Source organism: Mesorhizobium sp. M0491 (assembly GCF_040321265.1).
Lineage (GTDB): Bacteria > Pseudomonadota > Alphaproteobacteria > Rhizobiales > Rhizobiaceae > Mesorhizobium.
Map to the genome: position 1 here is coordinate 1 of NZ_JAMYRE010000017.1, position 113,079 is coordinate 113,079.

At 63.2% G+C, this 113,079-nt stretch carries 104 protein-coding genes and 1 riboswitch (1 of these 105 only partly in view); of the genes, 60 read left to right on the forward strand and 44 right to left on the reverse strand.

The features are described 5' to 3' along the window. Nucleotides 1-63 precede the first annotated feature (63 nt). The 11 genes from NKI69_RS21850 to NKI69_RS21900 all read right to left on the reverse strand — a co-directional run bounded on the left by NKI69_RS21850 (nt 64) and on the right by NKI69_RS21900 (nt 13,878). Complete coding sequence (locus NKI69_RS21850) at nt 64-1,473, reverse strand: hypothetical protein (protein WP_245273295.1); 1,410 nt, start codon at nt 1,471-1,473, stop codon at nt 64-66. A 131-nt stretch (nt 1,474-1,604) separates the two neighbouring features. Continuing rightward, nucleotides 1,605-3,002, reverse strand: coding sequence for an NAD(P)(+) transhydrogenase (Re/Si-specific) subunit beta (locus NKI69_RS21855; RefSeq protein WP_352611587.1), 1,398 nt, complete (start codon nt 3,000-3,002; stop codon nt 1,605-1,607). 6 nt (nt 3,003-3,008) lie between these two features. Next, nucleotides 3,009-3,434 carry a proton-translocating transhydrogenase family protein gene (locus NKI69_RS21860; RefSeq protein WP_006339983.1) on the reverse strand — a complete coding sequence of 142 codons (426 nt, stop codon included), beginning with the start codon at nt 3,432-3,434 and terminating at the stop codon, nt 3,009-3,011. After that, nucleotides 3,434-4,702 carry a Re/Si-specific NAD(P)(+) transhydrogenase subunit alpha gene (locus NKI69_RS21865; protein WP_352722528.1) on the reverse strand — a complete coding sequence of 423 codons (1,269 nt, stop codon included), beginning with the start codon at nt 4,700-4,702 and terminating at the stop codon, nt 3,434-3,436. Before NKI69_RS21865 ends, NKI69_RS21860 begins: the two co-directional genes overlap by 1 nt. An 85-nt stretch (nt 4,703-4,787) precedes the next feature. Then, nucleotides 4,788-5,012, reverse strand: coding sequence for an aa3-type cytochrome c oxidase subunit IV (locus tag NKI69_RS21870; RefSeq protein ID WP_013528204.1), 225 nt, complete (start codon nt 5,010-5,012; stop codon nt 4,788-4,790). A 204-nt stretch (nt 5,013-5,216) separates the two neighbouring features. Beyond that, the gene (locus NKI69_RS21875; protein WP_013528205.1) at nt 5,217-5,366 is read right to left on the reverse strand and encodes a DUF3096 domain-containing protein; all 150 of its coding nucleotides are present in this window, start codon (nt 5,364-5,366) and stop codon (nt 5,217-5,219) included. A 120-nt stretch (nt 5,367-5,486) separates the two neighbouring features. Further along, nucleotides 5,487-6,266 (reverse strand): N-acyl amino acid synthase FeeM domain-containing protein, encoded by a 780-nt coding sequence (locus NKI69_RS21880; RefSeq protein WP_013528206.1) that lies wholly within the window; start codon nt 6,264-6,266, stop codon nt 5,487-5,489. Between the two features lie 301 nt (nt 6,267-6,567). Then, on the reverse strand, nt 6,568-8,880 hold the full coding sequence (locus NKI69_RS21885; protein ID WP_352629866.1) for a putative bifunctional diguanylate cyclase/phosphodiesterase: 2,313 nt from the start codon (nt 8,878-8,880) through the stop codon (nt 6,568-6,570). Nucleotides 8,881-9,024: 144 nt separating this feature from the next. Then, entirely contained in the window at nt 9,025-12,519 is a 3,495-nt protein-coding gene (locus tag NKI69_RS21890) for an indolepyruvate ferredoxin oxidoreductase family protein (RefSeq protein ID WP_352629869.1), read from the reverse strand. 218 nt (nt 12,520-12,737) lie between these two features. Next, complete coding sequence (locus NKI69_RS21895; protein WP_206638000.1) at nt 12,738-13,274, reverse strand: hypothetical protein; 537 nt, start codon at nt 13,272-13,274, stop codon at nt 12,738-12,740. Continuing rightward, nucleotides 13,267-13,878 (reverse strand): CGNR zinc finger domain-containing protein, encoded by a 612-nt coding sequence (locus NKI69_RS21900; RefSeq protein WP_128302790.1) that lies wholly within the window; start codon nt 13,876-13,878, stop codon nt 13,267-13,269. The genes NKI69_RS21895 and NKI69_RS21900 overlap by 8 nt, the downstream gene beginning before the upstream one ends. A 147-nt stretch (nt 13,879-14,025) precedes the next feature. Here NKI69_RS21900 and NKI69_RS21905 point away from each other — a divergent pair, with 147 nt between their 5' ends. From NKI69_RS21905 to NKI69_RS21920, 4 genes are all read left to right on the forward strand, one after another. Continuing rightward, on the forward strand, nt 14,026-14,931 hold the full coding sequence (locus tag NKI69_RS21905) for a branched-chain amino acid ABC transporter permease (RefSeq protein WP_352722529.1): 906 nt from the start codon (nt 14,026-14,028) through the stop codon (nt 14,929-14,931). A 190-nt stretch (nt 14,932-15,121) separates the two neighbouring features. Then, entirely contained in the window at nt 15,122-15,706 is a 585-nt protein-coding gene (locus NKI69_RS21910; protein ID WP_127412900.1) for a TRAP transporter small permease subunit, read from the forward strand. Continuing rightward, complete coding sequence (locus NKI69_RS21915) at nt 15,706-17,487, forward strand: TRAP transporter large permease (RefSeq protein ID WP_352722550.1); 1,782 nt, start codon at nt 15,706-15,708, stop codon at nt 17,485-17,487. Before NKI69_RS21910 ends, NKI69_RS21915 begins: the two co-directional genes overlap by 1 nt. Nucleotides 17,488-17,505: 18 nt before the next feature. Further along, nucleotides 17,506-18,534, forward strand: coding sequence for a zinc-dependent alcohol dehydrogenase family protein (locus NKI69_RS21920; protein ID WP_352551316.1), 1,029 nt, complete (start codon nt 17,506-17,508; stop codon nt 18,532-18,534). Between the two features lie 83 nt (nt 18,535-18,617). On the opposite strand, the gene NKI69_RS21925 is transcribed toward NKI69_RS21920, so the two are convergent. Continuing rightward, nucleotides 18,618-19,727, reverse strand: a complete 1,110-nt coding sequence (locus NKI69_RS21925) for a TRAP transporter substrate-binding protein (protein ID WP_127408373.1) — start codon at nt 19,725-19,727, stop codon at nt 18,618-18,620. A 263-nt stretch (nt 19,728-19,990) separates the two neighbouring features. On the opposite strand from NKI69_RS21925, the gene NKI69_RS21930 reads away from it, so the two are divergent. Next, nucleotides 19,991-20,764, forward strand: coding sequence for a gamma-glutamyl-gamma-aminobutyrate hydrolase family protein (locus NKI69_RS21930; protein ID WP_023813605.1), 774 nt, complete (start codon nt 19,991-19,993; stop codon nt 20,762-20,764). On the opposite strand, the gene NKI69_RS21935 is transcribed toward NKI69_RS21930, so the two are convergent. The 5 genes from NKI69_RS21935 to NKI69_RS21955 all read right to left on the reverse strand — a co-directional run bounded on the left by NKI69_RS21935 (nt 20,765) and on the right by NKI69_RS21955 (nt 24,811). Further along, nucleotides 20,765-21,169 carry a hypothetical protein gene (locus tag NKI69_RS21935; RefSeq protein ID WP_032909483.1) on the reverse strand — a complete coding sequence of 135 codons (405 nt, stop codon included), beginning with the start codon at nt 21,167-21,169 and terminating at the stop codon, nt 20,765-20,767. It abuts the gene before it with no gap. A 77-nt stretch (nt 21,170-21,246) separates the two neighbouring features. Next, the gene (locus NKI69_RS21940; RefSeq protein WP_023813607.1) at nt 21,247-22,230 is read right to left on the reverse strand and encodes a 2-hydroxyacid dehydrogenase; all 984 of its coding nucleotides are present in this window, start codon (nt 22,228-22,230) and stop codon (nt 21,247-21,249) included. Continuing rightward, a complete protein-coding gene (locus NKI69_RS21945; protein ID WP_128302785.1) occupies nt 22,227-23,249 on the reverse strand; it encodes a LacI family DNA-binding transcriptional regulator in 1,023 nt (340 codons plus the stop codon). The genes NKI69_RS21940 and NKI69_RS21945 overlap by 4 nt, the downstream gene beginning before the upstream one ends. A gap of 77 nt (nt 23,250-23,326) precedes the next feature. After that, on the reverse strand, nt 23,327-24,211 hold the full coding sequence (locus tag NKI69_RS21950; protein WP_032909476.1) for a DMT family transporter: 885 nt from the start codon (nt 24,209-24,211) through the stop codon (nt 23,327-23,329). A gap of 192 nt (nt 24,212-24,403) precedes the next feature. After that, the gene (locus NKI69_RS21955) at nt 24,404-24,811 is read right to left on the reverse strand and encodes a DUF2000 family protein (protein WP_023813609.1); all 408 of its coding nucleotides are present in this window, start codon (nt 24,809-24,811) and stop codon (nt 24,404-24,406) included. A 48-nt stretch (nt 24,812-24,859) separates the two neighbouring features. Here NKI69_RS21955 and NKI69_RS21960 point away from each other — a divergent pair, with 48 nt between their 5' ends. After that, complete coding sequence (locus NKI69_RS21960) at nt 24,860-25,729, forward strand: AraC family transcriptional regulator (protein WP_023813610.1); 870 nt, start codon at nt 24,860-24,862, stop codon at nt 25,727-25,729. A 24-nt stretch (nt 25,730-25,753) separates the two neighbouring features. On the opposite strand, the gene NKI69_RS21965 is transcribed toward NKI69_RS21960, so the two are convergent. Both NKI69_RS21965 and NKI69_RS21970 read right to left on the reverse strand, forming a co-directional pair. Then, nucleotides 25,754-26,224, reverse strand: a complete 471-nt coding sequence (locus NKI69_RS21965; protein ID WP_013528223.1) for a MarR family winged helix-turn-helix transcriptional regulator — start codon at nt 26,222-26,224, stop codon at nt 25,754-25,756. Nucleotides 26,225-26,439: 215 nt separating this feature from the next. Then, the gene (locus NKI69_RS21970) at nt 26,440-27,171 is read right to left on the reverse strand and encodes an intradiol ring-cleavage dioxygenase (protein WP_023813611.1); all 732 of its coding nucleotides are present in this window, start codon (nt 27,169-27,171) and stop codon (nt 26,440-26,442) included. Nucleotides 27,172-27,371: 200 nt separating this feature from the next. On the opposite strand from NKI69_RS21970, the gene NKI69_RS21975 reads away from it, so the two are divergent. From NKI69_RS21975 to NKI69_RS21990, 4 genes are all read left to right on the forward strand, one after another. Then, entirely contained in the window at nt 27,372-28,424 is a 1,053-nt protein-coding gene (locus NKI69_RS21975) for a CobW family GTP-binding protein (RefSeq protein ID WP_023813612.1), read from the forward strand. Nucleotides 28,425-28,512: 88 nt separating this feature from the next. Continuing rightward, complete coding sequence (locus NKI69_RS21980; protein ID WP_023813613.1) at nt 28,513-28,791, forward strand: type II toxin-antitoxin system TacA family antitoxin; 279 nt, start codon at nt 28,513-28,515, stop codon at nt 28,789-28,791. Then, entirely contained in the window at nt 28,788-29,315 is a 528-nt protein-coding gene (locus NKI69_RS21985; RefSeq protein ID WP_352442658.1) for a GNAT family N-acetyltransferase, read from the forward strand. The genes NKI69_RS21980 and NKI69_RS21985 overlap by 4 nt, the downstream gene beginning before the upstream one ends. Before the next feature lie 107 nt (nt 29,316-29,422). Then, the gene (locus tag NKI69_RS21990) at nt 29,423-30,397 is read left to right on the forward strand and encodes a WD40 repeat domain-containing protein (protein WP_023813614.1); all 975 of its coding nucleotides are present in this window, start codon (nt 29,423-29,425) and stop codon (nt 30,395-30,397) included. Between the two features lie 6 nt (nt 30,398-30,403). On the opposite strand, the gene NKI69_RS21995 is transcribed toward NKI69_RS21990, so the two are convergent. Then, on the reverse strand, nt 30,404-30,856 hold the full coding sequence (locus NKI69_RS21995; RefSeq protein ID WP_023813615.1) for a hypothetical protein: 453 nt from the start codon (nt 30,854-30,856) through the stop codon (nt 30,404-30,406). Nucleotides 30,857-31,012: 156 nt separating this feature from the next. Here NKI69_RS21995 and NKI69_RS22000 point away from each other — a divergent pair, with 156 nt between their 5' ends. The 4 genes from NKI69_RS22000 (at nt 31,013) to NKI69_RS22015 (ending at nt 36,598) form a co-directional block, all read left to right on the forward strand. Then, a complete protein-coding gene (locus tag NKI69_RS22000; RefSeq protein ID WP_023813616.1) occupies nt 31,013-32,392 on the forward strand; it encodes an aspartate aminotransferase family protein in 1,380 nt (459 codons plus the stop codon). Between the two features lie 32 nt (nt 32,393-32,424). Continuing rightward, nucleotides 32,425-33,810 (forward strand): glutamine synthetase family protein, encoded by a 1,386-nt coding sequence (locus NKI69_RS22005; RefSeq protein ID WP_031213699.1) that lies wholly within the window; start codon nt 32,425-32,427, stop codon nt 33,808-33,810. Between the two features lie 86 nt (nt 33,811-33,896). Further along, on the forward strand, nt 33,897-35,132 hold the full coding sequence (locus NKI69_RS22010) for a putative DNA modification/repair radical SAM protein (protein WP_352722530.1): 1,236 nt from the start codon (nt 33,897-33,899) through the stop codon (nt 35,130-35,132). A gap of 2 nt (nt 35,133-35,134) precedes the next feature. Further along, nucleotides 35,135-36,598, forward strand: coding sequence for a UdgX family uracil-DNA binding protein (locus tag NKI69_RS22015; protein WP_352722531.1), 1,464 nt, complete (start codon nt 35,135-35,137; stop codon nt 36,596-36,598). A 63-nt stretch (nt 36,599-36,661) separates the two neighbouring features. Here the strand turns inward: NKI69_RS22015 and NKI69_RS22020 are convergent, their stop codons facing one another. The 4 genes from NKI69_RS22020 to NKI69_RS22035 all read right to left on the reverse strand — a co-directional run bounded on the left by NKI69_RS22020 (nt 36,662) and on the right by NKI69_RS22035 (nt 41,183). Next, nucleotides 36,662-37,927 carry a glycerate kinase type-2 family protein gene (locus NKI69_RS22020; RefSeq protein WP_023813620.1) on the reverse strand — a complete coding sequence of 422 codons (1,266 nt, stop codon included), beginning with the start codon at nt 37,925-37,927 and terminating at the stop codon, nt 36,662-36,664. Continuing rightward, nucleotides 37,924-38,427 (reverse strand): heme-degrading domain-containing protein, encoded by a 504-nt coding sequence (locus NKI69_RS22025; RefSeq protein ID WP_352722532.1) that lies wholly within the window; start codon nt 38,425-38,427, stop codon nt 37,924-37,926. The genes NKI69_RS22020 and NKI69_RS22025 overlap by 4 nt, the downstream gene beginning before the upstream one ends. Before the next feature lie 220 nt (nt 38,428-38,647). Next, nucleotides 38,648-39,964 (reverse strand): guanine deaminase, encoded by a 1,317-nt coding sequence (gene guaD, locus NKI69_RS22030; protein WP_023813622.1) that lies wholly within the window; start codon nt 39,962-39,964, stop codon nt 38,648-38,650. Nucleotide 39,965: 1 nt separating this feature from the next. Next, complete coding sequence (locus NKI69_RS22035) at nt 39,966-41,183, reverse strand: urate hydroxylase PuuD (RefSeq protein ID WP_352722533.1); 1,218 nt, start codon at nt 41,181-41,183, stop codon at nt 39,966-39,968. 162 nt (nt 41,184-41,345) lie between these two features. Here NKI69_RS22035 and NKI69_RS22040 point away from each other — a divergent pair, with 162 nt between their 5' ends. From NKI69_RS22040 to NKI69_RS22050, 3 genes are all read left to right on the forward strand, one after another. After that, a complete protein-coding gene (locus NKI69_RS22040; protein ID WP_023813624.1) occupies nt 41,346-42,266 on the forward strand; it encodes a LysR family transcriptional regulator in 921 nt (306 codons plus the stop codon). A 103-nt stretch (nt 42,267-42,369) separates the two neighbouring features. Further along, a complete protein-coding gene (locus tag NKI69_RS22045) occupies nt 42,370-43,386 on the forward strand; it encodes an LLM class flavin-dependent oxidoreductase (protein ID WP_031213700.1) in 1,017 nt (338 codons plus the stop codon). Next, complete coding sequence (locus tag NKI69_RS22050) at nt 43,383-44,636, forward strand: LLM class flavin-dependent oxidoreductase (RefSeq protein WP_352722534.1); 1,254 nt, start codon at nt 43,383-43,385, stop codon at nt 44,634-44,636. The genes NKI69_RS22045 and NKI69_RS22050 overlap by 4 nt, the downstream gene beginning before the upstream one ends. Nucleotides 44,637-44,655: 19 nt before the next feature. Here the strand turns inward: NKI69_RS22050 and xdhC are convergent, their stop codons facing one another. The 4 genes from xdhC to uraH form a co-directional block, all read right to left on the reverse strand. Next, on the reverse strand, nt 44,656-45,594 hold the full coding sequence (gene xdhC / locus NKI69_RS22055) for a xanthine dehydrogenase accessory protein XdhC (RefSeq protein ID WP_023813627.1): 939 nt from the start codon (nt 45,592-45,594) through the stop codon (nt 44,656-44,658). Nucleotides 45,595-45,655: 61 nt separating this feature from the next. Beyond that, nucleotides 45,656-48,007, reverse strand: coding sequence for a xanthine dehydrogenase molybdopterin binding subunit (xdhB, locus tag NKI69_RS22060; RefSeq protein WP_023813628.1), 2,352 nt, complete (start codon nt 48,005-48,007; stop codon nt 45,656-45,658). Further along, the gene (gene xdhA, locus NKI69_RS22065) at nt 48,007-49,488 is read right to left on the reverse strand and encodes a xanthine dehydrogenase small subunit (protein WP_023813629.1); all 1,482 of its coding nucleotides are present in this window, start codon (nt 49,486-49,488) and stop codon (nt 48,007-48,009) included. The genes xdhB and xdhA overlap by 1 nt, the downstream gene beginning before the upstream one ends. Nucleotides 49,489-49,491: 3 nt before the next feature. Beyond that, nucleotides 49,492-49,866, reverse strand: coding sequence for a hydroxyisourate hydrolase (gene uraH, locus NKI69_RS22070; RefSeq protein ID WP_023813630.1), 375 nt, complete (start codon nt 49,864-49,866; stop codon nt 49,492-49,494). A 203-nt stretch (nt 49,867-50,069) separates the two neighbouring features. Here uraH and puuE point away from each other — a divergent pair, with 203 nt between their 5' ends. The 16 genes from puuE (at nt 50,070) to NKI69_RS22150 (ending at nt 67,206) form a co-directional block, all read left to right on the forward strand. Continuing rightward, nucleotides 50,070-51,488, forward strand: coding sequence for an allantoinase PuuE (puuE, locus tag NKI69_RS22075; RefSeq protein ID WP_023813631.1), 1,419 nt, complete (start codon nt 50,070-50,072; stop codon nt 51,486-51,488). 10 nt (nt 51,489-51,498) lie between these two features. After that, entirely contained in the window at nt 51,499-52,362 is an 864-nt protein-coding gene (locus NKI69_RS22080; RefSeq protein ID WP_128302771.1) for a bifunctional allantoicase/(S)-ureidoglycine aminohydrolase, read from the forward strand. Beyond that, nucleotides 52,359-52,850, forward strand: a complete 492-nt coding sequence (locus NKI69_RS22085; RefSeq protein WP_128302770.1) for an ureidoglycolate lyase — start codon at nt 52,359-52,361, stop codon at nt 52,848-52,850. The genes NKI69_RS22080 and NKI69_RS22085 overlap by 4 nt, the downstream gene beginning before the upstream one ends. A 67-nt stretch (nt 52,851-52,917) precedes the next feature. Next, a complete protein-coding gene (locus NKI69_RS22090) occupies nt 52,918-53,511 on the forward strand; it encodes a nucleoside deaminase (RefSeq protein ID WP_128302769.1) in 594 nt (197 codons plus the stop codon). Nucleotides 53,512-53,571: 60 nt separating this feature from the next. Beyond that, the gene (locus tag NKI69_RS22095; protein WP_128302768.1) at nt 53,572-53,877 is read left to right on the forward strand and encodes a type II toxin-antitoxin system MqsR family toxin; all 306 of its coding nucleotides are present in this window, start codon (nt 53,572-53,574) and stop codon (nt 53,875-53,877) included. Continuing rightward, nucleotides 53,874-54,293 carry a type II toxin-antitoxin system MqsA family antitoxin gene (locus NKI69_RS22100; protein WP_050592750.1) on the forward strand — a complete coding sequence of 140 codons (420 nt, stop codon included), beginning with the start codon at nt 53,874-53,876 and terminating at the stop codon, nt 54,291-54,293. The genes NKI69_RS22095 and NKI69_RS22100 overlap by 4 nt, the downstream gene beginning before the upstream one ends. Before the next feature lie 79 nt (nt 54,294-54,372). Beyond that, nucleotides 54,373-56,358 carry a CocE/NonD family hydrolase gene (locus NKI69_RS22105; RefSeq protein WP_128302767.1) on the forward strand — a complete coding sequence of 662 codons (1,986 nt, stop codon included), beginning with the start codon at nt 54,373-54,375 and terminating at the stop codon, nt 56,356-56,358. Nucleotides 56,359-56,512: 154 nt separating this feature from the next. Continuing rightward, nucleotides 56,513-58,099, forward strand: coding sequence for an ABC transporter substrate-binding protein (locus tag NKI69_RS22110; protein ID WP_023813638.1), 1,587 nt, complete (start codon nt 56,513-56,515; stop codon nt 58,097-58,099). 16 nt (nt 58,100-58,115) lie between these two features. Continuing rightward, nucleotides 58,116-59,075 (forward strand): ABC transporter permease, encoded by a 960-nt coding sequence (locus NKI69_RS22115; protein WP_023813639.1) that lies wholly within the window; start codon nt 58,116-58,118, stop codon nt 59,073-59,075. Between the two features lie 9 nt (nt 59,076-59,084). After that, nucleotides 59,085-59,909: an ABC transporter permease gene (locus NKI69_RS22120; protein WP_023813640.1), complete on the forward strand. Its 825-nt coding sequence runs from the start codon at nt 59,085-59,087 to the stop codon at nt 59,907-59,909. Further along, nucleotides 59,909-61,564 carry an ABC transporter ATP-binding protein gene (locus NKI69_RS22125; RefSeq protein WP_127289702.1) on the forward strand — a complete coding sequence of 552 codons (1,656 nt, stop codon included), beginning with the start codon at nt 59,909-59,911 and terminating at the stop codon, nt 61,562-61,564. The genes NKI69_RS22120 and NKI69_RS22125 overlap by 1 nt, the downstream gene beginning before the upstream one ends. Before the next feature lie 183 nt (nt 61,565-61,747). After that, nucleotides 61,748-63,337: an ABC transporter substrate-binding protein gene (locus tag NKI69_RS22130; protein WP_352722535.1), complete on the forward strand. Its 1,590-nt coding sequence runs from the start codon at nt 61,748-61,750 to the stop codon at nt 63,335-63,337. A gap of 98 nt (nt 63,338-63,435) precedes the next feature. After that, nucleotides 63,436-64,275 carry an alkaline phosphatase family protein gene (locus tag NKI69_RS22135; RefSeq protein ID WP_023813643.1) on the forward strand — a complete coding sequence of 280 codons (840 nt, stop codon included), beginning with the start codon at nt 63,436-63,438 and terminating at the stop codon, nt 64,273-64,275. 270 nt (nt 64,276-64,545) lie between these two features. Continuing rightward, nucleotides 64,546-65,112, forward strand: a complete 567-nt coding sequence (locus tag NKI69_RS22140; RefSeq protein ID WP_127320821.1) for a sigma-70 family RNA polymerase sigma factor — start codon at nt 64,546-64,548, stop codon at nt 65,110-65,112. Beyond that, nucleotides 65,109-65,777 (forward strand): hypothetical protein, encoded by a 669-nt coding sequence (locus NKI69_RS22145; protein ID WP_023813645.1) that lies wholly within the window; start codon nt 65,109-65,111, stop codon nt 65,775-65,777. Before NKI69_RS22140 ends, NKI69_RS22145 begins: the two co-directional genes overlap by 4 nt. Beyond that, nucleotides 65,767-67,206: a S8 family serine peptidase gene (locus tag NKI69_RS22150; protein ID WP_023813646.1), complete on the forward strand. Its 1,440-nt coding sequence runs from the start codon at nt 65,767-65,769 to the stop codon at nt 67,204-67,206. The genes NKI69_RS22145 and NKI69_RS22150 overlap by 11 nt, the downstream gene beginning before the upstream one ends. Nucleotides 67,207-67,238: 32 nt before the next feature. Here the strand turns inward: NKI69_RS22150 and NKI69_RS22155 are convergent, their stop codons facing one another. Then, nucleotides 67,239-68,261, reverse strand: a complete 1,023-nt coding sequence (locus NKI69_RS22155) for a substrate-binding domain-containing protein (RefSeq protein ID WP_023813647.1) — start codon at nt 68,259-68,261, stop codon at nt 67,239-67,241. A 361-nt stretch (nt 68,262-68,622) separates the two neighbouring features. Between NKI69_RS22155 and NKI69_RS22160 the strand changes: the two genes are divergently transcribed. The 5 genes from NKI69_RS22160 to NKI69_RS22180 all read left to right on the forward strand — a co-directional run bounded on the left by NKI69_RS22160 (nt 68,623) and on the right by NKI69_RS22180 (nt 75,182). Then, the gene (locus NKI69_RS22160) at nt 68,623-69,978 is read left to right on the forward strand and encodes an ABC transporter substrate-binding protein (RefSeq protein ID WP_127267791.1); all 1,356 of its coding nucleotides are present in this window, start codon (nt 68,623-68,625) and stop codon (nt 69,976-69,978) included. A 227-nt stretch (nt 69,979-70,205) separates the two neighbouring features. Then, nucleotides 70,206-71,219 (forward strand): carbohydrate ABC transporter permease, encoded by a 1,014-nt coding sequence (locus NKI69_RS22165; RefSeq protein WP_023813648.1) that lies wholly within the window; start codon nt 70,206-70,208, stop codon nt 71,217-71,219. A gap of 1 nt (nt 71,220) precedes the next feature. Continuing rightward, nucleotides 71,221-72,375, forward strand: a complete 1,155-nt coding sequence (locus tag NKI69_RS22170) for a carbohydrate ABC transporter permease (protein WP_352629896.1) — start codon at nt 71,221-71,223, stop codon at nt 72,373-72,375. A gap of 4 nt (nt 72,376-72,379) precedes the next feature. After that, a complete protein-coding gene (gene bglA, locus NKI69_RS22175) occupies nt 72,380-74,044 on the forward strand; it encodes a beta-galactosidase BglA (RefSeq protein ID WP_352611613.1) in 1,665 nt (554 codons plus the stop codon). Nucleotides 74,045-74,069: 25 nt separating this feature from the next. After that, nucleotides 74,070-75,182: an ABC transporter ATP-binding protein gene (locus NKI69_RS22180; protein ID WP_352722536.1), complete on the forward strand. Its 1,113-nt coding sequence runs from the start codon at nt 74,070-74,072 to the stop codon at nt 75,180-75,182. A gap of 77 nt (nt 75,183-75,259) precedes the next feature. Here NKI69_RS22180 and NKI69_RS22185 read toward each other — a convergent pair whose 3' ends face one another. The 3 genes from NKI69_RS22185 to NKI69_RS22195 all read right to left on the reverse strand — a co-directional run bounded on the left by NKI69_RS22185 (nt 75,260) and on the right by NKI69_RS22195 (nt 76,035). After that, on the reverse strand, nt 75,260-75,496 hold the full coding sequence (locus NKI69_RS22185) for a DUF680 domain-containing protein (protein ID WP_023813652.1): 237 nt from the start codon (nt 75,494-75,496) through the stop codon (nt 75,260-75,262). A gap of 69 nt (nt 75,497-75,565) precedes the next feature. Next, nucleotides 75,566-75,766 (reverse strand): DUF680 domain-containing protein, encoded by a 201-nt coding sequence (locus tag NKI69_RS22190; protein WP_023813653.1) that lies wholly within the window; start codon nt 75,764-75,766, stop codon nt 75,566-75,568. 71 nt (nt 75,767-75,837) lie between these two features. Next, nucleotides 75,838-76,035, reverse strand: coding sequence for a DUF680 domain-containing protein (locus tag NKI69_RS22195; protein ID WP_013528268.1), 198 nt, complete (start codon nt 76,033-76,035; stop codon nt 75,838-75,840). A gap of 507 nt (nt 76,036-76,542) precedes the next feature. Beyond that, nucleotides 76,543-76,744: riboswitch (cobalamin riboswitch) on the forward strand. A 115-nt stretch (nt 76,745-76,859) separates the two neighbouring features. Between NKI69_RS22195 and NKI69_RS22200 the strand changes: the two genes are divergently transcribed. The 8 genes from NKI69_RS22200 to NKI69_RS22235 all read left to right on the forward strand — a co-directional run bounded on the left by NKI69_RS22200 (nt 76,860) and on the right by NKI69_RS22235 (nt 84,598). Then, complete coding sequence (locus NKI69_RS22200; protein WP_352722537.1) at nt 76,860-78,107, forward strand: aromatic ring-hydroxylating oxygenase subunit alpha; 1,248 nt, start codon at nt 76,860-76,862, stop codon at nt 78,105-78,107. Between the two features lie 25 nt (nt 78,108-78,132). Beyond that, on the forward strand, nt 78,133-79,233 hold the full coding sequence (locus NKI69_RS22205; RefSeq protein WP_023813655.1) for an FAD-binding oxidoreductase: 1,101 nt from the start codon (nt 78,133-78,135) through the stop codon (nt 79,231-79,233). A 129-nt stretch (nt 79,234-79,362) separates the two neighbouring features. Further along, nucleotides 79,363-79,794: a PqqD family protein gene (locus NKI69_RS22210; protein ID WP_023813656.1), complete on the forward strand. Its 432-nt coding sequence runs from the start codon at nt 79,363-79,365 to the stop codon at nt 79,792-79,794. 48 nt (nt 79,795-79,842) lie between these two features. Next, a complete protein-coding gene (locus NKI69_RS22215; RefSeq protein WP_023813657.1) occupies nt 79,843-80,892 on the forward strand; it encodes a hypothetical protein in 1,050 nt (349 codons plus the stop codon). A 14-nt stretch (nt 80,893-80,906) separates the two neighbouring features. Beyond that, nucleotides 80,907-81,641 (forward strand): glycosyltransferase family 2 protein, encoded by a 735-nt coding sequence (locus NKI69_RS22220; RefSeq protein ID WP_081734970.1) that lies wholly within the window; start codon nt 80,907-80,909, stop codon nt 81,639-81,641. A gap of 55 nt (nt 81,642-81,696) precedes the next feature. Beyond that, nucleotides 81,697-82,449, forward strand: coding sequence for a glycosyltransferase family 2 protein (locus NKI69_RS22225; RefSeq protein WP_023813659.1), 753 nt, complete (start codon nt 81,697-81,699; stop codon nt 82,447-82,449). After that, nucleotides 82,449-83,126 carry a glycosyltransferase family 2 protein gene (locus tag NKI69_RS22230; RefSeq protein ID WP_023813660.1) on the forward strand — a complete coding sequence of 226 codons (678 nt, stop codon included), beginning with the start codon at nt 82,449-82,451 and terminating at the stop codon, nt 83,124-83,126. Before NKI69_RS22225 ends, NKI69_RS22230 begins: the two co-directional genes overlap by 1 nt. Next, nucleotides 83,123-84,598, forward strand: a complete 1,476-nt coding sequence (locus NKI69_RS22235; RefSeq protein ID WP_023813661.1) for a nucleotidyltransferase family protein — start codon at nt 83,123-83,125, stop codon at nt 84,596-84,598. The genes NKI69_RS22230 and NKI69_RS22235 overlap by 4 nt, the downstream gene beginning before the upstream one ends. A gap of 40 nt (nt 84,599-84,638) precedes the next feature. Here the strand turns inward: NKI69_RS22235 and NKI69_RS22240 are convergent, their stop codons facing one another. The 6 genes from NKI69_RS22240 to NKI69_RS22265 all read right to left on the reverse strand — a co-directional run bounded on the left by NKI69_RS22240 (nt 84,639) and on the right by NKI69_RS22265 (nt 90,710). After that, nucleotides 84,639-85,385 carry an FAD-binding oxidoreductase gene (locus NKI69_RS22240; protein WP_023813662.1) on the reverse strand — a complete coding sequence of 249 codons (747 nt, stop codon included), beginning with the start codon at nt 85,383-85,385 and terminating at the stop codon, nt 84,639-84,641. Then, complete coding sequence (locus tag NKI69_RS22245; protein ID WP_023813663.1) at nt 85,382-85,993, reverse strand: sulfite oxidase-like oxidoreductase; 612 nt, start codon at nt 85,991-85,993, stop codon at nt 85,382-85,384. Before NKI69_RS22245 ends, NKI69_RS22240 begins: the two co-directional genes overlap by 4 nt. Before the next feature lie 149 nt (nt 85,994-86,142). Further along, nucleotides 86,143-87,663 (reverse strand): DegQ family serine endoprotease, encoded by a 1,521-nt coding sequence (locus tag NKI69_RS22250; RefSeq protein WP_352722538.1) that lies wholly within the window; start codon nt 87,661-87,663, stop codon nt 86,143-86,145. Between the two features lie 249 nt (nt 87,664-87,912). Then, nucleotides 87,913-88,632: an MBL fold metallo-hydrolase gene (locus NKI69_RS22255; RefSeq protein WP_031213707.1), complete on the reverse strand. Its 720-nt coding sequence runs from the start codon at nt 88,630-88,632 to the stop codon at nt 87,913-87,915. Between the two features lie 44 nt (nt 88,633-88,676). Then, nucleotides 88,677-89,843, reverse strand: coding sequence for a diphosphate--fructose-6-phosphate 1-phosphotransferase (locus NKI69_RS22260; protein ID WP_023813666.1), 1,167 nt, complete (start codon nt 89,841-89,843; stop codon nt 88,677-88,679). A gap of 99 nt (nt 89,844-89,942) precedes the next feature. Next, nucleotides 89,943-90,710: a L,D-transpeptidase gene (locus NKI69_RS22265; protein WP_023813667.1), complete on the reverse strand. Its 768-nt coding sequence runs from the start codon at nt 90,708-90,710 to the stop codon at nt 89,943-89,945. Between the two features lie 238 nt (nt 90,711-90,948). Between NKI69_RS22265 and NKI69_RS22270 the strand changes: the two genes are divergently transcribed. Further along, entirely contained in the window at nt 90,949-91,071 is a 123-nt protein-coding gene (locus NKI69_RS22270) for a hypothetical protein (protein WP_023813668.1), read from the forward strand. A 96-nt stretch (nt 91,072-91,167) separates the two neighbouring features. Next, on the forward strand, nt 91,168-91,791 hold the full coding sequence (locus NKI69_RS22275; RefSeq protein WP_023813669.1) for a LysE family translocator: 624 nt from the start codon (nt 91,168-91,170) through the stop codon (nt 91,789-91,791). 52 nt (nt 91,792-91,843) lie between these two features. On the opposite strand, the gene NKI69_RS22280 is transcribed toward NKI69_RS22275, so the two are convergent. Beyond that, nucleotides 91,844-94,633, reverse strand: coding sequence for an autotransporter family protein (locus NKI69_RS22280; RefSeq protein ID WP_352722539.1), 2,790 nt, complete (start codon nt 94,631-94,633; stop codon nt 91,844-91,846). Nucleotides 94,634-94,859: 226 nt separating this feature from the next. Between NKI69_RS22280 and NKI69_RS22285 the strand changes: the two genes are divergently transcribed. Together NKI69_RS22285 and xylB are read left to right on the forward strand one after the other, a co-directional pair. Next, nucleotides 94,860-96,182, forward strand: a complete 1,323-nt coding sequence (locus tag NKI69_RS22285; protein WP_352722540.1) for a tetratricopeptide repeat protein — start codon at nt 94,860-94,862, stop codon at nt 96,180-96,182. An 82-nt stretch (nt 96,183-96,264) separates the two neighbouring features. Beyond that, nucleotides 96,265-97,719 (forward strand): xylulokinase, encoded by a 1,455-nt coding sequence (gene xylB / locus NKI69_RS22290; protein WP_352722541.1) that lies wholly within the window; start codon nt 96,265-96,267, stop codon nt 97,717-97,719. Between the two features lie 197 nt (nt 97,720-97,916). Here xylB and NKI69_RS22295 read toward each other — a convergent pair whose 3' ends face one another. After that, complete coding sequence (locus NKI69_RS22295) at nt 97,917-98,279, reverse strand: nuclear transport factor 2 family protein (protein ID WP_023810584.1); 363 nt, start codon at nt 98,277-98,279, stop codon at nt 97,917-97,919. A 112-nt stretch (nt 98,280-98,391) separates the two neighbouring features. Here NKI69_RS22295 and xylA point away from each other — a divergent pair, with 112 nt between their 5' ends. From xylA to NKI69_RS22310, 3 genes are all read left to right on the forward strand, one after another. Beyond that, nucleotides 98,392-99,717, forward strand: coding sequence for a xylose isomerase (gene xylA / locus NKI69_RS22300; RefSeq protein ID WP_023810585.1), 1,326 nt, complete (start codon nt 98,392-98,394; stop codon nt 99,715-99,717). Between the two features lie 252 nt (nt 99,718-99,969). After that, on the forward strand, nt 99,970-100,446 hold the full coding sequence (locus tag NKI69_RS22305) for a GNAT family N-acetyltransferase (protein ID WP_023810586.1): 477 nt from the start codon (nt 99,970-99,972) through the stop codon (nt 100,444-100,446). A 177-nt stretch (nt 100,447-100,623) separates the two neighbouring features. After that, nucleotides 100,624-100,827 carry a hypothetical protein gene (locus NKI69_RS22310; protein WP_023810587.1) on the forward strand — a complete coding sequence of 68 codons (204 nt, stop codon included), beginning with the start codon at nt 100,624-100,626 and terminating at the stop codon, nt 100,825-100,827. A 14-nt stretch (nt 100,828-100,841) separates the two neighbouring features. Here NKI69_RS22310 and NKI69_RS22315 read toward each other — a convergent pair whose 3' ends face one another. Next, the gene (locus tag NKI69_RS22315) at nt 100,842-101,822 is read right to left on the reverse strand and encodes a GlxA family transcriptional regulator (RefSeq protein WP_023810588.1); all 981 of its coding nucleotides are present in this window, start codon (nt 101,820-101,822) and stop codon (nt 100,842-100,844) included. A gap of 77 nt (nt 101,823-101,899) precedes the next feature. Between NKI69_RS22315 and bcoG the strand changes: the two genes are divergently transcribed. From bcoG to NKI69_RS22350, 7 genes are all read left to right on the forward strand, one after another. After that, a complete protein-coding gene (gene bcoG, locus NKI69_RS22320) occupies nt 101,900-102,817 on the forward strand; it encodes a 3-dehydrocarnitine:acetyl-CoA trimethylamine transferase BcoG (RefSeq protein WP_023810589.1) in 918 nt (305 codons plus the stop codon). A gap of 22 nt (nt 102,818-102,839) precedes the next feature. Then, nucleotides 102,840-103,469, forward strand: coding sequence for an HD domain-containing protein (locus tag NKI69_RS22325; RefSeq protein WP_023810590.1), 630 nt, complete (start codon nt 102,840-102,842; stop codon nt 103,467-103,469). Beyond that, entirely contained in the window at nt 103,466-104,569 is a 1,104-nt protein-coding gene (locus NKI69_RS22330; protein WP_023810591.1) for a carnitine 3-dehydrogenase, read from the forward strand. The genes NKI69_RS22325 and NKI69_RS22330 overlap by 4 nt, the downstream gene beginning before the upstream one ends. 4 nt (nt 104,570-104,573) lie before the next feature. Further along, complete coding sequence (locus NKI69_RS22335; protein WP_023810592.1) at nt 104,574-105,737, forward strand: acyl-CoA dehydrogenase family protein; 1,164 nt, start codon at nt 104,574-104,576, stop codon at nt 105,735-105,737. Nucleotides 105,738-105,740: 3 nt separating this feature from the next. Beyond that, on the forward strand, nt 105,741-107,819 hold the full coding sequence (locus NKI69_RS22340; RefSeq protein WP_023810593.1) for an acetate--CoA ligase family protein: 2,079 nt from the start codon (nt 105,741-105,743) through the stop codon (nt 107,817-107,819). After that, nucleotides 107,812-108,594: a carnitinyl-CoA dehydratase gene (locus NKI69_RS22345; RefSeq protein ID WP_023810594.1), complete on the forward strand. Its 783-nt coding sequence runs from the start codon at nt 107,812-107,814 to the stop codon at nt 108,592-108,594. Before NKI69_RS22340 ends, NKI69_RS22345 begins: the two co-directional genes overlap by 8 nt. Before the next feature lie 208 nt (nt 108,595-108,802). Continuing rightward, the gene (locus tag NKI69_RS22350; RefSeq protein WP_023810595.1) at nt 108,803-109,741 is read left to right on the forward strand and encodes an alpha/beta hydrolase; all 939 of its coding nucleotides are present in this window, start codon (nt 108,803-108,805) and stop codon (nt 109,739-109,741) included. A 28-nt stretch (nt 109,742-109,769) separates the two neighbouring features. On the opposite strand, the gene NKI69_RS22355 is transcribed toward NKI69_RS22350, so the two are convergent. The 3 genes from NKI69_RS22355 to NKI69_RS22365 form a co-directional block, all read right to left on the reverse strand. Next, nucleotides 109,770-111,428, reverse strand: a complete 1,659-nt coding sequence (locus tag NKI69_RS22355) for an FAD-binding dehydrogenase (RefSeq protein ID WP_352722542.1) — start codon at nt 111,426-111,428, stop codon at nt 109,770-109,772. A gap of 40 nt (nt 111,429-111,468) precedes the next feature. Beyond that, the gene (locus tag NKI69_RS22360) at nt 111,469-112,455 is read right to left on the reverse strand and encodes a Gfo/Idh/MocA family protein (RefSeq protein WP_023810597.1); all 987 of its coding nucleotides are present in this window, start codon (nt 112,453-112,455) and stop codon (nt 111,469-111,471) included. Nucleotides 112,456-112,524: 69 nt separating this feature from the next. Beyond that, on the reverse strand, nt 112,525-113,079 hold the 3' portion of the coding sequence (locus NKI69_RS22365) for a YceI family protein (protein WP_023810598.1). The gene runs 21 nt beyond the window's last position; only the last 555 of its 576 coding nucleotides appear in the window; the start codon falls outside the window, past its right edge — the gene reads right to left on this strand; the stop codon is at nt 112,525-112,527.

Below are 113,079 nucleotides of genomic sequence, written 5' to 3' on the forward strand. Positions count from 1 at the left end.
GGCCTCCAATCCAGCCAGCATCTTGAATCACAAACATCCGGCTTTGGGAATCCTACGATTCTCTCAAAATAGGAATCGCTCTAGATGCGAGCGCGGCCGATCGCCGACCTCGACACCGGTCGCCGTCAACGACCAGTACAGCGTGTGGGTGAAGACACGGCCGAGGCAACCGCGTAGCTCGACCTGGATGTTCTCCACGCCCGGGCCGAAATTCTCCGCCATCGGCCCGGAGATCGGATCCCCCGTCAGCCAACCGTTGCCGCGGTCGAAGATATTGGTCCAGCGCGTCGCAGCAAACACCGCGCCATGATGCACCGCGCGCTGCGGCTTGCCCGAAGAACGGTTGCGCCCTTCCTGATAAAGCAATGTGCCACCGGCCGCCGCTCCCTCGGCGACCGGCGGACATGCCGAGAACAGACGCTCGGCGATGCCGCGTCTGAATTCGGCGAGATTGTGCGTCACCAGAAATTCGCTGTGGGTCAGCGGGCTGCCAAGCGTGACGAAATCGCTGATCTTCCAAGGCCCATGGTTGTCGTCCTTGGTGCGCAGTTGGCGATAGAGTTCCCACTGATGGCGCCTGAAGCCGGCAAGATCGTCCAGGCTGCCGGGCCATGCCGAGCCGGCGACGAGCGTCGCCTTGTCGATGGCGTGGATCGCCTTCAGTTTCGCCTTGTCGCGGATGGCCTCCAGTTTTCGGGGCCTGAAATCGGCCCACAAGATCTGCAGCAGGTCATAGGCGATCATCGACCCGAGGCTGTGCGAGACCAGCACGATGCGATCGTAGGTATCGTCCATCATCAGACACTTCAGCAGCTTCAGACCACGGCTGCGGATCAGAGCCCGCTTCTCGACGGTTGCAGCTTCAGCGCGCACATAGGCCGCGACATCGCCGAAATAGGGAAGGCCAAAACGATCCACTGACCAGATGACGAACGAGGCCAGGATGGTGACGAGCGCGCCGACGGTCCACGAAATTTGCTGCTGCCAAACCGACGTCGCAAGCGCGAGAGCCGCGACCAGAACGATGATGACGGCCAGAAGCGTGACCAGATAGAGCTTTCGGGCGTCGGGTGGTATGTCGGCGGGCTTGCGCCACAGCAGGTTTGTCACCCAGGCGGCAAGTCGGCCCCGCGTCGTGCCCTGCGTGATGTCGGCCCAGTAGAGCTCGTAGAAATCGGTGCGGCGGCCATCGACATCGTAAGGCGTGGTGATCCGGCGAAGTTCGTATGAATTGGTCCGGCTGTCGGGTGTGATCCAGCTCTGGTTGATCTTCGCGCCGGCGGGGTCGGCCGGATCGGCGACATGGGCATAAAACGGCGCGCGACTGGGGTCATGGCTCCAGACGGCGCTGACAAAGCCGCGCAGCGTATCCATCGGCCGCTGTTCGCCCATGCCATGCACGATCACCACCGCCTGGCCAGGCTTGCGCGGCGGTTTTCCGACGGGCGGCGGTGCGATGATGGGGTCGGGCACCAACGTCTCCGTTGACGACAATCCCGCCAGCGAGACGGGAATTCTTCATCGTAGCCTGGAAATCGCCATCAAGCCAAGAAAAAGCCCGACGCGAGCCGGGCGTTCCTTGGCGTGTCTCAAGTGATCGCCGATCAGTGGTCCATCGCCTTGACGATCTCTTCGGTCATTTTCTTGGCATCGCCGAGCAACATCATGGTGCCGTCCTTGTAGAACAGCGTGTTGTCGATGCCGGCATAGCCGGAGCCGAGCGAGCGCTTGACGAACAGGCAGGTGCGGGCCTTGTCGACATCGAGGATCGGCATGCCGTAGATGGGTGAGGACTTGTCGTCGCGCGCGGACGGGTTGGTGACGTCGTTGGCGCCGATGACATAGGCAACGTCGGCCTGCGCGAACTCGGAGTTGATGTCCTCGAGCTCGAACACTTCGTCGTAGGGCACATTGGCTTCGGCGAGCAGCACGTTCATGTGGCCGGGCATGCGGCCGGCGACCGGGTGAATGGCGTACTTCACGTCGACGCCATTGGCCTTGAGCTTGTCGGCCATTTCGCGCAGCGCGTGCTGCGCCTGGGCAACCGCCATGCCGTAGCCCGGCACGATGATGACTTTCTGGGCGTTCATCATCAGATAGGCGGCGTCGTCGGCCGAGCCCTGCTTGACCGTGCGTTCGATGCCGTCGTCGGCCTGAGCTGCCGTCTCGCCGCCGAAGCCGCCGAGAATGACGGAGATGAAGCTTCGGTTCATGCCCTTGCACATGATGTAGGACAGGATCGCGCCGGATGAGCCGACCAGCGCGCCGGTGATGATCAGCGCCAGATTGCCGAGCGTGAAGCCGAGGGCGGCAGCTGCCCAGCCCGAATAGGAGTTGAGCATCGAGACGACGACCGGCATGTCGGCGCCGCCGATCGGAATGATCAGCAGGATACCGAGCACCAGCGAGGCGGCAACGATCAGCCAGAAGACCAGCTTCGATTCCGTGGTGACCAGCAGCACGATCAGCACGACGAGCGCGATGGCAAGTGCCGCGTTGATGAAGTGGCGTCCGCCGATCATGATCGGCTTGCCCGACATGCGGCCATCGAGCTTGAGGAAGGCGATGACCGAGCCGGTGAAGGTGATAGCGCCGATGGCGACGCCAAGGCTCATCTCGATCAGCGCCTGGGCGTGGATGTCACCATCCGTGCCGATGCCAAAACTTTCCGGCGCATAGATGGCGGCGGCCGCCACCATGACGGCGGCGAGGCCGACCAGCGAGTGGAAGGCGGCGACCAGTTGCGGCATCGAGGTCATGGCGATGCGCCGCGCGGTGACGGCGCCGACGCCGCCGCCAATGGCAAGGCCGAGCACGATGAGGCCGAAGCGGCCCGCTGACGGGGTTGCCAGCGCCAGCGTGGTGGCGATGGCGATGCCCATGCCGATCATGCCATAGAGATTGCCCTGGCGACTGGTGGTCGGATGCGACAGGCCGCGCAGCGCCATGATGAACAGAACGCCGGAGACCAGATAGAGGAAGGACGCGAAGTTGGCGTTCATGGCGCTCTACTTGTCCTTCTTCTTGTACATGGCCAGCATGCGCTGGGTGACGAGGAAGCCGCCGAAGATGTTGACCGAGACCAGCATCAGCGCGACGAAGCCGAAGCCCGCGGCAATGCCGGAGGCGGCGATGCCGACGGCAAGCAGCGCGCCGACTACGATGACCGAGGAGATGGCGTTGGTGACGGCCATCAGCGGCGTGTGCAGTGCGGGGGTCACCGACCAGACGACGTAGTAGCCGACGAAGATCGCCAGGACGAAGATGGCGAAGCGGAAGACGAAGGGATCGATGGCGCCCCCGGAGAGCGCATGCGCAGCATCACCCGCAGCGTCGGCACCACCAGGCGCGGTCGCCATGTTTTGCACCGCCAGCCGGACGGCGGCGGAAGCCTGGTCGAGCTGGTCCAGGGCTTTCTGCAGGGTCTGGTCCATCACGCGATCCCTTTCGGCTTCGACGAGGGCGACTTGGAGGCGGCCGCCTTCTTGGGCGCGGCTTTCTTGGGCGAAGCGTCGGCGACCATGGTCTTGGCCGGGATTGCGGCCGGCTCGACATGGGGCTGCTGGTCGGCCTTTATGAAAGCCGGATGCACGATCTTGCCGCCATCGGTCAGCATCGTCGCCTTGACCAGATCGTCGTCGCGATTGATGGCAAGCGTCTTGGTCGTCTTGTCGACCAGCGTCTCAACGAAGGCAAACAGGTTCCGGGCGTAGAGCAGCGATGCCGACGCCGCGATGCGGCCGGGCATATTGAGATGGCCGACGATTTTCACCCCATTGGCCGTTGTCACCACCTGGCCCGGTACAGCGCCCTCGACATTGCCGCCGCGCTCGACCGCCAGATCGACGAGCACCGAGCCCGGCTTCATCGAGGCGACCATCGCCGCCGACACCAGCTTTGGCGCCGGCCGGCCGGGAATAAGCGCCGTGGTGATGACGATATCCTGCTTGGCGATGTGCTCTGATGTGAGTGCCGCCTGCTTGGCCTGATATTCCTTCGACATTTCCTTGGCGTAGCCGCCGGCCGTTTCCGCAGCCTTGAATTCCTCGTCCTCGACCGCGAGGAACTTGGCGCCGAGCGAGGCGACCTGTTCCTTGGCGGCGGGGCGAACGTCGGTGGCGGTGACGACCGCACCCAGACGCCGCGCGGTGGCGATCGCCTGCAGGCCGGCAACGCCGACGCCCATGATGAAGACCTTCGCCGCCGGCACCGTGCCGGCAGCCGTCATCATCATCGGCAGCGCGCGATCATATTCCGAAGCCCCGTCGATCACCGCCTGATAGCCGGCCAAATTGGCCTGCGAGGACAAGACGTCCATCGACTGCGCGCGGGTGATGCGCGGCATGAATTCCATCGAGAAAGCGGTGACGCCGGCCTTGGCAAAGGCTGCCACGGCGGCATCGTTGCCATAGGGATCCATGATGGCAATGACCGCTGTACCGGGTTTGTAGCTCTTCAGTTCGGCATCGCCGGGCCGACGCACCTTCAGCACGACATCGGCCTTGGCGACATCGGAAGCCTTGCCTATGGCGGCGCCGGCGCTCGCATAGTCGGCATCGACGATGCGCGAATTCAGACCGGCACCGGCCTCGACGACGACGTCGAAGCCCAACGCCGCCAGCCGTTTCACCGTATCGGGCGAGGCCGCGACGCGCGGCTCGTTGGCATCGAGTTCACGAGGGATGAAAACCGTCTGTCCCACCGCATGATCCTTTCGGCCGGAAGCTATTTCCCGCAAGACGCCGGCCGGCCTCGCGGCGGCGCCATGGACAAGGTGTCGGAAAAATCTATCGGAGGATAAAGGCGCCGACAGCCAGAATCAGCACGAACAGAATGGTCGCCGAGAAGAAGCCGCCCGCGAAGAAGCCGAAGGCCATCGCCAGAAGCAGGGCTCCGCAAAACAGCGAGCCGTACTTGGCCAGCGCGAGGAAGCCCGCATAGGTGCGGTCATGCTCGGCATAGTCCATCTTCGCGCCCAGTTCGACAGGACCGGTCGGCGAGTGATCAGCCATAGGAATACCCCTTCGAAGACATCTTTCAGGCACATAGCGAAAAGCCGGGCCGAGAGCAATGGCGCTATTGCCGCACAACAACCGACAACTGCCTCAAAGAAAGGTTGAAGCCGGCTGCCGACGCGCGACGGAGTCCAATCGCTGGATCCGGTGCTTGATGCGGAAAGATGCTCCGAAAGCGGACGCCTGCGTGCAGCCGGCGCCTCAGCCGGCTAGATGCGGAAATAGCCCGAGCAACCCGACGACGATCAGATAAAGCGCGACGATGTAGTTCAACAGCCTTGGCATGACCAGGATCAGCACGCCGGCGATCAGCGAGATGAGCGGGGTGAGCGCAAGTGTGGAAATGGTCATGACGGGTTCCCTCAAAAACTTCAGAATCGACCCGGAGCGCTGCTCGTGGCCGCACCCAGAACGCCGAAGTCGCCAAAAGGCTCCCTGTCGGCCCTGCAAAATCGTGTGAATCCTGCCGTATCAGGCGGCTTCGTGATAGTACTTTGCCGTGGGCAGGATGGTCAGCGGCGCGAGTTCTCCGACATGCGGCGTATCGAACAGCATGCGCTGTTCCATTGGCGTCGAGCGGAAGAACGGGAACCGTGAGAAGGACCGCTCGCGGATGGCGTTGACGTCGGCGCGGTAGAGCACGACCTTGTTGAAAACGCCCGGATAGGCGCGCGACTCGCTGATCTTCTCCGAGTAGTAGATACGCTTGTAGAAGCCGGCGTGATCCTCACGAATGGTCGACAGGCAGTAGGGCGCGTTGAAATGGAAGCACGCCATGCCGGCCAGCCGCAGGGTCAGGTAAGGAATCTGCGGGTAGACGCGCGACCATTCGGGATCGGACGCAAAACGGCTGGGGCAGATGAAGCTCAGCCCGTCACGAAGCATCGGCATGACGATGTCGCCAAAGGCCTTGGTGGAAGGCGACATCGGCGTTGCCAAGGTGACGTGATGGATACGCAGCGTGCTGACGAGTTCCTGGTCGATATAGACCCCGAAGCGGTAGACATTCGGTGCCTCGTCGAGCTCATCGTGAATGGTATGGTTTTCGTTGTCGGGAACCATATCGTTCGAGCGATATGACTTGTAGCGCAGGCGGTAGATGTCCTCGAGATCTTCGCCCTTGTCGCAGCGGCGGTACTCTGTCCGCTCAAGCATCGCCGAGACGTTGCGGGCGAAGCTGGACATGGTGTCGGCGGCGTCCTTGCCGTCCTCGCCCGTCACGGGACGAAGCGAACTCAACTGCACAATCATCAACTCAATCCCCGTACGTTGCCGCCGCGATCCGACACTACGACAGGGTCCTGGGATGTAAAAGATGAAAATGGGAAGCAGCCCGTTTACCAGTCGTTAAGGTTAACGATTGCTAAAATAAGACTAAAATAGTGCTTTTCTTGATTTTCTGCGTCGCGACGGGGAAAGAGCATATCTCGGACATGACGGGAAGCGGCGGAAATTTTGGCATGGCCCGCGACGTGCAGGGAAACCTCGAGCCTCTTGAAGGAAACAGGGATGGGCTCTCGGTGCCTGGGCACCATGCGCCATACGCCGCAAATCAGCGACGTACCGCCTTTTTGGCGGTCCTGATATCCTTGGCGAAGGGCCATACGGTGTTCGACATCGTCTCGATGCCGGAAGCGCTGAGCGCCGAACCGAACAGGAACCCCTGGACAAGATCAGGCTTGACCTGCAGCGCCAGGATCTTGAGCTGCTCGAAGGTCTCGACCCCTTCGACGGTCACCGAAAGCCCCAGCGGCCGCGACAGGTTGACGATGCCCTTGAGCAGCTCGAGCGAACGGGGATTCTGGGTAACGTCCATCAGGAACGAGCGGTCGATCTTGATCTTGTCGAGCGGCAGCTTGTGCAGGTAGCTCAGGCTCGAATAGCCGGTGCCGAAATCGTCGAGCGCGATGCGCACGCCAAGTTGCTTCAGCTCCTCGATATACTGGCGCGTCAGCGACTTGTCGTCGAGCAGCGCCGTTTCGGTGACCTCGATCTCGAGCCGGGAGGCGGCGAGGCCGGTGCCGGCCAACGCATCGCGAACCTTCTGGATGACATCGCGGCTGCGGAAATCCTTGGCGGAGAGATTGACCGAGACGCTGGTCTGGTCGGGCCATTTGGCGCATTCGGCGCAGGCTGCCTGCAGCACGAAGGTGCTGATCTCGGAAATGATGCCCATTTCCTCGGCCAGTGGAATGAAGATGCTGGGCGAGATCGGCCCGAGATCGGGATGATCCCACCGGCACAGCGCCTCGCAGCTGGCGATGCGCATGGTGCTCATCGCCACGATCGGCTGATAGACCACCCGCAGGCTCTTGCTTTCCACGGCTGTGCGCAGATCCGCCTTCATCAGCTGACGGTTACGGAAAGCGGCATCCATCGAGGCTTCGAACAGCCGCCAGCTGTTCTTGCCGAGCTCCTTGGCCTTGTAGAGCGCCAGGTCCGCCTTGACGATCATGGCGTCGACATCGGTATCCTTGACCCGCGACAGTACCGCGCCGCCGCTGGCCTGGATGCGCAGCCCGTGACCGGCAACGTCGACTTCCCCTTGCAGGCCGGCGAAAATCTCGTCGAGCTGGCTGGTCAGATGGCTCTCATCCTCGACGCGGTCGAAGAAGATCATGAACTCGTCGCCACCGAAACGGCTGACCGTGATATCTTGCCTGGCAATGGCGGCAAGCCGCTCGGCAACGGCATAGATCAAGCCGTCGCCGATAGGATGGCCAAGCGTGTCGTTGACGCTCTTGAAATCGTCGAGGTCGAGCACCGCCAGGCCGCAGAGACGATCGCGATCGCCGGACGCCATGGCCTCGCCGACCAGTTCATGGAAATAGGCGCGGTTGGGCAGGCCGGTGAGGTTGTCGTAACGTGCCATGAAGCGTATCTTGTCTTCCGCCTCGACACGGGCGGTGACGTCCTCGAAGGTGATCACGCCCAGTTCCTGGCTGCCTTCGCGAGCCGAGAACTCATAATGCTGGCCGTTGGCGAGGGAAACCAGCACCTTGCGGTCGCGGCCCTCGCGCAGGGCACGCGTCAGCTGCGCCTCGATGTAGCGGCAATCCTTGGGCGCCAGCATGCCGCCGGCGACACCGCGCATCAATAGACCATGGATCGACCGGCCGAGCAGCGCATCCGGCGACTTGAGCGACATCAAATGCGCGGCCTCGGCATTGGCCACCGCGACGCGGCCGTCCGGCCCGAGCATGACAAGGCCGTGCGACATGGTGTTGAGCGCCCGATTGAAGCGCTGGGCGATGCGGTTGGCCTTCTTTTCTTCCGAGACGGCCGCAAAAAGCACATCGCGTACGGTGTTGGCGAATTTCCGGATGGCGAACAGGAACGGCGCCGACAGGAGCCCGAGGAGGACATGGTAGATGTCGCCGCGCAGCAGGAAGCCCAGCGAGATCGGCCAGGTCAAGGCAATGGTCAGGATGGTGACCATGCGCGGCGAGCCGTAGTTGCGGCCGGCGATGGAGGTCGCCGTCGCAAGCGTCAGGCAAACGGAGGCGATTTCGGCGAAACCGTCGCGCGCGAAATAGATGCCGAGCAGGCAGAAGGCGCCAAGCGTCAAGCCATGCAGGGAGCCATAGAGAATGTAGTCATTCTCACGCTTGTGCGCTTCTTCCCAGGTCGTCGGCGAAGGCATGCTGTTGTATTTTCGAAAGTTTCTCATGCGGAACACACCGACGAGAACCATCGAGATGGCGACCAGCAAATACCGCGGATCGCCGTTCTTCCACCAGACAAGGCCGATCAGGAAAGTCTGCGCGAGAATGCCGATCGAAAGCGTCAGCCCGTCGCGAAACAAGGTTTCCACGAACGGAATGTAGACGTCGACCGGAATCTCGTTCTTTTTTCTCAGATTCAACGCCTGAATCCCAACCCTGGGGAGCCAAGCAGTGCCACATCCGCCTTAAGAAAGATTTAGAGAGACCCCCGCGCTCCTGCCGTCAAGCCGAGTGACGTAACGGAAAGCAAGGAAACTGTCGTTCAGGTAAACAAGGCGTATCGATCATTCGGCGGCCTGAAGTTCGGGCCGCGCCGGCGTACTCGACAGGCGTTCGAGCAGCCTTTGGCGTTCGCTCGAAGCCTTGTCGGCGCTGGCTCGACGGACGTGGCCGTAGCCGCGAATGAGGGCAGGCACCGAAGCCAATGCAGCCGCCGCATCGACCCTGGCCGGGGCCAGCGATCCGGCGATGAGCTCCAGATCCGCCTCGTACCGCGCCAGCAGCTGCCGCTCCATGCGCCGTTCGGCGGTGTAGCCGAACAGGTCGAAGGCGGTGCCGCGCAGGCCCTTCATCGCCGCCAGAACCCGAAAGCCCTTCATCATCCACGGACCGAAGCTTGATTTCCTCGGGCTGCCGTCATTGCCACGACGGCCCATGATCGGCGGAGCGAGGTGGAATTCGAGCTTTTCATAGCTCTGGAACTGTTTTCCAAGTTCGGCGACGAAAGAGCCGTCCGTGTAAAGACGCGCCACCTCGTATTCGTCCTTGATCGCCATCAGCTTGAACAGGTTCCTGGCGGCTGCCTGCGCCACCGCAGTCGAACCCGGCACGGCCTTCGCTTCGGCGGCGCGCAAAACGGCCAGCTTTTCGGCATAACGCTTGCCGTAGGCCGTATTCTGATAGGCGGTTAGGAAGGCGACGCGGCGGGCAATGATGTCGTCCAGCGTCTCGGCGATATCCGTGGCCTGGTCGGCCTTTCCAGCCACGGCCGGACCCGGCTGGGCAACGAGCCGGCGCACGAAATCCGGCTGATAGGCAGCACGACGTCCCCAGCGGAAAGCGGCGATGTTCATCGCCACGGCTTCGCCGTTGAGCTCGATCGCCTTTTCGACGGCCTCGGCCGACAATGGCAGGCCGCCGTGCTGGAAGGCAAAGCCGAGCATGAACATGTTGGCGCCGAGCGAATTGCCGAAAAGTGCCGTGGCGGTGCGGGTGGCGTCGAAGAAATGCGCCTTGTCGTCGCCCGCTGCCGCGCGGATCGCCTTTTTCAGCCGCTCTGTCGGCAACGAAAAATCGGCCGAGCGGGCGAATTCGCCGGGCATGATCTCGGCGGTGTTGGCGACGAAGATGGTGTGGCCCTCGCGCACAGCGGTCAGCACCTTCTTGGCGCCCGACACGACGAGATCGCAGCCAAGCACCAGATCGGCCTTGCCGGCCGAAACGCGGATGGCATGGATGTCGTCCGGGGTGCGGGCGATGCGGACATGCGTGAACACCGAGCCACCCTTCTGGGCGAGGCCGGCCATGTCGATCATGCCGCAGCCCTTGTCCTCGAGATGCGCCGCCATGCCAAGCACCGCACCGACGGTGACGACGCCGGTGCCGCCGACGCCATCGATGATCGCCGCCCAGCCCTGCTCGCCAAGCGGGAATTGCGCCGGCACGGGCACGCCTTCCAGCGGATCGGCCTTGCCGGCAAGGCCCTCGGCCTTGCGGATCTTGGCGCCGTGCACGGTGACGAAGGACGGGCAGAAGCCGTTGACGCAGGAGAAATCCTTGTTGCAGCTCGACTGGTCGATCTTGCGCTTGCGGCCAAATTCGGTCTCGACCGGCTGGATCGAGACGCAGTTCGACTGCACGCCGCAATCGCCGCAGCCTTCGCAGACCAGTTCGTTGATGAAGACCCGCTTGTCGGGATCGGGGAAGGTGCCGCGCTTGCGGCGACGGCGCTTTTCGGCGGCGCAGGTCTGGTCGTAGAGCAGCACCGAAACGCCCTTGACCTCGCGCAGCTCGCGCTGGACGAGATCGAGGTCGTCGCGGTGATGGATGGTGGCGCCGGCCGGGAATTCGGCCTTGCCGGCATATTTGCCGGGCTCATCGGTGGCGATGGCGATGCGGTCGACGCCTTCGGCGCGCACCTGCCTGGCGATCATGTCGACGGTCAGGCCGCCTTCGTGCGGCTGGCCGCCGGTCATGGCGACGGCGTCGTTGTAGAGGATCTTGTAGGTGATGTTGGCGTCGCTCGACAGCGCGAAGCGGATCGCCAGCGTACCGGAATGGTTGTAGGTGCCGTCGCCAAGATTCTGGAAGATGTGCTCGCGCTTGGAGAACGGCGCCTGGCCGACCCATTGCGCGCCCTCGCCGCCCATGGCCGTGAAGCCGACGGTGTTGCGGTCCATCCACAGCGCCATGAAGTGACAACCGATGCCGGCCGCGGCGATAGAGCCGTCCGGCACCTTGGTGGACGAATTGTGCGGGCAACCGGAGCAAAAGAACGGCGTGCGCGAGCCGATGTCGGTGGCCTCGGTGAGCATTGCCTGGAACTGGCGCAGTTTTGCCACCCGCGCCGAAATCTCTTCGGACGGGCCGATGGTCCTGACGATCCTCTCGCCAAGCGCGATGGCGATCTCGTTGGGATCGAGCGCGCCCTTGGCCGGAAACAGCCAGTCGCCGCGCTCGTCCTTCTTGCCGATAATGACTGGTTGGGTGGCAGTGCCATAAAGGCTTTCGCGCAACTGCACCTCGATCAGCGAGCGCTTCTCCTCGACGACGACAATGGTGTCGAGGCCTTGGGCGAAATCGGCGATGTGATGCAGGTCGAGCGGCCAGGGGCAGCCTACCTTGAACAGCCGCACCCCGATGCGGTTGGCGGCCGCCTCGTCGATGCCGATGTCGTCCAGCGCCTGGCGGACATCGAGGTAGCTCTTGCCGAGCGTGATGATGCCGATCTTCGGGTTGCGGCCGCCCGAATAGACGATGCGGTTCAGCCCGTTGGCAAGGATGAAGGCGGAGGCCGCGGCGCGCTTGTGCTCATGCAGCCGCTCCTCCTGGCCGAGCATGTCGATCTCGTGGCGGATGTTGAGACCGCCAGGCGGCATGTCGAAGTCCGGCACGACGATGTTCAGCCGCTCGAGCGAGGCATCGACCGAGGCGGTCGATTCGATGTTGTCCTTGACGCATTTGATCGCCGCCCAGGTACCGGCAAAGCGCGACATGGCAAAGCCGTAGAGCCCGTAATCGATGATCTCCTGGACACCGGCGGGATTGAGGATCGGCACCATCGTGTCGACGAACAGGAATTCGGTGGCGTGCGCATTGGTCGAGGATTCGGCCATATGGTCGTCGCCCATCAGAGCGAGCACACCGCCATGCTTCGACGAGCCGGCGAGGTTGGCATGGCGGAACACGTCGCCTGAGCGGTCAACGCCCGGCCCCTTGCCGTACCAGACCGAAAAGACGCCGTCATGAGTGCCCTCGCCCAGCAGTTCCGTCTGCTGCGCGCCCCAGCAAGCGGTGGCGGCCAGCTCCTCATTGAGACCCGGCTGGAAGACGATGTCAGCCTGGGCGAGCTGTTTCTTCGCCTTCCACAGCTGCATGTCGAGGCCGCCTAGCGGCGAACCGCGATAGCCGGAGACGAAGCCGGCCGTGTTCAAGCCGGCGCGACGGTCGCGCTCGCGCTGCATCAGCAGCATGCGAATGACCGCCTGCGCGCCAGACAGGAAGATGCGCTCCTTTGCGAGATCGAACTTGTCGTCGAGCGCGACGTCGTGCAGCGTCATCAGGCATTTCCTCTGCGGAGGCCACGCGGGGCAGGCAGCCAACGTCGGGGTCGGATGACGCATCCTTTCTCCCCTTGCAAGGCAGGTCAAACAAAATCGCAGATGCCAGGCAACGCGCAACGAACAGTCCGCGGCCATCCTGAATAGGGTATGAAACGATCCGCGGACATTGCCCGGCGCACGGAAATTTCAGCTGCGGCCCGGATGGCCGCGACGCGTCAGCCGCCCTTCGAGCAATCCGGCTTCGGTTCGCCCGGCAGCTTGCCGTCGGGATGGCCGACGAGATCGGGGTTGGCGGTGTAGAGCTGATCGATGACCAGCGGCCGGTCGGGCAGGATCGACTGGTCTTCCGTCGACATCAGCGTGGTATCGATCTTCTGCAGGACCGCGCCGTCGGCGCCCTTGATGCTGATGGCAATCGCATAGGGCTTGTTCTTGACGACGCAGGTCAGTGCCGGGCTCTCCAGCGTCACCTTGTCGAGCTTCGGCCAGACCTTCTGCTCGACCACCAGAGGCACGCCGCCGGCGGGATCCTGGAAGCTGGCGACCGCGACCTGGCCCTCTCCCATCGGCTTCAGCGGCCGCAGGGTCACGACATAGGTCGCCCTTGCGAGGCGGTAGTTGAAGACGAATATCTTGCCGGAAATCTCGAACAGCTTGCCTTCGTCATTGCCGGTATCGCGGCAGGCGCCGAGCGCAACGGCCGCGATGAGTGCCGCCCCGACAAGGATCGAATGGGAAAGGCCGCTACGCATTCTTGACCTCATTTTCCGCCATGCGACGGCGACGATAGTGACGGCTTGCCTTCTGCCTGTTGCCGCACACCGCCATGTCGCACCAAAGGCGGCTGGAATTGCGGCTTCTGTCGACGAACAGCCAGGTGCAGTTGGGACAGATCCTGAGCCTCGCGACGGTGTCGTCGCGCAGAAGGGACAGCGCCGAAACCGCCAGTGCCGCCTCGAAGGCGATCGGAGTCAGGGGATCACCGAAGGGCCTCCCCGGCGCACCGATCTCGGTCCGGCTGCCGGCAAGGCCATCGCCGCAGGCTCTCAGGAATCCGGGCAGATCAGTGGTGGCAACCGCGCCCTTCGACGCCGCATCACGAAACAGCCGGTCCGTCGCCTCGCGGATCGACAGCACGACGGGCGCGATCGCCACCGCCGAGGATACCGCCAGCGGCCTTTCGCCAAGTTCGGCGGCGCGAAAGCGGCTCGCCGCATCGGCGAAGCGGGCAATCTCGGCCGGGTCGTCGAAGCGATCGAACGTCCGCTCCGGATCGCCGCGCAGCACGACGGTGTTCGCCGTGTCGAGCGCAAGCAAGCCGCCGGTGAAGCGGTGCGGGGTCCAGGATACCGTCATGCCTAGAATCTAACCGATAAATCGCGTTTGACAAGTTAGATTCAACGATGCAACCTCACTCCGGGATGCGGCGGTCTCCGCAGCCTTTTGAGCATGTCGTTGGCCAAGACCGCTTCGCACTTTTGGCGGCATGCTTCGAGGTTTTGCATGCTCTATTTCTTCCAGCAGGTGTTGAACGGGCTGCACTCGGGCGCGCTCTATGCGCTGCTCGCCTTTGGCTATGTGCTGACCAACGGCATCCTGCACCGCACCAATCTCGCCTATGGCGCGTTGTTCGCCTTTTGCGGCCAGACGATGATCCTGACCGCGGCCTTCGGCTATCAGGTTTTGTGGCTGACGCTGCTGGCGTCGGTGGCGCTCGGCGTCGTCGCTGCGTTCCTCTATGCCGCGCTGATCAGCCACGTGCTGTCGCGCAGTGTCTTCGAACCTTTGGCCAACCGCACGCCCAATGCAATCGTGGTGACGACACTCGGCATCCTGCTGCTGCTGTCCGAAGCGAGCCGCATCGCCGCCGACACGCATGATCTGTGGCTCCCGCCGATGCTGGCGCAGCCCATCGTTTTCGCGCAGGGCGCGACCTTCAAGGCGACGCTGACGCTCATCCAGCTCATCGACTGCGCCGTGGTGGTGGCGGCAATCGCGCTGGCCAGCCGGGCTTTTGCCCGGTCGAGCTTCGGACGGCGCTGGCGCGCCGTCTCCGACGACCCCAAGGCAGCCGCGATGTGCGGCGTCGACGTGCGCGCGGTGTTTCGGCACGCGGTGCTGTTCGGCGGCTTCTGCGCCGCGCTGGCCGGTGTCATGGCCGGGCTCTATTACGGCAATGTCAGCTTCGGCTCGGGCCTCGTCTACGGGTTGAAGATCCTGTTCGTGACGGCGGTCGGCGGCTATCTCTCGCCACCGCGCGCAGCACTCGGCGCGGCCGCCTTCGGTATGGCCGAATCGCTGTGGGCCGGCTATTTCCCGGTCGAGTGGCGCGACGCGTGGATGTATCTGTTCCTGGTCACGACGCTGATCCTGATCGGCGCCGGCCGCGACACCGGCAAAATCGCCTGAAAAGGTCAGACTTTGGTTGCATGACGCGAGGGCAGATCGCCGGTATCGGGCACTGTCTGCCATGCGATGATATTTGCTGCCTCTATGCTTGTTGACCCGTCAGTCCACGCGCGGCATACCGTTGGACCACGCGGCGTGACGGACAAAAAAGGGGGGAGCCGGCACGCCTCCGGTACAAGGGAGGAAATGCATGGCAGGGCTTCTTGCTCTATCCAGGACTATTGATCGCGCCAACGAATTCATCGGCAAATGGATATCGTGGCTGATCCTGCTGGCGATCCTGGTGAGCGCCGCCAACGCCATTATCCGCAAGGTGTTCGACATATCCTCGAACGCCTGGCTCGAGCTGCAATGGTACCTGTTCGGCGCCGCCTTCATGTTAGCCGCCGCCTATACGCTGAAGCAGAACGAACATATCCGCATCGACATCGTCTACGGCCTGTTTTCACGCCGCGTACAGCACTGGATCGACCTGCTCGGGCATCTCTTCTTCCTGATGCCGTTCGTGACGCTGATGGTGATCTATTTCGTGCCCTATGTGTCGCTGTCGTTTCGCAGCGGCGAGATGTCCAACAATTCCGGCGGGCTGATCATCTGGCCGGCCAAGGCCATCCTGCTCATCGGTTTTTTCCTGCTCGCGCTGCAGGGCATCTCCGAAATCATCAAGAAGATCGCCATCATGCGCGGAGACATGGACGACCCCAATCCCTTCATATCGGTGCATGAGCAGGCCGAACTCGAAGCCAAGGCGCTGGCCGACGAGGTGCGCTCGTGATGGAGTTCATCGCGCAGAACATGGCGCCGATCATGTTCGCCTCGCTGATCATCTTCCTGCTGATCGGCTACCCCGTCGCCTTTTCGCTGGCCGCCAACGGCTTGATGTTCTTCTTCATCGGCGTGCTGCTATCCCCCTATTCCGGAGGATCGATCAACCTCGCCTGGCCGCTCCTGCACGCATTGCCGGATAATTTCTACGGCAGCCGGGTGATGTCGAACGACACGCTGCTGGCCATCCCGTTCTTTACCTTCATGGGCATCGTGCTCGAGCGGTCGGGTATGGCCGAAGACCTGCTCGACACGATCGGCCAGCTGTTCGGGCCCATCCGTGGCGGCCTCGCCTATGCGGTGATCTTCGTCGGCGCGCTTCTGGCGGCGACCACCGGCGTGGTGGCGGCTTCCGTCATCGCCATGGGCTTGATCTCGCTGCCGATCATGCTGCGCTATGGCTATGACCGCCGGCTCGCATCCGGTGTCATCGCCGCCTCCGGCACGCTTGCCCAGATCATCCCGCCGTCGCTGGTGCTGATCGTGCTTGCCGACCAGCTCGGCCGCTCGGTCGGCGATATGTACGCGGGCGCGCTGATCCCAGGCCTCGTGCTCACCGGCCTCTATATGTCCTACATCCTGATCATGTCGATCATCCGGCCGAACTCGATGCCGGCGCTGCCGCTCGAGGCTCGTACACTCGGCCATGGCGTGATGTCGCTGCTGGTGGCTTTGCTGGTCACATCAGCGGTTTCCTACGCGGCGTATCGTTATCTGGCGCCGGCGCATGGCGACAATGCCGACATTCTCGGCGCGACTGCCGGAGTGCTGTTCATCTACATCGTGGCCATTGCCGACAAACGTCTTAACTTCAACATGATGTCCAGGCTCGCGCAGCAGGTGATCATCGTGCTGATCCCGCCACTGGCGCTGATCTTCCTGGTGCTGGGCACAATCTTCCTGGGCATCGCCACGCCGACCGAAGGCGGCGCCATGGGCTCCGTCGGCGCCTTGTTCATGGCGGCGGCAAAGGGGCGCTTGTCGCTTGACGTCGTCAAGCAGGCGCTGGCCTCGACGACAAGGCTGTCGTCCTTCGTGCTGTTCATCCTGATCGGCGCACGGGTGTTCTCACTGACCTTCTACGGCGTCAACGGCCACATCTGGGTCGAGCACCTTTTGACGTCGCTGCCGGGCGGCGAGGTCGGCTTCCTGATCGGCGTCAACATGCTCGTCTTCTTCCTCGCCTTCTTCCTCGACTTCTTCGAATTGGCGTTCATCATCGTACCGCTGCTGGCGCCCGCCGCCGACAAGCTCGGCATCGACCTGATCTGGTTCGGCGTGCTCCTGGGCGTCAACATGCAGACCAGCTTCATGCACCCACCCTTCGGCTTCGCGCTGTTCTACCTGCGTTCGGTGGCCGCGCGCGTGCCTTATCTCGATCGTCTCACCGGCAAACAAATCGCGCCGGTGACCACCGGACAGATCTATTGGGGCGCGGTGCCCTTTGTCTGCATCCAGGTGATCATGATCGGGTTGACCATCGCCTTCCCGCAAATGGTGATGCACTACAAGGGAACGACCGTCGATCCGGGCACCATCGACTACAAGGTACCGGAGGTGCCCGGCCTGTCGCCGCTCGGCACGCCGCCGACGGATGGAGCGGCGCCCGCTGGTGGCGGCACGGCGCCGGCAGCTCCTGACCTTTCGCAACCCCCCACTTTCGGCGATCCGACACCGGCAAAGCCGGCAGCGCCACAGCCTGACCTGTCGCAACCGCCAAGCTTCAACTGAACCGGCATGGTCAAAACCATGAAAGCGGTGCGGCTGGAAGCAGTGGGCGGCATCACGCTGCGCGACGTCGACATGCCTGACATCGGTGCGGATGAGCTACTGGTGCGCATCGAAGCCTGCGGCGTCTGCGGAACGGATCGGCATCTGTTTCACGGCGAATTTCCGTGCACGCCGCCGGTGACGCCCGGCCATGAGTTCTCCGGCATCGTCGAGGCGATCGGAAAATCGGTCTCGGGTTTTGCCATCGGCGATCGTGTCACCGGCGACCCCAACATCGCCTGCGGGCGCTGCGCGCGTTGTCACGCGGGACAAGTCAATCTCTGCAGCAATCTGCGCGCCATCGGCATTCATCGCGACGGCGGCTTTGCCGAATACCTTGCCTTGCCGCAGAAGCAGGCTTTCGTCCTGCCTGCCGGCCTGAACCCCATGCACGGTGCCTTCTGCGAGCCGCTCGGCTGTTGCCTGCATGGCGTCGACCTTGCCGGGATCAAACCGGGCAGTTCGGTGGTCGTGCTTGGCGGCGGCGTGATCGGCCTGCTCACCGTGCAGCTGGCAAGATTGGCGGGAGCCACGACCATCATTCTGTCGACCAGGCAAGCTTCGCGGCGCGCGCTCGCCGAGGACCTCGGCGCGACGGTGACGATCGATCCAACCGCCGCCGATGTCATCGATGCCATCGCCGGACCGGCGGGGCTGGTGCCAGGCGGTGTCGACGTCGTCTTCGAATGCGCGGGCGTGCGCGAGACCGTCGAGCAGTCCATGCGGCTGGCCCGCGCCGGCGGCACCGTCGTCATCGTCGGCGTGACGCCACAAGGCATGAAGGCGGAATTCGAGCCGTTCGACCTGTTGTTCCGCGAACTGAGGGTGCTCGGTTCCTTCCTCAATCCCTACACCCACCGCCGCGCCGCCGAAATGATCGCTTCCGGTGCGATCGAGATCGACAGGCTGATCTCCAGGCAGGTGTCGCTTGAAGAAGCGCCAGCGGTGATCGCCAATCCGCCGGCGCCCGGCGAGGTCAAGGTTCTGGTGGTGCCGCGCCTAGGCTGAACCGCCGGCTTCGCCTCCCGGGATATACAGAAAAGCTCCCTGAGTGTTCCGCCCAGAGAGCTTTTGAGCAGAAGTCCGGCCGACTACAGCTTGCCGTTGCGCTGCTGGACCATCATGAAGGTGTCGTAATTGTATTCGGCCACCTGCGCCCAGAGATAATGCTCCTTGCGGAAGCCCTTGATCGATTCCCAGATCTTCTTGAACGGCGCGTTGGAGGCTTCCATTTCGGTATAGACCTCGTTGGCCTTTTCGAAGCAGGCGGCCATGATCTCCTGGCTGAACGGGCGCAGTTTCGCGCCGCCAGCCACCAGCCGCTTCACCGCCGCAGGGTTCAGATAATCGTATTTCTGCAGCATGTTGGCGTCGGCCGCCTGTGCGGCAGTGCGCAGCAGCGACTTGTACGTCGGCGAAAGTTCTTCGTACTTCGCCTTGTTGAACATCAGGTGGACGGTCGGACCGCCCTCCCACCAGCCGGGATAGTAATAATAGGGCGCGACCTTATAGAAGCCGAGCTTCTCGTCGTCATAGGGACCAACCCATTCGGCCGCGTCGATGGTGCCTTTCTCCAGCGCGGGATAGATATCACCGCCGGCGATCTGCTGCGGCACGACGCCAAGCTTCTGCACCACCTTGCCGGCAAAACCGCCGATTCGCATCTTGAGGCCGGAAAGGTCGGCCACCGTGTTGATTTCCTTGCGGAACCAGCCACCCATCTGGACGCCGGTGTTGCCGCCCGGCAGGCCGAAAAGGCCCTGCGTGGCGAGAAACTCGTTGAACAGGTCGATGCCGCCGCCATGGTAATGCCAGGCATTCATGCCGCGTGCGTTGAGCGAAAAGGGAACCGCCGCACCGAGCGCCCATGTCGGGTCCTTGCCCCAGTAATAATATGCCACCGTATGGCAGGCCTCGACCGTGCCGGCCGTGGTGGCGTCGGCGGCCTGCAGGCCAGGCACCAGCTCACCGGCAGCAAAAACCTGGATCTGGAAATTGCCGTCGGTGGCTTCCGACAGCATCTTCGAGAACACCTCGGCGCCGCCATAGATGGTATCGAGCGACTTCGGGAAGGACGACGCCAGCCGCCATGTCACCTTGGGATTGGACTGGGCGATGGCAGGCGCCGCCAGCGTGGCCGCCGCCGCCGCGGCACCGACGCCGGTGACACCGGCCTTGCGAATGAATGAACGACGATCCATGAACTTCCTCCCTTTTGGATCAACAGGCCGACGTCAGGAAATCCTCGGTTTCCCTGTCGGTTCGTTCGAGACAATACACGGGCAAGAAGTCGAGTCCAGCAGGCCGACCCGATTTGACGGCGAAGCCCAGCTACCCTGCAACTATAGTCTAACAGGCCATTTCGTGGCCCATGCGACACGTTGAAACTTGGCATGGAAAAATGCCCGGCGATGGCCTATTTTGCAGGCAGGACATCCTTGCCCAGATGGAACATAGAGCCAAAATGCACCAGCCGCTCGTCGCCATATCGACCGACGTCCGTCAGTTCGACAACTACACCTGGCATGCAGCCCCACAACAATATCTGGAAGCGGCGATCACCGGCGCCGGCGTGTTTCCGGTGCTGGTGCCATCGTTCGGCGACCGGCTCGATTTCGACGAACTTCTGTCGTCGGTCGACGGCGTCATGGTCACCGGCTCGAAATCCAATGTGCACCCCTCGCTTTATGGCGGCGACGCCAGCGAAGCCAATGGCCCCTATGATCCGGCGCGCGACGCCACGACGCTGCCGCTCATCCGGCGGGCGATCGAACGCGGCGTGCCGCTGCTCGCCATCTGCCGCGGCATCCAGGAATTGAACGTGGCGCTGGGCGGCACGCTCGGCACCGAGATCCAGGAGCGCGAGGGTTCGCTCGACCACCGCGCACCGGTGAGCGACAAGCAGGACGAACGCTTCGCCATCCACCAGACCATTTCTATCAAACCCGACAGTTGCCTGGCCGGTGTGTTCGGTGCCGGCGACATCAAGGTCAATTCGTTGCACCGCCAGGCGATCGACCGGCTCGGCTCGAAGCTGCAGATAGAGGCCGTCGCCAGCGACGGCACAGTCGAGGCGGTTTCGGTGCGCGACGCCCGCGCCTTCGCCGTCGGCGTGCAATGGCATCCGGAATACTGGGTCAAGTCGGACAGCAATTCGGTGAAGATATTCCGTGCCTTCGGCGATGCGGTTCGGCTGCACGCCGCAGCGAAGGCTGGCGCACGGGCCGCAGCGGAATAATCAGTCGCCAGATTTCTTATCGCCTATGGCCGCCAGCGACAGCAGCGGCAGCGCCGGGGCATAGGATTCGTAGCCGTCGCCGTCGGCAGTCGCGAAGGTGACGATCGGATCGACGCCGTTGGCGCTGAAGGCGACCGTGCCGTCGTTTTGCTCGCGCCAGAACTTCGCCTGCTCTATGCCCGGCAAGAGCCGGCGGCATTTCGGAGCAACGGTGAGCAGCGACAAACCGTCCGAAATTTCAGCCCCGCGGCTGACTGCACAGACCGCCTCATCGCCATTGGCGACCAGCCTGTAGCTGTTGGACAGGGCGGCCTCGTTGGCCACGCTTTCCACGCTGCCGCCATGAAACAGCTGAATGCCACCAAACAGCGCTGCGGCAGCGATCAATGCGGAAAGTGCTTTCATCATTCTTCATCCACGTACACGGATAGGTTGAAGAATGATTCCAAAGGGTTAAGCTGACGTTAATAAGTGAGGCAGCCTCAAGCTCGCGCCTTGACTTCCGCCGTCTCGGGCACCGGGGTCAGCGGACGGCGCTCGGTGAACCAGGAGACCAGATTGTCGACGCAGAGATCCGCCATGGCGCGGCGGGTATGGTCCGAGGCCGAGCCGACATGCGGCAGTAGCGAGGTGTTGGGCGCATCGAGCAGCGCCTTGGGCACGTTCGGTTCGTCGGCAAAGACGTCGAGGCCGGCGGCGGCGATGGTGCCGGTGACAAGGGCTGCCGCAAGCGCTGCTTCGTCGACAGTGCTGCCACGGCCGATGTTGACGAAGACGCCGTTGGCGCCAAGCGCCGACAGGATCTCGGCATTGACCGCCTTCTCCGTCGAGGCTCCCCCCGGCGCCACCGAAATCAGCGTATCGACGGCTTCTGCAAGCCCTTTCAGGGTCGCATGATACTGGTAGGAAAGACCTTCGACACGGCGCCGGTTGTGGTAGGCGACCGGCAAGCCAAAAGCTTCCAGACGCCGGGCGATGGCCTGCCCGATGCGGCCCATGCCGAAAATACCCACACTGCGCCCGCGCAAGGTCAGCCGGCTCAGCGGATAGTTGCCCTTGCGCACCCAGCTGCCGTCACGCAACCAGGTTTCGGCGCGCGGCAAGTCGCGGATGGTGTTGATCAGCAGCCCGATCGTGGTGTCGGCGACCTCCTCGGTCAACACGTCGGGCGTGTTGGTGACCATGATGTTCTTCGCTCGGGCATGGACGACATCGACCGAATCATAGCCGACGCCGAAGGAGGCGATGAGTTCGAGGTTGGGCAATGCATCCATCATCGCCGCGTCGATGCCGGCAAACGAAGCGATGCCGCGCACATCACTGCGCATCTCGTCAGTGACGAGCGCCGGATCGGCGCGTTCGATTCTGACACGCCTGAACGTGCGGTTGATGCGGTCGACCGCATGGTCGTTGAAATCGCCCGGCACCAGGATGGCGACGGATTGCAGCTGTTCGGCCTTGGTCATACACGCTCCACCGGCTTGCCGGTCGACTGACGCACATGCAGTTCCGGCTTGATCAATTCCTGCGAGGGCCGCACCGTCTGGCCGTTGAGCTTGTCGAGCAGCGCGCTGGCGGCGCGGCGGCCAACCTCGCGCTGGCCGTTCCAGACAGTGGTCAGCGCCGGCGTCGCGATCGCCGCTTCCTCAAGGTCATCATAGCCGGTAACGGAGATGTCTACGCCGGGCACAAGGCCGGCACGGGCAATGCCGTTCATCAGGCCGATGGCGACAAGGTCGTTCCAGCAGCAGGCAGCCGTCGGTCTGTCCTTCAGCGCCAGGAACTGTCCGGCGGCCTCGAAGCCGGCCTGCTTGGTGCGTGGGCCGGCGATGCGCCATGACGGCCTGACTTCCAGCCCGGCCGCCTCCATCGCGTTGACATAGCCCTGGTAGCGGTCACGGCCGGTCGAGGTCTGGTCGGTGCCGCCGATCATGGCGATGCGCTTGTGGCCGAGCGAGATCAGATGGTTGGTGGCGAGGCCTGTCCCATAAGAGTCGTCGCCGCGAAACACCGGCACGTCGGCACCCTCGACGGTGCGCGCGATCAGCACAGCGGGGAGGCCGTTCTCCTCGGCCATCAGGATGTCGGAAGCCGGCGTGCCTATCGCCGGCGACATGATGACGCCGTCGGCGCCGAGCTGCAAAAGCGTATCGATAAAGGTGCGCTGCTTTTCGAGCTGATCATAATGATTGGACAGGATGAAGGTCTGCCGGCTGCGGTCGAGCTCGCTTTCGATCGAGCGCAGGATCTCGGCGAAGAATGGGTTCATGATGTCGTGGACGACGACGCCGACAATGCCGGAACGCGAGGTGCGCAGGCTGGCGGCGCGTCGGTTGTAGATATAGCCGATGGCGCGGGCATGTTCCTTGATGCGGTCACGGGTGGTCCCGGCAACCAGAGGGCTGTCGCGCAGCGCCAGCGAGACCGTGGCCGTGGACACGCCGAGCGCATCCGCGATCGTCGAAAGCTTGATTTTTTGTGCCAGCGACGTGTGCTCCCCGGACCTGAACTTCCAGACCTAAACTGTTTAAAGGCGGCGTTATGCCACCGATCGGGGGCAAATCAAAGTTTTTTTGCCAACGCTTCGGCCTCGACATCCGAGGCCGCGCGGCTCCGCAGCCGAAGCCTATGCTCGCGATGGACGATGTAGAGACCGCTGGCGACGATGATGGCGGCGCCGACCAATGTCCAGCGGTCGGGAAACTGCTTGAAGACGATCCAGCCGGAAATGATCATCCACACCATCTGCGAATAGGGATAGGGCGCCAAAGCCGTGGTTGTCGCCAGCCGGTAGGCCTGGACCAGCAGCCAGTGACCGACGCCGCCGAACACGCCGAGCATCAGCAGCACGAACCAGTGCCAGCCATCATGCGGCAGGGAAAACGAAAACGGCAGCAGGGGCAACAGCAGCAGCGCCGGCGCCAGCGCCGAAAACAGGATGAGGCTCTCCGATGTCTCGGTCGCCGACATGCGGCGCGTCATGATGACGTAGAAGCAGTTCGACAGCATCGAGCCGAGCGCGAAGAGATGTCCGATGCCGAAAACGCCGACGCCCGGCCGGGTGATGATGAGGACGCCGGCAAAGGCCGCCAGGATCGCCAGCCAGCGCCGCCAGCCGGCCCACTCGCCAAGCAGCGGACCGGCCAGCGCCGTGATCACCATCGGCCCGAAGAAATAGATCGAGGTTGTCTCGGCCAGTTGCAGGGATTTGAGCGCCAGGACATTGAATATGGTCGATCCGAACAGGAACGCGCCACGCAAGATATGCGCCGGCAGGTTGACCGGACGAAACCGCACCGGTTCGCGCCAGCCGCGCAGCAGCGCGCCGACCAGCACCACATGCACGGCAAAGCGCACCCAGGCAACGACCAGCACGGAAACGCCGGCAAGGACGAGGTATTTGCTTGATGTGTCGAGGAAGGTGAAGCAGACATAGGTGGAAAGCATGCACAGGATCGCCACCGGGGGCGTCGCGCTTTCTACATGTCTTTGGGGAGCACTCACTTGCAGGCCGGGTGGGAAGCTGGGCTGAAGCCCACCTTTGCGGGAATTGCCGGCTCCCGGCAAGGCAATTGTCGCCAGCCCCGAGGTGAAAGCCTGCTGGCACAACAAGAGCCGCCGGCAGGCGTAGTGCCTTGGCTAGGCGTGCATGCGGGCGCCCTTGGTGATTTTATCGACCAGCTTCTTGTCGGCGCGAAGCGCGATCCCGACCACCTTGGCGTCTTCAGGCGCGAATTCGGCGAAGACGGCACGGTTAGCCGCGTCAAAGCCGGTCGAAAACATCTCCTCGACATAGAGCGAGGTGGTCACGCCGCGCTCTAGTGTGCGCCGGTGGATGGCGCCCAACGTTGCCTGGTCGGCGGACAAAACGATGACCGGCTGGATCGACAGCGGGTTGTAGAGATTGCCGGCGCGGTCGCGATAGGGTTCACCGATGATATCGGGAAACTGCGCGACGATGCCGCTGGTCAGGAAAGCGGTGACGTTGAGTTTCTGCCAGACCGGCAGATCTTCCCCGAGCACGATTGCAAATTTCGTATCGAACATGAGACATTGGCCATTCGGTTGTGCCCCAATGCGAGGCTGAAGGAGACGATGTCGCACGATCTAGACAGCCAGGCTTTCAAGGGTCTTGGACGTTTGTGCGTCGATGCGGCGGAAAACCGTATCATCTCCGCCCCCGATCCCGCAGGCATGGAGCGGATCGAGGCGCGCTTCCGTGGCAGCGCGTTCGACCTGCATCGCCACGACACCTATGCGATCGGGGTGACGCTGCACGGTGTGCAGACGTTTCGCTATCTCGGCGCTGCGCGCCACAGCCTTCCGGGACAGATCATCGTTCTGCATCCCGACGAGTTGCATGACGGCGGCGCCGGCACCGAGGACGGCCTGCGCTACCGAATGCTCTATCTGGAGCCGTCGCTGATGCTCGGCTGCCTTGGCGGCGCTTCGCTGCCTTTTGTCAGGGATGGCGTGGTGACGGACGCCGCCTTTTGCGCAACGCTGCTTTCGGCGCTGGGTCCGCTGGAGCAGGAACTCGACGAGTTGTTCGTCGACGACTTCCTGACGCAACTGATGCAAAGCCTGATCCGGCATGGCGGCCAGTCGGCGAAGCCGATGACCAGGACGGCGTGGCGGGCGGCTGCGCTAGCACGCGACTATCTTACGGAAAACCTGACCCGGCCGGTGCGCTCCGGTGAACTGGAAGCGGTAACCGGGCTCGACCGCTATGCCTTGTCGCGGCACTTCCGCGCCGCTTTCTCGACCAGTCCGCATCGCTTCCTGGTGATGCGCCGGCTTCAGCGCGCGCGGCGGATGATCGCCGCCGGCGAACCGTTGGCACAGATCGCAGTCGAAGCCGGCTTCAGCGACCAGAGCCATTTTATCAGGCAATTCAAGAAGGCATTCGGCATGACACCGGGACGCTGGTCGTCGCTGATCCAGGGCTCTGCCGCGGCGGCTTGATCGCCTGCCGCGACAATCTGCCGGTCAGTCGTCCGACTCGGCGTCGTCGTCGATGAGCACCAGTTCCTCGTTCGAGAGGTTGGCCTCGATGCGGGCAAGCAGTTTGAACAGCGACTTCTGGTCCTTCTTGTCGAGGCCCTTCAGCGCCTGCTTTTCGGTCTTCTTCACCGATTTCTCGATGGCGTGGATGATGTCGCGGCCTGTATCGGTGAGGAAGATATGGGCCTGGCGGGCATCAGCCTCCGAGGCGCGCTTCTCCAGGAAACCCTGGGCCTGCAGCCGGTTGATGGTCTTGGTGATCGTCGGCGGGCGCACGCCGAGGCGTCCGGCAAGATTGCCCGGCGTCTGACCGTCTTCACGGTCGAGCGCCAGCATGATCTGGTCCTGGCCGGCATAGAAGCCGTGCGCCAGAAGCCGGGCAGCCAGCGCCGTTCTTGCCAGCCTTGCCGCCGAATGCAGCCGGCTCATTGTTGCAGTCTTGTCCGCCTTGGCCATGGTCATCCCTCTTCGGCCGTACCGGTGCGGGCAGCATAGAGGCAGCCGGCCGGTTGGCAATCGACGATCAAAAAGATTCCGGTGCTTCAAACAGCTTTGCCGGCAAGCATTGTGGTGTCCGCCGTGGCTAATGCCAGATGTTTATTTCAGTTAGATGACAAACGAATTCCCAGCCGGAGTTTTCGTCGCGAGCAGGGTGGTGGAGTGACCGCCGCTCAGCCGGGCTTCACCGCTACGATCATCAGCGCCTGATAGGCATCCTCCAGTTCGCGCAGCGCAGCCTGCGATTGCGGTCCGGCCCGCCTGGCGATGCCGTCCGCGGCATTCGAGGTGTCGCGCTTGCCGGGTCGGTCATTGTAGGGCGCGACTGTGGTGAATATCTGCTCGCTGAGGCTGTCGGGGAAGAACAACTGTCCGGTCATCACCGAACTGTCGTTAGGGAAGATCTTGAAATGGATATGGGTGGTGCGGCCGCGATACCAGCCGGGATAGATGGTGGCGAAGGAAACGATGCCGCTTGCATCGGTCTTCTGCCAACCACGCAGGAAGGTCCGGCCCGACGTGTCGACGTCGCGGTCGTCACCCTGTCTGGGATAGCCGGAATAGGCGCCTTGCGCGTCGCAATGCCAGATGTCGACGCGGGCGCCGGCAAGTGGGCGGCAGTCCGCGTCGACAACCTGCAGCCGAACGCCAAGGGCTATGCCCTTCTTGCCTTCGGTGACGTCCGCACGTTCGAGTTTCGGGTCGAAATAGAACGGCCCCTCGGTCACTTCAGGCGTAATGGTGCAGACACCGGCGCCGTTTTCGAACAAGGCCAGTCCGGCATAGGGTAAAGTCTGGTCTGCTATCGCGGCGGCGGGCAGGAAGGCACCACCGCCGGCGGTGACCGCGATCAAACCGAGCGCCTGGCGCCGGCTCATTGAGAAGGAGGATGGCTTGCCGGACATATCTTGCCTCTCGAATTGGCCTCTCGTATCCTGATCTAGGCGGTCACAGCGGCTCTCGCCAATGAAAATTCAGCAATGTCGGCAAGCCGGTTTGGCCCATAGGTTTGCCCCGTGCAAAAGCCCGGCACACACCCTATATGGAGCCGACATTCCCTTTTTCTCAGGCCGAATTTTCGAGGCCAGCACTTTCGAGGCAAGCCATGAGCGACGCACAGACGCAGATCCCCGTAACCGTTCTCACCGGCTATCTCGGCGCCGGCAAGACGACGCTGCTCAACCGCATCCTGTCGGAAAACCACGGCAAGCGCTACGCCGTTATCGTCAACGAATTCGGCGAAATCGGCATCGACAATGATCTGATCGTGGAATCCGATGAGGAAATCTACGAGATGAACAATGGCTGCATCTGCTGCACGGTGCGCGGCGACCTGATCCGTGTCGTCGAGGGCCTGATGCGCCGGCCAGGCCGCTTCGACGCCATCGTGGTCGAGACCACCGGGCTCGCCGATCCGGTGCCGGTGGCGCAGACCTTCTTCATGGACGACGACGTGCGCTCCAAGACCAGGCTTGACGCGGTGGTGGCGCTGGTCGACGCCAAGCATCTGCCGTTACGGCTCAAGGATTCCAGGGAAGCCGAGGACCAGATCGCCTTCGCCGACGTCGTCGTGCTCAACAAGACCGACCTCGTCACATCAGAAGAACTCGCCAAGGTCGAGGCAACGATCCGCGCCATCAATCCGGCGGCGAAGATCCATCGCACGACGCGAGCCGGCGTCGCGCTGACCGAGGTGCTAGACCGCGGCGCCTTCGACCTGTCCAGGGCGCTGGAAAACGACCCGCATTTCCTCGAGGCGCATGACGATCACGATCATCATGACCACGATCATGACGGTCACGATCACCACCACCACGATCATGACGGGCACCACCATCACGCTCATGCTTCAGATATCCATGACGTGACGGTGCAGTCGGTGTCGCTGCGCGGCGGCGAGATGGACCCGAAGAAATTCTTCCCCTGGATCGAGAAGATCACCCAGATGGAAGGCCCCAACATCCTGCGGCTGAAAGGCATCATCGCGCTCAAGGGCGACGACGAACGCTATGTCATCCAGGGCGTGCACATGATCATCGAGGGCGATCACCAGCGCGCCTGGAAGGACGGCGAGAAGCATGAGAGCCGGCTAGTGTTCATCGGCCGTGAACTCGACGCCGAGCGGCTGAAGAAGAGCTTTGACGCCTGCCAGGCCTAGGTCCTTCGTAGCGCTGCTCGTTGCGGGTTGAATATCTCTTCATGTACACATATCATGTGTACATGATATTAGCGGCGAGGAGTGACCTATGCCTAGATCAGCCGACAACAAGACCGAGCGCTACCAAATCCGCATTCCGCCTGAGCAGAAGGCGATGATCTCCCGCGCCGCAGCGCTGTCGCACAAGGACATGGCCGACTTTATCCTCGACAAGGTCGTGCCCGAGGCGCAGGCCGTAATAGAGGCAGCGGAGGTGACGAAGGTGTCGGGTCGCGATTTCTCACGCATCCTCGATCTACTGGAACACCCGCCAAGACCCAACGCCAAGCTCAAGGCCGCGATCGCCGCCTTGCCGGACACTCTGTGACGCTTCCGTCCTGGCATGAAGAACCGATTGCGAGACGTCACGATCGGGCTTCCTTCGATTGCGGCGACGCGCAAATGAACGATTTTCTGCGGCGGTTCGCGCGACAGAGCCACGATCAGAATGCAGCCAAGACCTTCTGTGCGATTGATGACGCGGCTTCGGAGCGTATCCTTGGGTTCTATACGATCGCACCGTCTGCAGTCGCCCATGAAACCGTGCCCGAAGCCATGACGAGAGGCTTGGCGCGACACGAGGTTTCCGGTTTCAAGCTTGCACGGCTCGCGACCGACCGCACCGTCGCAGGGCAAGGGCTCGGCGGTCAGTTGCTTGCTGCCGCGGCGTTGCGCTGCCTACGGCTTGCCGGCGAGGGCGGCGGCATCCTACTCATCATCGATGCCAAGAGCGAGCGGGCGGCAAGGTGGTATGCCAGTTATGGCGCCGAGCCCCTCCAAGGATCGGATTTGACCCTGGTGATGCCCCTGGCGACGTTCGCAACCGATCTGCGGGAGAGAGGGCTGCTTTGACAACCGCCTCTCGCGACTTGCCTAACCTCATGGTTGCCGGAACCGCAAACGTCGAGTAAGCCGCCCGGGCTGTCTCTACAATCTCGTCCAGGTGAATAAGAATAGTCATGCCCACAGTCGCCCCGCTTGATCTCGAAGGCCATTGCATCGCCGCCGTCTTTCTCGGTGACGTGCCGCATTTCGCGATGGCCGACGGCGTCGTCCATCGGCTCGACCATGGCCACAAGACAGTTCAGGCCAATGACGGGCTGCTGGCCGCCTTCCATGATGCGGCCAACGACCGGCTGATCACCGGCGGCGAGGACGGCAAGGTGTTTGCCGTGAAAGCGGGCGGCGAGGCCACGGAATTGGCAAGCGCCGCCAGGAAGTGGATCACCAGCGTTGCCGCCGGGCCGCAAGGCGCCATCGCCTATGCCTCAGGCAAGACCGCCTTCGTGCGCTTCGCCGACGGCAAGACCAGGGAATTCACCCATCCGCGTTCGGTCGAGGGCCTGGCCTTCTCGCCCAAGGGCATGCGCTTCGGCGTTGCCCGCTACAATGGCGCGACGCTGCATTTCCCCGCCGCCGAGGGCAAGCCGGTGGAACTCGAATGGGCCGGTGCCCACACCGGCGTCACCTTCTCGCCGGATGGCGCCTTCCTCGTCACCACCATGCAGGAAAACGCGCTGCACGGCTGGAAGCTCGCCGACGGCAAGCACATGCGCATGACCGGCTATCCCGGCAAGGTGAAAAGCCTGTCGTGGAGCGTGAAGGGCAAGTGGCTGGCGAGTTCCGGCGCGCCGGCGGCGATCGTCTGGCCGTTTTCGGGCAAGGATGGGCCGATGGGCAAGGCGCCGCTGGAACTCGGCACGCGAGGCAACGCCATGGTGACGGCTGTCGCCTGCCATCCGAGCCAGGATGTCGTCGCCATAGGCTATGATGACGGCATGGTGATGGCGGTGCGTTTTGCCGACGCCAAGGAAGTGCTGTTGCGACGGCCGGGCAAGGGCTCCATCACCTCGATGATGTGGGACAAGGAAGAACGCCGTGTCGCCTTCGGCAGTGCCGCCGGCGATTGCGGCGTCATCGACATCACGGCCTGACCCCGCTCACTCCGCTCCACACGACACTTTGCCGCTGATTTCAACCGGTTTGCCGTCCTGGTCCGTATCCGCCGCGGCGTCGTAGATGGAGAGCGTATAGCTCCCGTCATAGACGCCTTCGTCGCTGGTCTTGGTCAGGATCGTCAGTTCGATCGAGTTGATCTTTTGCGCGGCCTCGTGCTCACGATAGATGTTCAGCCGCAATTCCTTGCCGTCGAGCCAGTACTGCGTCAGGTTGGAATCCTCGAACACGGTCTTGCGCAGGCTGTCGCCGGCAGGCCGGCTCAGAATTTCGAGGTTGCCGCGAAAGTTGAAGGTCGGCCCGCCCATGCCTCTGGTGACGCCTGCCTCGACCTCGAATGTCGCCGCCGTGTCCTCGGTGGAGCACCAGATGCCGCCCGACGCAAAGGCAGCGCCAGCCGACGACAGAAGCATTGCCACACACATGATCGTTCTCATTTTGCCCCTCCACCTCAAATCCCGCTCATATTGGCGCTGACTTCGGCAGCACGGTCAAGCGCCGCTGCCAAAGGCTGAGCCAACGCAGGACAGATGCGCGGCCAATTGCGGATGCGGACACGGATTGGCTAAGAGGGATCGACCAGAGGGGTTTTCATGCACAGCGATATGTCCAAGACGTCCATCGGCGGCATCGGCCGCGACCGCATTGCCGATTTGCGCGAAACCGAGGGGGCAGCCTTCCGCAAGGCGCGGCCAAAATCGCAAGCCAAGATCGGCAACGGCCTGCCCGGCTTCTTCGGCGGAGTCCCGATGCACTGGATGAACGATTGGCCGACGCCGTTCCCGATCCTGGTTGACAACGCCAGGGGCGCGACGATCACCGACATCGACGGAAACAAGCTCGACGATTTCTGCCTTGGAGACACCGGCTCGATGTTCGGCCATTCGCCGCCACCGGTGGCACGCGCCATCCGCCGCCAGGCCGGACGCGGCCTGACCTATATGCTGCCTTCGGAAGATGCGCTGGCCATAGGGCCGCTGCTGCAGCAGCGCTTCGGCCTGCCGTTCTGGCAGATCGCGACGACGGCGACCGACGCCAACCGCTTTGCGCTGCGTGTTGCCCGTGCCGTCACCGGCCGCGAAAAAATCCTGGTCTTCAACGGCTGCTATCATGGCTCGGTCGACGAGACGATGGTGCGGCTGATCGACGGCAAGCCCGTCAACCGGCCGGGATTGGCGGGCGAGTTCCGCGACCTGACCCGCACGGCCAAGGTCATCGAGTTCAACGATATTTCAGCACTCGAAGCCGCGCTTGGGGATAAGGACGTCGCCTGCGTCATCGCCGAGCCGGTACTGACCAATTCCTGCATGGTGCTGGCCGATCCGGGTTACCATGACGCCCTGCGCAAACTGACACGCCAAGCCGGCACGCTGCTTCTGATCGACGAGACGCACACGATCTCGACCGGCCCCGGCGGCTATACGAGGAAGTATGGCCTCGACCCGGACCTCTTCGTCCTGGGCAAGCCGATTGCCGGCGGTGTGCCGGCAAGTGTATGGGGCATGAGTGACGACGTCGCCTCGCGCTACGCAGATTACAACAGGACCAAGGAGCCGGGCTATTCCGGTATGGGAACGACGCTCTCGGCCAACCCGCTACAGTTCGCAGCGATGCGCGCCACGCTTGAAGAGGTGATGACGCCGGAGAATTATGACCGGATGGATCATCTGGCGCGGCGGCTCGATGCCGGGCTAACCGGCGTGATCGATCGCTATCGCCTGCCCTGGCATGTTTCGCGCGTCGGCGCTCGTGTCGAGTTCATCTGTGCGCCCGGTCCGCTGCGCAATGGCGCCGAGGCGGAAGTGGCGCATGCACCGGAACTGGAGGCTGCCATCCATGTCGCGCTGGTCAATCGCGGCGTGCTGATCGCACCTTTCCACAACATGATGCTGATCTCGCCGGCGACCACTGGGACCCAGGTCAACCGGCTGATCACCGCCTTCGGCGCGGTTGCGGCAAAGCTTGCGGCATGAGACAAGCGGCGATGGTCCACCCCAATGCCATGATGACCTCACCTTCGGGCTCGACGTCAGCCGAGGCGCAAGCCTTTCTCGACGCCCATCCCGAGATCGAAGCCTTCGATATCGTGCTGACCGACGCCAATGGCGTCGGCCGTGGCAAGATCGTGCGCCGGCATGAGCTGAAAAGCATCTTCGAGGGCGGCCGCCATATGCCGATCTCGATCCTCGGCCTCGACATCACCGGCGAGGATGTGCACGAGACCGGGCTGATCTGGACTACCGGCGACGGCGACCTACGCGCCTGGCCGATCCCCGGCACGCTGGTGCCGCTCTACGGCACGAGCCCGCCGCGCGGCCAGTTGCTGATGGCGATGTACATGCTCGACGGCCGGCCGATGTCGTCGGACCCCCGGCTGGCGCTGGCGCGGCAAGTCGACATCCTGGCGGCCAAGGGTCTCTATCCGGCCGGCGCCTTCGAGCTCGAATTCTTCCTGCTGGCCAATGAGCGCGACGCCGACGGCAAGGTGCAGCCGGCGCGCGCGGTTCTCGATGGCCGCGTCTCGGGCAAGACCGAAGTCTATTCCGTCGATCATCTGCACGGCATGGAGCCGCTGTTTTCCGACATCTATGCGGCGGCCAAGGCGCAAGGCATTCCGGCCGAGACGGTGATTTCCGAATATGCGCCCGGCCAGTACGAATTGACGCTGAACTACCGCAAGGACGTGATGCGGGCGGCCGACGACCTGGTCATGCTGAAGCGGCTGGTGCGGGCGCAGGCGCGCCGCCATGGCGTTACCGCCTGTTTCATGGCCAAGCCGATTGAGAAATATGCCGGCTCGGGCATGCATTTCCACGTCTCGCTGCAGGACAAGGCCGGAAGAAACGTCTTTGCCGAAGCCGGTGGCGAGAGCTGGTCGCTGCCGCTGCTGCAGGGGCTTGGTGGCCTCATCCAGACGATGGCGGAATCGATGCTGGTGTTTGCGCCGCACGCCAATTCCTGGCGGCGTTTCGTCTCGCAATCCTATGCGCCGGTGGCGCCGACCTGGGGCGTCAACAACCGCTCGGTGGCGCTACGCGTGCCGGCAGGCGACGCGAAGAACCGGCGCATCGAGCACCGCCCGTCCGGCGTCGACGCCAACCCTTATCTGATCGCCGCGACCGTGCTCGCCGGCATCATCAAGGGCATGGATGAAGGCCTCGATCCGGGCCCCGAAACGACCGGCAACGGCTATGAGGCAGCGGTCACGCGCACGACCATGCCTGTCGACTGGCGCGCCGCGATCGAAGCGGCGCGGACGTCCAGCTTCCTGAAGAACGCGCTCGGCGAGGACCTGCACCGGACCTTCGTGGCGATCAAACAGTCCGAGTATCTGCGGGTGGCACGCACGGTCAGCGAACTGGATTACCACCTCTATCTGCACGAGGTTTGATGGATTCATGATGGGCGGCGATCACTTTTTCGCCGCCTCCATCAAATGAGGTAGCGGATCTCCTGTTCAGAACATATCATGAACATATGAGCGCACTTACCGTCCGTGAAAAGCTGGCGATCCTCTCCGACGCCGCCAAATACGATGCCTCCTGCGCCTCTTCCGGTGCTGCAAAAAAGGATTCCTTGAAATCCGGCGGCATCGGCTCCACCGAAGGCATGGGCATCTGTCATTCCTACGCGCCGGATGGCCGCTGCATTTCCCTTCTCAAGATCCTGCTGACCAATTTCTGCATCTACGATTGCAGCTATTGCATCAACCGCTCGTCGTCCAATGTGCGGCGCGCCCGTTTCACCATCGAAGAGGTGGTGAAACTGACCATGGATTTCTACAGGCGCAACTATATCGAAGGCCTGTTCCTGTCCTCCGGCGTCGTCCGCTCACCGGACGAGACCATGGGCGAGATGGTCGAGGTGGCACGCCGGCTGCGCTTGGAGGAGAAGTTCTCCGGCTACATCCATCTGAAGACGATCCCGGAAAGTTCGGCGGAACTGGTCGAGAAGGCAGGGCTTTATGCCGACCGGCTGTCGATCAACGTTGAACTGCCGACCGATGAGGGCGTGAAGCGGCTGGCGCCCGAGAAGAAGCCGGAGACAATCCGGCTTTCCATGGCCAGGCTGCGCCAGAAGATGGAGGAGAAGGCTGAGCCGACTTTGAAGACCAAGAAGCGCGAACGCTTTGTGCCGGGCGGTCAGTCGACGCAGATGATCATCGGCGCCGACAAGACATCCGACGACGGCATCCTTCACACCAGCGCGCGGCTCTATGGCAGCTATCATCTGCGGCGCGTCTATTACTCGGCTTTCAGCCCCATTCCGGATTCGTCATCGTCGCTGCCCTTGCTGAAACCACCGCTGATGCGCGAGCACCGGCTCTATCAGGCCGACTGGCTGATGCGGTTCTATGGGTTTTCACAGCCGGAAATCCTTGCCGGGAGCAGCGACGGCATGCTCGATCTCGCCATAGACCCGAAGCTCGCCTGGGCGCTGCGCAACCGGGGACAGTTTCCGGTCGACATCAACCGCGCCGACCGCGAAGCGCTGCTGCGGGTGCCGGGTCTCGGCACCAAGGTGGTGGCGAAGATTTTGGAGACGCGCCGGCACCGGCGCATGCGGCTCGAGGACGTCGGACGGATCTGCCAGTCGGTCGCCAAGCTCAGGCCCTTCATCATCGCCGAAGGCTGGTCACCTGGTGCGCTGACCGGCAAGGCCGGCCTGCGCGACAGGATCGCCTACTCCTGCGAACAATTATCGTTGTTTTGATCATGCGGCCGGCGCAACTCGATCTCGCCAGATACAGAGTTCGGCTCGACAGCGAGACGGATTTTGCCGGCTGGCGTGACGCGGCACGGCGGCTCGCCCTGAATGAGGTCAGGCCCGAGGACGTCGGCTGGCATGTCGCGCCGGGCTCTGATCAGGCAGAATTGCCTGAAGTGCCTGCGGGCGCGCAGCTCGTCGTGCCGCGCGACTTCATCGGGCATGCCGAAACGGCGTTCTGCCATTCCGATTCCGGCCGGTTTGCCTTTCTCCACAGAGTGCTTTGGCGATTGCGCGACGAGCCTAAACTGCTGGAAATCGCGTCGGATCCCGACACCAGGCGGCTTGAGACCATGGAAAAGGCGGTGCGGCGCGACAGCCACAAGATGCACGCCTTCGTGCGCTTCCGAAAAATCGGCGACGGTGCCGATGAGCGCTATGTCGCCTGGTTCGAGCCGGATCATTTCATCGTCGAGCGCAACGCCGATTTCTTCGTCAGGCGTTTCACCGGCATGCGCTGGACGATCCTGACGCCCTATGCCTCCGCCGATTGGGATGGCGAAAGGCTGGCGATGGGGCCGGGTGCTGCCAAGGGCGATGCGCCTGATCAAGACGACACCGAGGCGCTCTGGCGGACTTATTTCGAGAACATCTTCAACCCGGCGCGGCTGAAGGTGAAGGCGATGCAAAGGGAGATGCCAAAGAAATATTGGCGGAACCTTCCCGAGGCCTCGCTCATTCCAGACATGATCGCAGGAGCGGACAAGGCCGCCAAGGACATGATTGCGAAGATGCCGACAACACCCGCGCCGCACCACGCAAAGGTGCAGGCACGGCATTGGCCGAAGCAACAGCCTGCCGAGACGGCGGAGGACGATGCCGCAAGCACGATTTCCGAGTTGCGTGAGGTAGCGAAAGGCTGCCGTCGCTGCCCGCTTTGGCGCGACGCGACGCAGACCGTCTTCGGTGAGGGCCCCGACAATGCCAAAGTGATCTTCGTCGGCGAACAGCCGGGGGATCAGGAGGATCTCGCCGGCAAACCTTTCGTTGGTCCGGCCGGCAAGGTGTTCGATGCGATCCTGGACGATGCCGGTGTCGATCGGCAAAAGGTCTATGTCACCAACGCAGTCAAGCACTTCAAGTTCGAGCCGCGCGGCAAGCGCCGCATCCACTCCAAGCCGAATTCCGGTGAGATTCAGGCCTGCCGCTGGTGGATCGACCAAGAATTCGAGCTGATCAAGCCTAACCTCGCCGTGGCACTCGGCGCGACAGCGGCGATGTCGCTGCTCGGCAAGGCGATCCCGGTGACAAAGATGCGCGGACAAGTGATCGAGCGCGAGGACGGATTGCGCGTGTTCATCACCATCCATCCCTCCTTCATCCTGCGCATCCACGATCGGGCGGACAAGGAAGCCGAACGCGAACGGTTCCTGCAGGATATGAAGCTGGTGAAGCGGCTGATGGCCGCCTGATCAGTTTTGTTTTTGCGCGATTCCAGACGGAAAACCGCTTCACACTTCCTGGAATTGCTTCAGCTACCTGATCAGAATTGCCCTGAGATCGTTGACATTCGTACCGGTCGGGCCGGGTACGAAAAGATCGCCAACCGCGTTGAAGGCCGTCCAGGCATTGTTGCCGGCAAGCATAGCCTTGGCGTCCACCCCGGCTGCGCGCATGCGCGATACGGTCGAGCCATCGGCGAAGGCGCCGGCATTGTCTTCCGAACCGTCGATGCCGTCGGTGTCGGCGGCCAGCGCGTGAATGCCGTCGACGCCATTGATGCCGATGGCGAAGGCCAGCAGGAATTCCGAATTGCGGCCGCCCTTGCCTTTTGCGCGCAGCGTCACGGTTGTCTCGCCGCCCGACAGGATCAGCACCGGCTTTTGAAATGGCCGGTTGCGCGTCGCCACTTCGCGCGCGATCGCGGCATGGACGCCGCCGACTTCGCGCGCTTCGCCCTCGATCGCATCGGAGAGGATGATGGCTTCAACGCCTTGCCGTTTCGCTTCCGCAACAGCCGCTTCGAGCGACACCCCGGCCGAAGCGATCAAATGCACCTCGTTGCGCGAAAAGCGCTCGTCATCCGGGCTTGGCGCATCGGCGGCCGGCGAATTGATATGCGCCATCACCGAGGCCGGCAGTTTCATGCCATAGGCCGATATCGAGGCCAGCGCGTCTGCGCGGCTGCCTGTATCCGGTACGGTTGGGCCGGAGGCGACCATTGCCGGATTGTCGCCGGGAATATCGGAGACGATCAGCGACACCACCCTGGCCGGCCATGCGGCCGCTGCCAGCCTGCCGCCCTTGATGGTGGAAAGGTGCTTGCGGATGGTGTTCATCGCCGCGATCGGCGCACCCGAGGCGAGCAGCGCCTCATTGACGGCGATCTCGTCGGCCAGCGTCAAGCCGCCGGCGGGCGACGGCAACAGCGCCGATCCGCCGCCGGAAATCAGCGCCACCACTAGGTCATCCTCAGTCAGCCCCTGGACCTTGGCGAGCAGGCGCCGCGAGGCTTCCAGACCGGCAGCGTCCGGCACCGGATGAGCCGCCTCGATGATCTCGATGCGCTCGCAGGTCGCGCCATAGCCATAGCGGGTGACGACCAGCCCTTCGATCGGGCCGGCCCACACTTTCTCGAACGCTGCCGCCATCTGCGCCGAGCCTTTGCCCGCGCCGATGACGATGGTACGGCCCTTTGGCTTGGCCGGCAGATGATCCCGGATGGTTCGTTCCGGATCGGCGGCGGCAACGGCGGCGTTGAAGATGGAGGTCAGGAAGGCCTTGGGATTGAGCACGGTCATTCGGCGTCCCGAGGCAATGCCAGGCCGCGCTTGTCGACGCCCAAATGATCGCCCAGCGCATCGACGACGACGCCGTGATCCTCGCGCTCCGGCAGTCCGGAGACGGCGATCACCCCGATGACGCCGGCGCCCTTGACGGTCACCGGAAAGCCACCGCCGGCCAGCACGTAGTCGGCAATATCCAGCCCTTCGCCGATCTTGAAGCTGCGGTCCGGGCGCTGCTGTTCCAACACCATACGATAGGTGCTTCTCAGGAACCGCTTGACCACATTGGTCTTGCGTCGCGCCCAGTCGGGATTGGAAGCATTCGAGCCCGGCAGCGCGACATAGAACAGCGGCCGGTCCCACAGCCTGATGTCGACTATGATGGGCAGTTTCTCGGCAATTGCACGATCGCGAATGGCGGAGCCGACTTTGAAAGCGACGGCCTCGTCGAAGGTGGCGAAGACAAGGGTCTCTTCCTGTCTCTTGATCAGAGCGATGTCGTCAGCAACGGCCATTTTCTTTCTCCGAAATCGTCACACGTCGTGTGTACGACAAGCTTCGCTCGGTCAAGCTTCCGTGGAGCGGCCCCCTCATCCGGCCGCTTCGCGGCCACCTTCTCCCCGGTGGGGAGAAGAGGAAAGCGTCGACGCTGGCGATCTCCTCTCCCCTCGGGGAGAGGTCGGATTGCCCCGAATTGCCCTCCGCAATTCAGTTGGCAATCCGGGTGAGGGGGTCTTACCCCGCGATCATATCGCTCTTCGCTGGCCGCCCCGCCACATAGACTTCGCGGACAGTGCGGTCGTCACCCAGCGTTTGCAGGAGAAACAGTTCCTGCGCCAGCGTCTCGACGGTCTCCATTCTGAGCCGCATCGCCGGTGTCGCCCCGGCGTCGAGCACGACGATGTCGGCATCGCTGCCTTCATCCAGCGTGCCGATCTTGTCCGCCACCGACAGTGCCTCGGCATTGCCGCGCGTCATCTGCCAGAAGGACTGGAGCGGGTTGAGCTTCTCGCCGTTCAGCGCGATCACCTTGTAGCCCTCGTCCATGGTGCGCAGCATGGAGTAGTTGGTGCCGCCGCCGACATCGGTGGCAGCTGCGATCCGGACCGGCTTGCCGCGGCGCCGGAAGCGCTGGTAGTCGAACAGGCCGGAACCGAGGAACAGGTTGGAGGTCGGGCAGAACACCGCCACCGAGCCACTGTCGGAAAGCGCATCCGCTTCGCGCTCCGAGAGATGGATGCAGTGCCCGAACAGGCTCTTTTTGCCCAACAGCCCGTAGTGCTCGTAAACGTCGGTATAGTCGCGCGACCACGGGTAGAGTTCCTGCGTGAAACCGATTTCGGCGTGGTTTTCCGACAGATGCGTCTGCATGTGCAGGTCGGGATGTTCGCGGCACAGCGTCCCGGCCATCTCCATCTGCTCCGGCGACGAGGTGATGGCGAAGCGCGGCGTGATGGCATAAAGCTGCCGTCCCTTGCCATGCCATTCCTTGATCAGCGCCTTCGTGTCGTCGTAACCCGATTGCGGTGTGTCGAGCACGCCGTCGGGCGCATTGCGATCCATCATCACCTTGCCGGCAATGTTGAGCATGTTGCGGTCATGCGACTCGGCGAAAAAGGCTTCGGCTGAAGCCTTGTGCACCGAGCAGTAGGCGGCGACCGTCGTTGTACCGTGGCGCACCATTTCGTCGAGGAACAGCCGCGCGATGCGGCGGCCGTGCTGGGCGTTGGCGAACTTCGTTTCCTCCGGAAAAGTGTAGGTTTTCAACCAGTCGAGCAGTTCTGCGCCATAGGAGGCGATGACCTGCATCTGCGGAAAATGCACATGGGCATCTATAAAGCCGGGCAGCAGCAGATGCGGCCGGTGGTCGATTTTCTTCGCCGTCTCGCCGGCCTGCTTTTCAACATCGGCATAGGTGCCCGCAGCGACGATCCGGCCGTCGCGGATCAGCAGGCCGCCATCCTCCTCGTAACGCCAGGCGGAATGATCGTCGATGGTCTGCGGCCAGCGCACGAAGGACAGCGTGCGGCCGCGCAGAAGTGTCGAGTTCATGCTATCTCCCTGCGCCTTCGAACCAGGCCACCAGCAGTGCCCTTTCCTTGTCGGTAATCTGGCTGACGTTGGCGGGCGGCATGGCGTGGCTGCGACCGGCCTGCAGATAGATCTCGCGGGCGTGGTTGGCGATATCCGCATCGGTGTCGAGCATCACGCCCTTGGGCGCATGATAGATGCCCTCATAGACCGGCTCCGCCGCGTGGCACATCGAGCAGCGGCCGAGCACGGTGTCGCGCACGGCCGGGAAATGCGCTGAAGCGACATAGATTTGCGCCGACGCCGATTCCTTGGGCTCGCCGGTCAGCACCTTCGGCGCGGTCGACAGCCAGATGATGACGATGAACAGGACGAGTGCCGCCATCCAGGTCCAGGTCGGATTGCCTTTGCGGGCATGGATCGAGTTGAAATAGTGCCGGATCAGCACGCCGATGATGAACACCAGCGAGGCGATGACCCAGTTGAACTCAGTACCGAACGCCAGCGGATAATGGTTCGACAACATCAGGAACAGCACCGGCAGCGTCAGATAATTGTTGTGCAGGGAGCGCTGCTTGGCAATCTTGCCGTATTTCGGGTCGGGGTTGCGGCCGGCGATGAGGTCGGCGACGACGATCTTCTGGTTGGGGATGATGACCATGAAGACGTTGGCCGACATGATCGTGGCGGTGATGGCGCCCAGATGCAGGAATGCGGCGCGGCCGGTGAACAGGTGCGTCAGCCCCCAGGCGATGAATACCAGCACACAGTAGAGCACCAGCATCAAGCCGGTATCGCTTTTTCCCAGCGGCGAGCGGCACAGAAGATCATAGACCACCCAGCCGACGCCGATCGTCGCCAGCGACAGCAGGATACCTGTAGGCACCGACATCGGGAGCACGTTCGGATCGATCAGGAACAGATCGGCTCCGGCATAATAGACGACGCACAGCATGGCGAAGCCGGACAGCCAGGTGGCGTAGGATTCCCACTTGAACCAGGTCAGGTGTTCCGGCATTTCGGCTGGTGCCACCAGATACTTCTGGATGTGGTAGAAGCCGCCGCCATGCACCTGCCATTCCTCGCCGAAGGCGCCTGCAGGCATGCCCGGACGCTGGCGCAGGCCGAGGTCGAGCGCGACGAAGTAGAAGGACGAGCCGATCCAGGCGATGCCGGTGATGACGTGCAGCCAGCGCACGGCAAAACTCAGCCAGTCCCAGAAAATCGCGAAATCCATCATTGAAATCGTCCCTGCCGATTGGGCGACTTTACGGGTTGGAGCGCAAACGGAAAGAGGCGAGGTGCACGATGACTTTCAAAAAAAAATGGAAAATACTAGGGTAGTCACACGCAGCAGGATGGGAGCCGCCCGAAGGCGGCCTCAGGAAAGCCACTAAACCGCATGGCCTATCTCGACAACATTGCCGTCTTCGTTCGCGTGGTCGAACTCGGCAATCTGTCGGCGGCCGGGCGCGACATGCGGATTTCGCCGGCGGTCGCCTCCAACCGCATCAAGGAGTTGGAGAAGCACCTGGGCGTGCGTCTGTTCAACCGCACCACCCGGCAATTGATGCCGACCGAGCACGGCACGGTTTTTTACGGGGGCGCAAAGCAGGTGCTGGAGGCGATCACCGAAGCGGAAGCCGCGGTCTCGGCGCTTTCCGGTCAGCCGCGCGGGACCATCCGCGTCACCGCCCCCTTGGGCCTCGGCCGTCGGTTGGTGGCCTCGGGCATTCCCGATTTTCACGATAAATACCCAGACATCGAGGTGAGGCTGAGGCTTTCGGACCACAATGTCGACATCATGAAGGAAGGCATCGATGTCGCCTTCCGGCTTGGCATCATCGAAGATTCCAGCCTCAGGATGCGCGGCATCATGGAATGCGAGCGCGTGCTGGTGGCGGCGCCGAAATATCTCGAGGCGCGCGGCGAACCGATCGAGCCGCAGGAACTGATCGGCAAGAAGCACGACTGCCTGATGCTGCGTTATTCCGGCGCGCGCGAATATGTGTGGACGCTGCAGACCCCCACAGGCCCGCAGAAATTCGAAGTGCACGGGCCCTACGACACCGACGATGGCGACGTGCTGACCGGCTGGGCGCTTTCGGGGCGCGGCATCATCAACAAGCCGCGCTTCGAGGTCGAGCCGTTCATCCGCGACCAGCGGCTGAGAGTGATCCTAAACAGCACGCCGCCGACGCCGGTGCAGTTCGCCGCCGTCTATCCGCACAAGAAGCTGCAGGACCCCAAGGTGCGGCTGCTGCTCGACTTCATGGCCGAGCGCTGCCAGCGGCTGATCAACGATCTGCTGGCTGGGAAATAATGCTGGCCGGCACGTGACCGGCGCTTGGCCCAGCGCCAGCGGTTGCCATCCCTGGATGTGGCGAACATAGTTCAGGTGGTATTTCGTCTTGCAGGGACCATCGATGGACAACGGCGCCACAATGCATCTTGCCGTTTCGCTGTTTCCGGGAACCACCGATCCATCACCGGGGCGGGAATTCAGCCGCCTGGCCGGTTTAGTGCAAAAGGCCGAAGCGGCGGGCCTGGACATGGTGCTGCTTGCCGATTCAGCGCCGGCTTCCGGCGGCGGTGCCGCGAACAGTCCGATGCCCTTCGAAGCGACCACTTTGCTGGCCGCATTGGCAACTGTCACAAGCAGGATCGGCCTGGTTGCCGCTGCCTCGACAATTGACCACCAACCCTACAATCTGGCGCGCCGTTTCGCTTCGCTCGACATCATCAGCCATGGCCGCAGTGGCTGGAACGCGACCATGGCGCAGGCGCCACGGGAAGCAGCCAATTTCAGCCGGCCCGAAGGATTTTCGCCTGACGATTTCCGCCGTCGCAGTGAGGAATATATCGGCATCGTGCAAGGTCTGTGGCAGGGCTGGGATGCGGACGCGCTGCTGTTCGACCAAACCGGAGGCCGCTTCCATGACCCCGGAAAGATGCACCTGCTCGACCACAAGGGCGAGTTCTTCTCCGTGCGCGGACCGCTGAACATCGCGCGGTCGCCGCAGGACACACCGGTGCTCGTCTTGTCGGGCCTGTCGGTATCAGACCTGGATATTGCCGCCCGCACCGCCGATGTCATCCTGCTGGACGACGGACCGATCGATGGCGCGAAAGCGCGTTATGAGGAGCTGAAGCGCCGCGTTGCCACCTGCGGACGCGAGCCTAATGCTGTGAGGCTTCTGACGAATATCTCGCTCGTCGCCGATGGTACCGCCAAGCCGACCATTGCCGACAGCATGGAAAAAGGTTTCCGGGCGAAAAGCTGCGACGGGTTCAACATCCAGATGCCGGCACAACTCTCCGCGCTCGAGGATCTCGTCGATCTGGTTTTGCCGGAGATGAGGCGGCGCGGCCTGTTTCGAGAGAGCTATCGCGGCGCAACGTTGCGCTCGCATCTCGGACTCACCGGCGGAGGTGATCAATGACCCGCCAGATGAAGCTCGGCGCCTTCCTTTGGGCGACAGGCCACCACATTGCCGCTTGGCGCCACCCACAAGCGCATGTGAGGGCCGGCATCGACATCGACCATTACATCCAGCTGGCCCGCGCGGCGGAAGCGGCTAAGTTCGACATGGTGTTCTGCGAGGACGCCGCCGGCCTGCGTGAGGCCAATGTCGGCATCGCCAGCCAGACCTCGCGTTCGATCGGTTTCGAACCGATCAGCCTGCTGTCGGCGCTTGCCGTCCAGACCAGCCGCATCGGTCTCGTCTCCACCGCTTCGACAAGCTACAACGAGCCCTATGGGCTGGCACGAACCTTCCTGTCGCTCGACCATCTGAGCGGCGGTCGCGCCGGCTGGAACCTGGTCACCTCGGCCAGCCCCATCGAGGCCGCCAATTTCGGCTCGACCGGCCTCAAGCCCCATGCCGATCGCTATGAGCGCGCGCGTGAATTCGCCGAAGTCGTCACCGGGCTCTGGAACGGCAAGCTCGGCGCCTCCGGCCACGACGGCCAGAGCTTTTCGGTTCGCGACCCGCTCGATCTGCCGCGTTCGCCGCAGGGCGCGCCGGTGATGGTCCAGGCCGGCGCCTCGGATGTCGGCCGCGACCTTGCCGCCCGCACCGCCGATGTGGTGTTCACGGCGGCGCAGACCTTCGAGGAAGGGAAGGCCTTCTACGACGATCTCAAGGGGCGTATGGCCGCTTATGGGCGTGAGCCGGACGACATCAAGATCATGCCGGGCGTCGCGCCAGTGGTGGCGGAAACCGAGGCTGAGGCCCGCGAGAAATACGAGGAATTGCAGGACCTGATACCCGACGACGTCGGCGTTGCGCTTCTGTCCAGCTATCTCAGCATCTCCGATCTGTGGCGCTACCCGATCGACGGGCCGCTGCCGGATCTGCCGAAGAGCGAGGGGATGAAAAGCCGGCAGGCGCTGGTCATCGAGCAATCGCGCCGCGACGGCCTCTCCATCCGCCAGCTTGCCCGGCATTTCGCCGGCGCGCGTGGCCATTGGCGCATCGTCGGCACTGCGGCCCAAGTCGCCGACGAACTGCAGGCTCGGTTCGAGGGTGGCGCGGCCGACGGTTTTAACGTCATGCCGTCATATTTCCCCGGCGAACTTGATGCCTTTGCGACGCTGGTCGTGCCGGAACTGCAGCGGCGCGGCCTGTTCCGCAGGGACTATGAAGGCCGCACCTTGCGCGAGCATCTGGGCTTGAAGCGGCCGGCATGAGATGCGTTGAGGCGCAAGCTTAGCCGACCATCACCTTGTCGTGCGGGACCTGATGGTCGGCATTTGATGCTGTGGCGTGCATGACCAGCGCCGTCATGATTTCGGCGGCCGCGAGCGCTGCAATGACTTGCGGGCGCTTGTCCTTGACGGCAGCGCCGCCGATCGGCGAGACGAGGCGGGCAAATTCCGCCTCGCTGCCGTCCGCCGATTTCAGGAACCAGTTCTTGAACGTCGCTTTCTTGGTCTTGGACCCGATCATGCCGACATAGGCGGCATCGCCGCGTTTCAGCGCCTCGGCGACGATCAGGAAATCCAGCGCATGATCGTGGGTCAGGATGGCGAAGGCGGCGCCAGCGGGAGCGTTTCGCACCATCGCTTCCGGCATAGCTGTCAGCCTGGTCTCGACGGATTCCGGCATGCCTTCCAGTGCTTCGGCCCGCGTCTCAATGACGATGCCGTGCACGGGAAGAAGTGCGATCGTCGACGCCAGCGCCTGGCCGACATGGCCGCCGCCGAAGATGTAGACACGCGGCAGGTGCGCCTCCTCGGCTTCCGCAGCCGCAACCAGATCGGCGGCAAGGGCTGCATCGACGAGCCGGATCAGCACTTCGACGCGCCCGCCGCAGCATTGGCCGATTTCCGGGCCTAGCGGCACATCGAGGGTCGCGCGGCTTTCCCTGCCCCTTGAGGGGAGGGTGGCGGCGAAGCCGCCGGGTAAGATCGGATCGGCGCGGGTTCTCTCCCCCCTTGAGGGGGAGAAAAGCATCTGCCGGGCTTTGTCGATCGCCATGTATTCGAGTTGACCGCCGCCGATGGTGCCAAAGATCGCCGCCTGCGAGACGAGCATGAAGGCGCCCTTCTCGCGTGGCGTCGAGCCTTTTGTTCCGGTCACTTCGACCAGGGCAACCTGGCCGGCGCTGGTGAGAAAGGCTTTCAGGCTTTGCACTTTCGAGTTCATGGTTCACATTCCCGAATGGGAAATATAGGTTTTTCGGCCCAGATTGCACATTCTGCCAGATTCAGGCGCCGGCCTTCGTCTCTTTCTTCAGCCTCTCGATCGCCATCAGCACCCGCTCCGGCGTTGCAGGAGCATCGAGGCGCGGACAGATCTTGTGGTCGGCGACGCTGGCCACTGCATCCGACAGGGCGTGCAGCACCGACATGCCGAGCGGGAACGGCGGCTCGCCGACTGCCTTGGAGCGGTGGATGGTCGGCTCGCTCGCTTCCGGCCAGTCGGCCAAGGTGATGTTGAATATCTTCGGCCGGTCGGAGGCGAGCGGGATCTTGTAGGTCGATGGCGCGTGCGTGCGCAGCCGGCCCTTGGCGTCCCACCACAGTTCTTCCGTCGTCAGCCAGCCCATGCCTTGGATGAAGCCGCCCTCGATCTGGCCGATGTCGATGGCGCTATTCAGAGATCGGCCGCAGTCATGCAGAATATCGGTGCGCTCGACCATGTATTCGCCGGTCAGCGTGTCGACCGAGACCTCCGAGCACGACGCGCCATAGGCGAAATAATAGAAGGGGCGGCCCTCGCCCTTGTCGCGGTTCCAGTGGATTTTCGGCGTCTTGTAGAAACCCGCCGCCGACAGCTGGATGCGAGCCATATAGGCCTGCTTGATGAGGTCGGCGAAGGCGATTTCCTGGTTGCCGATGCGCACCCGGTTGGGCAGGAACAGCACCTGATCGCGCGGCACCTGATATTTTTCAGCGGCGAAATCGATCAGCCGGTCCTTGATCTGGCGAGCGCCATTTTGCGCCGCCATGCCGTTGAGATCGGAGCCGGACGACGCTGCCGTGGCCGAAGTGTTCGGCACCTTGCCGGTCGTGGTCGCGGTGATCTTGACCTGGTCGAGGTCGATCTGGAACTCTTCCGCCACCACTTGCGCAACCTTGACGTAGAGGCCCTGCCCCATCTCGGTGCCGCCATGGTTCAGATGCACCGAACCGTCGGTATAGACATGCACCAGCGCGCCGGCCTGGTTATAATGCGTGGCGGTGAACGAGATGCCGAACTTGACCGGCGTCAGCGCCAGGCCGCGCTTGATGAAACGGCTGTTGGCGTTGAAGGCCGATATCTCACGCCGGCGCCGCGCATAGCTGGCGCTTTGCTCGAGCTCGGCGACGATGCGCTGGATGATGTTATCCTCGACCGTCTGGTGGTAGGGCGTGATGTTGCGGTCTGACGTACCATAAAAATTCTTCTTGCGGATTTCGAGTGGATCCTTGCCGACGGCGAAGGCCACCTCGTCGATGACGCGCTCGGCGCCGACCATGCCTTGCGGGCCGCCGAAACCACGAAAGGCGGTGTTCGACACGGTGTTGGTGTAGAGCGGCGCCGATTGCGCATGCACCGCCGGCCAGAAATAGGTGTTGTCGCAGTGGAACAGTGCGCGATCGGTCACCGGGCCGGAAAGGTCCGACGAAAAACCGCAGCGCGCCGCGAACATGAAATCGACGCCGAGGATGTTGCCCTCGTCATCGAAGCCGACTTCGTAGTCGACGAGGAAATCGTGACGCTTGCCGGTGGCGATCATGTCGTCGTCGCGGTCGGGCCGGATCTTCACGGCGCGATGGTGTTTCTTCGCGGCGATCGCCGCCAATGCGGCAAACTGGTTGCCTTGCGTCTCCTTGCCGCCGAAGCCGCCGCCCATCCGGCGGATCTCCACCGTGATGGCATTGCTCGGCACGCCGAGTGCATGGCTCACCATGTGCTGGACTTCGCTCGGATGCTGGGTCGAGGAATAGATGGTGACGTCCTGATCCTCGCCCGGAATGGCCATGGCGATATGGCCTTCGAGATAGAAGTGTTCCTGGCCGCCGATGCGCATTTTTCCCTTTAGCCGGCGCGGCGCCTGACGGATCGCTGTAGCGGCATCGCCGCGCTTCAGCGTCAGTGGCGGCGTGACGACCTTGTCCTTCTTCGGATCGAGCGCGCCAATGTCGGTGACGAAGGGCAATTCCTTGTATTCGACCTTGGCCAATCTGGTGGCGCGACGCGCCTGCTCGCGCGTCTGCGCAATGACGCAAAAGATTGGCTGGCCATAGAATTGCACCTTGCCGTCGGCCAGCACCGGCTCGTCGTGGCGGCCTGTCGGCGAAATGTCGTTCTCGCCCGGCACATCCTTGGCCGTCAGCACGTCGACAACACCGGGCGCTGTACGCACCGCCGAGAGATCCATGCTGGTAATCGTGGCATGCGTGGCGGCAGAAAGCCCGAGGCAGCCATGCAGCGTGCCGGCCGGTTCCGGCATGTCGTCGATATAGACGGCCGTGCCGCTGACATGCTTGTGGGCGGAGTCATGGCGTTGATCGGTGGCAACGCCGCCGGCGATCTTTTCAGCCTTCAGATTGGGGGGAGCGTGCTTGTTCATCATGCCGCCTCGTGCCTCGAAACCTGGATCGGCTCCCTGGTACCGCTGGTCTCGGCGAAGAAGCGCAGCAAGAGATTGCGCGCCGCGAGCGCACGATACTCGGCCGAGGCCCGCATGTCGGTGAGCGGGGTGAAATCCCTGGCATATTCGACCATCGCCGCGTCAACCGTGGTCTCCGTCCATGGCTTGCCGAGCAGCGCTTTTTCGACAGAAGACGCCCGCTTCGGCGTCGCCGCCATGCCGCCATAGGCAATGCGCACCTCCGCGACCGTGCCATCGCTGGCCAGCGTCAGGAAGAAGGCGCCGAGGGCCGCGGTGATGTCCTCATCGCGGCGCTTGGTGATTTTGTGGACGGCGAATTTCGTGCCCTTGACCGGAACCGGAACGTGCACGGCCTCGACGAATTCGCCCGGCTGCCGGTCCTGTTTGCCATAGGCAATGAAGAAGGTTTCCAGTGGAATCGAGCGCCGCTTCTTGCCCTTGCGCAGGGTGAGACTTGCGCCAAGAGCGATCAAGGGCGGCGGCGTGTCGCCGATCGGCGAGCCGTTGGCGATATTGCCGCCGATGGTCCCCATGTTGCGCACCTGTTCGCCGCCGATGCGATCGAACAACGGCCCCAGCGCCGGGATACGCTTCGCCAATATCGCGAAGGCATCAGTGTAGGTGACGCCCGCGCCGATCGAAATGATGCCGTTGTCTTCCGAGATGGTGCAAAGTCCGTCGAGATTGCCGATGAAAATGGCCGGCGAAATATCGCGCATGTGCTTGGTCACCCAGAGGCCGACATCGGTCGAGCCGGCAACGATGGTGGCGCCGGGTTCCTTGTCCAGCACGGCGGCGAAATCATCGACATCGGCCGGCACGACCAGCCGCGTCTTGGCCGAACCGATCTCAATCCGGGCGCCGTCATGCATGGCCTCGAGCCTCGCGGTGATCGCCTTGCGCTCCGTGGCCAGCGGATCCTTTACCGCCTTGCCGTAGCTGGAGATGGCATGCGCAGCGCGCATGATCGCCTCGTAGCCGGTGCAGCGGCAGAGATTGCCTTGCAAGGCCTTTTCGATATCCGCGTTCGACGGATTCGACGACTTCATCCACAGGCCATAGAGCGACATGACGAAGCCCGGTGTGCAGAAGCCGCATTGCGAGCCGTGGAAATCGACCATCGCCTGCTGCACCGGATGCAGTTGGCCTGATACGCCGCGCAGATGCTCGACGGTCACGACATGGGTGGCGTCCAACGAGCCGAGGAAACGGATGCAGGCATTGACGCTTTCATAGACCAGCCCGCCGGCCGAGAGCTTGCCGACCAACACGGTGCAGGCGCCGCAATCGCCCTCGGCGCAGCCTTCCTTGGTGCCGCGCAGCGACCGGTCGAGCCGCAGCCAGTCGAGCAGGGTCGCGTCGGGTGCCACCGACGAAAGCGCGACGTCCCTGCCGTTGAGGATGAAGCGGATTTCATTGCGGATGCTAATTTTGGCCATGCCTCAGCTCCCCCTGTAGGTCGAATAGCCATAGGGCGAGACGAGCAGCGGCACATGGTAGTGCAGCGGTTCGGCCATGCCGAAGCGGATCGGTATCACATCGAGAAAGGCGGGGTTCGGCAGGCTCGACCCCTGCTGGCGCAAATAGTCGCCTGCGGCGAAGACCAGTTCGTATTCTCCGGGGCGGAACTCCGCGCCGGCGAGCAGCGGCTTGTCACAACGGCCGTCGGCATTGGTGACAACGGTCTTCAAATGTGTCCGCGCCTTGCCCTCGAGGTGATAAAGCGCGATCGACAATCCCGCCGCCGGCTTGCCTGTCGCCGTGTCGAGGACATGGGTCGTCAGACGCCCGCCATCGGCATTCGACGTTTCTGCCATTGGCCGCCTCCCATTTCCGGTACGAGCGAATTGGCCCGGTACGATCAAGTATCAACAGTGAATTGTGCGCCAATTAAAGGCGATGCATAAGTCCCGGTCGAGCGGAGTGCGACAAAAACACTTTCAAAAATTTTCGGGGGAATGCGAGAAGCACCCTTTCGATATTCTGATCATACTTCGGGCCATGCCCGGCGGGAGGGACGATGCGTTACAGCAGAGACATGCGCGGCTACGGAGTCAATCCGCCGGACCCGAAATGGCCTGGCGGCGCGCATGTCGCCGTGCAGTTCGTCGTCAACTACGAGGAAGGCGGCGAGAACTGCGTGCTGCATGGCGACAAGGCGTCCGAAGCCTTCCTGTCGGAAATCGTCGGCGCGGCACCCTGGGTGGGCCAGCGCCACTGGAACATGGAATCCATCTACGAATACGGTGCCCGCGCCGGTTTCTGGCGGTTGCTGCGGCTGTTCAGCGAGGCCGAGGTGCCGATCACCTGCTATGGCGTCGCCACCGCGCTCGCCCGTTCGCCGGATCAAGTCACGGCCATGCAGGAAGCCGGCTGGGAGATCGCCTCGCACGGGTTGAGATGGATCGACTACCGCGACCACAGCGCCGAGGATGAGCGCCGCGACCTCGAGGCGGCGATCAAGCTGCACTACGAAGTGACCGGCGCGCGCCCGACCGGCTGGTATACGGGTCGCACATCGATCAACACAGTGCGGATTGTGGCGGAAGAAGGCGGTTTCGACTATGTGTCGGACACCTATGACGACGAGCTGCCCTACTGGTTCGAGCATGATGGCGGCGCGCAGCTCATCATTCCCTATACGCTCGACGCCAACGACATGCGGTTCGCAACGCCGCAGGGCTTCAACTCCGGCGACCAGTTCTTTGCCTATTTGAAGGACAGCTTCGACACGCTCTATGCCGAGGGCAAGGCAGGCCGGCCACGCATGATGAACATCGGCCTGCACTGCCGCCTCGTCGGGCGGCCGGGCCGGGTGGCGGCGCTGAAGCGCTTCGTCGACTATGTGAAGTCGCACGACAGGGTCTGGCTGGCGCGGCGCATCGACATCGCCCGCCACTGGCAAGAGGTCAATCCTTATCAACCGGCGGCACTCCGCCCCTCGAAGATGGAATTCGAGACCTTCGTCCACACTTTCGGCGGCGTGTTCGAGCATTCGCCCTGGATCGCCGAACGCGCCTACGAACTGGAACTGGGCCCGGCGCATGACACTTCAGGCGGCCTGCACAATGCGCTTTGCCGTGTCTTCCGGTCCGCCAGCGAAACCGAGCGGCTTTCCGTGCTCAACGCTCATCCCGACCTTGCCGGCAAACTTGCCAAGGCCAAACGGCTGACGGCGGAATCGACCAGGGAACAGGCTTCGGCCGGCCTCGACGCGCTGACCGACAAGGAGCGCGAACTGTTTTCCAAGCTCAACGCCGCCTACGTCACCACTTTCGGTTTCCCCTTCATCATCGCGGTGAAGGGCAAGACGAGGCAAGAGATTCTGGCGGAATTCGAGGCGCGCATCGGCAACAGCCGCGGCGTCGAATTCGAAACCGCCTGCAAACAGGTCGAGCGCATCGCGCTGCTCCGCCTCAAAGACATGCTTCCGCAATAGGTTTGAACCCATGGATACGATCAGGATGCCCGAGCGAACCTATTACGCACCACATGGCGGCCACCCCGGCCAGAGCGAGCTTCTGACCGGCCGCGCCGTCTTCACCGAGGCCTATGCCGTCATTCCCCGGGGTGTGATGCAGGACATCGTGACCAGTGCGTTGCCGTTCTGGGACAAGACCCGCGCCTGGATCTTGTCGCGACCGCTATCCGGTTTTGCCGAGACGTTCTCGCAATACATTGTCGAGGTCGCGCCGAGCGGCGGCAGCGAGCGGCCGGAACCCGATGCCGGCGCCGAGGGCGCCCTGTTCGTGGTCGAGGGCGAGTTGACGGTTCTGCTTGCCGGCAAGAAGCATGTCTTGCGGCCCGGCGGCTTTGCCTTCCTGCCGCCGGCCAGCGGCTGGACGGTTCGCAACGAAAGCAAGGCCGACGTGCGCTTCCACTGGATTCGCAAGGCTTACGAGGTGGTTGACGGTCTCGATGTGCCGGAAGCCTTCTTCACCAACGAGCAGGAGATCGCGCCAACCCCTATGCCCGGCACCGAAGGCCGCTGGGCGACGACGCGGTTCGTCGATCCGGCCGATTTGCGCCACGACATGCACATGACCATTGTCACGCTGGAACCCGGCGCGGTCATTCCCTTCGCCGAGACCCATGTCATGGAGCATGGGCTCTATGTGCTGGAGGGCAAAGCGGTCTATCGCCTCAACCAGGACTGGGTCGAGGTCGAGGCCGGCGACTATATGTGGCTGCGCGCCTTCTGTCCGCAGGCCTGCTACGCGGGCGGCCCGGGAAAATTCCGCTATCTGCTCTACAAGGACGTGAACCGGCACGCCAAGCTCGGCGGCGCCGGTGTCCCCGGGCGGACGCCGTGACGCGGATCATTGCGCGGCCACTGACCCGCGAGAGCTTTGCTCCGTTCGGCGACGTCATCGATATGGGCGGCGACAACCACTACCCGATCAATGGCGGCCGCGCGGAACGCTATCACGATCTGGCGACCGCCGAGGCGATCGGACCGAATGCCCGCGTGCTGATCTCGATGGTGCGCGGCACGCCTTACGAACTGCCGCTGAAGCTGAGCATGGTCGAGCGCCACCCCTTCGGCAGCCAGGCCTTCATCCCGCTGTCGCCGCGCCCATTCCTGGTCGTCGTCTGCCATGATGGCGATGAGGGGCCGGGCGAGCCGCATGCCTTCACCACCGCACCCGGACAAGGTATCAACTATTCCCGCAATCTCTGGCATGGCGTGCTGACGCCGCTCGGCGAGCCTCAGGACTTCCTGATCGTCGACCGGGGCGGCGACGGCTCCAATCTCGAAGAATTCCATTTCTCGCATGCTTACGAGATCCATCTCCCTTAATTTTTTGTGCATGTCGTTACCCCAAAACCGGGGCACTTTTGGGCGACATGCAGCAGGAGAGCCTGAAATGACCGACATTTCTTTGATCGACCGCCTGCTCGACGTGATCGAACACGACATCGTGCCGAAGACGGCCGACGGTGTTGTCCATGGCAACAAGCTGTTCGGCGCGGCGATCCTGCGCAAGGACGACCGTTCGCTGGTGCTGGCCGAGACCAACAACGAGAGGGAAAACCCGCTCTGGCATGGCGAGGTGCACTGCCTGAAACGTTTCTACGAAATGCCGAAGGCGGAGCGCGTCGATACAAGAGACGCCATTTTCCTCGCCACGCATGAGCCCTGCTCGCTCTGCCTGTCGGCGATCACCTGGACTGGCTTCGACAATTTCTACTATCTGTTCAGCCACGAGGATTCGCGCGACAGTTTTGCCATCCCGCACGATCTGAAGATCCTGAAAGAGGTCTTCACCCTCGACCCCGGCGGCTACAATGCCGAGAATGCCTACTGGAAGAGCTTTTCTATCCGCAGGCTGGTGCGAGCGTTGCCCGAGGTAGAGCGGCAACGGCTGGAAATACGCATCGGCGCGATTTCGGCGCGCTACGATGATCTGTCCGGCGTCTATCAGGCGAACAAGGACGATAACGACATCCCGCTGAATTAGGGCTCTCGGCCTACCGGGGGGCACCCTTGAATTGCCACCTTTATGGTGGCATATTGCGTCATGGAGAAACGAAGGCCCACCTACGATCTTGATGCCATCAAGACGACGTTCGGGTCTGTCGATACGCTGGCGATCACGACGTCCGCTCTGCGGGATGCCACAGGCCTTGGCTTCGACCGTGCCGGCGTCGTCGAGGTAATCGGCGGCATGACGAGGAAAATGTTCGTGAAATCCATGACGACCTTTGCGGATCACCGGGTCTGGCAGGATGCCTATCACGTGCCCGTGCGCGACCTGATCCTCTACGTGAAATTCCAAGCGGATGTCGTGACCGAGTTCACGGTCATGTCGTTCAAGGAGAAATGACCATGGCGACAAGAGAAGAAAATCGGACCATGATTTCCCCCGAAACCGGGGAAACGCTCACGCGTGACGTGCGTCCATTCACAGTGGCGTACAAGGGCGAGAGCATAATTGTCGACCTTCCGGGTTACTATCCAGCATCCGGTGACGAGGGTGTGCATATCGGAGGCGACATGGCTGCCGTCGATGCCGCACTACGCGCCCTCAAGGAGAGGATCGATGGCGTGCCGGCCCCGGCAACCATCCGCCGCATGCGCACAAAGCTCAATCTGTCGCAGCGCGAGGCAGGATCCCTGTTCAAGGTCGGCGAGAATGCTTTCGACAAGTATGAAAGGGGCCTGATCGAGCCGAGTGGCCCGACCATTCAATTGATGACGCTGCTGGAAAAACATCCCGAACTGCTGGATGAATTGCGGTAGCGGCACAGGTCGCATTTTTCGCTGCTCCAGTCGCGAATGGTGATTGAAAGTCGTCGCGCCGCGGGGCGTTATGCGGGCCATGAAAACAGTCACCGAATTTCCCCGCAAGGTCGTCGAGTTCCCGGATATGGGCATCGTCATGCCGGATGGCTGCCGGCTGTCGGCGCGGGTCTGGATGCCGGAGGATGCCGGCGACGATCCAGTGCCGGCGATCCTGGAGCATCTGCCCTACCGCAAGCGCGACGGCACCATCTTTCGCGATCAGCTGACGCATCCCTATTTCGCCGGCCACGGCTACGCCTCGATCCGGGTCGATATGCGCGGCAATGGCGATTCCGAAGGGCTGATGGACGACGAATATTCCGAGCAGGAATTGCAGGACGCCTGCGACATCATCGCCTGGGCGGCAAGCCAGCCCTGGTGCAACGGCAATGTCGGCATGATGGGCATTTCCTGGGGCGGCTTCAACTGCCTGCAGGTGGCGGCCAAGCAGCCGCCGGCGCTCAAAGCGGTGATCAGCTTGTGCTCGACCGTCGACCGCTACGCCGACGACATTCACTACAAGGGCGGCTGCCTGCTGATCGAGAACTTCGGCTGGGCCTCGACCATGCTGTCCTACTCATCGCGGCCGCCGGACCCGCTGCTGGCCGGCGACAACAGATGGCGCGATCTGTGGCTGACCCGGCTGGAGAACCAATCCTTCCTGGCGCCGCTGTGGCTGAAGCACCAGCACCGTGATGCCTACTGGAAGCGCGGCTCGATCTGTGAGGATTTTTCCGCCGTCAAAGCCGCGGTTCTGTCGATCGGCGGCTGGCATGACGGCTACCGCAACACCGTCTCGCATCTGGCCAGCAACATCGAAGCCCCGGTCAAGGGCATTATCGGGCCATGGATCCATAAATACCCGCATTACGCAGGACCAAAACCCGCCATCGGCTTCCTGCAAGAGGCCTTGCGCTGGTGGGACCGCTGGCTCAAGAGTGTCGAAACCGGTGTCGAGTCCGACCCGGCCTACCGCGCCTATGTCATGGACAGCGTGCGTCCGGCGCGCTGGCACCCCGAGCGTCCCGGCCGCTGGATTGCCGAGCAGCAATGGCCCTCGCCAACCATCAAGACGCAGGCGGTCGATCTGATCCCCGCAACGGAAAAACCCGCCATCGTTGCCTCGCCGCAAAGCTGCGGCTTGGCTGGCGGCGAGTATTTTCCCTTCACCTTCGGCCCCGAACTGCCAGGCGATCAGCGCCCCGACGATGCGCTGTCGGTGTGTTTCGACCAGACGGAACTCAGTCAGGCCATCGACATCGTCGGCACCGCGGAAGTCGAATTGCGGCTGTCCTCCGACCGTCCGCAGGCCAACATCGCGATCCGACTCTGTGACGTGCATCCCGATGGCGCGTCGGAGCTGATTTCCTACGGCGTGCTCAACCTGACGCATCGCAACTCGCACGAGTTCCCGGAAGCCCTGGTGCCGGGCGAAACCATCTCAGTACGCGTCGTGCTCGATCAATGCGGCTATCGCGTTCCGCCCGGCCACCACCTGCGTGTTGCCGTTTCGAACGCCTATTGGCCTGCCATCTGGCCGTCGCCGGAGCCGGTCCGGCTGACCTTATCGGCGGCGACGCTCCGCTTGCCGCTGCGGCCGTTGGCGACAGACGATGAAGCGGCGTTCGCCGAGCCGGAAGGTGCCACTCCCTGGGCAACGGAGACGATCCGCGCCAGCAATTCCGAGCGCCATATCGATCGTGACGAAAAGACGGGAATCGTGACGCTTTCCATCGTTGATGATTTCGGCGAGGTGCGCGATCTCGCTCATGGCCTCGCCAATGGCAGCATCGCCCGCGAGACCTGGACGATCCATCCCGACGACCCGCTGTCGGCCTCGGGGAAGACGCACTGGACGCAGACCCTGTCGCGAAACGGATGGTCGGTACGCACCGAAACGACAGCCGAAATGCGATCGGACGCGCAAAACTTCATCGTCAGCGCCAGAATCGAGGCCTATGAGGACGAAACGCTCGTCTTCGAGCGTAATTTCGAGGAGAAGGTGCCGCGCGCGCTTCTTTGAGCACCGAGTTCATTGGTCCAATTGCGACGTACGATTTACGCCACGGCATGTCGCATTCGGTCTTGCTTACCGCTTTCCCTTGCGGTCATTATTCTCCTCACAAGAAACAAGTAAAACGACCGCAGAGTCGAACCAACAGAGTGAGGAACTCAAAATGTCGAACGAACTGGAATTTCTTAGCCGGCGTGTCGCGTCGGGCAAACTGAGCCGTCGTGATTTTCTCGGCCGGGCGGCGGCGCTCGGTATCTCCGCGCCCTTCGCCAACTCGCTGCTTTCAAGCGCGGCACGCGCGGCAGGTCCGGTCAAAGGCGGCACTCTGAAGGCCGGACTTGTCGGCGGCGAGTCCACCAACAGCCTTGATCCGGCACTGTTCATGACTCAGGTGCCGTTCGCCTTCGGCAAGATGTGGGGCGAATTGATCGTCGAGCTTTCGCCGGAAGGCAAGCTCGAGAACCGCATCGCCGAGGAGATCGGCTCGTCGGACGACGCCAAGGTATGGACGCTGAAGATCCGCGACGGCGTCGAATTCCACAACGGCAAGACGGTGACCGCCGAGGACGTGGCCGCCACACTTGAGCGCCATTCCGACGAGAAGTCGAAATCCGGCGCGCTCGGCTACATGAAGGGCATCGAGACCATCAAGGCCAGCGGCAAGGAAGTCGTGCTGACCCTGAAGGAAGCCAATGCCGATCTGCCCTATTTGCTCAGCGACTATCACCTGATCGTCCAACCGAATGGCGGCAAGGATAAGGCCGACGCAGGCATCTCGGCCGGTCCTTACAAGGTCACGACCAATGAGCCCGGCGTGCGCCATGGCGGCGAGCGTTTCGCCAATTATTGGCAGGGCGACAAGATGGGCCATGCCGACCAGATCGAGATCATCGTCATCAACGATGCGACGGCGCGCACCGCCGCCCTGCAAGGCGGCCAGGTCAACATGATCAACCGCGTCGAGCCGAAGATCGTCGACCTGATCAAGCGCCTGCCTGGCGTGACCATCCGCAACCATGCGGGTCCTGGCCACTATGTCTTCATCGCGCATTGCAACACCGCCCCCTTCGACAACAACGATCTGCGCATGGCCCTGAAGCTGGCCATCGACCGCGAAGAAATGCTCGACAAGATCCTGCGTGGCTACGGTTCGATCGGCAACGATTTCCCGATCAACGCTTCCTACCCGCTGTTCACTGATATCGAGCAGCGCAAGTACGATCCCGACAAGGCCAAGTTCCACTTCAAGAAGTCGGGCCATGACGGCGCCGTGCTGCTGCGGACTTCGGACGTCGCTTTCCCGGGCGCCGTCGACGCTTCCCAGCTCTTCCAGCAGAGCGCTGCCAAGGCCGGCATCAAGATCGAGCTCAAGCGTGAGCCCGGTGACGGCTATTGGAACGAGGTCTGGAACAAGCAGCCCTTCTGCGCTTCCTACTGGGGTGGCCGCTCGACCCAGGACCAGATGTACTCCACCGCTTATCTGTCGACCGCCGACTGGAACGACACGCGTTTCAAGCGCCCGGACTTCGACAAAATGGTGCTGGCCGCGCGCGCCGAGCTAGACGAGACCAAGCGCAAGCAGATGTACCATGACATGGCTGTCCTGGTCCGCGACGAAGGTGGCCTGATCTTGCCGATGTTCAACCAGTTCATCGACGCTACCGGCGCCAAGGTCGACGGCTGGGTCGACGATCCACATCAGGAGCTGATGAACGGTTACGCGCTGGCGAAGTGCTGGCTCGAAGCCTGAGCTTGGCCTTGCGGATATGTCCTCACCCATCTTGAAACTGGTGGCCCAGCGCGTTGCGCTGGGCATTCTCCTCTTGTTGGCCGTTTCGGTCCTGATCTTCGCCGGCACCCAGATCTTGCCCGGCGACGTCGCGCAAGCCATTCTCGGACAATCGGCGACACCGGAGTCGCTCGCCAATCTGCGCGAGCAACTCGGGCTCAACCAGCCAGCCTATCTCAGGTATTTTCATTGGCTGGGCGGCGTGCTGACCGGCGATCTCGGCACGGCCATGTCGAGCGGGCAGGATATCGCCACGTCGATCAAGGGACGGCTGTGGAACACGCTGTTCCTCGCCTTCTGGGCAGCGATCGTCGCCGTGCCGCTGGCGATCATCCTCGGCCTGATCGCGGTACGCTATCGCAATGGCTGGGTCGACAAGCTGATCTCCGGGCTGGCGCTGGCCTCGACCTCCTTTCCCGAGTTCTTCATCGGCTACGTGCTGGTCTATTTCTTCGCCGTGAAATGGCAAATCTTCCCCGGCATCTCGACCGTCTATGACGGCATGCCTTTTGGCGAGCGCATGCAGGCGATCGCCCTGCCGGCGGCAGCGCTGACGCTGGTCGTGCTCGCCCACATGATGCGCATGACACGCGCGGCGATCCTCAATGTCATGCAGTCGGCCTATGTCGAGACGGCGGAACTGAAGGGCCTGTCGGCCTTCAACGTCATCCGCAAGCACGCCTTCCCCAATGCCATCGCGCCGATCATCAACGTCGTCATGCTCAACCTCGCCTACCTTATCGTCGGCGTCGTCGTGGTCGAGGTGATCTTCGTCTATCCGGGCATGGGACAGTATCTGGTCGACCACGTCACCAAGCGGGACGTGCCGGTGGTGCAGGCGGTCGGCCTGATCTTCGCCGCCGTCTATATCAGCCTGAACATCATTGCGGACATAGCGGCCATCGTCGCCAATCCGCGTCTCAGACACCCGAAATAGGGGGCGGATATGCTCGATATCAAACGCATCCCCATCCCCGCTCTGATCGGCATCGTGCTGACGGCATTGTTCGTCCTGGCGGCGGTCTTCGCCCCCTGGATCGCGCCGCACGGCAATGGCGAAATCGTCGGCGATGTCTGGGAACCGATGTCGGCTGCTCATTTGCTAGGCACCGACAATCTCGGCCGCGATCTTCTGTCGCGCATGATCTACGGCGCCCGCATCACTTTGTTCATCGCGGTGCTGGCCACCGCACTGTCATTCTCGCTCGGCGCCATCCTCGGCTTCTCGGCGGCCGTCTTCGGCGGCTGGTTCGATACGCTGCTGTCGCGCCTCGTCGATCTCTTGATGTCTATCCCGACGCTGATCATGGGCCTTGTCGTGCTGTCCGTGCTGCCGACCAATCTGGTGACGCTGATCCTGGTGATGGGCATTCTGGATTCGACCCGCGTCTATCGCCTGTCGCGCGCGGTCGCCGTCGACATCAACGTCATGGACTATGTCGAGGCGGCGAAACTGCGTGGTGAGGGCAGCGGCTGGATCATCTTCCGTGAGATCCTTCCCAACGCGTTGTCGCCACTGGTTTCCGAACTCGGCCTGCGCTTCATCTATGCCGTGCTGTTCCTGTCGACGCTGTCGTTCCTCGGCCTTGGCGTGCAGCCACCGGACGCCGACTGGGGCGGCATGGTCAAGGAAAACAAGGACGGCATCGTCTTCGGCATCGCGGCCGCACTCATCCCGGCGGCGGCGATCGCCCTGCTGGCGATTTCCGTCAACCTGGTTGCCGACTGGGTGCTCAACCGGACGACCAGCCTCAAGGGAGGACGCGGGTGATGGCCGACACCAAAGCGAAACCTGGCCTGCTGCTCGACATCCGCAATCTGCGTATCGAAGCCACCGTCTTCCCGCCCGGCGAGCCGCCAAAGAACATCGTGCTGGTGCACGATGTCTCGCTGACGCTTGAGAAGGGCAAGGTGCTCGGCCTGATCGGCGAGTCCGGCGCCGGCAAGTCGACCATCGGCCTGTCGTCGATGGGCTATGGCCGCGGTGGCGTGCGCATCACCGGCGGCGAGGTGATCCTGAACGGCCGCGACATCCTCAAGGGCGGCAAGGACGGCTTCCGCAAATTACGCGGCCGCGAGGTCTGCTATGTCGCGCAATCGGCGGCAGCCGCCTTCAACCCGGCGCACCGGCTGATGGACCAGGTGGTGGAAGCCACGCTGCTGCACGGTACGGCGACACGTGCCGAGGCCGAGAAGCGCGCGGTTGCGCTGTTCAAGAAGCTCAGCCTGCCGAACCCCGAAACCATCGGCGAGCGCTTTCCGCACCAGGTGTCGGGCGGCCAGTTGCAGCGCGTGATGACAGCGATGGCGCTGTGCTCGGAGCCGGACCTGATCGTCTTCGACGAGCCGACCACGGCGCTCGACGTGACGACGCAGATCGACGTGCTGGCGGCGATCAAGGACGCCATCCGCGACACCCATGTCGCGGCGCTCTACATCACGCACGACCTTGCCGTCGTCGCCCAGGTCTCAGACGAGATCATGGTGCTGCGCCATGGAAGGCTGGTCGAATGGGGCGGCACAAGGCAGATCATCAAGGAGCCGCGCCAGGAATACACCAACGCGCTTGTCTCGGTGCATGAGATCGAACACCAGGAGCAGAAACCCGGCACGACGCCGTTCCTGTCGGTGAAGAACGTCACCGCCGCCTATGGCCGCAGCGACATCAAGGTGCTGAAGAACGTCTCGGTCGACATCTATCCGGGCCAGACACTGGCCGTGGTCGGCGAGTCCGGCTCCGGCAAATCGACGCTGGCACGCGCCATCACCGGGCTTTTGCCACCCGAAGCGGGTACGGTGACCTTCGACGGACGTCCGCTGGCCAACCGGCTGGCCGACCGGCCGAAGGAGGATCTGCGCCAGTTGCAGATGATCTACCAGATGGCCGATGTGGCGATGAACCCGCGCCAGACCGTCGCCACCATCATCGGCCGGCCGCTCGAATTCTATTTCGGCATGCGCGGCCGCGAGCGCGACAGGCGCGTTACCGAACTGCTCGACAAGATCGAGATGGGCAAGGGCTTTTCCGATCGCTACCCGGCCGAGCTTTCCGGCGGCCAGAAGCAACGCGTCTGCATCGCCCGGTCACTTGCCGCCAAGCCCAAGTTGATTATCTGCGACGAGGTCACCTCGGCACTCGATCCGCTGGTGGCACACGGCATTCTCGAGCTGCTGCTCGAGCTGCAGAAGGAAGAGAACGTCGCCTATCTGTTCATCACGCATGACCTCGCGACGGTGAAGTCTATCGCCGATTCGATCGCGGTGATGTATCGCGGCGAAGTGGTGCGCTATGGCCCCAAGAGCAAGGTGCTGAGCCCGCCCTTCGACGCCTATACCGACCTCCTGCTCTCCTCGGTTCCAGAGATGGAAATCGGCTGGCTGGAAAAGGCAATCAAGGGACGGCGCATGGCCAGCGCGGGGAACTAAAGCAATTCCGGGAAAACTGGAGACCAGTACTCCCGGAAGAAATGCAGGGCGCTTCCCTGGAAATCGCGTCAGATCAAGCCGCCACATCGGGGCGCCGGCGACCGTCATCCGGATGCAACACTAGAACGCCAAACGTCCTTCGGGACAAGCGCCGCTCGCACGACTTTTAAACAGGGGTAGGACATGAAGACTGAACTCGATTATCTCGCTGAACTCGCCGGTCAAGGCCGGATATCGCGTCGCGCCTTTCTCGGGCGCGCCGCCGCGCTCGGCGTATCGGCGGCCCTGATGCCGGCGCTGGCCGGCAAGGCATTTGCCCAGACGGCGGTGAAGGGCGGTATCATCAAGGCCGGCCTGCAGGGCGGTGAATCCACCAACAGCCTCGATCCGGCGTTGAACCTCAGCCAGGTCACCTTCAGCTTCGGCAAGCTTTGGGGCGAGTATCTTGTGCGCCTCACACCGGACAACAAGCTGGTCAACCTGATTGCCGAGGAGATTGGCGCCTCAGCCGACGCCAAGACATGGACGATCAAGATCCGCGATGGCATCGAGTTCCACAATGGCAAGACGGTCGGCGTTGAGGATGTTGCCGCCACCATCGAGCGCCATGCGGATGAGAAGTCCAAGTCCGGAGCACTCGGCATCCTGAAGAATATCAAGGGCGTCAAGGCAAGCGGCAAGGAAGTCATCGTAACGCTCGGCGACGCCGATGCCGACTTCCCCTATCTGATGGCCGACTATCATCTCACCATCCAGCCGAATGGCGGCAAGGACGATCCGAATGCCGGTATCAGCGCCGGACCCTACAAGGTTAGCGTCAACCAGCCAGGCGTTCGCCATGGCGGCGAGCGTTTCGCCAATTACTGGCTGCGCGACAAGGCCGGCCATGCCGATCAGGTCGAGATCATCGTCATCAATGATGCGACCGCACGGCTTGCAGCCTTGCAGGGCGGCCAGGTGCACATGATCAACCGCGTCGAACCCAAGGTCGTCGATCTGGTCAAGCGCATCGCCGGCGTTTCCATCGAGAACGTCTCGGGCAAGGGCTACTATCCGTTCAACATGTTCTGCGACACCGCACCTTTCGACAGCAACGATCTGCGCATGGCGCTGAAGCTAGCCATGGACCGCGACGAGATGCTGGAAAAGATCCTGCGCGGCTATGGCTCGGTAGGTAACGACTTCCCGATCAACGAGGCCTATCCGCTGTTTTCCGCCGACATCGAACAGCGCAAGTTCGATCCCGACAACGCGGCGGCAGCCTACAAGAAATCAGGCCACAGCGGCTCGATCGTGCTGCGCACCTCGGACGTCGCCTTCCCGGGCGCCGTCGATGCCGCACAGCTCTATCAGCAGTCCTGCGCCAAGGCCGGCATCAAGATCGAGATCAAGCGCGAACCCGGCGACGGCTACTGGTCTGAGGTCTGGAACAAGCAGCCTTTCTCGCTCTCCTACTGGGGCGGACGCGCCACGCAGGACCAGATGTATTCCACCGGCTATGTCTCGACCGCCGACTGGAACGACACGCGCTTCAAGCGGCCGGAATTCGACAAGATGCTGTTTACCGCGCGCGGCGAGCTCGACCAGGCCAAGCGCCAGGCGATCTACCACGATATGGCGGTGATGATGCGTGACGAAGGCGGGCTGATCGTGCCCTTCTTCAACCAGTTCATCGACGCGGCCGCCATCAACAAGATCGGCGGCTATGCCAAGAGCCCTATCGGCGAAATGATGGACGGCTACGCGCTTGCCGAGTGCTGGCTCAACGCTTGAGCGGACTCTGATCGTCCGATTTCATCTATCAAGAACGCCGTGTGCCCGGGACGGCACACGGCGTTCCCGTTCCAACCGCCAACCGCATGGAGCAGCCCATGGCGCTCAAATCCAAGCTTCTGCTGATCATCCTCGATGGCGTGCCTTACCGGAACTGGCGCCGGCTGATGGGCAATCTCGAAGGTTGGGTGCAATCGGGGGAGGCGCGCGTCTGGAAGATGCGCTCGGTGCTGCCGTCGACCTCGGCCTGCTGCTATGCGTCGATCCACACCGGGGTTTCACCGCAGGTGCACGGGATTCTCTCCAACGAGAACCGGTTCCGCGTCGAGCAGCCCGATATCTTCTCCGAGGTCAGCAAGGCAGGCGGCAAGACGGGGGCGGTGACCCATTCCTACTGGTCGGAATTCTTCCGCGCCTATCCGTTCGACCTGGTCGAGGACATGGAATTCGACGAGCCAAGCGGGCCGATCACGCATGGCCGCTTCCACACCATGACTGGTTACAATCTCCGCAACCAGATGACGCCGAGCGATGTCGACCTGTTCGCCACGCTGACGATGCTGACGAAACGCCATGGCATCGACTATGGCATCCTGCACACCTGCACGCTGGACTCGATGGGACACCGCTTCGGCCACGACTGCCACGAGATGGACCATGCCGTCTATGCGATGGACGGCATGCTGGCGGCCTTCCTGCCGCGCTGGATCGAAGCCGGCTATGAGGTGATCGTCACCGCCGATCACGGCCAGACCGATCGTGGCCATCATGGCGGCCATGACGACGAGATGCAGGATTTCGCGCTGTACTATTTTGGACAAGATAAGGGTCCGCAGGCCGACACGCTGCTCGACCAGCTGCAGCTGGCGCCGACAGTGCTGAGCCGGCTGGGTGTGGCAATACCGGAGACGATGAAGGCGAAGCCGTTTTTGGGGTGACAAGCGCTCCGTTGGCGTCCCCCTCTCCCCGTCCTTTACGGGAAGAGGGTAAGGATGAGGGCAGCGCCAACATCGCATATCAACAGCGAACGCCGGCGCCGCCCCTCATCCGCCTGCCGGCACCTTCTCCCCGTATAGTGACGGGGAGAAGGGATGCTCTGGCAACCGCCCCGCTCTTCGGTTAGCCTCCTAAAAATTCCTTGGCGGAGGATGAACCTTTTTGGACCGATCAGCGACAGAGCAGACAGGAGCCAGGCGGCTCGACCGGCCATGACGGCAGCGACGGAGACCGATCGCGCTCTCGTCGACCGGGTCGCGAAGGGCGACCGTGCCGCCGTGCGGCTCCTGTTCATGCGTCACCACGCGCGGGTCTACCGCTTCGTGGCGCGCCAGACGGGATCGGAAATGATGGCCGACGATATCGCCAACGAAGTCTTCCTCGAGCTGTGGCGCCAGGCGCCGGGGTTCGAAGGGCGCTCCGAAGTCTCGACATGGCTGCTCGGCATCGCCCGTTTCAAGGCGCTGTCCTTTCTGCGCAAGAAGAAGGAAGACTGGATCGACGACGAGGCCGCCGCCGCGGTGCCCGACGGCGCCGACACGCCGGAAGTCGTCACCATGAAGGAAGACAAGGCCGCCGCCCTGCGGCGCTTCGTGGATGCCTTGCCCGAAGAGCATCGCGTCGTCATCGATCTTGCCTATTATCACGGACAGTCGGTGAGCGAGATCGGCGAGGTGCTCGACATTCCGGTCGCCACCGTCAAGACCCGGATGTTCTACGCCCGCAAGAAACTCGGCGAGGCCCTCAAGGCCGCCGGTTACGACAGGGGGTGGCCATGAGCGCCGCTGAAAAGATGTCGCGCCGCGACGAAATGGAAACGCTGCTGCCGTTCTACCTGAACGGCTCGCTGGAAGGTTCCGATCTGGAAGCGGTCGAGGAATGGCTGGCCAGCGATCCGGCCGCACTTGCCGCCCTTGGTGAGGCTGAAGCCGAATTCTCCGGCGCCACGGCCGCCAACGAAGCAATCCGGCCGCCGGCCGATGCGCTCAGCCGCTTTGCCAAGGCACTCGACGCCGAGGCCGGGCCTGCGCGCAAGCCGGCAGGATCGTCCTGGCTGGCGCAGGCCTGGGGCCGCTTCATGGCGGTGCCGGTCGGTGTCGCCTGGGCGGCAGCCGCGGTTCTGCTGGCCCTGGTCATGGTGCAGTCGTTTGTCGAACCCGGCGGCAAAGGCAATGATTTCGAGATTGCCGGCGCGGAAAACGATCCGGCGAAAATGCCGTTCGCCCTGGTCAAGTTCAAGCCGGATGCCAACATGTCGGACATATCCGCCTTCCTCGGCAGCAACGGGCTGAAGATCATCGGCGGACCGACCGCCGACGGCGTGTTCCGGCTTGGCATTCCGGCCCCGACCGCTGCCGACTACAACAAGCAAATCGGCCTTGTTGCCGCCCAGGCTTTCACGGAAACTGTGATCGAGGGAAGGAAACCCGTTGATGGCGGCTGAGGCAGTCATTCGATTTGCGGCAATCCTTGCGGCGGCGATGACAATCGTCGCCGTGCCCGCGTCGGCGCAGACCAACGACCCCAATCCAGACCAGACCAAAATCGACTGCCGCGACGGGACCAATGCGGCGGGAGCCGACTGCGCCAAGAACGGCAATGACACAAAGGGCGGATCGGACGCAGGCCAATCCGGCGCCGTCTTCCTGCCGGCGCTGATCGTCGACCTGTTTCCCAACCCGGAGGCGCCTCCGACCCCTGTGCCGACGCCACGGCCGGCACCCGCGACGCTGCCTGCCGATACTCAAGCCGGCCCCCCGCCTGGCGGCCCGATCGTCTCGCCGACCGATCTCATCGCCGTTCAGCCGCGGCGCGCCGTGGTCGGCGATTTCGTGCCCGACGAGGTGCTGGTGACCGTCGACGGCGATGCCGGTGCCGTGCAGCAGATCGCCGCCTCCTTCGGCCTGCAGGTGCGCTCGCAGCGCCAGTCGCGGCTGCTTGGCACCACGCTGGTGCGCTTCGGCATTCCCGACGGCCGGCCCGTCGGCGTCGTGCTGGCGCAACTGGCCGCCGACGGCCGCACACAGCGGCGCGAGCCCAATCATGTGTATTCGCTGCAGCAGGCCGCCGGCATCGTCAACTATGCGTTCGATCATATCGCGCTCGATTCCAAACAGGCCAGCGGCGAAAACGTTCGCATCGCGGTGATCGACACCGGCATCGACGACACCAACCCGGCGCTGTCGGGCGTCATTGCCGGGCAGTTCGACGCCATGCCCGACGTGCCGATCGAAAAGCGCGATCACGGCACGTCGATCGACGGGCTGATCGCCGGCGTCGGCGTGCTGGAAGGCATGGCGCCGGGCGCAAAAATCTATCACGCCCGCGCCTTCGAGGGCGGCAAGTCGACCATGGACGTCATCCTGTCGGCGCTCGACTGGGCGGCGGAACAGGACGTGCGCATCATCAATATGAGCTTCGTCGGGCCGAAGAACGATTTGCTCGGCGTCGCCTGCCGCAATGCCCGCGCACTCGGCATGGTGCTGGTCGCCGCAGCCGGCAACAACGGGCCGAAGGCGCCCTATGGCTATCCGGCGGCCTTCGATGGTGTCATCGCAGTCACCGCCACCGACGCCAAGGATGGGCTGATGCCGCAGGCCAATCGCGGCGCCTATGTCTTCATCTCGGCGCCCGGCGTCGAGATGGTGGCGCCGAGCGGCGGCGGTTCGGACGTGGTCACAGGCACCTCGTTTGCGGCGGCGATCGTGAGTGGCGCCATCGCCAATCTCATCCATGCCGCGCCTGATCGTTCGGCCGACGACATCGAGAAAGCGCTCGCGGCGACGGCCAGGGATCTCGGCCCAAAGGGACGCGACAATGATTTCGGCTACGGGCTGCTGGACATCAAGGCGGCAGGGGCTGCGAAGGAGTAAGGTCGGCGCTTGCAGCGCTTCGGGAGACAGTTCTAAACAGGCGCCCCCGCCACCGATCCCCTAACCACCAGGTCGACCGGCCAGACCTCGCCGCGAGCGCCCTCCTCCAGGCCGGAAATCCGTGCCGCCAGCCGCTCGGCGACACGGGCGCCGGCCAGACGGATCGATGAACGCGTCGTTGACAGCGGCACCGAAAAATTCTCCGGCCTCAGCCAGGGGAAGACATCGTCATGGGCGATCAGCGACACGTCGCCCGGAATGCTCAGGCCGAGGTCGCGCACCGCACGCACGACGCCCAGCGCCATGATCAGGCTGGAGCAGGCGATCGCGGTCGGCGCGTCGTCCTCTTCCAGCAAGCGCCTGGTGGCGCGATAGCCGTTCTCCTCGGTCATATCGACCGAGCAGACATGGCGTTCGCTCAATGTCAGTCCGCTCGCGGCAAGCGCCCGGCGCACGCCGCGTTCTCGATGGATGGCGAAGGTCTCGCGGTCGTCACCATTGATCAGCGCCAGCCGCCGATGACCGAGCTGGATCAGCAGCCTGGCCGCTTCGTGGAAGGCGCCCTCATTGTCGATGTCGGTAAAAGCATAGTCGAAGTCGAAGCCCTCACTGCGGCCATGGACGATGAAGGGAATGCCGAGCGTGTTGACCAGCGCCACGCGCCGGTCAACGGGCCGCGGCGAGGAGATGTAGACGGCGTCGACCTGCCGGTTGGCGACGATGCGCCGGTAGGTGGTTTCCTGGTCGTCGGCGTCGGCCGGCGACAGCACAAGATCGAGCTCGTGCGAGCGGGCATAGTCGCCAAGACCGGACAGGAACTCGACGAAATGCGGATCGATGTCGACGGACGCACCGGTCGGCAGGACATAGCCGATCATGCCGGTCTTGCCGGTCGCCAGCCGGCGCGCGCTCGGGTTGGGACGGTAGCCATGGCGCTTGGCGGCATCCATGACACGCCTGCGCGTTTCCTCGTTGACCTCGGGATAGCCGTTCAGAGCGCGGCTTACCGTGGTTTGCGAAAGTGCCAGCATGTGGGCGAGCTGCTTGAGGTTCACGAAAGTCTCCATTCCCTCAAAGCGCTTTTAAATTGAATCGACCCAAGTGCCACCGAGGCCGAGCCATACAAGCCGAACCATAGACGCGGTTTGGGCGTGTTTGAAACAAAAATTGCTGCTGCATCGCCATAATAGTATGCTGCAGCGCACTTTCGGGAGTTAAGATGCGCGAACCTAAATCGATTAATTCGCCAGCCTCTTGACTTCCTGGCAATTCAATGGCGTGATCAAAAAAGCCAAAGCGCTTTGGAAGACTCTTCGAAAGGTTGCGGTTCCTTTCCGACTGAGTCACAGTCCTGCGGCGTCGGCGGGCGGAATGGAGGTTCCGTCCGGTGTGTGAGACCCACTGGGAGGAATACCGATGAAGAAAATGCTTTTGCTGGGTGCTGCGTTTGCCACGTTCGCCCTGAACGCGCCCGCGCAGGCCGAACTGAAGTTCAAGCCCGGCGAAGACAAGCGCTTCAACTGGGCGAACTACGAAGAACTCAAGAAAGTCGACCTCAAGGGTGAGACACTGTCGATCTTCGGGCCGTGGCGCGGCGAGGACGAAGGCCTGGTGCGCGGCGTTCTCGACTATTTCTCGGAAGCCACCGGCGTCGAGATCAAATACTCCTCCTCGGAGAATTACGAGCAGCAGATCGTCATCGACACACAGGCCGGCAGCCCGCCCAACATCGCCGTGCTGCCCCAGCCGGGCCTGATCCAGGATCTGGCATCGAAGGGCCTTTTGACGCCACTCGGTGACGACACCGCCAAATGGGTCAAGGACAATTATGGCGCCGGCCAGTCATGGGTCGATCTCGGCACCTTCAAGGACAAGGACGGCAAGCCGGGCTTCTTCGCCTTCCCTTACAAGGCCGACGTGAAGTCGCTGGTCTGGTACTCGCCGGATAATTTCGAGGAAGCCGGCTACAAGGTGCCGAAGACCCAGGAAGAACTCGCCGATCTCGAAAAGAAGATCATCGCCGATGGCGGCAAGCCCTGGTGCATCGGCCTCGGCTCCGGCGGCGCCACCGGCTGGCCGGCGACCGACTGGGTCGAAGACCTGATGCTGCGCACCCAGCCTCCGGAGGTCTACGACAAATGGGTGAAGAACGAGATTCCGTTCAACGATCCGGCGGTGGTCAACGCCATCGACATATTCGGCAAGATCGCGACCGACGACAAGATGGTCGACGGCGGCGCCAAGGCGGTTGCGGCGACCGATTTCCGCGACAGTCCGAAGGGTCTCTTTTCGGTGCCGCCGAAATGCTACCTGCACCACCAGGCATCGTTCATCCCGACCTTCTTCCCGGAAGGCACCAAGGTCGGCCAGGACGCGGACTTCTTCTACTTCCCGCCCTATGCCTCCAAGCCTGAACTGGGCACGCCCGTGCTCGGCGCCGGTACGCTGGCGATGATCACCAAGGACAGCAAGAGTGCGCGCGCGTTCATCGAATTCCTGAAGATGCCGCTCGCCCACGAGATCTGGATGGCCGAAGGCGGCTTCGTGACGCCGCTCAAGTCGGTCAACAAGGATGCCTATGCCAGCGACGCGCTGAAGAAGCAGGGCGAAATCCTCGCCAATGCCTCGACTTTCCGCTTCGACGGTTCCGACCTGATGCCGGGCAAGATCGGCGCCGGCGCCTTCTGGACCGGCATGATCGACCTGGTCGGCGGCAAGTCGGCGCAGGACGTCGCCACCGACATCCAGAAGAGCTGGGACGCGATCAAGTAGCGGCCGGCACGTAAGCGACCAACCATTCTCGCACTGGGTCCGGGCCCTACTGGCCCGGATCCGACGGCGGCCCGTGCCGCAGCCTTTCGTCATGAGCGCATTGACATGAAGCGCGATCGGCAATGTGCGCAAACCGCCGATGACGTGCTCCAAACAACTGAATCGGCGCCTGGTCCCCGTCACCAAGGTCATTCCTTGTCGGATCATGCGCAGGGGGAGAGGGACCCATGGCGGCTCAGATTTTCTCGGCCATAACTGTCATCATCATCGGGGTCGGCGGTTGCGTCGCCTATTTCTGGGGCGCCAACAGGCTGGTCGACCTGATATTCCCGTCACGCGGCGTCGCCGGTGCCGCGGCCATCGACAATCTGCGCCGGCAAGGGCTGGTCCGGCCATGGCTGTTCGTCGGTCCGGCGATGATCATCCTCACCATTTACCTGATCTATCCGGTGGTCGAGACGCTGCGGCTGTCGTTCCTCGATCGCAGCGGCATCAATTTCGTCGGCCTGGCGAACTATGAATGGGCGTTCGGCGATCGCGAGTTCCGCAACTCGATCCTCAACAACATCATCTGGCTCGCGGTGGTGCCGGCAGCTTGCACCTTCCTCGGGCTGATCATCGCCGTGCTCACCGACAAGATCTGGTGGGGCACGATCGCCAAGAGCCTGATCTTCCTGCCGCTGGCGATCTCCTTCGTCGGCGCCAGCGTCATCTGGAAATTCATCTACGAGTATCGGGGCGAAGGCCAGACGCAGATCGGCATCCTCAACGCCATCATCCAGCATTTCGGCGGCCAACCGCAGGTCTGGATATCGCTGCCGTTCTGGAACAATTTCTTCCTGATGATCATCCTGATCTGGATCCAGACCGGCTTTGCCATGGTCATCCTGTCTTCCGCCCTGCGCGGCATCCCCGAGGAAACGCTGGAAGCCGCTGTCATCGACGGCGCCAATCCGTTCCAGATCTTCTGGAAGATCATGGTGCCGCAGATCTGGGGCACCATCGCCGTGGTCTGGACCACGATCACCATTCTGGTGCTCAAAGTGTTCGACATCGTGCTGACCATGACCAACGGCCAGTGGAACAGCCAGGTGCTGGCCAATCTGATGTTCGACTGGATGTTCCGCGGCGGCGGCGATTTCGGCCGCGGCGCCACCATTGCCATCATCATCATGATCGCGGTCATTCCGATCATGGTCTGGAACATCCGCCAGGCGAACAAAGAGACGGGAGGACATTGAGATGGCCGTCGCGACCGGAAATTCCTTCGCCAGCCGCTTTGGCGTCCACATCGCCGTGCTCATCTTCGTCGCGATCTGGACCATACCGACGCTCGGCATCCTGGTTTCATCGCTGCGTGACAAGAACCAGATCATCGCCTCGGGATGGTGGAACTCGTTCGCCAGTTCCACCCAGACGGAAGCCGGCCGGCTGCCGCCCGCCTCGGCGCAGGTCGAGAAAGACGGCAAGTTCCTCCTCGAGGGCAATATCTTCGGCGACGGCGCCAAGCGCGACATCAGCGCCTTCGGCGTCAAATCGGCGGCACCGACGCAATATCCCGCCGGCACATCAGCCGATCTCGGCGATGGCGTGACCCTGCAGCTCAACGCCGACGGCGGTTTCATCATGCAGTCGCCCAAGGCGTTCGAAGGCGATCGCGGCCAGCGCGTCTACTATGCCTCGTCGGCGCCGCCGAAATTCACCATCGACAACTACAAAACGGTGCTGTTTTCCGAGGGCATCGGACGGTCGTTCATGAATTCGCTGACCGTCACCATCCCGGCGACAATCATCCCGATCCTGATCGCCGCCTTTGCCGCCTATGCACTGGCCTGGATGCGGTTTCCCGGCCGGGCGCTGCTGATCGCTGTCATCATCGGTCTGCTGGTGGTGCCGCTGCAGATGTCGCTGATCCCGCTTTTGAAACTCTACAACGGCGTCGGCTCGTTCTTCGGCATGCCGTCGAAGACCTATCTCGGCATCTGGCTGGCGCATACCGGCTTCGGCCTGCCCTTCGCCATCTACCTGCTGCGCAGCTACATTGCCGGCCTGCCGCGCGAAATCATGGAATCGGCGCGCATCGACGGCGCCAGCGATTTCGAGATCTTCGTCAAGATCGTCTTGCCGCTGTCGTTCCCGGTGCTGGCTTCGTTTGCCATCTTCCAGTTCCTGTGGGTATGGAACGATCTGCTGGTGGCGATGGTTTTCCTCGGTACAGAGGCGGACCAGATCGTGCTGACCGCCAAGCTCAACGCGCTGTTGGGCTCACGCGGCGGCGACTGGGAGATTCTGACGACATCGGCTTTCGTGACCATAATCGTGCCGCTGATCGTGTTCTTCTCGCTGCAGCGCTATTTTGTCCGCGGGCTGCTTGCCGGCTCGGTGAAAGGAGGCTGAGACGATGCAATCCGCTTTGAAGGCCAGCTCGAAGCCTGACCTCGCCATCGATCGCGACTGGTGGCGGGGCGCGGTGATCTACCAGATCTATCCGCGCAGCTATCAGGACTCGAATGGCGACGGCATCGGAGATCTCAAGGGCATCATAGGCCGCCTCCCCTACATCGCCGCACTCGGCGCGGATGCCATCTGGATTTCGCCGTTCTTCAAGTCGCCGATGAAAGATTTCGGCTATGACGTATCGGATTACTGCGATGTCGATCCGATGTTCGGCACGCTGGCCGATTTCGACGCGCTGACCGCCGAGGCGCACAGGCTGGGCTTGAAGGTGATGATCGACGAGGTGCTGTCGCACACCGCCGACAACCACCCATGGTTCAAGGAAAGCCGGTCGAGCCGCAGCAACCCGAAAGCCGACTGGTACGTCTGGGCAGACGCCAGGCCGGACGGCACGCCGCCCAACAACTGGCTGTCGATCTTCGGCGGCTCGGCCTGGCAATGGGACACCAGCCGCCAGCAATATTACATGCACAATTTCCTGGCCGAACAGCCCGACCTCAACTTCCACAACCACGAAGTCCAGGACGCATTGCTCGACGTCACCCGCTTCTGGCTGGAGCGCGGCGTCGATGGTTTCCGGCTCGACACCATCAATTTCTACTTCCACAGCCAGGGCCTGGAAAACAATCCGCCGCTGCCGCCGGAAGAGCGCAACGACCAGACCGCGCCGGCGGTCAACCCCTACAACTACCAGGACCATCTCTACGACAAGAGCCGGCCCGAGAACCTCGGCTTCCTCGAACGGTTCCGTGCCCTGCTTGATGAATATCCGGCAACCGCAGCGGTCGGCGAGGTCGGCGATTCGCAGCGCGGGCTTGAAGTGGTTGCCGCCTACACCGCCGGCGGCAAGCGCGTGCATATGTGCTACTCCTTCGATTTCCTGGCGCCGGAAAAGATCAGCGCGGGCAAGGTTCGCTCGGTGCTGGAATCCTTCGGCAAGGTCGCCAGCGACGGCTGGTCGTGCTGGGCCTTTTCCAACCATGACGTGATGCGCCCGGCCTCGCGCTGGGCGGCCAATGAGGCCGACCCGACAGCCTATCTCAAGGTCATCTCGGCGCTGCTGATGTCCCTGCGCGGTTCGGTCTGCATCTATCAGGGCGAGGAGCTTGGGCTCGGTGAAGCAGAGCTGCGATTCGAGGATTTGCAGGATCCCTATGGCATCCGCTTCTGGCCGGAATTCAAGGGCCGCGACGGCTGCCGCACACCGATGGTGTGGGATGGCGGCGCCAAGAATGGCGGCTTCTCCCCAGCAAAGCCCTGGCTGCCGGTGCCGGCCAAGCATCTAGCGCAAGCGGTCAATGTCCAACAGGGCGACGAGGCTTCGCTGCTTGAGCACTACCGACGCTTTCTCACCTTCCGGCGTGCCCATCCGGCGCTCGCCAAGGGCGACATCAATTTCATCGAAAGTGAGGGAGATACCGTCGCCTTCACGCGCCGCGCAGGCAACGAGCAGATCGTCTGCGTCTTCAATCTGGGAGCCGGGCCGGCCAAGGTTGACCTTGGCGGCCGATCGCTGCAACCTCTGCCCGGGCACGGATTTTCGGGGCAGGCGAACAGCGGTTCCATCGAGCTTGGCGGCTACGGCGCCTGGTTCGGGCGTCTCGACTGAATTTCCAATCACTGGAGGAAACCAAATGGCCGATGTCACGCTAAGACAAGTGAAGAAGTCCTACGGCAATCTGAACATTCTCCACGGCATCGACCTCGATATTAAGTCGGGCGAGTTCATCGTCTTCGTCGGCCCGTCGGGCTGCGGCAAGTCGACATTGCTGAGATCGATCGCCGGGCTCGAGGAAATCACCTCCGGCGAGCTTAGAATAGCCGGCGAAGTGGTGAACGACGTGCCGCCGTCGAAGCGCGGCATCGCCATGGTGTTCCAGTCCTACGCGCTCTACCCGCACATGACCGTCTACGACAACATGGCGTTCTCGATGAAGATCGGCAAAGAGAACAAGGCCGAGATCGACCGCCGTGTGCGTCAGGCCGCCGAGATCCTGCAATTGACCAAATATCTCGACCGCCTGCCCAAGGCGATGTCAGGCGGCCAGCGCCAGCGCGTCGCCATCGGCCGCGCCATCGTGCGCAATCCGAAGGTGTTCCTGTTCGACGAGCCGCTTTCGAACCTCGACGCCGCGCTGCGCGTCGCCACCCGCATCGAAATCGCCAAGCTCAAGGAATCGATGCCCAACACGACCATGATCTACGTCACCCACGATCAGGTCGAGGCGATGACGCTGGCCGACCGCATCGTGGTGCTCAAGGACGGCCATATCGAGCAGGTCGGCACGCCGATGGATCTCTACAAGAAGCCCGGCAATCTGTTCGTTGCCCAGTTCATTGGCTCGCCGGCCATGAACATCCTGCCCGCGACCATCGACAAGTCAGGCAATCCGACCGTCGTCAGCCATGTCGGCGGACGCAAGGCAACCGTGCCGATCGCAACGCCGGCTTCGGCGAAGGGTGCTGCGGTGAGCTTTGGCGTGCGGCCGGAGGACCTGATCATCGCCAGCGGCGCGGACTATCTGTTCGAGGGGACGGTCGACTATCTCGAGCAGCTCGGCGAGGTTCAGCTGGTCTATGTCGACATCGGTCGCGCCGACCTGCCGCTGGTGACCAAGCTGCCCGGCAATGTCGAGGTCAAGCGTGGTTCGACGTTGCGGCTGAGCGCCAATGGCGAGGACCTGCATATCTTCGACGCTGACGGACGGTCGTTTGCCCTTCATGAGGCTGAAGCGAAGGCGGCCTGAGGCAGGACCGCGTCTTGGACGCAAAAAGAGCGGCGGGCTAGGCCCGCCGCTCTTTTGTAGAAGATCAGCTTCGGCTGTTAACGGCCGAAGAGATTCCGGTCGCTGCCCTGAGGGGCGGACTTCTCCACGTCGCCCGACGAATTGAGCAGCTTCTCGACGAGGCCACCGCTGTTGCGGACCGAGCTCGTATGCGCGCTGTCAACCGAAGTAACCGCAGGCTGATTGGCGCCATTGGAGCCAAAGTTGTCGCTGCCGGCGAACGCGCTGCCGGTGATGGCCAGAACGGCGGCGGCAGCAATAAGGATCTTGTTCATTTTAATCTCCTGAATTCTGGATTTCGCCAGGACGGCAGACACAGCTGCCGTCGCTTGCGAAATTGGCTGTTAGCGACCGAAGAGGTTACGGTCGCTGCCCTGAGCGGGCGTCTGGGCAGCCGGTTCCGAGGTCTTGGTGGAAGCCGTGTACGACTGGTCCACTGCGGCGGCAGGCTGGTTAGAGCCGTTCGAACCGTAGTTGTCGCTGCCGGCGAAAGCGCTGCCGGAGATGGCCAGAACGGCGGCGGCAGCAATGAGGATCTTGTTCATCTTAAATACTCCTGAATGTCTGAATTTCGCCAGGGCGGCGGGCGAGCCCGCCGTCGACTGGGAATCGGCTGTTAGTTGTTGCCGAAGAGGTTGCGGTCAGCACCCTGGGCAGGCGCCTGAGCAGCCGGTTCCGACTTCTTGGTCGAAGCGGTGTACGAGCTGTCGACAGCAGTGGCTGCCGCGGCGTTCGAACCGTAGTGGTCGCTACCAGCGAAGGCGCTGCCGGAAATGGCCAGAAGGGCTGCGGCAGTGAGAATGATCTTTTTCATTTTTGTACTCCAGTATCGTCTTTTTCCGTCCGTCTAGCGGCGTGTCTTGGAAATGAAATCGCGTCGTTCGGACAGCCCCGATGTGGGAGGGCAACCCCGCCTTTTCCAATCACGAAGTTGTTCCGTGTGGACCATGAATCCACACCTTGAAATTGTGCCAAGGGAATCTACGGGTATATTTTTCTTCTTTAAATCAGCATGTTAAGTGTAACCGCTGGATGGATCACTGACTGTTTCAGAGGCCCAGCGTTCACACCCTCCTGCACGCACCGTCAACAGAAACGAACCGTTCGGTTCGATTTTAGATCGAGCTAATAGTCACTTTTCGAAACCGTTAACCTTTTTTGACCCCGCCAAGGGGTCCGATTCGGGGATATCGCAGCCGGCAAAATGGTCATCCGGGAGGTGGATTTCAGCCCGCGACGGTCTGCGGGAACGTTCGCAGGCCGTGTCGCGCCGCATGGATACGATGTCGTTTTCATGCCGACGGCGCGCCCCCGATCGTGGTTAGATCATACCATCTCAGGTGCCGCTTCGTGACGACGAGGCGGAGAATTGGGAAGCCGGTCAGAATCCGGCGCTGCCCCCGCAACGGTGGTGGAGTTCAAGTCGCAACGGGAGACCACTGGGCAACTGCCTGGGAAGGTGTCGCGATGGTCCGCAAGGACAACTCCAGAGCCCGGAAACCAGCCCGAGATTGTTAGACTCGACTGATCGCGGTGGGCGGTCAAGAGGTGGATAGCGCATGTCTGGCACCTAGCCGGCCTGCGTTTCAATCCTTCCTCCATCACCACCAGTTCAGTCCTTAGAAACGAGGACAGGACATGGATACCCGCAACGACATGCTGAGGCTCCTGAAGGGGCGCCGGCAAGGCTTTTCGCTGGAGCAGCCCTTCTACACCGATCCGGACTACTTCAAGCTCGACATGGAGCTGATCTGGTATCGCGACTGGCTGTTCATCGGCCATGATTGCGAACTGCCGAAGCCGGGCAGCTACATCACCGTGCAGATCGGCGACTATCCGGTGGTCCTTGTCCGCGACCAGCACGGCAAGATCAACGCCTTCCACAATTCCTGCCGCCATCGCGGCAGCCGTGTATGCAACACGGAGAAGGGCACGGCGGCAAAGCTCGTCTGCCCCTATCACCAGTGGACCTATGAGCTGGACGGCCGCCTGCTGTTTGCCCGCCAGATGGCCGACGGTTTCGACAAGAGTGATTTAAGCCTGAAGCCGGTCGCCTGCGAGAGCGTCGGCGGCTACATCTTCATCTGTCTGGCCAAGGAGCCGGCGGATTTCGCGCCGATGCGGGCGATGATCGAACCCTATCTTTTGCCGCACCGGTTGCGTGAAGCAAAGATCGCCTTCGAGAGCACGATCGTCGAGAAGGGCAACTGGAAGCTGGTCTGGGAAAACAACCGCGAGTGCTATCACTGCGCCGCCAATCATCCTGAGCTGTGCAAGACCTTCCCCGAGGCTCCGACCGTGACCGGCGTCAACGGCGCCGACAGCGACCCTGAAATGGTCGCGCACTGGGCCAAATGCGAGGCATCAGGCCTGCCGAGCAAATTCCGCATCGATCCGGCAGGGCAGTACCGCGCCACCCGCGCGCCGCTGCTGCGCGATGCCGTCAGCTACACCATGACGGGAAAACGGGCGGTCCAGAAGAACCTGTCCGACAGCGTTTCAACCGACCGCATCGGCTCCTTGCTGCTTTATCATTATCCGACAACCTGGAACCATATCCTCGGCGACCATGCCGTCACCTTCCGCGTGCTGCCGATCAGTGCCACGGAAACCGCGGTGACGACAAAATGGCTCGTCCACAAGGATGCGGTCGAAGGCGTCGACTACGATCTCGCTGAGCTCACCCATGTCTGGACCGAGACCAACGACCAGGACCGTCGCATCGTCGAGGAAAACGCCTTCGGCATCTTGTCGCCGGCCTACGAACCAGGCCCCTATTCGGAGCTGCATGAGGGCGGCGTGATCCAGTTCGTCGAGTGGTACGCGTCGTTCATCGGACCGCGCCTTGCAGAAGGCGACCGGCCGGCCCTGCGCAGCGTCGCCTAGCCCAGGGGACAAGAGGATGAATGCGATGACGGACCTTGGCCTCTATCGCCATCTCGACCAGATGACGCCCTGGAACGACAGGCTGCAGGTGCTGGAAGTGATCGGCGTCAGTGACGAAGCGCCTGACGTGAAGACCTTCACCTTCCGCTCCGACAACCAGACCTGGTTCCGCTACAAACCGGGCCAGTTCGTGACGCTGGAATTGCCGACATCGGACGGGCCGCTGATGCGCACCTACACGCTGTCGTCCTCGCCGTCGCGGCCGTTCTCGATCGCGGTGACGGTCAAGGCGCAGGCGGGCAGCACCGGTACGCGCTGGATGTTCGACCATCTGACGCCCGGTTCGCACGTCAAGGCCTATGGGCCGACCGGCGACTTCTCGCTGCACAGCCACCCGGCGGCCAAATATCTGTTCATTTCGGCCGGCTCCGGCGTGACGCCGATGATGTCGATGCTGCGCTGGCTGAACGACTGCGCGCCATGGACCGATGTCGGCTTCGTCAACTGCGCGCGCCGCCCGGAAGAGATCATTTTCCGCAAGGAACTCGAGCTGCTCGGCAGCCGCATGCCCGGCCTGTCGCTCGGCTTCATGATCGAGGAGCGGTCGAGCCGCGAGGGCTGGTTCGGCCATATGGGCCGCATCGACGCGATCCGGCTGCCATTGCTGGCGCCCGATTTCCGCGAGCGCGAGATCTTCTGCTGCGGCCCCGATCCCTTCATGCGCGCCGTGCGCGGCATGCTGGAAGCCGCCGGCTTCGACATGGCGAAATACCATCAGGAAAGCTTCGCGGCGCCTGCCGTGGAGGAGATCCCGGCGCCGTTCTCGCCGCCGGCGGAAGACGGCGCCGCTGCTGCAGTCGAGGCCGTGACACCAATCCGGTTCTCGCTTTCCGATGTCGATGCCGAATGCGTCGCCGGCCAGACCGTGCTGCAGACGGCACGCGCCTCTGGGGTGCGGATTCCCGCCGCCTGCGAGTTCGGCCTGTGCGGCACCTGCAAGGTGAGGAAGGTCGCGGGCGACGTCGAGATGAGTCACAATGGCGGCATCCTCGATCACGAAATCGAGGACGGCTTTATCCTCGCCTGTTGCTCGAAGCCGCTTTCGGCGCTTGAAATCGAAGCGTGACCGGCTGCGCTCGCCCGGAGCCTGCGCCATCTTGCCAAAAACCCTGCAAATGGTTAGACGCCTGCAACGGTGGGGTTGACCGTAAGGCCCGAAGATCATCTCCGCGGCCTGCTCGGCGGGGGAGCAAATATGCGACAATCCGGCATCTATGCCATTGCCAGCAAGGATATCGTCTTTGAATCCTTCGACGGCGAAGCCGTCGTTCTTGACCTGACCACGGGCAAATATTTCGGCTTTTCTGATTCAGGCAGCAGGCTTTGGGATGCACTGTCGTCCGGCGTGCCTGCCTCCGAACTGGTCGGCGCCGCGACCGGAATTGGCGCCCTCGATGCCGCCGCGATTGACGGCTTTGTTTCACAATTGCTCGAATTCGGCTTGCTGGCGGCCGTAACCGATGGCGTGGCAAGACCGGTTTCCAGCGAATTTCTGGCTCAGCTCGCCGCTGCCAGAGAGCCCCTCAAGGTCGATATCCATGATGATCTCGCCGATCTCATCGTCGTCGATCCCATCCACGAGGTCGAGGAGCCCCTCGGCTGGCCGGCGGTAAAGCAGGCCAACTGAGCCGCCCACTAGGTTCTCGCTGCCGGACAGCTCCGGAACAGGCAAATCATGCCGAAAGTCACTCTCGAAAACCTGGCTGACTACGCACGTCATGTCCTGGCACAAGCGGAGAGCAGCGCCGCGCATTATCCACTGACTTGCAAGGTGGGCTTGCCGCATCTGGATCTGACCGCGCATGTGAGTGCCGGCGCGTTGGCGGATGCCTTCGCTCATGGCTTTGTCACGGCTCCGGGCAGCCGAACGCCTGCCGACATCTGCCGCATCTTCGTCGCGCATCCCGGCATTGACGGCATCGCGGTACCGGCCAGTTGGGGCCAGGGACCCTTCACGCAGCATGGCTTCGCCACCCAACTGGCGGAAGCAGGATTGCGCGGCAACCATTTCCACGATCTCGATTTCTGGCAGTTCTATGATCCGCAACGTCGCGTTGGCGTGCAATTGATGGCCTCGGCCGATGTCTTTCCACCGTGGGAGCCGGGAGCGCCGCTGCGCCCCTTCCTCCATTGGGAATATGCGGCACGTGGCATGCGGCTGGCCCATGCGGGGACGCTCGGCACCAATGGCAAGGGCGTGCTGTTGGCCGGCGCGGGCGGCGCCGGGAAATCCGGGACCGTCGCCGCCGGCCTTCTCCACGGGTTGGACAGCGTCGGCGACGACTATGTGCTGGTCGACCTCTCCAACGGCGTGACTGCCCGCCCGTTGTTTTCAACGCTCAAGCAGGATCCCCAGGGGTTCGCGCGGCTTGGGCTGAAGCACCGGCTGAAGGCCCATGGTCCGCTCAACTGGCAAGGCAAGCATACTTTTCACATTGATGACATCGCGCCTCGGCCGGTGCCCGAAACTCTGGACATCGTTGCGCTGGTGGTGCCACATATCGGCGGAGGCGAGGCAAGTTCAATCGTGCCGGTGTCGCGCAGGGATGCCATGATTGCCTTGGCGCCGTCCGGCATAGCGCAGATGCCGGGCGAGCGGGAGAGCGGCTTTCGCTTCTTCAGCGACCTGACCCGCCTGCTGCCGTGCTATCGTCTGTCGCTGGGGACGCAGCCTCAGGAGATAGCCGGCACGATTGCGGACTTTCTCGCGCGGGGCGATTCGTGAAACTGAGCGTGATAATGCCCGTCTACAACCGTGAGCGCTATGTCGTTTCGGCATTGCGCTCGCTGGTGCGGCAGCGGGACGCCGCCGATCTCGATATCATCGTCATCGACGACGGCTCGACCGACGGCTCTACTGAGGCCGTGCGCTCGATGATGCGCGAAAACCCCTGCATCCGACTGTTCCAGCAATCCAACATGGGCGTAGCCAGGGCGCGCAACGCCGGGCTGCGGCAACTGCCGCCGGATGCGGAGTTCGTGTCATTCCTGGATTCGGACGACATCTCGCTGGCCGGACGGTTCAAGGCCGATCTCGCCCGCTTCGAGGCTACTCCCGGGCTTGAGCTGACCTATTCGCTGATGACGCTGGTCGACCGGATCGACGATGAGCAGCTGAAACCGGCAGTCGACAGCCGCACGATGACGCTTCGGGGAATTTCGCTGAGCGCCGCCGTGTTCAGCAGAGGGCTTGTCCGCCGGACGGGCGAGTTCGATGAGGATTTCGAGCAGGCTGAGGATACCGACTATCTGCTGCGCGTTTTCGAGGCGGGACCGAACTACGAATTGTTGGACGCGGTCGCGATCTACTACCGACGCCACGCCGGAAATGTCACCAAGGAGCATAGCGGCAGGGTCCGCAACCATTTGCGTGCAATCCACAAGTCGATGCGGCGGCGCAAGGCCGATCCGTCACGGCGTGAGGTCCAGGGCATCTTCGAATTGAAGAGTCCCGCCGATTGGCGAATGCTATGATGCTCGACACAATCGGGTCGGATCAGCCAAGCCCGGAACGCTGCTGGAGACGCCAATGAGGCTGAGCGTCATCATGCCGGTCTACAATCGCGAACAGTTCGTTGGCCTGGCGCTGCGCTCGCTGCTCAGGCAGCGCGAAGACATCGATCTCGACATCATCGTCATCGACGATGGGTCGACCGATGGCTCTGCGGCCGTCGTGCGGTCGTTGATCGACGACGCCCCGTGCATTCGTCTTTTCCAGCAGGTCAATGGCGGGGTCACCAAGGCGCGCAATGCCGGGCTGAAGCAGTTGCTGCCGCAGACCGGCCTGGTGTCGTTTCTCGATTCGGACGACATCTCCCCGACAGGGCGCTTCAAGGCGGATCTCGCCTGCTTCGAAGAGGATCCGGGCCTCGACCTGACCTATTCGCGCATGACGCTGATAGACAAGATAGATGGAGAGACGCTGGAACCGGCCGCCGACAGCCACTCCATAACCGTGCGAGGGATCCACCTGTCCGCCGGGATCTTTGCGCGAGACCTCATCGAGCGCACCGGTGGTTTCGACGAGGATTTCAAACAGGCCGAGGACACCGACTATCTGTTGCGTATCTTTGAGAGCCAGGCAAAATACGTTATGCCCGATACGGTGGCTCTCTATTACAGGCGTCATCCCGGCAACATGACCAAGGAAGCCGATGTGCCCTTTCGCGAGTTCATGCGCGCCATTCACAAGTCGATGAAGCGTCGCAAGGCCGATCCCAGCTTGCGCCGGGTGGAGGGGATCTTCGACTTCAAGGATCTCGCGCAGTGGCGGTTCCTTTGATGGCAGGCTACGGCGTCGTCATTCCGGCTTTCAACGCGGCCGCCACCATAGGCGCGGCCCTGAACTCCGTTCTGGCCCAGACGGCAAAGGCGGAGGCCATCGTCGTGGTCGATGACGGTTCAACCGACGATACGGCTGCGGTGATCGATGCGATGAACCTGCCGGTGACGGTGCTGCGACAGGACAATGCCGGACCTGGCAGCGCAACGACCCGTGGCATTGCGGCACTCTCGACGCCGCTCATCGCGACGCTCGATGCCGACGATTTGTGGCTGCCGGACAAGGTCGAAAAGCAGCTGGCCTATCTCGGCCGTCATCCCGGGACAGCGGGCGTCTTTACGCATTGGCGGACGTTTCGCGGCGACAGCCCCGATTTGCCCGATGCGACCAGTGAAGCTGGCTGGTCGCGCACGACGATGATGATCCGCCAGGAGGTGGTGCCACGCATCGGTCCCATCATCGACCCACCAGGCGGTCGCGGCGAGATGATCGACTGGATCGCCCGGGTTCGTGAGGCAGGCCTTGCCCTTGCCATGCTCGACGACGTGCTTGCATTGCGCCGCATCCGTCCGGGCAGCCTTTCCTACGGCCGCGATCCGGCACGCGACCGGGGCTATCTCCAGGTCGCAAGGCTCGCCATGCAGCGGCGCGCCCGGAACAAGGCAGGCTCCAATTGAACGCCAGGCCCGTTCGCCGCATCGGCCGCCGCTTCCCGGACTATGGCTGGTCGTGGCCCACCGGCCAGCTGGACCTGTTGCTAAAGGCGGCGCTGCTCTCCGACGAGGACGCAGCCGCTGCCTGCGCCGCGCGCTGGCTGGACGAGAACGACATCGATCTCGTCTCGTTTCGAGAACATCGCCTGCTCGCCGCCATCTCCGACAGGTTCGGCAGGAAGCTGGCCGGGCATACCGCGCATCCGCGCCTCGTCGGCCTGCAGAAGATGCTGTGGACGAAGTCGCGCATGGCGATGCGCGAGGCCGAACCGGCGCTGAAGGCGATGGCAGACGGCGGCGCCGACATCATGCTGATCAAGGGCGCCAGCCGCATTGCCTTGAACGCGTCGGCGCAGCGTGGCCGGGTGGCGCACGACATCGATATACTGGTGCGCCCGCGCGACATGGCTGCCGTCTTCGACATCTTGCGCGACCGCGACTGGCAGATCGCCTCGGGCGTCAGCGCGCAATATCTGCGAACCCGGTTGGCGTCGCTGCGGTCGATGAACTTCTTCAAGGGCCGTTTCGGTGACATCGACCTGCACCAGCTCGGCTATGACGGGTCGCAGACGAGCGCGGAAGACGACCTGGCGATCTGGCAACGGGCGGTCCCAGCCGAATTCAGCGGCGTCGCGGTCTTCGTGCCGTCGCCGGCCGATCGCATGGCCCTGGCCATCGCCCATGGCGGCCTCGACGCCCACACCCACAGCGACTGGCTTGTCGACTGCGCGGTCGCCATCCATGGCGAAGAGGTCGATTGGGACATGTTCCTCGACATCGTCGGCAGACGCGGCTTGGCGGTTCCAGCGGCGGTGGCGCTATCCTATCTGGCGTTCGAGATCGGCATTCCGGTGCCGGAATCGACAATGGTCAGAATCTTGGAGATGGCCGACGGAGCTGGCTTGTCGCGTTGGTCGTCGGTTCTGCAAGCCAAGCCGCGCACGGATTTCGGCGGCCTGGTCTGGCTGTCGCGCGGGCTTGCCAAGCAGTTGCGCCTGAAGCGGAAGAAGGGCCGGTTGCAACAGGAGCCACCCGCCAAACCTTGGCGCGGCAGACCGGCCGCGCGCAAGCCGCAAGCAGCATCGGCGCCTCTGATGTTTTCGCAGGCCATCGCCTGTCCGCAAACCACCGGCGACATGATGCTCGATATCACCGTCAGGATCGGCGTTCCGCCGGTCCGGCGCCGCATCGAAATGGAGATCAATGACGGTGGCGAGCATATCGCTCGCCTGCGCGCCATGGCCATCAGCCGATCCGGCAGGGAACGCGTGCTGCATTTTCGCGGCAAGGTGATGCTCGACGGCGCGCGAGCTGCCTGGACGCTAGAGGCGCGACCGTCGCGGCAGTTTCGTGAATGGAACGACGCGGCCACGGTGGCTGCTTATGGCGCCTTACCCTTCGAGCTGCTGTCGGCGGATTTCTCGCCGGTTGGCTAACGGCGAATCCGACGAACCTTTCTCGAAAGGCGGCGTCGGTTCACACTCCGTAGCGTTCGGTGCGAATGATTTCGGCTGCAACGCCGGCATCGATCAGTGCCTGGGCGGCCGCGGAAACGAAGGCGTTGGAGCCGCAGACGAAGGCGATGCCAGGCGGCTCCGGCAGCCGCGTCATGGCTTGCACCATCATCGCGACGTCCACCCGCCGCGCATAGTCGGCTGGACGGCGTGCAGCTTCGCGGGTCAGTGTCAGCACCAGGTCGAAGCCGTCCTGGCGCTCATCGAGAACGATCAGCTCGTCATGAAAGATCACTTCGTCCCAGACCCGGACCGAAAAGACCAGGACGACGGGCACCGCTGAATTACGTGCGGCGCGGTGGCGGAGCATCGACATCAAGGGCACGACGCCCGAACCGCCGCCGACCAGAACAAGCGGCCCACTCTCATCCTCGGGCCAGACGAAATGCCCGCCAAGCGGCCCGCGCAGTTCTATTTCATCGCCCACTGCCGCGACCTCGTGGAAGAAGGGCGAGACCTCGCCATCGTCGAGTTTTTCGATCGCCAGTTCAATTACGCCATGCGTTTCGGGCGCGGAGGCGATGGAATAGGAGCGGCGCGCCTGATAGCCGTCCGGCGCCGTTAGCCTGACGTCGACATGCTGCCCTGCGCGATAGGCGAAGGGCCGAGACGGCTGGAAAAAGAAGCTGGTGACACGCGGCGTGCGCTTTTCGATGCGGACGATGCTGGCTGTTTGCCAGGGCGACTGCACTGCTGCCGCATCGCTCATGGATCATCCGTGTAGCGCTGCTCGCGCCATGGGTCGCCATAGATGTGGTAGCCGCGCAATTCCCAGAAACCGGGCTCGTCGCGCGTGGTGAATTGCAGGCCGTTCAACCATTTGGCCGATTTCCAGAAATAAAGATGCGGCACCAGCAGCCTTGCCGGGCCGCCATGGTCCGGTGTGATCGGCTTGCCTTCGTAGAGCAGCGCCACCATGGCCTTGCCGGCGGTGAGATCCGTGACCGGCACGTTGGTGGTGTAGCCGTCGAACGCGTGCGCCAACGTGAAGCCGGTCGGCGGCTCGACCCCCGCATCGGCAAGGATATCGTCGACCAGCACACCCTGCCACGGCGTGTCGAATTTGGTCCATGCTGTCACGCAATGGATATCGCGTGTCATTTTGGTCATCGGCAGCGCGTTGAACTCGGTCCAGTTCCATTTCTTGATCGGGCGTGGCCCGTGTTTCAGCGTGAAAGACCAATCCTCGGTACGCACGCGCGGCGTCGGACCGGCCGACAGCACCGGGAAACCCTGTTCTAGATACTGGCCTGGCGGGATGCGGGCATCGCCATCGGTTGGCGGGCGCCGTCCTGAAGAGAAACCTCGGGTGACCATAGCGGCAATCCCCATGCGATCAGGCCACTATCGGCCTGACGCAATGTTCTCGAAGATGTCGTGACGGGCAACCTAAATCTTGACGGGCGGAGACCGGCGGGACCGTCACCGATGGACCTGCCGCTCCGCGTGCACGTCAACGCCATTTCTCAGCCATTGGCGAAAGGCACCGCGATGTACATTTGAGCGTCGCCACGCTCGACCAGCAACAGCACCGATTTCCTGCCGGACTTGCCGGCCAAGGCGATCGCCTGGGTTACCTGCCTGGCATTCTTGACCGGCACCTGATTGACGGCAACGATGATGTCGCCGGCCTGTATTCCGGAAGCGGCGGCCGCTTTGTCGGGGTTGACGCTGGCAACCACCGCGCCGTGCTGCTTGCCGGCAAGGTTCATCTGCTGGCGAATGTCGGGTGTTATATCCATCAAGCCGAGCCCTATCGCCGGAGCGCGCCCGGCGCTCGGCGCGTCGGACCCGTCGTCCAGCGACGCGGTCCTCGCATCGGCGCTGTTTTGGCCGACATCGACGGAAATCCGAATCGGCTTGCCTTTGCGCCAGACATCGACCGTTTCCCGGGCGCCCGGCGCGACATCTGCGACCGCCCGCGACAGGTCCTTGGGATCCTTCACGTCCTGCCCGGCAAAGCTGGTGATGACGTCACCCGTCTCGATGCCGGCCTTGGCCGCCGGCGAACCGTCGTTGACCTCTGAAACCAGCGCACCGCCGGAATGGTCGAGCCCGATGGCGCTCGCGACATCCGGCGTCACCTCCTGGATCTGAACGCCGATATAGCCGTACTGGATGGAGCCGCCCTTCATCAGCTTGGCGACCACCTTCTGGGCCTGGCCCGACGGAATGGCAAAACCGACGCCGACGCTGCCGCCATTGGGTGAATAGATCGCCGTGTTGATGCCGACGACATTGCCGGCGACATCCACCAGCGGGCCGCCGGAATTGCCGTGGTTGATCGGCGCGTCGATCTGGATGAAATTGTCGAAAGGCCCACTATGCAGGTCACGGCCGCGCGCCGAGACGATGCCTGCCGTGACGGTGGTGCCGATGCCGAACGGGTTGCCGAAGGCCAGCACCTGGTCGCCTGGCATGAGCTTGTCGGAATCGCCCCATTTGACTGTCGGCAGGGGTTTGTCCGACTTGATCTTGAGTACGGCGAGATCGTTCTTGGCATCGCGGCCGACAAGCTTGGCCGGAAGTTCGGTGCCGTCGTCGAGCGTAACCTTGATCGAAGAGGCGCCATCGATGACGTGATTGTTGGTGACGATGGTACCATCCGCGCCGACGATGAAGCCGGAACCCAGCGCCTCGGCGCGCTGCGGTTGCTGTTGTGGCGGCGTCTTGGGCGTCGGCATGCCCTGGTCACCGAAGAACTGGCGGAAATAGTCATCGAAAGGCGAGCCGCCGTCGAAAGGAGAGGCATCGCTCATCGTTTCAGGCTGTGCCTTCATGACGGTGGTGACCGTCACCACCGCCGGCTTGTCGGCGGCAACGATGGGTGCGAACGAGCCATTGGGCGCGGTGATGCCGGCGACAGGCGTCTGGGTCGTCGGAATAGTGTTGCCCTCGCCTTGGGCGAAAGACATGACGAAGGGGGATATGATCAGCGCAGCGCCCAGCAAGGCCGCGACGCGATGCCTACGAAGGATATCTGACATGGTCGTTTGTCCGGGCGAGAGTTGATCCAGCGCCGTGGCCTCTCCCGTGCGGGGAAAATCGGTCATCGGCGTGTCGAGGTCGCAATTGCCCGTCTCGCCTACATGGCAGCCAACCGGATCGACGGCCTTGCATCTAGGGCGCGGATTCGCCCGATTTAGGGTTTTAGGGCGACCTTACGAAGATTTAATATCCGCACGGCGGCAGCGTCGCAAAGTCGTCGGGCCCCGCCTTGCTGCCTCGCTGGAGCCTCAGCCACCGGCGGTTCGCTCGAGATAGGCCGTGGCAATCTCGCGCATGCGCTTGCCGTCGAAGCTCGGTCCGTGTCCTCCGTGACCGATGCGGATCGGCAAGTCGAGCAGGCGCTGCATCGTGCTGACATAGGCGGCTCGGTCGGAATCCGGCAGGTCGTCGATCAGCATGGCGTCGTAGATGGCATCGCCGCTGAAGAACAGGCCGTCGACCTCGTCGAACAGCGCGATCGAATCCGGTGAATGGCCCGGCAAATGCAGCACGCGAAATTGCCAGTCGCCAAGATCGACGACATCGCCCTCGTCCAGGGTTCGCGTCAAGGGCGCGGGCGGGATCCTGTAGTCGGCCGACTTCCATCCGGGCGCCGGCAGTTTCGAGACGGCACCCTCGAGGTCATGAAACATGTAGGCGTAGGTCGCCGCCTCATCCATGCTCTCGAATTGTTCCGCGCTCATCCTTGGCCCGGCCCGCAACGGGAATTCATGCAGCGAGCCGACATGGTCGAGATGGATGTGGGTGGCGACGACCAGCAGCGGCTTGCCGTCCGCCGGCTCGATCTGCGGCGCCAGCGGACAGATGCCCATGCCGGTGTCGACGAGCAGGTCGGCATCGCGACCGCGCAGATGCCAGATATTGGCCCGAACATAGGCATGCACGAAGGGCTCGGTCAGCATCGTCGTCTTGTCGTCGACGACGCTCCTGCTGAACCAGCCCGGCATCACTGGCATCAAGCGTGAGCCTGACATCAAATTTGAGCCGGGCATCAGACGAAGGGCTTCCCGACCTTGTACTTTTCCGGCACCAGCCGCTTGAGATAGGCCATGCCGGCATCCGACAGCTGATTGACGTCGGGCTTCATGAAGTCATCCGGCATGTGGCGGGTCTTGCCGGCGACGTTCTTGAGCGGCACCTTTTTCAGCACCGTTCTGGTGCCGTCATATTGAAGCGCCACCGAGCCGCCGCCCTGTTCGGCGACGGTGACGGCGAAAGCGCCGGCATCGAAAGCCTCCTGCGCATCGACCGCGCTGATGGCGCCGATATAGCCGCGCGGCATGTAGCCGAGCGCATCGACGCGGGCCCGCTTGCCCGGCAGGCCTTCCGCCAACGCGCGCTCGAGTGCGGCCGGCAGGTCGCTGCCCGACAATTTGACGTTGCCGTGCGCGTCGCGCTCGAGCTTGTCCGGCGGCACCAGGCTTTCGACCAGGGCCTTGCCGTCGGCGGTGCTGACGCCTTCCGAAACGGCGACGATGCAGCGCTTGTGGCGATCGAGCGTGGCACGGACGTCGTCGATGAAGCCGGCGGCTGAGAATGGGCGCTCGGGCACGTAGACGAGGTGCGGGCCGCTGTCGGCGTCGAGCTGCCAGGCGGCCGCGGCCGCGGTCAGGAAGCCCGCATGCCGGCCCATGACGATGCCGACATAGATGCCGGGCAGCGCACGAAAATCGAGATCGACGGACAGGAAGGCGCCGGCGACGAACTCGGCCGCCGAAATGAAGCCCGGCGTGTGGTCGTTTTCCTCGAGATCGTTGTCGATGGTTTTTGGCGCATGGACGAAGGCAATTGAGCCGCCGGCGGCATCGGTCAGGATCTGCTGCGTACCCGACGTGTCGTTGCCGCCGATATAGATGAAGGCGTCGGCGCCGGCCTTCTTCAGGCCGTTGAGGATGACATCGCAATAGGCGGCGTCGGGCTTGTCGCGGGTCGAGCCGAGGGCGGCGCTCGGCGTGCCGGCAATCAGCCGCAGCCGGTCCTCGGGGATGGCGGAAAGGTCGACATAATTGCCGTCACGGATGCCGCGCACGCCATGGATGGAGCCCAGCACCTTGGCACCGGGATGCCGCTTGCGGATCTCCAGCGTCGCTCCGACAACCGTCTGGTTGATGACGGCGGTTGGGCCGCCGCCCTGCGCGATGACAAACGTTCCAGCCATGCTTGATTTCTCCCGGCGCGATGGTTTTCAAAGCACCTTGGCCTGTCTTGCCGCATCGCGCAACGGGAGTTTCGAGCGGCGCCAACACGCCGCATAGCGTCAGACGACGACGACCGGATTTTTCTTGGAGACGCGGCTGTAGAGGTCGATGATGTCCTGGTTGATCAAGCGCACGCAGCCCGACGACATCGCTTGGCCGATGCTCCACCATTCGGGCGAGCCGTGGATGCGGTAGCCGGTGTCCTTGCCGTCCTGGTAGATGTAGAGGGCACGCGCGCCGAGCGGATTGGTGAGGCCGCCGGGCTGTCCGGCTTGCCATTTCACCAGTTCAGGCTTGCGGGCAATCATCTCCGGCGGCGGCGTCCAGGTCGGCCATTCCCTGCCGTACTGGATGTTGGCGCGACCCGACCAGCGGAAACCATCCTTGCCGATGCCGACGCCGTAGCGAATGGCGTCGCCACCCGGCTGGACGAGATAGAGCATGCGCTCCTTGAGATGGACGACGATGGTGCCGGGTGCCTCGCCTGTCGTGTCGACGACGATCTGGCGGCGGAATTCCGGCTTGACCTTCAGATATGGCACTTCCGGCACGTTGAAGCCGCCGTCGGTCAGCCCGGCATACATGACGCCGGGGCTGGTGATGTTCTTGTCGACGCTGATGCTTGGCCGGAACGGCCGCACGGAACCCGTGGTGACGTCGTCGAGCTCGAGCGCCGGCAACACCCCGCCCGAGGTCGAACAACCGGCGGCGCTCAGCAGCGCGAGCGCCCCTGCCCCGGACAGGATGGCACGGCGGGAAAGATGATGATCGGTTTCGATTGCGTCGCCATTTCGCGGCGGCGTCAGACCTTGCGGCAACTCACGCATATACCCAGACCCTACGCTGTCGGCGGGAAGCACGGTCCGGCCGGATAGCGGGCATTTTCATCATTCATGGTTGATAAAGCGTGAAGACCTTGCACAGCCTGCATTTGCGCATGGCCTTGACGATGTCCGACCTTCTTGCCTGGGCTTGAACGAAGGCTGCTGCACAAAAAGACCTCGGTCGGGTCATATTCCCGGCGCCGGCGTTTTTTACTCCTCGAACCATCAGCGAGGGGCCCCCATGTGCAAGACCTTAAAAACCGACATCAAGCTTTTTGCCGCTGCCATTGTCGCGGCGGCAACCGCTCTCGGTGCCAATGTCAGCCTGGCCGATATTGTGAGCACGCTGAACGGCGCGAACTGACACCGATCTGCCGCTGGCGCAGTCAGGGAAATCGCCTCTTTACATTCTCCCGGGTCTAAGGATTTATCCTCTTCTTTAAGCTCAAAGGAGACGAGCATGTCCTTCGAAAACTGGGCCGCCTTCGCCGCCGCGTCGACGATCCTCCTCATCATTCCGGGTCCGACCATCCTTCTCGTCGTGTCCTACGCGCTGGGCCAGGGCTGGCGTACCGCCTTGCCGATGGCCGTCGGCGTGGCGCTGGGCGACTTCACCGCGATGACCTTGTCGATGCTGGGCATCGGCGCGCTGCTGGCGGCTTCGGCGACCGTCTTCACCATCCTGAAGCTGATCGGCGCCGGCTATCTGATCTATCTCGGCGTGAAACTGTTTCGCGCAGGCGGCGCGTTGAAAGCCGAACCGCGCACCGACGCGGTCTCCTCGGCCAAGATGATGGCACACGCCTGGCTGGTTACCGCGCTCAATCCGAAAAGCATCACCTTCTTCGTCGCCTTCCTGCCGCAGTTCCTCGACCGGCACGCCGATTTCTGGACGCAGATGCTGATCTTCGAGACGACCTTCCTGGCGCTCGCCTTCGCCAATGCTTTCGGCTATGCGCTGATCGCCTCACGCGCACGCAACGTGGTGCGCAATCCCAAGGCGATCCGCATCTTCAACCGCACCGGCGGCACGCTGCTGGTTGGCGCCGGCATCGCCACGGTGGCGATGCGTTCCAGCAATTAGGCTCTCTGTCTGGCCGTGACCCCGAAACTGTTTTTCGGGGTCATGACCGGCCTTACCATTTGACGCTGAACCCCAGATTGCCTTCGAGGATCCGACGCTCGTCGCCGCCGAGATTGGTGGTGTAGTCGCCGGTGGCGAAGATGCTGACCTTGTCCGTCACCTTGGCGATCACACCGCCACCGAATTCGAACGAGGTCGATCTGCCCTCGGTGGAGATATCGGTGGTGTCGAAATTGACATGGCTCGTGCCGCCGAAATCGTGCCAGATGTTGGCCTTGAGGTACGGCTGCAGCGCCATGCCATTGATCGTTGTTTCGCCTTGCAGCCGTGCGCCGAGCCGGCCGGTCACGCTGCCGTCCGTATCAAAGGAAACCGAAGCAAAGCGGTCCGACGCATCGTCGAGCGACAGTTGCTGCCAGACCAGTTGCGCCTGCGGTTCAAGCGTCCAGCCTTGCCCCAGCGCGATGGGATAGCCGCCTTCCAGCGAAGCGGTGATGCCGGTCCCGCCGACATCGATGCCGATGTCGCGCGACGATGTTGCGTTTCCGCCGAAGAAGGTGGCCATGAGGACGCCGTCCAGGTACCAGCCACCCTGACCGATCCGGGTCCAGTAGCCGCCGACGCTGGTGCCGTTGATATCCATGCTGCCGACGGACAGATTGTCCCAGCCCAGCGCCTGGCCGCGCACGTCGCCATTCATGCTGGCATAGGCGACGAACAGGCCGGCGCGATCGGTCTGGCCCGACGCGGTTTCGCGGCCGAACAGATCGAAGCCCGCCTGAAGGCCGAACAGGGTGCCGTCGAAGGACGGCGATACCGTTCCTGAATACGCCATCTTGCTGTCCTGACCGAAGATGCGGCCCCAGACCGGCGACAGCTCGGTGTTCGACAACAGGCTCTGCTCGCCGCGCCGTTCGTGGAAGGTGCCGAGCGTCGTCATCGCCAGATGTTCGGCGACCGGCGGCAAGGCCGAATAGACCGGAACCTCGATGCGATAGAGCAGGATCTCCTCGCCCGCCGCTGGTGTCGGTAGGTCGGGCACCTCCGTTGGCACCACCGGCGGCGGCGGGGGGGGATCTGCCACTGGTGCCGGCGGTGGTGCCGGTGGTGTCGCGGGCGGCGGATCGGTCGGCACGACCGGCGGCGCCGGATCAACCGGATCGGGGTCGCCGGGGGTGGATTCCGGCGGCGGCGGCGGCGCAGGGTCGATGGGCGGCGGCGGTGGCGGTTCGGCCGCCGGCGGCTCAGGTTCCGGCGGCGCAGCAGGTTCCAGCACCGGCGGGGCTGCGGCCGGCGGGGCCGGCGTGTTCAGCGTGGAGCGCAGGTACCAGTTCTCCTCGCTGCCGGCGCTGACGCCGCCCTTGAACAGGTAATATTCGAAGGCACCGGCGGCGACCGGGGCGTCGAGCGCAAATGTCGTGGCGCCCGAGGTGGCGCCGTTGATTGCCTGGACGACCATGATGCCGTCCTGCGTGGTCGCAGCCCCCGCGCCGCCGAGATTGACCACGGAGATGCCGGTCGAACCGGAAGCCGTTCCGCTCGACAGGACCAACTTGTCGGATGCGGAGGAATCGTCACCGAGCTCGGTCTGGATAAGCAGCAGGCCACCCAGCCCGACATAATTGCCCGAAATCGTCAGGCTGTCGGTGGCACCGGTACTGCCATTGGTCAGGTCGATGCGGCCGGCATTGGTGACCTGCGCCAACTGACCCGCCGTAAACGCCTGGATCGCCGAATTGAAGCCGCCGCCATAGAGCGTGCTTGCGGCATCGACACTGAGCGAACCTGTGCCGGTGCCGCTATCGCCGAGCACCAGATTGCTGTCCATCGTCAGCTCGGTGTCGTTGGTGGCGTCGATGCTTTCCCAGTTCTGAAGGCGGCTGACCCCATCCAGTTTGACGTTGTCCAGGGTCAGCGCATCGGTGCCGGCACCACCTGATATGGCATCCGTGGCACCGATATTGGCGTTGGTGAGGTTGCTGAGTTCGGCGGTGTCGTTGTCGCCGCCGAGGTCGACGGCGCCATAGATGATGCCGCCGCCATTCCAGACGAAACTGTCGGCGCCAAAGCTCATCAGTATATCGCCACCGACCGTACCGCCGGTGACCGTGACGCTGTCATTGCCGCCGCTGACGCTGATGTTGCCGCCGATGGTGCCGCCCGAGAGGATGATCGTGTCCTTGTCGAAGCCGGTGACGAGGTTGCGGTCGATGGTGCCGCCCGACATGTTGAAATAATTCTGGTCGAGCTTCATGTTGACGCGGCCGATGCGGCCACCGGTCATCACGGCGCGGTCGCCATCGTCAAAGAAATCGACGATGCGTCCGCCGGTCATGGTGAAGGTGTCGAGGCCGTCGCCCTGGTTGAGCGAGCCGATCTGGCCGCCGCTCATGTTGAAGTCGTCGATGCCGGCGCCCTGCTGGACATTGCCGGCGACGGTACCCGCGCCGATAGTGAAGAAATCCGTGCCGCCACCCTGATCGACGGCGCCGGTGATGGTGCCTGACTGCATATCGATGCGGTCCGTGCCTACACCAAAGGTCACGTTGCCTGATATCTGCCCGGTGCCGCCGGCGGGAAAATTCAGCGTGTTGTCGCCATCGGGATCGGCGAGGCTGCCGCCTGAGTCGCCGCTATCACAGGTGTAGACGGTGTTTCCGGCGGATGGACCCAGCACGCATGCGGCAAACGCGGCGGAGTTGGGCAGCAACGCAAAAGCCGTAGTTGAGAGGATGCTAATAAGCCACGGGTGTAGCGGCTGCGGCTTTCGCCGTAGCGAAGCAACTGCCACCTGCACATCCTCCGAACGACTGTTCGGAAGTGAGTTCTTCATATGCCGCATCGCGTCCCCTCTCGATTCGCGATTTCCAGCCCCCGCCAGTCGCCGTAATGAAGACACAATTCATTCGATTTTACAAAGCCTAATCTGCCTCGCATGGTTGCTAAACTGCAAAGACTACTCAAATGACCTGGCGTAGCGCGCGGTTGGCGTTGCCGTGGCCCATGCTTTAGGATCGGTTTGGGCCGAAGGATCGAGGGCCTGTCACGGGTCGACAGAAGGACATCGCATGGCAACCAGGGACGCATTCGGCCTGGCACTTTCGGGCGCCACGGAGGCGGGATTCACCCCCTACAGCCAGGCAGTGCGTGAACTGCAGTGCTTCGTCGGCGATCCCGTAGCCTCCGTCGACCGCGCCATCGCGGAAAATCCCGGCTTCGTCATGGCGCATGTCTTCAAGGGTTATCTGTTCGGCCTCGCCACCGAGCGGGAGGCGACGGCCGTGGCCAAGGCCTGCCATGAGACCGCACTGCCGCTTGCCGCGACCACGCGCGAGCGGGCGCATGTCTCGGCCCTCGGGCATCTCGCCGGCGGACGATGGCATCAAGCCAGCCGCATTCTCGAGGACATCACCATCGAGACCCCCCGCGACGGGCTGGCGCTGCAGGTCGGCCACCAGATCGATTTCTTCACCGGCAATGCACGCATGCTGCGCGACCGCATCGCGCGGGCCCTGCCGTCATGGCAAAGCGGCATGCCCGGCTACCACGCCATGCTCGGCATGCAGGCCTTCGGGCTGGAGGAAATGGGTGACTATGTCAGGGCCGAGCAGCTTGGCCGCGCGGCGGTCGACATGGAGCCGCGCGATGGCTGGGCCCAGCACGCCGTCGCCCATGTCATGGAAATGCAGAGCCGGCAAAGGGATGGCATCGCCTGGATGCAGGCCAACCCGGAAGCGTGGACAAGGGAGAGCTTCCTGCAGGTGCACAATTGGTGGCACCTGGCGCTGTTCCATTACGATCTCGGCGAAACCGACGCGGTGCTGGCCCTCTATGACGGCCCTATCTACAGCGTGCAATCGACGATGGCGCTCAACATGGTCGATGCCTCGGCAGTCCTGTGGCGGCTCGCCCTGGGCAGCGTCGATGTCGGCGACCGCTGGGCAGCGCTTGCCGCCAATTGGCGCAAGGCCGGAGCGGGCCTTTATGCCTTCAACGATGCCCACGCGATGATGGCCTTTGTCGGTGCAGGGTTCGATGCGCCGGCCCTCGCTTTGCTCGAGGCGCAGCGCGAGGCCATGCGTGGCAGCGATGACAATGCGGCTTTCACGCGGGATGTCGGCCATCCGCTGACGCTCGCCATCAAGGCATTCGGTGAGGGCAGCTACACCGAGGCCGTGCGCCTGATCCGGCCGATCCGCTCGATCTCCCATCGCTTCGGCGGCAGCCACGCTCAGCGCGATGTTATCGACCTGACGCTGATCGAGGCAGCGTTGCGCGCCGGTGACGGTGCGCTGGCCAGGGCGCTCACGGCGGAGCGTTCGATGGCGCGGCCCGACAGTCCGCTGTCAGCGCTGTTTGTGCGACGCGCCGCCGATTTGTCGGAGAATTGACCCGAAGCGGATCTTGTTTTAAAAACTGGCCAAGTCAGATTTTTTCGAGACCCGAAAAAATTAACTGGCGTGGGAGGAAGACATGTATCTGGGCCTCGATCTCGGGACGTCGGGCGTCAAGGCGCTGCTGATCGATGCCGGGCAAACCGTCATCGGTTCCGGCCACGGTTCGCTTGATGTTTCACGGCCGCATCCCGGCTGGTCGGAACAGAATCCCGAGCACTGGATCCGGGCCTGCGAAGACGCAATCGCCGAACTCAGATCCTCCCATCCGGATGAACTCGCGGCAGTCAAGGGCATTGGCCTGTCCGGGCAGATGCATGGCGCCACGCTGCTCGACGCCGCCGACAAGGTGCTGCGTCCCTGCATCCTGTGGAACGACACGCGCAGCCATGCCGAGGCGGCCGTGCTCGACGCCGATCCGCGCTTCCGCGCCCTGACCGGCAACATCGTCTTTCCCGGTTTCACCGCGCCGAAACTTGCCTGGGTGAAAAACAACGAACCCGCTCTCTTCGCCAAGGTCGCAAAAGTGCTGCTGCCCAAGGACTTCCTGCGGCTCTGGCTTTCGGGCGAACACATTTCGGAAATGTCGGATTCTGCCGGTACCTCCTGGCTCGATGTCGGCAAGCGGCGCTGGAGTACGGACCTGCTCGCAGCGACGTCGCTCGACGAGAGGCAGATGCCGTCGCTGGTTGAGGGTACGCACAAGGCAGGCGCACTGCGCAGCGAATTGGCATCGAAATGGGGCGTCCAGGCCGGCATTCCGATCGCCGGCGGCGCCGGCGACAATGCGGCCTCGGCCTGCGGCATGGGCACGGTCGGCGCCGGCCACGCTTTCGTCTCGCTCGGCACATCGGGCGTGCTGTTTGCCGCCAACGCTTCCTACCTGCCCAACCCGGCTAGCGCGGTTCACACCTTCTGCCACGCCCTGCCGAACACCTGGCATCAGATGGGGGTCATCCTGTCGGCGACGGATTCGCTCAACTGGCTGTCCGAAATCACCGGGAAGAGCGCCGGCGAATTGACCGCTCAGCTCGGCGACACATTGAAGGCGCCCAGCGGCGTGTCCTTCCTGCCTTATCTTTCGGGTGAGCGCACACCCTACAATGATGCCGCCATTCGCGGCGCGTTCACCGGGCTGGCGCATGAATCGAGCCGTGCCGTGCTGACCCAGGCCGTGCTGGAGGGTGTGGCCTTTGCCTTCCGCGACAGCCTCGAAGCCCTGGCCACGGCCGGCACGACCTTGACGCGGGTGACGGCGATCGGCGGCGGCTCGCGCTCGCACTACTGGTTGAAGGCGATTGCCACCGCGCTTCAACTGCCTGTCGACATTCCCGCCGACGGCGATTTCGGCGCCGCCTTTGGTGCCGCACGGCTCGGTCTGATTGCGGCAACGGATGCCGATCCGCTGGCTGTGTGCACGGCGCCCAGGACGGATGCTACCGTTGAACCGGACGCTGCGCTCGCTGGGGCGTATGCGGATGCATATCAGCGCTACCGGTCGCTGTACCCGGCAATTAAGAGCGTGACCGCGTGAGTGAGCGCGAGGCACCCCCCTCTGCCCTGCCGGGCATCTCCCCCGCGGGGGGGGAGATTAGCAGCGTTGGCGGGTATGCCAGTCCTGCAAGGTGGGTGATTGGCGAAGGCGCGGATGCCAACCAATCTCCCCCCTTGCGGGGGAGATGGCCGGTAGGCCAGAGGGGGGCGCTTCACGCCCGCCTCCCCCAGAAGTCCTTACTGCGCAGGCACCTTGTCGAGAAAGCCGGTGACGCTCCTCAGGCGGCCGTTCTCGATGATTCCGATGTCGGTACCTTCGATCACCGAAGGCGTCCCCTCAGGTCCGAGGTTCCACGAGAAGCGGATCTTGTCGGCAAAACCATCCGGCGTGCCCTTCAGCGAGAACCGGAAGCCGGCAAAGCGCTGCTGCACGCCGTCGATCAGAGCCGTGACGCCTTCATGGCCGTCGCCCTGCATGAGCGGATCACGATAGCTGACGTCTTCCGTGAAGGTCGCCTTGAGCAATTCGGCCCGGCGGCCGGCATCGCTTTCGTTCCAGGCGGTGATGTAGTTTTCAGCGATCTTGGTGAGGTCGGTCATGGTCTGTCTCCTTCGTTTGGTGGCTTTGACATGACCTTTTTCGACCAGCGCTGGCCTGAAACCAATTACGCCTGAGGTAATGGCGGCAGAACTTTGTGAGAGGACAGAAATCATGAGCAGCGGATTCTTCGGCGACATCAAGAAAATCAAATATGAAGGGCCGGATTCGACCAATCCGCTGGCCTATAGGTTCTACAATCCCGACGAGGTCGTCGCCGGCAAGCGGTTGGAAGATCATCTGCGCTTCGCCGTGGCCTACTGGCACTCCTTTGCCTGGCCGGGCGGCGATCCGTTCGGCGGCCAGACCTTCGACCGGCCGTGGTTTCCCAAGGCAGGCGGCACCGACACGATGGAGCTGGCAAAACTGAAAGCGGACGTCGCCTTCGAGATGTTCTCGCTGCTCGGCGCGCCCTATTTCTGCTTCCATGACGCCGATGTGCGGCCGGAGGGCAAGGACTTTTCCGAAAGTGCCGCGCGCCTCGACGAGATCGCCGATTACTTCGCGGGCAAGATGAAGCAGACCGGCGTCAAGCTGCTTTGGGGCACCGCCAATCTGTTCTCCAATCGCCGCTTCATGTCGGGTGCGGCCACCAATCCCGATCCGGACGTCTTTGCCTACGCGGCGGCGACGGTAAAAAGCTGCATCGACGTCACCAAGCGGCTGAAGGGCGAAAACTACGTGCTGTGGGGCGGGCGCGAAGGCTATGAGACGCTGCTCAACACCGACCTCGCGCGCGAGCAGGAACAGGCCGGCCGGTTCCTCAGCATGGTCGTCGACTACAAGCACAAGATCGGTTTCAAGGGCACGATCCTGATCGAGCCGAAGCCGCAGGAGCCGACCAAGCATCAGTACGATTACGATGTCGCCACCGTCTACGGCTTCCTCAAGCGCTTCGGGCTGGAGAAGGAGGTCAAGGTCAATATCGAGCAGGGCCACGCCATCCTGGCCGGCCATTCCTTTGAGCACGAACTGGCTCTGGCCAATGCGCTCGGCATTTTCGGTTCGATCGATATGAACCGCAACGACTACCAGTCGGGCTGGGACACCGACCAGTTCCCCAACAACGTGCCGGAAATGGCGCTGGCCTACTATCAGGTCCTGCAGGCCGGCGGCTTCAAGACCGGCGGCACCAATTTCGACGCCAAGCTGCGCCGCCAGTCGCTCGATCCGCAGGACCTGCTGATCGGCCATATCGGCGGCATGGATTCTTGCGCACGCGGCCTGAAAGCCGCGGCCGGCATGGTCGAGGACAAGGCGCTATCGGCGCCGCTGGCCGAACGTTATGCCGGCTGGAACACGGCCGAGGGCAAGGCGATGCTCGCCGGCAAGCGCACGCTGGAGGATATCGCCGAGCGCGTCGTCAAGAAGAAGATCGAGCCGCAGCCGAGGTCCGGTCGCCAGGAACTGCTGGAAAATATCGTCAACCGCTACGTGTAAGGCGCGCGCCGCTCCATCTCTGGACCGACATCCGACACCACTGGCTGAAAGCCGCCGCCATCGCCATCTGCTAGTCAGCCCACTTCGCACGAGGCTGCCGAGGATCGCACAGATCTTCGGCAGCCAGCGTGTGATCAAGATGCCACGCGTGCCGCCGAAAGAGGGCCCGTGCGGCAGCCTTTATTTTATGCATGTCGCCATCCCAAAATCGCTGTGCGCTTTTGGGCGACATGCATTGGCGGGAGACGGAAAATGGCAGAGGATCGAACCATCGTGCGCCCGGCGCAGGCGAGCGATATTCCGGCGTTGAAGCAGGTGCTGCATGAAACCTTCGAAGGCACATGGCTGCCGAACATCACCGAAGCAGCGGCGCGGCGCTATGTCGAGACGGATATTGGCGGGCGCTATGTCGACCAGAGCTGGCCTGAATTCGCCGTTGCCGAGATCGATGGCGAGGTCGCCGGCCTGATCCATTGGCGCGCGGATTTCATCGAGGCCCTGCACGTGACGGCATCCCGTCAAGGGCAAGGTGTCGGCCGCAAGCTGCTTTCCCACGCCGAACAGGCGATCGGCGCCGCCGGATTGGCGCAGGCGCGGCTGGAAACCGACACGTTCAATCTGCCCGCACAAGCACTCTACAAGGCGGTCGGCTATATCGAGAAAAACCGCTATCCAGACGACGAATGGGACAGTGGCTTCACCACGGTGCTGTTCGAAAAGCGGCTGTAGATCTCTCCTTGACCTGACCTGCCAAGGCGCAGGAACAGCTTTGCGCATTGCCCGGTCCCGCGACATGGTTTTGCCCTTCGACGCCCTTCAATGACCTCGCTCTTGCCTTCAAACTGCCGTCACGAATCTCGTATAAGACTGGCTCGTGGCGGGAGAGGAAGAAGGAGGCGAACCGATATGCAGAACGAACGTGAAATCGACGCCCTGCTCTCACCTGGCGAGGCCGGATCGATCATCGACCGGCTGATGGCGATGCCGAGGAAATCCGACGACGCCAAGATTGCGAACGAATGGGATCGCGCTGTCGCCAGCCGCTTCGAGACCCGTCTGGCCAGGCAGATGCGCTCGCAGATCGACGGCGACCGTCAGAACGCGGCGTGATCGCCCGTTGAAACCTACCCCCTCCGCAATCTGACCGGCGCTTCGCCGAAAGTCCTTGAAAACGCTCTCGAAAATGCGGCGGCGGACGAGAACCCGGTCCGCCCGGCAATATCGGCCATGGCAACCCTCGTATCGACCACCAGCCGGCGCGCGGCGCCGAGGCGCAGCCTGAGGTAATAGGCGCCCGGTGTCTCGCCGATAGATTTGCGAAAGATGCTTTCCAGCGTCCGTGCCGTCACCCCGGCACGCTTTGCCACCGCCTCTATGGTCAGAGGCTGGTCGACATGCGCTTCCATCAGCCGGATCGCATGCGCCAGCCGCGGATCGTAGCCGTCGAGCCGGCCGAGCGAGACCAGCGGCTGTGCGTCGGTGGCGGCGCGCGCCTGGTCATAGATGAAGACGCTGGCGACATCGAGCGCCACCGCCATGCCGAGCCGCGTGCGGATGAGATGCAGCATCAGGTCGAAGGTCGGCGAAGCGCCGCCCGAGGTGAACACCGGCCCGTCGATGACGTAGCGATCCGGGCGGACATCGACGCCAGGGAAGGCCGAGGAAAAATCCTCCATGTCCTCCCAGTGGGTGGTGGCGCTGCGCCCTTCCAGCAGGCCGGCGCGTGCCACCAGCCAAGTGCCCGCCTCGACACCGCCGCAAGCACGCGCCGTGCGTGCGGCCCGGCGCAGTCCGGACAACAAAGCCGAAGTTGCATAGTTCTGGGTGCCGAAGCCGGCGACGACGACAAGGACGTCGGTTGGCTCGCCCGCGTCGAAACGGCCACTGACCGCCACCGGCAGGCCGCATGTGGTGACCGGAGCCTCGCCGGTCACCGAGACCAGCCGAAAATCGAACAGGGTCTCGCCGGAGATACGGTTGGCGGCGCGCAGCGGATCGACGGCCGAGGCCACGCACATGATCGACGAGCCGGAAAACACCAGCAGCGTCACCTTGAGCGGCAGACGCTCGGCGCGAAAGATCGTCGGTTTTTCGCTTTTTGTCATGGAAGCTTCGTAAAGCGCAAAACAGTTTCCGGCAAGTCGGGCATTGTTGTGGTCTGTTTCTATCGGAGGAGAGTTCCATGCCGCTTGCGATGAACCGTGAGGTCTTCATTACCTGTGCCGTGACCGGGTCCGGCGGGTCGCAGGACCGCAGCCCGCATGTGCCACGCTCGCCCAAGCAGATCGCCGATTCCGCCATCGACGCAGCCAAGGCGGGTGCGGCGATCGTGCACTGCCATGTGCGCGATCCCGAAACCGGCAAGCCGAGGCGCGATGTGCATCTCTACCGCGAAGTGACCGAGCGCATCCGCGCGGCGGAAGTCGACGTCATCCTGAACCTGACCGCCGGCATGGGCGGCGACATGGTGTTCGGATCGCCGGAAGCGCCGCTGCCGCTCAACGAAAAAGGCACCGACATGGGCGGCGCCACCAACCGCATGGAACATGTGCGCCAGTGCCTGCCGGAAATCTGCACGCTCGACTGCGGCACCATGAATTTCGCCGAAGCCGACTATGTCATGACCAACACGCCCGGCATGCTGCGCGCCATGGGCGGCATGATGACGGCGCTCGGCGTCAAGCCGGAGATCGAGGCTTTCGACACCGGTCATCTGTGGTTCGCCAAGCAGCTGGTCGAGGAAAAAGTACTCAACCCTGATGCGCTGGTGCAGCTCTGCATGGGCGTGCCGTGGGGTGCGCCTGACGACCTCAACACCTTCATGGCCATGGTCAACAATGTCCCGTCCACCTGGAACTGGTCGGCCTTCGCCATCGGCCGCAACCAGATGGCCTATGCCGCGGCGGCGGTGCTGGCTGGCGGCAATGTCAGGGTAGGTCTCGAAGACAATCTGTGGCTCGACAAGGGCGTGCTGGCGACCAATGCGCAGCTGGTCGAGCGTGCCGCCAGCATCGTCACCAATCTCGGCGCCAGGATTCTTGGGCCGGAAGAGGTGCGGCAAAAGCTCAACCTCACCAAGCGGGCGCCGATCGCGGCATAAATTATTCATCGGGAGGGTCGGCATGACTACCGTAAAATTCACCGCGATGAAGGATGGCGACCGGGACGACTACGAGTTCCTGACCGCGCATGAGATCGACTATGCGGCAAGGACAGGCGAGCGGCTGCTCGATGCGCTGGTGCAGCTCGACGCGGGCCTGTCGGGCTACAAGATCACCCGGCTCGGCCATTCGCTGCAGGCGGCGACGCGTGCCTGGCGCGACGGCGCCGACACCGACTGGATCGCCTGCGCGCTGCTGCACGACATCGGCGACATTTACGCGCCATACAATCACGACGAATATGCCGCTTCGATCCTGAAACCCTTCGTGCGCGAACAATGCACCTGGGTGGTGGAAAAGCATGGCGACTTCCAGCGGCTCTACTATGCCCATCATCTGGGCGGTAACCGCCATGCGCGCGACCGCTTTGCCGGCCACGCCTATTTCGACGATTGCGACCAGTTTTGCGAACGCTGGGACCAGTCGAGCTTCGACCCCGACTATGACACCCTGCCGATCGAATTCTTCCGGCCCTTCGTGCTCGAAGCCTTTGCCCGCAAGGCCTACGACCCGTCCGTGATCCGCGCCGGCGAACGCGTGCCGCTCATAGATCCCACAACCGCCATGACCAGAACCGGAGCTTCCGCATGAGCATCATCAACAAGGCAGCCGCCATCGGTGGCGGCGTCATCGGCGCCGGCTGGGTGGCGCGGCTGCTGCTCAACGGCATCGACGTGTCGATCTTCGATCCCGATCCCGAGGCGTCGCGCAAGGTCGGCGAAGTGATGAAGGGCGCGCGCCGCGCCTACAAGCAGATGGTGCCCGGCGGCCTGCCCAAGGAGGGCAAGCTGACCTTCGCCAAGACCATCGCCGAGGCAGTGGCCGATGCCGATTTCATTCAGGAAAGCGTGCCGGAACGGCTCGACCTCAAGCACCGGGTGCTCGCCGAGATCGATACCCACGCGCCGGCCAATGCGATTGTCGGCTCATCGACCTCCGGCATCAAGCCGACCGACATGCAGGTGGCGATGAAGAAGCATCCGGAGCGGCTGGTCGTCGGCCATCCGTTCAACCCGGTCTATCTCCTGCCGCTGGTCGAGATCGTGGGCGGCGAGCAGACCTTTCCCGAGGCGATCGAGGTCGCCAAGGAGATGTATGCCTCGATCGGCATGAAGCCGGTCGTCATCCGCAAGGAGATCGAGGCCTTCGTCGGCGACCGCCTGCTCGAAGCGGCATGGCGCGAGGCGCTGTGGCTGATCAAGGACGGCATCTGCACGGTCGAGGAACTCGACGACATCATGCGCTACGGCTTCGGCCTGCGTTGGGCGCAGATGGGCATGTTCCAGGTCTATCGCGTCGCCGGCGGCGAGGCCGGCATGCGCCACTTCATGGCGCAGTTCGGGCCCTGCCTGAAATGGCCATGGACCAAGCTGATGGATGTGCCGGAGTTCAACGACGAGTTGGTCGACCTGATCGCCACGCAGTCGGACGACCAGGCGCATGGCCTGTCGATCCGCGAACTGGAAAAGATCCGCGACGACAATCTGGTCGCCATCATGGATGCGCTGTCGAAGCAGAACAAAGGCAAGGGCTGGGGCGCCGGCGCCCTGCACAAGGACTATACCAGGCAGTTGGCCAAGCTGGCGGCGAAGAAGCCCACGGCCTCCAAGGCGGCCGAGAAGGCCAAAGCCTTGAAACCGGTCAAGAGAGCCGAAAAGCCGAAGAAAAAGACCGGCAAGAAGAAAGGCTGAGAGCATGGATTTCGGGCTGTCGGAGGAACAGAGGCTCATCGTCGAGACGACGCGTGCGTTCGTCGAGAACGAGCTTTACCCGCATGAGCGCGAGGTCGAGCGCACCGGCGTGCTGCGCCGCGACCTGATCGAGGAGATCAAGGTCAAGGCGATCGAAGCCGGGCTCTATGCCGCCAACATGCCGGCCGATGTCGGCGGCGCTGGCCTGGATACGGTGACCTGGCTGCTCTACGAAAAGGAACTCGGCCGCGCCAACTATGCGCTGCACTGGACCTGCGTGGCGCGGCCCTCCAACATCCTCTTGGCCGGCACGCCCGAGCAGCGCGAGAAGTATCTGTTCCCCTGCATCCGCGGCGAGAAATGGGACTGTCTGGCGATGACCGAGCCGGGCGCAGGCTCCGATTTGCGCGGCATGAAGGCGACGGCGGTGCAGGACGGCGACGACTGGGTGCTGAACGGCACCAAGCATTTTATCTCCCACGCCGACCTCGCCGACTTTGCCATCGTTTTCATGGCCTCAGGCGAAGAGGATTCGCCGCGCGGCAAACGCAAGAAGATCACCGCCTTCTTCGTCGACAAAGGGACGAAGGGCTTCACCGTCCGCGATGGCTACCGCAACGTCTCGCATCGCGGCTACACCAACGCCATCCTCGAATTCGACGATTGCCGGCTGCCCGCCGCCCAAGTGTTGGGCGAAGTCCACAAGGGTTTCGACGTCGCCAATTCCTGGCTCGGCGCCACCCGGCTGCAGGTCGGCGCCACCTGCCTCGGCCGCGCCGAGCGGGCGCTTGGCCATGCCGTCGAATATGCCGCGCAGCGCCAGCAATTCGGCCAGCAGATCGGCAAGTTCCAGGGCGTATCATTCAAGCTTGCCGACATGGCGACCGAACTGAAGGCCGCCGACCTGATGGTGTTCGAAGCCGGCTGGAAGTACGATCAGGGCACAGTCACCGACCAGGACATGGCCATGGCCAAACTGAAGGCCACCGAAATGCTTGCATACGTTGCCGATGAAGCGATCCAGATCCATGGCGGCATGGGGCTGATGGACGATTTGCCGCTGGAGCGCATCTGGCGCGACGCCCGCGTCGAGCGCATCTGGGAGGGCACGTCGGAAATCCAGCGCCACATCATTTCACGGGCGCTGCTGCGTCCGTTTGGGGCATAACATATGCATAAACTTGAGCGTCTCCTGCGGCCGAAGTCGATTGCCGTATTCGGCGGTGCGCAGGCTGCAGCCGTCGTCGCGCAATCGATCAAGATGGGCTTTGCCGGCGAGATCTGGCCGGTGCATCCGACCAAGGACGAGGTCGCCGGCCGCAAGGCCTATCGCTCGGTCGCCGACCTGCCGGCCGCGCCGGACGCCGCCTTTGTCGGCGTCAACCGGCATTTGACCATAGAGGTGGTCAAGGCGCTGGCCGAACGCGGCGCCGGCGGCGCCGTCTGCTTTGCCGCCGGCTTCCTCGAAACCGAGGCCTATGACGACGACGGCGAGCGGCTGCAGGCCGAGCTGGTCGGGGCGGCCGGCTCGATGCCGATCATCGGGCCGAATTGCTACGGCCTGATCAATTATGCCGACGGCGCGCTTCTGTGGCCCGACCAGCATGGCGGGATAAGACTGGCCGAGGGCGGCAAGGGCGTCGCCATCATCACCCAGTCCTCCAACATCGCCATCAACATGACGATGCAAAGGCGCGGCCTGCCGATCGCCTTCCTGATGACCGCCGGCAACCAGGCGCAGACCGGCCTGTCCGAAATGGCGCTCGGCCTGATCGAGGACGAGCGGGTCACGTCGCTCGGCCTGCATATCGAGGCTTTCGATTCGGTAGCCGGCTTCGAGCGGCTGGCGGCACGGGCGCGCGAGCTGAAGAAGCCGATCATCGCCATGAAGGTCGGCCGTTCCGAACAGGCCAGGCAGGCGACTGTCTCGCATACCGCCTCGCTGGCCGGCTCGGACGCGGCCTCGGGTGCGTTCCTGCGGCGGCTCGGCATTGCGAGAGTCGATTCGATCCCCGCCTTCATCGAGGCGCTGAAGCTGCTGCACATCACCGGCCCGCTGCCAGGCTATAGGCTGTCGTCGATGAGCTGCTCCGGCGGCGAGGCCTCCGTCATGGCCGACAGCGCCGAAGGGCGCTGGGTCAATTTCCCTGTGCTGATCGACAGCCACCGCGCCCATGTCAAATCGACGCTCGGGCCGCTGGTCGCGGTCGCCAACCCGCTCGACTATCACACCTTCATCTGGAACAACGAGCCGGCGATGACCGCCACCTTCACCGCCATGGTGTCGGGCGGCTTCGACCTCAACATGCTGGTGCTCGATTTCCCGCGCCCCGACCGCTGCTCGGTCACCGATTGGTGGGCGACGCTGCGCGCCTTCGAATCGGCACTGAAGACCAATAAAGCGCACGGCGCGATCGTCTCCTCGCTGCCGGAGAACCTGCCGGAGGAATACACCGCCGAGTTGATGGCACGCGGCATGGTGCCGTTGTTCGGCATTTCCGAAGCCATGGACGCCGCCCAGGCGGCAGCCTTCATCGGCTGGGCGTGGCACGAGCCGCAGGCGCAGCCGATCGACACGTCCGCATCCGGTGCGCCTGGCGGTGACCACGTCACGCCCGATGAGGCCGAGGCGAAGTCACGGCTGATCAAGGCCAGCCTGCCGGTGCCGAAGGGCGAACGCGCCGCCAATGCGGTCGAGGCGGTGATCTCGTCCATGGCGCTCGGCTTCCCGGTGGCGCTGAAGGCGCTCGGCGTCACTCACAAATCCGAAGTTGGCGCTGTCAGGCTCAATCTCAGGGATGCCGAATCCGTCAGCACCGCAGCGCATGACCTGCTGCCGCTCGGCACCGGGCTCTATGTCGAGCGCATGGTGCGCGACGGTGTCGCCGAACTCATTGTCGGCTTCACCCGCGATCCGATGTTCGGCGCGGTGATGACGCTCGGCACCGGCGGCGTGCTGGTCGAATTGTTGCGCGACAGCGTCACGCTGATGCTGCCGGCGACGCGCGACGATATTGAGGCGGCGCTTCGCGGCCTGAGACTGTTCCCGCTGCTCGAAGGCTATCGCGGCCGGCCGAAAGCCGATGTCGCCGCTGCCATCGACGCCATCTCGGGCATTGCCGCCTTCGTGCAGCAGAATGCCGGCGAGATCGAGGAACTCGACATCAACCCGCTGATCGTCTGCGCCGAAGGCAAGGGCGCCTGGATCGCCGACGCACTGCTGGTGCTGGGAGAGAACAAGAATGTCTGACGTCATTTCGACCCGCCGCGAGGGCACCATCCTCGAAGTCACGCTCGACCGGCCCAAGGCCAACGCCATCGACCTGAAGACCTCGCGGCTGATGGGCGAGACCTTCAAGGCATTCCGAGACGATCCGGAATTGCGCGTCGCCATCGTCAAGACCGCAGGCGACAAGTTCTTCTGCGCCGGCTGGGATTTGAAGGCCGCTGCAGGCGGCGATGCGGTCGACGGCGACTATGGCGTCGGCGGCTTTGCCGGGCTACAGGAATTGCGCGACCTCAACAAGCCGGTGATCGCTTGCGTCAACGGCATGGCGGTGGGCGGCGGCTTCGAACTGGCGCTTTCCTGCGACCTCATCTACGCCTCCGGCCATTCCTCCTTCGCGCTGCCCGAAATCCGCGCCGGCACGCTGGCCGATGCGGCAACGATCAAGCTGCCGAAGCGCATCCCCTACCATGTCGCCATGGACCTGCTGCTGACCGGCCGCTGGATGGATGTCGCTGAAGCGCATCGCTGGGGCCTGGTCAACGAAGTGCTGCCCAAGGAGAAGCTCGAGGAGCGCGTCTGGGAGATCGCCCGGCTGCTGGCCGGCGGCCCGCCGCTGGTGTTTGCCGCGATCAAGGAGACGGCGCGCGTGGCCGAGGCGCTGACCTTCCAGGATGCGATGAACAGGGTGACGCGGCGCCAGTTGGCGACGGTCGATGCACTCTACGGCTCCGAGGACGGCATGGAAGGCTTTCGTGCGTTTGCGGAAAAGCGCGATCCGGTGTGGAAGGGGAAGTAGTGGGAACGATGGCGTCCCGTCACACCCCCCTCTGCCCTGCCGGGCATCTCCCCCGCAAGGGGGGAGATTGGATGTCGTTTCTGCTTTCGCCAATCGTCAACGTTGCAAGAAGAGCACCGCGATCGAAACTGCCAATCTCCCCTCTTGCGGGGGAGATGGCCGGCAGGCCAGAGGGGGGTGCCCAGGTTCGACTTCGGCAGCCTCACTCATGACCGACTACAAAACCCTCATCGACGCCGAGACCTGGGCCTTCATCGAGCGCACCAATTCCTATTACCCGCCGGATACAATCGACTACACGATCGCGCAGCAGCGCGAGATCTACGACCGCATGTGCCGCGAATTCTTTGCCGGCTATCCCGACGGCGTTGCTGTCGAAACCTCAGCCATCGCGACGTCCACGCACGATATCCCGACCCGTATCTATCGAAGCCCACTCCAGGCAGCCGTGACGGTGCTCTATGTCCATGGCGGCGGCTTCATCCTCGGCGGACTGGACAGCCATGACGATGTCTGCGCCGAGCTTTGTGCCCGCACCGGCTATGAGGTGGTCTCGGTCGATTATCGGCTGGCGCCTGAACATCTGCATCCGGCCGCCTTCGACGATTTGATGAGCGCTTTCGAATGGGCCGCCGCGACCCCTTCGCACCCGATCCTGCTGTGCGGCGACAGCGCCGGCGGCAATCTCTGCGCCGCCGTCAGCCATGCAACGCGCGGCCATTCGAAAAGGCCGATCGGCCAGGTTCTGATCTATCCCGGCCTCGGCGGCGACCGGTCGCAAGGATCGTACATAACGCATGCCGAAGCGCCGATGCTGACCACGCGCGATCTCGAATTCTACAAGAACATCCGCACCGGCGGGCAAGACGGCACCGGCGACATCACGCAGTCGCCGCTTGCCGATGCCGATTTTGCCAACCTGCCGCCGACAGTGCTGATCACCGCGCAATGCGATCCCCTGTCGTCCGACGGCGAAGCCTATCGCGACCGCATCGTCGCGGCCGGCGGACGGGCATATTGGTTCGAGGAACCAGGGCTGGTGCATGGCTATCTCAGAGCCCGGCACACGGTGGGCCGCGCCCGAGCGAGTTTTACCCGGATCGTCGATGCGGTGGCCGCCCTTGGACAGGGCGCCTGGCTCTGGTGAGCGGTTTTATCGTCTCGCGGTTTGGACCTTATCGCACGGCCGCCGCCGCCGCCCGGCCGGCGCTGCGGCCGGAAAAGATGCAGCCGCCGAGGAAGGTACCCTCAAGCGCCGCGTAGCCATGCACGCCGCCGCCGCCGAAACCGGCGGCTTCACCGACAGCGTAGAGCCCCGCAACCGGCTGGCCATCGGCACCCAGCACGCGGCTGTCGAGATCGGTCTGCAGGCCGCCCAGCGTCTTGCGGGTCAGGATGTTGAGGCGCACCGCGATCAGCGGGCCGTTTGCCGGATCGAGCATCTTGTGCGGCTTGGCCGTGCGGATCAGGCGGTCGCCGAGATAGGCGCGCGCCCCGCGCAGGGCGCTGATTTGCATGTCCTTGGAGAACGGGTTGTCCAGCTGCCGGTCGCGGGCGCGGATTTCGCGCTCGACCTGGGCCACCTCAAGAAGCGGCTCACCGCCGGCAAGCGCGTTCATGCGCGCGACCAGCGCCGGCAAATCGGCCTCGACGATGAAATCCTCACCTCTTTCCATGAACGCCTTGACCGGACCCGGAATGCCCGAGGTGGCGCGGCCGAGCACCTGGCGCCAGCTCTTGCCGGTCAGGTCCGGGTTCTGTTCTGAGCCCGACAGCGCGAACTCCTTCTGGATGATCTTCTTGGTCAGGATGAACCAGGAATAATCGAAGCCGGTGCTCATGATGTGGGAGAGCGTGCCCAGCGTGTCGAAGCCGGGATAGAGCGGCACCGGCAAGCGCTTGCCGCGCGCATCGAGCCACAGCGATGACGGGCCGGGCAGGATGCGGATCGCATGGTCGGTCCAGATCGGCGACCAGTTCCTGATGCCCTCGACATAGTGCCACATGCGGTCGCGGTTGACGATCGAGCCGCCGGCCCGTTCGGTGATCGCCAGCATTCGGCCGTCGACATGGTCGGGCACACCGGTGATCATGCGCTTGGGCGCCGTGCCAAGCCGCTTGGGCCAATTCTCCCGCACCAGTTGATGGTTGGCGCCGATGCCGCCGGAGGCGACGATCACCGCTTGGGCGTGAAGCTCGAAATCGCCTGATATTTCGCGCGAACTCTTGTGGCCGCGCTCGACAGCGCTGGGCTGCAGGATGTCGCCACGCACGCCGGTTACAACAGCGCCCGTCCGTGTCAGTTCATTGACTCGGTGCCGGAACTTGAAGCTGATCAATCCACGCTTTTGCGCCTCGCGCACGCGTAGGACAAAAGGTTCGAGCACTCCCGGTCCCGTGCCCCAGGTGATGTGGAAGCGCGGCACCGAATTGCCGTGGCCGATGGCATTGCCGCCGCCGCGCTCGGCCCAGCCGACCACGGGAAAGAACTTCAGGCCGCGCTGCAGCAGCCAGGATCGTTTTTCGCCGGCGGCAAAGCCGACATAGGCTTCCGCCCATCTGCGCGGCCAGAAATCCTCGGGCCGATCGAAAGCCGCGGTGCCCAGCCAGTCTTCCAGCGCCAGGTCATGCGAATCGCGGATGCGCATGCGCCGCTGCTCGGGCGAATCGACGAGGAAAAGGCCGCCGAACGACCAGAACGCCTGGCCGCCGAGCGACTGCTCCGGCTCCTGGTCGACGATGATGGTTTTCTTGCCGGCCTCGGCAAGCTCGGCGGCGGCAACCAGCCCGGCAAGGCCAGCGCCGACAATGATCACGTCCGCATCGTCAGCCATCTTTCCTCCCAGAATTAGCCGGTTACTTTATTGCAAGCGGTCAGACGGTCTCCCAGCCGTCCGTGCCGCCGGCGCGGAAGATCGCATCGATGACTTTCTGGTTGAGCACAGATTCCTCCAGCGTGAAGACGCGCTCCTTGCCGCCCTGTGCCGCACGCGCGAAGGTCTCGACCTCCAGCCGGTACTGCTGCGTGCCGGGAAAGCGGAACACCTGCGCCTCGGAGTGGTTCTGGTTGTGCAGTTCGACGCGGTGGTGGTCGTAGAGCCCGGCATTGAAAGGCGAGAACAACTCGATGAAACCCTTCTCACCGTGGAACACCATGACCTGGCGCGCCGCCATCTGCGTCGACAGGTAGAAGGACAGTTCGAAGTCACCGAAATCGGCGCGGATCGAGGAGTAGATGTCGGTGCCGAATTTCTGGTCGCGCTCGATCGTCGCCTGCACGCGCAGCGGCTCCTTGCCGGTCGAAAAGCGCGTCGACACGGTCGGGTAGACGCCGATGTCGGGCAGCGCGCCGCCGCCGAGGTCGAGCTGGTTGCGCATGTTGCTGGGGTCGACATTGTAGTAGGAGAAGGCACCCTGCACATGGCGCAGCCGGCCGATGGCGCCGCTGGCGATCAGGTCGCGTACCTTGATCCATTGCGGGTGGTAGATGACCATGAAGGCCTCGCAGACCAGCACCTTTTTCTGGTCGCGCAGCTTGATCAGCGGAAGAATGTCGTTGGCGTCGAGCGCCAGCGGCTTTTCGACCAGCACGTGCTTGCCGGCTTCGATGGCCTTTGCCGTCCATTCGACATGCTGCGAAGTCGGCAGCGGGATGTAGACGCCGTCGACCTCATTGGAGGCAAGCAGTTCCTCATAGGAGCCGAAGGCATGGCGCGCGCCGAAGCGGTCGGCGAGCGCCTTGGCCTTCGACAGGTCGCGGCTGGCGATCGCCGACAGCACGCCGTTCTCCGCCTCGACCATGGCCGGCAACAAATGCTCGCGGCCGATCTTGGCCGTCGACAACACACCCCATCGGAACATCAGGCTTCTCCATCACGATTACAGGCCACGAGGTTTGCCCGAAATTGCCGGAAAAGCCAATGACGAGGGTCAGCCCCTTTTGCCGGTCAGCGTCATGTCGAAGTCGACGATGTTGGAATAGATCGGCGTGCCGACATCCATGCCGTAGCGTGACCTCAACACCTTGCCGGTGACATGGAATTTTATGGTGCCAGCCTTGAGACCGCCAAGCTCGGCCGTGAATTTTTCCGGGAACGTCTTGCCGCGCGCCGTCAGCCTACCGGAGACCAGGGCCGTGGTGTCGCTGGTTCGGGTCACACTGGTCGAGCGGAACTGGATTTCCGGGTTCTTGGCGGCATCGAACACCGCGTCGGAGCGCAGGAAGGCATCGATACGGCCCTGGCCGGTGCCGACGCTTTCGGGAAAGATGGTGAAATTGACCTGCGAGCGCCCGACATCGCTGTTGTCGATGCGGATCGACCCCTTGAAGCGGGCAAAGGCGCCATTGAGGCCGCCGCCGCCGACCTTGTCGATGGAGAAGCGGATGCTGGAGCTGGCCGGGCTGATCGAATAGCTGCCGGCGGCGTCACCAAGCGCGACGGCCGCTGAAACAGGCATGGCAAGGCAAGCGGCGACCGCCGCAAA

What these genes read in the sequence shown, in the direction of transcription:
- NKI69_RS22115 (WP_023813639.1), top strand. Translation starts at nt 58,116, where the DNA reads ATGTCCTCACCCATCTTGAAACTGGTGGCCCAGCGCGTTGCGCTGGGC.
- bcoG (WP_023810589.1), top strand. Translation starts at nt 101,900, where the DNA reads ATGCCGCTTGCGATGAACCGTGAGGTCTTCATTACCTGTGCCGTGACC.
- NKI69_RS22195 (WP_013528268.1), bottom strand. Translation starts at nt 76,035, where the DNA reads ATGAAAAAGATCATTCTCACTGCCGCAGCCCTTCTGGCCATTTCCGGC.
- NKI69_RS22230 (WP_023813660.1), top strand. Translation starts at nt 82,449, where the DNA reads ATGGCAGGCTACGGCGTCGTCATTCCGGCTTTCAACGCGGCCGCCACC.
- NKI69_RS22225 (WP_023813659.1), top strand. Translation starts at nt 81,697, where the DNA reads ATGAGGCTGAGCGTCATCATGCCGGTCTACAATCGCGAACAGTTCGTT.
- NKI69_RS21930 (WP_023813605.1), top strand. Translation starts at nt 19,991, where the DNA reads ATGCACCAGCCGCTCGTCGCCATATCGACCGACGTCCGTCAGTTCGAC.
- NKI69_RS22305 (WP_023810586.1), top strand. Translation starts at nt 99,970, where the DNA reads ATGGCAGAGGATCGAACCATCGTGCGCCCGGCGCAGGCGAGCGATATT.
- NKI69_RS22325 (WP_023810590.1), top strand. Translation starts at nt 102,840, where the DNA reads ATGACTACCGTAAAATTCACCGCGATGAAGGATGGCGACCGGGACGAC.
- NKI69_RS22275 (WP_023813669.1), top strand. Translation starts at nt 91,168, where the DNA reads ATGTCCTTCGAAAACTGGGCCGCCTTCGCCGCCGCGTCGACGATCCTC.
- NKI69_RS22135 (WP_023813643.1), top strand. Translation starts at nt 63,436, where the DNA reads ATGGCGCTCAAATCCAAGCTTCTGCTGATCATCCTCGATGGCGTGCCT.
- NKI69_RS22210 (WP_023813656.1), top strand. Translation starts at nt 79,363, where the DNA reads ATGCGACAATCCGGCATCTATGCCATTGCCAGCAAGGATATCGTCTTT.
- NKI69_RS21940 (WP_023813607.1), bottom strand. Translation starts at nt 22,230, where the DNA reads ATGACCAAGGCCGAACAGCTGCAATCCGTCGCCATCCTGGTGCCGGGC.
- NKI69_RS22120 (WP_023813640.1), top strand. Translation starts at nt 59,085, where the DNA reads ATGCTCGATATCAAACGCATCCCCATCCCCGCTCTGATCGGCATCGTG.
- NKI69_RS22330 (WP_023810591.1), top strand. Translation starts at nt 103,466, where the DNA reads ATGAGCATCATCAACAAGGCAGCCGCCATCGGTGGCGGCGTCATCGGC.
- NKI69_RS21950 (WP_032909476.1), bottom strand. Translation starts at nt 24,211, where the DNA reads ATGCTTTCCACCTATGTCTGCTTCACCTTCCTCGACACATCAAGCAAA.
- NKI69_RS21915 (WP_352722550.1), top strand. Translation starts at nt 15,706, where the DNA reads ATGGAGTTCATCGCGCAGAACATGGCGCCGATCATGTTCGCCTCGCTG.
- NKI69_RS22105 (WP_128302767.1), top strand. Translation starts at nt 54,373, where the DNA reads ATGAAAACAGTCACCGAATTTCCCCGCAAGGTCGTCGAGTTCCCGGAT.
- guaD (WP_023813622.1), bottom strand. Translation starts at nt 39,964, where the DNA reads ATGAACTCGACACTTCTGCGCGGCCGCACGCTGTCCTTCGTGCGCTGG.
- NKI69_RS21900 (WP_128302790.1), bottom strand. Translation starts at nt 13,878, where the DNA reads ATGACGGTATCCTGGACCCCGCACCGCTTCACCGGCGGCTTGCTTGCG.
- NKI69_RS22310 (WP_023810587.1), top strand. Translation starts at nt 100,624, where the DNA reads ATGCAGAACGAACGTGAAATCGACGCCCTGCTCTCACCTGGCGAGGCC.
- NKI69_RS21925 (WP_127408373.1), bottom strand. Translation starts at nt 19,727, where the DNA reads ATGGATCGTCGTTCATTCATTCGCAAGGCCGGTGTCACCGGCGTCGGT.
- NKI69_RS22240 (WP_023813662.1), bottom strand. Translation starts at nt 85,385, where the DNA reads ATGAGCGATGCGGCAGCAGTGCAGTCGCCCTGGCAAACAGCCAGCATC.
- NKI69_RS22205 (WP_023813655.1), top strand. Translation starts at nt 78,133, where the DNA reads ATGACGGACCTTGGCCTCTATCGCCATCTCGACCAGATGACGCCCTGG.
- NKI69_RS22005 (WP_031213699.1), top strand. Translation starts at nt 32,425, where the DNA reads ATGACCTCACCTTCGGGCTCGACGTCAGCCGAGGCGCAAGCCTTTCTC.
- NKI69_RS21855 (WP_352611587.1), bottom strand. Translation starts at nt 3,002, where the DNA reads ATGAACGCCAACTTCGCGTCCTTCCTCTATCTGGTCTCCGGCGTTCTG.
- NKI69_RS21965 (WP_013528223.1), bottom strand. Translation starts at nt 26,224, where the DNA reads ATGGCCAAGGCGGACAAGACTGCAACAATGAGCCGGCTGCATTCGGCG.
- NKI69_RS21960 (WP_023813610.1), top strand. Translation starts at nt 24,860, where the DNA reads ATGTCGCACGATCTAGACAGCCAGGCTTTCAAGGGTCTTGGACGTTTG.
- NKI69_RS22020 (WP_023813620.1), bottom strand. Translation starts at nt 37,927, where the DNA reads ATGACCGTGCTCAATCCCAAGGCCTTCCTGACCTCCATCTTCAACGCC.
- NKI69_RS22285 (WP_352722540.1), top strand. Translation starts at nt 94,860, where the DNA reads ATGGCAACCAGGGACGCATTCGGCCTGGCACTTTCGGGCGCCACGGAG.
- NKI69_RS22090 (WP_128302769.1), top strand. Translation starts at nt 52,918, where the DNA reads ATGACCGACATTTCTTTGATCGACCGCCTGCTCGACGTGATCGAACAC.
- NKI69_RS22220 (WP_081734970.1), top strand. Translation starts at nt 80,907, where the DNA reads ATGCCCGTCTACAACCGTGAGCGCTATGTCGTTTCGGCATTGCGCTCG.
- NKI69_RS22265 (WP_023813667.1), bottom strand. Translation starts at nt 90,710, where the DNA reads ATGCGTGAGTTGCCGCAAGGTCTGACGCCGCCGCGAAATGGCGACGCA.
- NKI69_RS22340 (WP_023810593.1), top strand. Translation starts at nt 105,741, where the DNA reads ATGCATAAACTTGAGCGTCTCCTGCGGCCGAAGTCGATTGCCGTATTC.
- uraH (WP_023813630.1), bottom strand. Translation starts at nt 49,866, where the DNA reads ATGGCAGAAACGTCGAATGCCGATGGCGGGCGTCTGACGACCCATGTC.
- xdhC (WP_023813627.1), bottom strand. Translation starts at nt 45,594, where the DNA reads ATGAACTCGAAAGTGCAAAGCCTGAAAGCCTTTCTCACCAGCGCCGGC.
- bglA (WP_352611613.1), top strand. Translation starts at nt 72,380, where the DNA reads ATGCAATCCGCTTTGAAGGCCAGCTCGAAGCCTGACCTCGCCATCGAT.
- NKI69_RS22125 (WP_127289702.1), top strand. Translation starts at nt 59,909, where the DNA reads ATGGCCGACACCAAAGCGAAACCTGGCCTGCTGCTCGACATCCGCAAT.
- NKI69_RS21990 (WP_023813614.1), top strand. Translation starts at nt 29,423, where the DNA reads ATGCCCACAGTCGCCCCGCTTGATCTCGAAGGCCATTGCATCGCCGCC.
- NKI69_RS22040 (WP_023813624.1), top strand. Translation starts at nt 41,346, where the DNA reads ATGGCCTATCTCGACAACATTGCCGTCTTCGTTCGCGTGGTCGAACTC.
- NKI69_RS21970 (WP_023813611.1), bottom strand. Translation starts at nt 27,171, where the DNA reads ATGTCCGGCAAGCCATCCTCCTTCTCAATGAGCCGGCGCCAGGCGCTC.
- NKI69_RS22295 (WP_023810584.1), bottom strand. Translation starts at nt 98,279, where the DNA reads ATGACCGACCTCACCAAGATCGCTGAAAACTACATCACCGCCTGGAAC.
- NKI69_RS22145 (WP_023813645.1), top strand. Translation starts at nt 65,109, where the DNA reads ATGAGCGCCGCTGAAAAGATGTCGCGCCGCGACGAAATGGAAACGCTG.
- NKI69_RS21895 (WP_206638000.1), bottom strand. Translation starts at nt 13,274, where the DNA reads ATGCGTAGCGGCCTTTCCCATTCGATCCTTGTCGGGGCGGCACTCATC.
- NKI69_RS22045 (WP_031213700.1), top strand. Translation starts at nt 42,370, where the DNA reads ATGGACAACGGCGCCACAATGCATCTTGCCGTTTCGCTGTTTCCGGGA.
- NKI69_RS22025 (WP_352722532.1), bottom strand. Translation starts at nt 38,427, where the DNA reads ATGGCCGTTGCTGACGACATCGCTCTGATCAAGAGACAGGAAGAGACC.
- NKI69_RS21905 (WP_352722529.1), top strand. Translation starts at nt 14,026, where the DNA reads ATGCTCTATTTCTTCCAGCAGGTGTTGAACGGGCTGCACTCGGGCGCG.
- NKI69_RS22000 (WP_023813616.1), top strand. Translation starts at nt 31,013, where the DNA reads ATGCACAGCGATATGTCCAAGACGTCCATCGGCGGCATCGGCCGCGAC.
- NKI69_RS22110 (WP_023813638.1), top strand. Translation starts at nt 56,513, where the DNA reads ATGTCGAACGAACTGGAATTTCTTAGCCGGCGTGTCGCGTCGGGCAAA.
- NKI69_RS21890 (WP_352629869.1), bottom strand. Translation starts at nt 12,519, where the DNA reads ATGACGCTGCACGACGTCGCGCTCGACGACAAGTTCGATCTCGCAAAG.
- NKI69_RS22160 (WP_127267791.1), top strand. Translation starts at nt 68,623, where the DNA reads ATGAAGAAAATGCTTTTGCTGGGTGCTGCGTTTGCCACGTTCGCCCTG.
- NKI69_RS22185 (WP_023813652.1), bottom strand. Translation starts at nt 75,496, where the DNA reads ATGAACAAGATCCTTATTGCTGCCGCCGCCGTTCTGGCCATCACCGGC.
- NKI69_RS21910 (WP_127412900.1), top strand. Translation starts at nt 15,122, where the DNA reads ATGGCAGGGCTTCTTGCTCTATCCAGGACTATTGATCGCGCCAACGAA.
- NKI69_RS22345 (WP_023810594.1), top strand. Translation starts at nt 107,812, where the DNA reads ATGTCTGACGTCATTTCGACCCGCCGCGAGGGCACCATCCTCGAAGTC.
- NKI69_RS22190 (WP_023813653.1), bottom strand. Translation starts at nt 75,766, where the DNA reads ATGAACAAGATCCTCATTGCTGCCGCCGCCGTTCTGGCCATCTCCGGC.
- NKI69_RS21955 (WP_023813609.1), bottom strand. Translation starts at nt 24,811, where the DNA reads ATGTTCGATACGAAATTTGCAATCGTGCTCGGGGAAGATCTGCCGGTC.
- NKI69_RS22270 (WP_023813668.1), top strand. Translation starts at nt 90,949, where the DNA reads ATGTGCAAGACCTTAAAAACCGACATCAAGCTTTTTGCCGCTGCCATT.
- NKI69_RS22200 (WP_352722537.1), top strand. Translation starts at nt 76,860, where the DNA reads ATGGATACCCGCAACGACATGCTGAGGCTCCTGAAGGGGCGCCGGCAA.
- NKI69_RS22140 (WP_127320821.1), top strand. Translation starts at nt 64,546, where the DNA reads ATGACGGCAGCGACGGAGACCGATCGCGCTCTCGTCGACCGGGTCGCG.
- xdhB (WP_023813628.1), bottom strand. Translation starts at nt 48,007, where the DNA reads ATGAACAAGCACGCTCCCCCCAATCTGAAGGCTGAAAAGATCGCCGGC.
- NKI69_RS21920 (WP_352551316.1), top strand. Translation starts at nt 17,506, where the DNA reads ATGAAAGCGGTGCGGCTGGAAGCAGTGGGCGGCATCACGCTGCGCGAC.
- NKI69_RS22360 (WP_023810597.1), bottom strand. Translation starts at nt 112,455, where the DNA reads ATGTTCCGATGGGGTGTGTTGTCGACGGCCAAGATCGGCCGCGAGCAT.
- NKI69_RS22080 (WP_128302771.1), top strand. Translation starts at nt 51,499, where the DNA reads ATGGATACGATCAGGATGCCCGAGCGAACCTATTACGCACCACATGGC.
- NKI69_RS21870 (WP_013528204.1), bottom strand. Translation starts at nt 5,012, where the DNA reads ATGGCTGATCACTCGCCGACCGGTCCTGTCGAACTGGGCGCGAAGATG.
- NKI69_RS22015 (WP_352722531.1), top strand. Translation starts at nt 35,135, where the DNA reads ATGCGGCCGGCGCAACTCGATCTCGCCAGATACAGAGTTCGGCTCGAC.
- NKI69_RS21880 (WP_013528206.1), bottom strand. Translation starts at nt 6,266, where the DNA reads ATGATTGTGCAGTTGAGTTCGCTTCGTCCCGTGACGGGCGAGGACGGC.
- NKI69_RS22180 (WP_352722536.1), top strand. Translation starts at nt 74,070, where the DNA reads ATGGCCGATGTCACGCTAAGACAAGTGAAGAAGTCCTACGGCAATCTG.
- NKI69_RS21995 (WP_023813615.1), bottom strand. Translation starts at nt 30,856, where the DNA reads ATGAGAACGATCATGTGTGTGGCAATGCTTCTGTCGTCGGCTGGCGCT.
- NKI69_RS22250 (WP_352722538.1), bottom strand. Translation starts at nt 87,663, where the DNA reads ATGTCAGATATCCTTCGTAGGCATCGCGTCGCGGCCTTGCTGGGCGCT.
- NKI69_RS21975 (WP_023813612.1), top strand. Translation starts at nt 27,372, where the DNA reads ATGAGCGACGCACAGACGCAGATCCCCGTAACCGTTCTCACCGGCTAT.
- xylB (WP_352722541.1), top strand. Translation starts at nt 96,265, where the DNA reads ATGTATCTGGGCCTCGATCTCGGGACGTCGGGCGTCAAGGCGCTGCTG.
- NKI69_RS22255 (WP_031213707.1), bottom strand. Translation starts at nt 88,632, where the DNA reads ATGCCGGGCTGGTTCAGCAGGAGCGTCGTCGACGACAAGACGACGATG.
- NKI69_RS22315 (WP_023810588.1), bottom strand. Translation starts at nt 101,822, where the DNA reads ATGACAAAAAGCGAAAAACCGACGATCTTTCGCGCCGAGCGTCTGCCG.
- puuE (WP_023813631.1), top strand. Translation starts at nt 50,070, where the DNA reads ATGCGTTACAGCAGAGACATGCGCGGCTACGGAGTCAATCCGCCGGAC.
- xylA (WP_023810585.1), top strand. Translation starts at nt 98,392, where the DNA reads ATGAGCAGCGGATTCTTCGGCGACATCAAGAAAATCAAATATGAAGGG.
- xdhA (WP_023813629.1), bottom strand. Translation starts at nt 49,488, where the DNA reads ATGGCCAAAATTAGCATCCGCAATGAAATCCGCTTCATCCTCAACGGC.
- NKI69_RS21980 (WP_023813613.1), top strand. Translation starts at nt 28,513, where the DNA reads ATGCCTAGATCAGCCGACAACAAGACCGAGCGCTACCAAATCCGCATT.
- NKI69_RS22165 (WP_023813648.1), top strand. Translation starts at nt 70,206, where the DNA reads ATGGCGGCTCAGATTTTCTCGGCCATAACTGTCATCATCATCGGGGTC.
- NKI69_RS22035 (WP_352722533.1), bottom strand. Translation starts at nt 41,183, where the DNA reads ATGATGGATTTCGCGATTTTCTGGGACTGGCTGAGTTTTGCCGTGCGC.
- NKI69_RS22280 (WP_352722539.1), bottom strand. Translation starts at nt 94,633, where the DNA reads ATGCGGCATATGAAGAACTCACTTCCGAACAGTCGTTCGGAGGATGTG.
- NKI69_RS22350 (WP_023810595.1), top strand. Translation starts at nt 108,803, where the DNA reads ATGACCGACTACAAAACCCTCATCGACGCCGAGACCTGGGCCTTCATC.
- NKI69_RS22100 (WP_050592750.1), top strand. Translation starts at nt 53,874, where the DNA reads ATGACCATGGCGACAAGAGAAGAAAATCGGACCATGATTTCCCCCGAA.
- NKI69_RS22355 (WP_352722542.1), bottom strand. Translation starts at nt 111,428, where the DNA reads ATGGCTGACGATGCGGACGTGATCATTGTCGGCGCTGGCCTTGCCGGG.
- NKI69_RS22245 (WP_023813663.1), bottom strand. Translation starts at nt 85,993, where the DNA reads ATGGTCACCCGAGGTTTCTCTTCAGGACGGCGCCCGCCAACCGATGGC.
- NKI69_RS22010 (WP_352722530.1), top strand. Translation starts at nt 33,897, where the DNA reads ATGAGCGCACTTACCGTCCGTGAAAAGCTGGCGATCCTCTCCGACGCC.
- NKI69_RS22170 (WP_352629896.1), top strand. Translation starts at nt 71,221, where the DNA reads ATGGCCGTCGCGACCGGAAATTCCTTCGCCAGCCGCTTTGGCGTCCAC.
- NKI69_RS21935 (WP_032909483.1), bottom strand. Translation starts at nt 21,169, where the DNA reads ATGAAAGCACTTTCCGCATTGATCGCTGCCGCAGCGCTGTTTGGTGGC.
- NKI69_RS22095 (WP_128302768.1), top strand. Translation starts at nt 53,572, where the DNA reads ATGGAGAAACGAAGGCCCACCTACGATCTTGATGCCATCAAGACGACG.
- NKI69_RS21860 (WP_006339983.1), bottom strand. Translation starts at nt 3,434, where the DNA reads ATGGACCAGACCCTGCAGAAAGCCCTGGACCAGCTCGACCAGGCTTCC.
- NKI69_RS22260 (WP_023813666.1), bottom strand. Translation starts at nt 89,843, where the DNA reads ATGGCTGGAACGTTTGTCATCGCGCAGGGCGGCGGCCCAACCGCCGTC.
- NKI69_RS22050 (WP_352722534.1), top strand. Translation starts at nt 43,383, where the DNA reads ATGACCCGCCAGATGAAGCTCGGCGCCTTCCTTTGGGCGACAGGCCAC.
- NKI69_RS22335 (WP_023810592.1), top strand. Translation starts at nt 104,574, where the DNA reads ATGGATTTCGGGCTGTCGGAGGAACAGAGGCTCATCGTCGAGACGACG.
- NKI69_RS22215 (WP_023813657.1), top strand. Translation starts at nt 79,843, where the DNA reads ATGCCGAAAGTCACTCTCGAAAACCTGGCTGACTACGCACGTCATGTC.
- NKI69_RS22130 (WP_352722535.1), top strand. Translation starts at nt 61,748, where the DNA reads ATGAAGACTGAACTCGATTATCTCGCTGAACTCGCCGGTCAAGGCCGG.
- NKI69_RS21875 (WP_013528205.1), bottom strand. Translation starts at nt 5,366, where the DNA reads ATGACCATTTCCACACTTGCGCTCACCCCGCTCATCTCGCTGATCGCC.
- NKI69_RS22150 (WP_023813646.1), top strand. Translation starts at nt 65,767, where the DNA reads ATGGCGGCTGAGGCAGTCATTCGATTTGCGGCAATCCTTGCGGCGGCG.